General features: G+C 64.6%; 47 protein-coding genes and 1 pseudogene. 22 read left to right on the top strand and 26 right to left on the bottom strand.

From position 1 onward, the window contains the following. Positions 1-171: 171 nt before the first annotated feature. The 3 genes from AB0L58_RS39215 to AB0L58_RS39205 all read left to right on the top strand — a co-directional run bounded on the left by AB0L58_RS39215 (position 172) and on the right by AB0L58_RS39205 (position 36,764). A complete protein-coding gene (locus tag AB0L58_RS39215) occupies positions 172-34,707 on the top strand; it encodes an MFS transporter (protein ID WP_364395662.1) in 34,536 nt (11,511 codons plus the stop codon). 213 nt (positions 34,708-34,920) lie between these two features. Continuing rightward, positions 34,921-36,246: a hypothetical protein gene (locus AB0L58_RS39210; protein WP_364395660.1), complete on the top strand. Its 1,326-nt coding sequence runs from the start codon at positions 34,921-34,923 to the stop codon at positions 36,244-36,246. 5 nt (positions 36,247-36,251) lie between these two features. Beyond that, positions 36,252-36,764 (top strand): hypothetical protein, encoded by a 513-nt coding sequence (locus AB0L58_RS39205; RefSeq protein ID WP_364395658.1) that lies wholly within the window; start codon positions 36,252-36,254, stop codon positions 36,762-36,764. Between the two features lie 482 nt (positions 36,765-37,246). Here the strand turns inward: AB0L58_RS39205 and AB0L58_RS39200 are convergent, their stop codons facing one another. Together AB0L58_RS39200 and AB0L58_RS39195 are read right to left on the bottom strand one after the other, a co-directional pair. Then, a complete protein-coding gene (locus AB0L58_RS39200; RefSeq protein WP_364395656.1) occupies positions 37,247-37,489 on the bottom strand; it encodes a hypothetical protein in 243 nt (80 codons plus the stop codon). A gap of 28 nt (positions 37,490-37,517) precedes the next feature. Next, the gene (locus AB0L58_RS39195) at positions 37,518-37,676 is read right to left on the bottom strand and encodes a hypothetical protein (RefSeq protein ID WP_364395654.1); all 159 of its coding nucleotides are present in this window, start codon (positions 37,674-37,676) and stop codon (positions 37,518-37,520) included. Between the two features lie 299 nt (positions 37,677-37,975). Between AB0L58_RS39195 and AB0L58_RS39190 the strand changes: the two genes are divergently transcribed. Next, positions 37,976-38,629 carry a Uma2 family endonuclease gene (locus tag AB0L58_RS39190; protein ID WP_364395652.1) on the top strand — a complete coding sequence of 218 codons (654 nt, stop codon included), beginning with the start codon at positions 37,976-37,978 and terminating at the stop codon, positions 38,627-38,629. 212 nt (positions 38,630-38,841) lie between these two features. On the opposite strand, the gene AB0L58_RS39185 is transcribed toward AB0L58_RS39190, so the two are convergent. The 6 genes from AB0L58_RS39185 to AB0L58_RS39160 form a co-directional block, all read right to left on the bottom strand. Then, the gene (locus AB0L58_RS39185) at positions 38,842-39,246 is read right to left on the bottom strand and encodes a hypothetical protein (RefSeq protein WP_364395650.1); all 405 of its coding nucleotides are present in this window, start codon (positions 39,244-39,246) and stop codon (positions 38,842-38,844) included. Continuing rightward, on the bottom strand, positions 39,243-40,418 hold the full coding sequence (locus tag AB0L58_RS39180) for a PLP-dependent aminotransferase family protein (RefSeq protein ID WP_364395648.1): 1,176 nt from the start codon (positions 40,416-40,418) through the stop codon (positions 39,243-39,245). Before AB0L58_RS39180 ends, AB0L58_RS39185 begins: the two co-directional genes overlap by 4 nt. Beyond that, positions 40,415-40,864, bottom strand: a complete 450-nt coding sequence (locus AB0L58_RS39175; RefSeq protein ID WP_364395646.1) for a cupin domain-containing protein — start codon at positions 40,862-40,864, stop codon at positions 40,415-40,417. Before AB0L58_RS39175 ends, AB0L58_RS39180 begins: the two co-directional genes overlap by 4 nt. Before the next feature lie 43 nt (positions 40,865-40,907). Then, entirely contained in the window at positions 40,908-41,162 is a 255-nt protein-coding gene (locus AB0L58_RS39170) for a tail fiber domain-containing protein (RefSeq protein ID WP_364395644.1), read from the bottom strand. A 92-nt stretch (positions 41,163-41,254) separates the two neighbouring features. Then, complete coding sequence (locus AB0L58_RS39165) at positions 41,255-41,425, bottom strand: hypothetical protein (protein ID WP_364395642.1); 171 nt, start codon at positions 41,423-41,425, stop codon at positions 41,255-41,257. Positions 41,426-41,487: 62 nt separating this feature from the next. After that, entirely contained in the window at positions 41,488-42,066 is a 579-nt protein-coding gene (locus AB0L58_RS39160) for a class I SAM-dependent methyltransferase (RefSeq protein ID WP_364395671.1), read from the bottom strand. A gap of 1,064 nt (positions 42,067-43,130) precedes the next feature. Here AB0L58_RS39160 and AB0L58_RS39155 point away from each other — a divergent pair. After that, a complete protein-coding gene (locus AB0L58_RS39155; protein ID WP_364395640.1) occupies positions 43,131-43,862 on the top strand; it encodes a response regulator transcription factor in 732 nt (243 codons plus the stop codon). Positions 43,863-43,956: 94 nt separating this feature from the next. Here AB0L58_RS39155 and AB0L58_RS39150 read toward each other — a convergent pair whose 3' ends face one another. The 6 genes from AB0L58_RS39150 to AB0L58_RS39125 all read right to left on the bottom strand — a co-directional run bounded on the left by AB0L58_RS39150 (position 43,957) and on the right by AB0L58_RS39125 (position 51,506). Further along, positions 43,957-45,363 carry a DHA2 family efflux MFS transporter permease subunit gene (locus tag AB0L58_RS39150; RefSeq protein WP_364395638.1) on the bottom strand — a complete coding sequence of 469 codons (1,407 nt, stop codon included), beginning with the start codon at positions 45,361-45,363 and terminating at the stop codon, positions 43,957-43,959. After that, complete coding sequence (egtD, locus tag AB0L58_RS39145; RefSeq protein ID WP_364395636.1) at positions 45,360-46,337, bottom strand: L-histidine N(alpha)-methyltransferase; 978 nt, start codon at positions 46,335-46,337, stop codon at positions 45,360-45,362. Before egtD ends, AB0L58_RS39150 begins: the two co-directional genes overlap by 4 nt. A 157-nt stretch (positions 46,338-46,494) precedes the next feature. Further along, positions 46,495-47,664 (bottom strand): FAD-dependent monooxygenase, encoded by a 1,170-nt coding sequence (locus tag AB0L58_RS39140; RefSeq protein ID WP_364395634.1) that lies wholly within the window; start codon positions 47,662-47,664, stop codon positions 46,495-46,497. A gap of 80 nt (positions 47,665-47,744) precedes the next feature. Continuing rightward, positions 47,745-50,603, bottom strand: coding sequence for an AAA family ATPase (locus AB0L58_RS39135; RefSeq protein ID WP_364395632.1), 2,859 nt, complete (start codon positions 50,601-50,603; stop codon positions 47,745-47,747). A gap of 58 nt (positions 50,604-50,661) precedes the next feature. Continuing rightward, positions 50,662-51,033, bottom strand: a complete 372-nt coding sequence (locus AB0L58_RS39130) for a hypothetical protein (protein WP_364395630.1) — start codon at positions 51,031-51,033, stop codon at positions 50,662-50,664. Next, on the bottom strand, positions 51,030-51,506 hold the full coding sequence (locus AB0L58_RS39125; RefSeq protein WP_364395628.1) for a hypothetical protein: 477 nt from the start codon (positions 51,504-51,506) through the stop codon (positions 51,030-51,032). The genes AB0L58_RS39130 and AB0L58_RS39125 overlap by 4 nt, the downstream gene beginning before the upstream one ends. A gap of 73 nt (positions 51,507-51,579) precedes the next feature. Between AB0L58_RS39125 and AB0L58_RS39120 the strand changes: the two genes are divergently transcribed. The 3 genes from AB0L58_RS39120 to AB0L58_RS39110 all read left to right on the top strand — a co-directional run bounded on the left by AB0L58_RS39120 (position 51,580) and on the right by AB0L58_RS39110 (position 54,225). Further along, entirely contained in the window at positions 51,580-52,527 is a 948-nt protein-coding gene (locus AB0L58_RS39120) for an AraC family transcriptional regulator (protein WP_364395623.1), read from the top strand. Beyond that, positions 52,493-53,386, top strand: a complete 894-nt coding sequence (locus AB0L58_RS39115; protein ID WP_364395621.1) for an alpha/beta hydrolase — start codon at positions 52,493-52,495, stop codon at positions 53,384-53,386. Before AB0L58_RS39120 ends, AB0L58_RS39115 begins: the two co-directional genes overlap by 35 nt. Positions 53,387-53,613: 227 nt before the next feature. Further along, positions 53,614-54,225 (top strand): class I SAM-dependent methyltransferase, encoded by a 612-nt coding sequence (locus AB0L58_RS39110; RefSeq protein WP_364395669.1) that lies wholly within the window; start codon positions 53,614-53,616, stop codon positions 54,223-54,225. A gap of 53 nt (positions 54,226-54,278) precedes the next feature. Here AB0L58_RS39110 and AB0L58_RS39105 read toward each other — a convergent pair whose 3' ends face one another. Together AB0L58_RS39105 and AB0L58_RS39100 are read right to left on the bottom strand one after the other, a co-directional pair. Beyond that, the gene (locus AB0L58_RS39105; protein WP_364395619.1) at positions 54,279-55,634 is read right to left on the bottom strand and encodes a cytochrome P450; all 1,356 of its coding nucleotides are present in this window, start codon (positions 55,632-55,634) and stop codon (positions 54,279-54,281) included. Between the two features lie 83 nt (positions 55,635-55,717). Beyond that, entirely contained in the window at positions 55,718-58,492 is a 2,775-nt protein-coding gene (locus AB0L58_RS39100; RefSeq protein WP_364395617.1) for an AAA family ATPase, read from the bottom strand. A gap of 207 nt (positions 58,493-58,699) precedes the next feature. Between AB0L58_RS39100 and AB0L58_RS39095 the strand changes: the two genes are divergently transcribed. The 4 genes from AB0L58_RS39095 to AB0L58_RS39080 all read left to right on the top strand — a co-directional run bounded on the left by AB0L58_RS39095 (position 58,700) and on the right by AB0L58_RS39080 (position 61,630). Continuing rightward, on the top strand, positions 58,700-59,905 hold the full coding sequence (locus AB0L58_RS39095; protein ID WP_364395615.1) for a phosphotransferase: 1,206 nt from the start codon (positions 58,700-58,702) through the stop codon (positions 59,903-59,905). A gap of 59 nt (positions 59,906-59,964) precedes the next feature. Next, a complete protein-coding gene (locus AB0L58_RS39090; RefSeq protein ID WP_364395613.1) occupies positions 59,965-60,498 on the top strand; it encodes a hypothetical protein in 534 nt (177 codons plus the stop codon). A gap of 9 nt (positions 60,499-60,507) precedes the next feature. Continuing rightward, positions 60,508-60,930 (top strand): threonyl-tRNA synthetase editing domain-containing protein, encoded by a 423-nt coding sequence (locus AB0L58_RS39085; RefSeq protein WP_364395611.1) that lies wholly within the window; start codon positions 60,508-60,510, stop codon positions 60,928-60,930. 403 nt (positions 60,931-61,333) lie between these two features. Continuing rightward, entirely contained in the window at positions 61,334-61,630 is a 297-nt protein-coding gene (locus AB0L58_RS39080) for a hypothetical protein (protein ID WP_364395609.1), read from the top strand. Positions 61,631-61,887: 257 nt separating this feature from the next. On the opposite strand, the gene AB0L58_RS39075 is transcribed toward AB0L58_RS39080, so the two are convergent. After that, positions 61,888-62,463 (bottom strand): hypothetical protein, encoded by a 576-nt coding sequence (locus tag AB0L58_RS39075; RefSeq protein WP_364395607.1) that lies wholly within the window; start codon positions 62,461-62,463, stop codon positions 61,888-61,890. A gap of 226 nt (positions 62,464-62,689) precedes the next feature. After that, a complete protein-coding gene (locus tag AB0L58_RS39070; RefSeq protein ID WP_364395605.1) occupies positions 62,690-63,424 on the bottom strand; it encodes a MerR family transcriptional regulator in 735 nt (244 codons plus the stop codon). Between the two features lie 170 nt (positions 63,425-63,594). Here AB0L58_RS39070 and AB0L58_RS39065 point away from each other — a divergent pair, with 170 nt between their 5' ends. Then, entirely contained in the window at positions 63,595-63,948 is a 354-nt protein-coding gene (locus tag AB0L58_RS39065) for a DUF1707 domain-containing protein (RefSeq protein ID WP_364395603.1), read from the top strand. A gap of 48 nt (positions 63,949-63,996) precedes the next feature. On the opposite strand, the gene AB0L58_RS39060 is transcribed toward AB0L58_RS39065, so the two are convergent. Together AB0L58_RS39060 and AB0L58_RS39055 are read right to left on the bottom strand one after the other, a co-directional pair. Next, the gene (locus AB0L58_RS39060; RefSeq protein WP_364395601.1) at positions 63,997-66,303 is read right to left on the bottom strand and encodes a tetratricopeptide repeat protein; all 2,307 of its coding nucleotides are present in this window, start codon (positions 66,301-66,303) and stop codon (positions 63,997-63,999) included. Between the two features lie 244 nt (positions 66,304-66,547). Then, positions 66,548-68,077: an amino acid permease gene (locus AB0L58_RS39055; RefSeq protein WP_364395599.1), complete on the bottom strand. Its 1,530-nt coding sequence runs from the start codon at positions 68,075-68,077 to the stop codon at positions 66,548-66,550. A 198-nt stretch (positions 68,078-68,275) separates the two neighbouring features. On the opposite strand from AB0L58_RS39055, the gene AB0L58_RS39050 reads away from it, so the two are divergent. The 4 genes and pseudogenes from AB0L58_RS39050 to AB0L58_RS39035 all read left to right on the top strand — a co-directional run. After that, the gene (locus AB0L58_RS39050) at positions 68,276-69,343 is read left to right on the top strand and encodes an SPFH domain-containing protein (protein WP_364395597.1); all 1,068 of its coding nucleotides are present in this window, start codon (positions 68,276-68,278) and stop codon (positions 69,341-69,343) included. 225 nt (positions 69,344-69,568) lie between these two features. Beyond that, positions 69,569-69,832, top strand: coding sequence for a type II toxin-antitoxin system prevent-host-death family antitoxin (locus AB0L58_RS39045; protein WP_364395595.1), 264 nt, complete (start codon positions 69,569-69,571; stop codon positions 69,830-69,832). Next, a complete protein-coding gene (locus AB0L58_RS39040) occupies positions 69,829-70,092 on the top strand; it encodes a type II toxin-antitoxin system RelE/ParE family toxin (RefSeq protein ID WP_364395593.1) in 264 nt (87 codons plus the stop codon). The genes AB0L58_RS39045 and AB0L58_RS39040 overlap by 4 nt, the downstream gene beginning before the upstream one ends. Before the next feature lie 351 nt (positions 70,093-70,443). Beyond that, positions 70,444-70,977 (top strand): annotated as a pseudogene (locus AB0L58_RS39035) (IS110 family transposase); the annotation flags it as partial. Between the two features lie 238 nt (positions 70,978-71,215). Here the strand turns inward: AB0L58_RS39035 and AB0L58_RS39030 are convergent. Beyond that, entirely contained in the window at positions 71,216-71,398 is a 183-nt protein-coding gene (locus AB0L58_RS39030; protein WP_364395591.1) for a hypothetical protein, read from the bottom strand. Between the two features lie 416 nt (positions 71,399-71,814). Here AB0L58_RS39030 and AB0L58_RS39025 point away from each other — a divergent pair, with 416 nt between their 5' ends. The 4 genes from AB0L58_RS39025 to AB0L58_RS39010 all read left to right on the top strand — a co-directional run bounded on the left by AB0L58_RS39025 (position 71,815) and on the right by AB0L58_RS39010 (position 75,971). Next, on the top strand, positions 71,815-72,450 hold the full coding sequence (locus tag AB0L58_RS39025) for a TetR family transcriptional regulator (protein WP_364395667.1): 636 nt from the start codon (positions 71,815-71,817) through the stop codon (positions 72,448-72,450). A 22-nt stretch (positions 72,451-72,472) separates the two neighbouring features. Then, complete coding sequence (locus AB0L58_RS39020) at positions 72,473-73,288, top strand: class I SAM-dependent methyltransferase (RefSeq protein WP_364395664.1); 816 nt, start codon at positions 72,473-72,475, stop codon at positions 73,286-73,288. 1,064 nt (positions 73,289-74,352) lie between these two features. Then, entirely contained in the window at positions 74,353-74,712 is a 360-nt protein-coding gene (locus tag AB0L58_RS39015) for a hypothetical protein (RefSeq protein ID WP_364395589.1), read from the top strand. A gap of 425 nt (positions 74,713-75,137) precedes the next feature. Then, positions 75,138-75,971, top strand: coding sequence for a hypothetical protein (locus AB0L58_RS39010; RefSeq protein WP_364395587.1), 834 nt, complete (start codon positions 75,138-75,140; stop codon positions 75,969-75,971). A gap of 137 nt (positions 75,972-76,108) precedes the next feature. Here AB0L58_RS39010 and AB0L58_RS39005 read toward each other — a convergent pair whose 3' ends face one another. From AB0L58_RS39005 to AB0L58_RS38995, 3 genes are all read right to left on the bottom strand, one after another. Then, the gene (locus tag AB0L58_RS39005) at positions 76,109-76,525 is read right to left on the bottom strand and encodes a hypothetical protein (RefSeq protein ID WP_364395585.1); all 417 of its coding nucleotides are present in this window, start codon (positions 76,523-76,525) and stop codon (positions 76,109-76,111) included. A gap of 226 nt (positions 76,526-76,751) precedes the next feature. Beyond that, entirely contained in the window at positions 76,752-77,255 is a 504-nt protein-coding gene (locus tag AB0L58_RS39000) for a hypothetical protein (RefSeq protein ID WP_364395583.1), read from the bottom strand. A gap of 518 nt (positions 77,256-77,773) precedes the next feature. After that, on the bottom strand, positions 77,774-79,993 hold the full coding sequence (locus AB0L58_RS38995) for an MMPL family transporter (RefSeq protein WP_364395581.1): 2,220 nt from the start codon (positions 79,991-79,993) through the stop codon (positions 77,774-77,776). A gap of 440 nt (positions 79,994-80,433) precedes the next feature. On the opposite strand from AB0L58_RS38995, the gene AB0L58_RS38990 reads away from it, so the two are divergent. Further along, positions 80,434-81,135, top strand: a complete 702-nt coding sequence (locus AB0L58_RS38990; protein WP_364395579.1) for a TetR/AcrR family transcriptional regulator — start codon at positions 80,434-80,436, stop codon at positions 81,133-81,135. 136 nt (positions 81,136-81,271) lie between these two features. On the opposite strand, the gene AB0L58_RS38985 is transcribed toward AB0L58_RS38990, so the two are convergent. Together AB0L58_RS38985 and AB0L58_RS38980 are read right to left on the bottom strand one after the other, a co-directional pair. Beyond that, a complete protein-coding gene (locus AB0L58_RS38985; RefSeq protein ID WP_364395577.1) occupies positions 81,272-81,736 on the bottom strand; it encodes a hypothetical protein in 465 nt (154 codons plus the stop codon). 32 nt (positions 81,737-81,768) lie between these two features. Beyond that, complete coding sequence (locus tag AB0L58_RS38980) at positions 81,769-82,386, bottom strand: TetR/AcrR family transcriptional regulator (RefSeq protein WP_364395575.1); 618 nt, start codon at positions 82,384-82,386, stop codon at positions 81,769-81,771. Positions 82,387-82,905 lie beyond the last annotated feature (519 nt).

Here is an 82,905-nt window from a genome sequence, read left to right as displayed (position 1 = left end):
GAATCACCGCAGCAGCGGCACACAGCCACACCACCCCTCGACGTGGATACCAACGATCCCGCAGCACAACCGATCCCACCAACAGCCCCTACCGGGGGCGCCATACCACCGAGCGGACGTGGACCATCGAATCCCGGCAACACACCCGACACCCCGACTCCACCACCCGCGATGTCAGGTAGGCAGCCCACCGACAACGACCAAACCCCGAGCGAACCCAAGGAATACCCCGACCAGGACGACATCGGGACCATCTACAAACCCCCGATGCCCAGCTACTTCCCCGCACAACCACAAATAGACGAACACCCGAACAACGCACCCGACGAATACACCCAACCAGCAGGCACCACCTACAAAATCCCCGGCCAACCCGACCCACCGGCCGGCCCACCCCCCAACGCCATCCCGATCGTCCCGCACCCCACCACCCCAGTGGTGCCGGAAAGTCGACCCTCGATCCCCCGCACAGACCGGCCACAGGTCCCGATACCGGACACCGCCGTGCCCGGCGCACCCGTCGAAGACGACGGCGACGGGCAGAAGCCGCGCGTCCACGACTCCGAACCACCCCTGCCCCGCCACAACAACACCCCTGCACCGCGCCTGCCCGCCACACCCGCCGACCGCCCCACCGAACTCAACCCACCCTCCCACTACGCCACCACACCCAACCCCGAAACACCAGGCGCCCCGATAGATCCGGCCGCCGCCCCACAACTCAACCGCGACGGCACCGAATACATCCGCGACCCCACCGTCCAACCCACCCGCGGCGGCGCCCCCGCAACCAGCCTCGCCGGACCATTGCCACAACCAGTCACCCCAGCACGCCCGATCCCCATGGCCTCGGCCGGCTCCGATAAGCCCAAACGTAAGCCGAAGAAGACACCACCGGAACCACCCCAGTCCGAGACGCCGCCGCTTCCCGCGCTGCCAGCGCCGGTCGCCCCGCCGCAGCGAAGAAAGCGCAGCAAGCCATCCACGCCACCGGCCCGCGAAGAGTTCGTGGTGCGCGAAGTCGGCGAAGCTGTCGGCGAGATAGGCGACGAAGGAGAACGAGTCCGCCCCGCAACACGGACCCGCGCATGGGTGCGTTCACTGCCACAGAGGTTCCCCTGGCTCACCGACAACGAGATCGACACCGCGCAACTATTGGTCTCGGAATTAGTAGCGAACTCCCTGCGATGGACCAACGGCAGAGTCACAGTCACCGCCACCAGGGCAGATACCGACGACGCCCACAAGATCCGGTTCACAGTCACCGACGACAGCGAAGTCGTCCCCGAAGGCACCGACATGCCCGGCTGGGACGCCGAACGCGGCCGCGGCGGCCCACTCGTCGACATGCTCTCGGCCGACCACGGAACCGCGGTCGACGAAAATGGCAAATCCACCTGGTTCGAACTAAACCAACCACACGCGGGCTTGAACCTCGACGCAAGCGGCGTGCCTGTCGACCCCGACTCCCATACCCCTGGGCACACCGGAGATGGAACTACCGGCGGCCCTTCCCGCCCTCCAGGCGGTCCAGCCCGTCGGCACCACCAGGTGGGAACACCACATCAGCCATTCATCGGTGGTGGTGGTATCGAACGCGACTTCGTTCGGTACCACCACACCCCGACGAATGGCCCGACAGACCCCCATGGACGCCGTCGGCGCCAATCGGGCGCAAGGGAATCCGATGGCACCGCAGCGCACCCCGGCGATGCCGGTTCGCCGGCTGCCGGTGTCCAGCCCGATGAGCCCGGTCACGATCCGTCGGTCACAAATCCGGCGGAAGCTGTCGATACTGCGCACGGATCCGACTCACCTGCCAGCGCGGAATCCACCGACGCCCTGTCGCCCTACGCCACCCCGAGCCACGTCGAACGACTGCGGGCGCTACGGAACGCGGTCGCAGCGGAACATGCTGATGCGGTATTCGATCCGAATACCGATGCGGATCGGTGCGCAAGACTCGAGAATGCGCTCCTCCTCCTGGATGAGCTATTGGCCACCGAGAACAACACGAACCCGCAGATCCCTGCTGCCAAACTTCGATTGCTGCGGCATTTCGCCGACGCGGTCGAGGCCTGGCTGGAAGCAGCAGAGCGGGCGCTTGCCGCGGAAGCCGAATGCCGGCAACTGGAGCCCACCGCCGCACAACGGGCTGAGATGGCGGAGGCGGCGGCGGACCGCTTCCAGGAAGCCGTTCGCCGTCTCGCGCAGGTCACGGCCCAACTGGGCGCGATACACGCCGACGCTCCTGTGCCCGCCACCACGACGGGTCTATTACAAGGCATCGATCTCGATGTCCTGCAGATGATCTCGGATCGGATCGCCGCAGAACTGCCATCGGCCGCGGAAGCCGTGGCTGCTGCGGAGCAGATCGCCGAACAAACACCGAGCGCTGAAGCCAACGCCGCGCTCGAAGAGGCGGGGGGCAGCTATCTGGGGCTGGAACAGAACTTCGCGGCGCTCGAGGCCCTGATCGCAGTTATGGAGCAACCAGGAACCCTGATCAGTCGGCAGCGGCTGGCGACATTGGTCGAGAACTTCCTCGCGACCGCATCGTGGTTTGCGGACTGGCTGACACTCCAGAACACCGCCAGGACCGGAAGTACACGCACCACAACCGAATTGGACCAGCAGCTGGCAACCGCGCTGGAAGCCTACGAGACCGCCGATCGCACTGTCCGCGATCTGGCCGCGGCCTTGGCCGCATTCGGTCCGCCACAGCAGGCGCCGGCAGCACCGGGTCCCGTTCCACAACAGACTTGGCCCGAACCGCAATCGCCGACATCCTCTGGACAAGAGCAGCTTCCGCAATTCCAATCCTGGCCTGAGCCCGCATCCGCCACACCACCCGACCAGGAGTCTGTGTGGCCGCAAGCAGCGGAAGCATCCACAGCTGCCGATGACACGGACAGTGCGGTGGCCGCGCCGACACCGGAACCGGTGCCGGAACAAGAGCCGGGCTCCGTGCCGCTGCCGCAGCCGCGCGAGGAGCGGAATCTGGGTCCTGTCGCCGCGGTCAGTGATATCGGCGTGGGGCCAGACGCCGGAGGACATGCCACCAATGAGGATGCGTTCAGAATCGCGGTGGCGACTGGTCCGGATGGTCTGCCTGTATTTCTCGCGGTGGTGGATGACGGCGTATCGAAGAGGCCCCGCGGCGATCATGCCGCGCGGGTCGCGGCGGACGCGTTTCACGATCATGTGATCGCGGCGTTGGCCGAGCTCGAACCCGGCCAGCCATGGAATCCGTTGTCGATATTGCAGCAGGCGACGACTGCCGCTGAACAAGCGGTTCTCGATCTGGCGAACCTGCCGGAGTACACCGGCGCCAAACCTCCCGCATGCACGATCGTGTGCGCACTGGTGGTGGGCGGCCAGATCATGGTGGACTGGCGGGGTGACAGCCGTGCTGCGTGGCTTCCCTTGGACGGCAGCCCTTCGAAATGGCTGACCGAGGACGACACGAACATCGCGGAAATACGGAGCTTGTTTACGGACTGGACCGAAGAACAGGCGAAGAAATCATCGATGTACGGGGGGTTGGAACGTTATCTGGGTAAGGGATCGAAGGATGGGGAATCACATGCCAAAATCGTCGATGACCTGATCGGTGCAGGTATTGTCGGATTGTTTTCGGACGGCGCCTTGGAGGCCATTACCGGCGAGGCGTCGCCGGAGAAACTCGCGGTAGTCGTCAAACAAGCGCTGGCACAATCCAACGGGAACCTACTCGCGGCAGCGCATGCGCTCCGAGAGCGTGCCCTGGCCGCCGGCGCAGACGACAACATCACCATTGCGCTGTTAAAGGTTCCCGCACCCGAGATCGGTGCCACAGCGCCGGATGGCACCAGCCGCGCGGTACCGACCGACGACGAATCCCGTCCCCGCGGGGGCGGCGGCAGCCCATCCCCCGGCCCACAAACCCAATTCACCTACGATGTCGACCCCGCAGTCGACCACGGATTCTTCAAACGGCGCAAGGTCGAGGCCGGCTTCGTTCTCAACAACTTCGGCCCAGTCCAACCCGGGCCACGCAAGCCGAACCCGAACAACCCGAATCAGGCACCGGATAGCGACCCGGAACAGTCCACGAACGAGGCCGCCCCCCAAGGCACACAACCGAATCCGCTCGCGGGCGGGGGTGGGGGCAGCGGCGGTGGCTCCGGCTCGAGCGGGGCAGGCACCGGAGGGCCGGTCGTCATGATCGACGCCCTCGGTGAGGTCCGGGCCTCCGACGGCGACATCGCAGAGTCGAACGGTTCGCTGACCGACACCGACAACCCCGAATCAGCTCACACCACAACCGATTCCAGCGATACCCCACCATCCCAGGGCGAAGACACAACCGATACCGGCCAGAGCAATACCGAGGCCCAGGGACAAAGCCCAGGGGCAGGCGTGCTCGGTGAAACCAAGACGGACCCAACGGCTTCCGAATCGCCCGAAGCCGCAGCCGACCCTGACGCCGAGTCACCGACGACCACGTCTCCGGATCCGGCAACCATGACGTTCGAGGAGTTTCGCGAAGAGTACAACCGCATCATGGCCGCCGTGGCCGCAAAGGAGAAGAAGGGTGGTCTCGATCCGGATTATCAAGATAACTACCAGCCGATAACCGAAGCGGAGCAACTGCTTTTGGAACAGGACTGGAAAGCGTTCAGTCGTTGCAGAGGATTCTCCGAGCAGGACATCGTCGAGTACGAGCGATGGTTGGAACTATCCGGCCAGAAACAAGGACTTCCAGGTGCGGTGAACGACCCGTGGCGCCGCAACCACGCCATCACCTACTTCGGTGGTTGGGACTTGGCACTGTACGTCCGACATGTCGAGGCACGTATCGCCGCAGACGGCGCCGAGTCGGTCCCGCCGGCAGTACTCGAGTCCTACCAGGCATGCAAAGCCGTAAATGACCAGAACGCGATGCCACCCTGGGGCGGCGGCCAGACAGCAAGCGAGGCGGAATCCCCGGCTCACACCACCTCGGCAGCCGCCGATGACTGGCTTTGGGTCGATGATGAACCCGCCGCCGCCCCGCCGGGAACAACCGATCCGGCCGAAACACCGCAGCAACCTGCGCAAACCGCAGCCGATGCCGCGGCCGCGGCGACCGGCGACCCTCCCGAACCGCCGGACGGCTCATCGACACCATCGAATAGCCTTGCCGCCCAGATAATTCCGGTAGCTCCGCCCGCCGCCGACCCACCCGAGTCGGGCCAAGTGCCGGTGACGGTCGATATCGAACAGCTGCCCTTGGTGCGCGCCGGTGTTGCGGCGGAACGCGATGCCGCAGTGGAAGATTCGAGTAACGCAACTGCCGACATCGCGCTCCTGGCGCAGCTGGACAGCATGCTCGCGCGACTGGATGAGCTCGCGGCCGCCCTGGACGGACGGGATGCGACGGTCACATCTGAACGTCTCCAGATGCTGATATCGCACTTCCACGCTGCGGCAGCGTGGTTGGCGGCTTTGCTGAATGCGAACAACGCCACCGCCGCCCTCCCCGATACCGACCCGACCGGGCAGGTCCAGCCAACCATCCGCGACCAGGTCCAGCACGCGATGGCAGCGGTCAAGCGCTTTGAAGCGGCCGATGACCGAGTCCGCGCGCTCATCGACGACCTATACGACTGGCGGGAAGACCCGGCAACCGACACCGGCGATAGGAGCCTGGTGGAGGGGCTCGATATCGACCAGATTCTGCTACTGCGCGACGGTGTGAAAGCCGAAGCCGATGCCGCAGAGTCCGATCCGAGCACGGATACCGCCCGTCTGCAGCAGTTGCACGACATGCTCCGCCTACTGGCCGAGCTGCTGATGGTCCGGCTCGAACCGGAGCTGCCGGTGGCACCGGGACGGCTCGGATTGCTGGTCAAGCACTTCCACGCGATCGTCGAGTGGCTGCCCGCGTTGCAGGACGCGAACAACGCGATCGCCGCGATACCGGACCACACGGCGGACACCGACCCGATCGGGCAGGTCCAGCCAACCATCCGCGAGCAGGTTCAGCACGCGATGGCAGCGGTCGACGAATTCCGCGCGGCCGACGGTCGAGTCCAGGCCCTCGGGGTCGCGTTGGATACGACACGACCCGATCACTCTGTCGAAAGTCTCGAGAAACTGCTCGGGCTGGTCTTTCGGAATCGTGCGGCCATCAAGTCACCCCGGGACGTCTACAAACTTCAGATCGCACCCACCGAGACCGAACCGGACACGGTCAGCGACCCCAGATCCCATGTCCAATGCCTGGTAAACATTCTCGAAGGGCTGCCCGCCGAGCAACAGATCGCGAACACCGACACCTACTCGAGCGGGCCCATGGATTTCGGTCCCGACGAGGCCCATTATGTTGTCGGCCTCCCGAACAACATCAAATTCATCCGTTACTACCGAGACCCGGCGGTCAAAGGCCACAACTACCGCGTCTACGTCCACGCACATCCGGACGCGGCGCCTGCGCTGATGCAGGGCATCGTGCACGAGATCGTCCATCAGCCGGATCAATACGCCGGTGTCGAGAGCGCAAAGATCGCCGGACCAGGTAAGTGGTCCAGCGACAGCATCGTCATCTACGTGGACAAGCTCGAAGACGCCCTGGGGATCGTGCCATGGCTACGCTGGTATCAGGACCATCACCCGGACACCTTCTGTTCGTCCGTTCCTGCCATGACGTATCAGGTGATGGACGGTGTAGCCATCGGCGCCGACTCGACGAGTTGGGGAAGCTTCGGTTCGCTTCGGAGGGAGCCGATCTTCGAGGCGTTGCCATCGGACCCGGCCGATGACGACGAGGGGGCATTCTGCGACAGAGCACGCGCCGGTCTGCACGCGCATGGCGTGGATCCGGAGCATCCCTGGCTGCCGCTCGGCTCGACCGCGTGGCAAGATCTCGTCGGACCGGCCGGGTCACCAGAATCCGCGGCCGCTCTCGATACCCCGGCGAGAAACGCTGCGGGCAATCCTAATTCGACGCCGGATGCCGCTGCCGACCGGCGAAGCCCCGGCACCGCCCCCTCGGCGGGAGCCAAACCAGTCACCGGGAAGGGCGGCGCAGGAACTCCGCCCCCCGGCCCGCAAACCCAGTTCCACAACGACGTCGATCCCGCTGTCGACGACCGATTCTTCAACCGACGCAAGGGCCAAGCCCCTTGGGTACTCAACAACTTCGGCCCGGTCAATCCCGGCCCGGAGAAACCGAACCCGGCAAACCCGAACCAGACACCCGATACCGACTCGGAACAATCCGCCACAACCGCAAACGAGGCCCCGCCCCCAGGCACACAGCCGAATCAACAACCCGAAGCAACCGAGTCCGGCACCCGAGGCAACGCCCCCGGTGTGTCGAGCGCCGCCGGCCCCAGCGAAACCGACTCCAGCACAACGAGTTCTGGCTCATCAACGACTCCCGGAGGCGCAAATCGCACGGAATTGTCCAGCAACGAATCCCGCCCCGGCGAGGCTGATCCACTGCATGATCAGCTCGCGGACCAGATATTCGAGCACGCATCGGCTGCGATAGCGCAAGCAGTCGGACGTGGCGTTGCCGAGCTCGACACGGACCAGCAGCGGCAGCTGGCTCATGACATCACCGAGCAGACACTGCTCATCGCCGGTGATGCCGGTATCACAACCGACATCGATCAAGTGCTCGCGATTGCTGATGCCAACACCCTGTTTCTGCTCGGATACCGTCGGATCGGTCCGCCGCTCCCGCTCACCGATACCCTCCGAGAGCGGTCGACCGATCCCGCGGAGGTGCACCAGCAGCAGGCTGGAATGGGTGCTCCCGGTTCTCATCCGCAGGAGGGTGCACCCGACAACGCTCCGGGTCATCCGGACTCCCACCGGGGCACCACTGGGTCCGCCCGACCCGACCAGAACGAACAAGCCACTCCGCAGAGTGAGCCCACATCGAACTCGGACACCACGCCGGACCCCGCCCCCGCTTGGCTGTCACCGCGCGATTTCGCAGCGCCAGTTTTCGCGTATGCACTGGCCGCAGTGGCGCAAGCAGTCGGACGTGGCGTTATCGAGCTCGACCCGGACCAGCAACGGCAGCTGGCTCACGACATCACCGAGCAGACAGTGCTCATCGCTGGCGATGCCGGTATCACAACGGACTTCGATCAGATGCTGGCGATTGCCGACGCTACTACCCCACTTCTGCTCGAATACACTCGGCTCGGTCTGCCGCCGCAGCCCACTGCCCCCGTCGAAGAACGCGCGGCGGACCGGGCGCAGTTGCTGCTGGATGTATTCCCCGCGGAGTCATCGGCAGCGGAGCTGACGCAAGTCGCGCAAGACATCGGCTGGCGCGAAACCGTGAAAACGGCATTGCGCCAGGCGATCCGGTCAGGTCGAATGCCAACGGGAACACGACTGCCTTCCGCTCAAACGGTCGCCGTACAACTCGATTTGTCGCCGTCGACTGTGGGGGCGGCTTACCAGAGTCTGGTCACCGAGGGTTATCTGAAGAGCAGCCGTAGGCACGGCACCACGGTGGCCGACGAGGATCAATGGCCGAGCGAACCGGTACCGGACCCCAAAGTACCAATCACCCCACAGCAACTGCTGGACAAGCTCGCCGCGGAATCGCCCACCGAGGAGCTGGCCGAGTTTGCACGGCGCAACGGCTGGCGCAACACCATGGAAATGCTCTTGCGCCAGGCGATCCAGTCAGGCGGGATACCGCAGGGCACGCGACTGCCCCCGACCACGGCATTCGGTGGTCGCCGTGGTTTGTCTGCTGCAACTCTTGGTTCGGTGTATCAAGCACTGGCCGCCGAAAGCTATGTCGAAATCACCAGCCGCGGCACCACGGTGACGGAGCACGATCAATGGCCCAAAACCGCACCGACAATCGGCCCGGATAACCGCCCGCCCGGTCCGGGCGCTCGGCACCACCACCGAGGAATGCCGCACCAGCGATCCTCTGTTGGGATCGGCCCTGCCGAATTCGACCCATTCGCGCGAGGCCACCACAGCAATGACGCACCCGGCCCCCATGGGCATCGGGGGCGCCAATCGGGCGCAAGGAATTCCGAACCGGACAGCACACAACCACCCGCACCCGGAAACCGCGATACGGACACCCCGCCATCGGCAGTACCCCCATCGAGCGGCCAGGCACCAGCGGAGCAAGCACCAGCGACACCATCGCATAGGCGCACGACAACACCTTGGACCGGCAACCTTGGTCCAAAGCCCGCATCAGCGCCCGAGCCAACGGTTCTCGATCCGGCTCCGGCCCCGCAACCAGCACCCGACCCCCTCATCGGAGCCGGAGACCCCGTCCTCACCTGGGACGAACGCGACGGCGACCCCTTCGATCGACCGCAGAAGCGCCAACCGCGGTGGAAGCAGATGCAAGAGCTCGGACAGGTCCACATCGACGGCGCCGGCGCGGCACGCGGAAACCAACCAGACAACACACCAGAATCCGCAGACGCGGCAATCGGGGTTGCCGGCGCAAGCGGAGGTGTCGGCGGAGACGGCGGCAATGGGGGCGGGTCCGAACCGCCCGAAACAACCAACGCAGACCAGACCACCAGCCCTGGGTTGATGGCAGGTGGTGCCGACCCGACCACTCCGGAATCCGCCGAGCCACCATCCGAGGACAGCACCACCACATCTGCCGAATCGTCCCAGAGCGAAACCGCCTCCGAAGCCCGCACGGAATCCGACACCGTGCAAGACGCGACGCCCGCACCCGAAGACGCCACCTCGGACGCGCCGACATCGTCCGATACCGCGGTCATCGCGTACCACATAGGCGATGACGCGAACGAGACGCAGCGGCAATTGACGGAGTCGGTCGACCAGCTGACATCCGGCCAATCGGCCGAGGTGGTCGAGGCTGGGCGGATGCTGGCCGGCCGGGCGGTGAGTGCCATCTTCACCGCTCCTGTGGTCGCCAGCGCCCAGCTCTCGGCACGGCTCGTCGATCAGCCGGGCAGCCAGCAGCTCGAGGTCGCGATGTCACACGACGGCGGCCGCGTGGCCGGGTGTGTGGCTATGGTCGCGCAGCCGACGGCTTCGGATATCCGGATGGTGCGGGCCGCGGGTGTGGTGCGCGACGACGGCGACCTGACCAGCCAGGTCGACCCGATTTTGTCGCAGTGGCTCGATTATGATCTGGCCGAACAGGTTTGGAGCACACTCGACCGGCTGAGCCTGGTTACGGGCAGTTGGTGCGTCATCCAGAGTGTCCAGACCGAAGACGGCGCCGACACCCTGTCGATCGCGCACGGACAGCACCCCGACCAACGCGAGACCGGAATGGCACTGGCCACCGATCGCCCGTCGGACGCGACGGGCCGTGTGGTGCGGATCGCGCTGGCGATCGATCCGGAGCAAACGGCGGCCACGGTCACCGCGAGAGTGCGGGCAGTGGTACGTGACTTGACCGGGGACTGGGCGTCGAGCCGAAGGCAATTGGCAGCCGATACGGCCGAACAGGTGCTTCTGGACGCCTCCCCGGCCGACGATCCGCACCTGACGGGTTGGTTCCAGATCGAGATTTCCGGAGAAACGGACAGTCGGTGCATGGAGTTCTGTGTAGTCGACGGGCAGACGCTGCTATCGACAGCGGCGGTTCGCCATATCTCGCCACCGAATACGGCCGCGCTGATGAACGATCTGCTGGCGAACGACGACGCGTGGTCGTACGAACAGCTCACCACCGCAAGGCTATTGGTCAACGAGCTCGTAGATAGCGTCCTGAACCATCCGGATGCCGCCGGGGCACTCGTGCTGACCGGACTAGCAGCCAACGATGGCGCGGCCCTCTGCCTCGAACTTCATGTGCGCGGCGCGGGCGCCGCCCGGCTGAGCATGGTCCCGGACTACGCCGACCGATACGGCGTCGAGTACAGCCCGGACGGCTATACGGCGTGGGCCGTGCTCGGCAACAGCACCCCTGCCGCGGCGAATCTTGTTGCCGCACTGGCCGATCGCCACGATCAAGCGCGCAACACCGTCCAACTGCTCGCCGTCGTCCCACTCGGCCTTTCCACCGACGACCTCGGGCTGGCGCTGCCCGAGGCCGAGGATCTTCAGTCGGATACCGCGTCGGACGAGGCCCGGGAAAACACCGCCGACCTGAATCTCGCCGCGCAGCTTGCCGCCGCGCCGCCCGCCACGGCCACACACACGACCCTCATGCTGTCTGTAGGAGATCCCGAAGCGGCCGCCCGAACGAGGGCCGCGATCGACGAGATAGTGCCGCCCATCTGGTCGGATACGGCGTGCGCCACCGCGGCCGCCGCAGCCGACGCGGTACTCGCCGACGCATTCACCCGGTCCACCGACCCGGATGTCGAAGTGCAGGTCGAGCAGTGGCAGGGCGGTCTGCGGGTGACAGTCACCCACCACGGCGACCCCGATTTACCGCCGGAACTCGTACAGATCCTGGAACTGGGAGCCACCGCATGGCATGCCGTGATGCGGCCCGGCCTCCGCTGTGTCGTACTCGACTTCCGCCGGATCGACGACACGGTGACGGTGTCCGCCCACGATCCGATCGGACACGACGTCGATGACCCCGACCTGAATTCCGCAGTCGCCGAAATGGCTCCGAATCGAGCGTCCGAAATGCAGGCCCGCCGCATTGTCGGCGACCTCCTAGGCGACTCCGACCATGCCGGGGGTCGTGACGTTGCGGAGGCCATGAACCTAGCGCAGACGCTGGCGCGGCAGGTTTCCAACCACGGGGCGGTATTCACGGCACGGCTGTCACCATCCGGGTTGTTGACACTGGATCTCGTCGAAGGTGATGAAACCACCGGGCGCCGATGCGGAGTGGTCTTCCGGCCGATGGGTCCGACCGACACCCACTTGGCCATTACCCGTGCCGATGACGCGGACACCGTCGCCGCCGATGTCGCGCGGATCGCCGATCGCGAGATGGCGCGCCACGGCTGGACCGACGCCGCGCAGTGCACCGCCGCCGGGGTGGTGGTTTCGCGGCGGGTGTCGCACTACCTGAGCGGAGCCCGTGCTCGGTTGGTGACGCTGGACGTGGAGCTGTCCGGCGAACCAGGCAGCAAAGTCCTGACCGTCCGAGCCAAAGGCCACAGCGACCGTCAGTCCTCCCGGTTGGTCGAGCTGTTCCAACGCACCGCTACGGCACCGAATTCCACTGCGACCACACGTTTCTACGGCAATCCATGGTTGGCCGAACTGCACTGGTCAGCCGGGGACGAGCCGGGTGCGGACGGCCCGTTCTTCGGCGAAACCGACACGTACTCGCGCGCGGAATGTCTGTTCGCCGCCGGTGTGGATGCGGTGGAGGCGCTCGGACAAGCCGCCCAGGTGGTCACGGGTGCATTCGAGGAAGTCCCGGACGAGGCCGCGTCACCCGAGACCCGGCAGGCAGCGATGGCCCAGGCCATCGAACTGGTGAACAACCTCGTGCTCGGCGCGGACGCGGCCACCTTGCTGACCGGGGCCATCGTCATGGCACCGCAATGCTTGGAATTCCGTGTCGCAGTGGCCGATCGAGGCCCGGCGAGCGTCGCGGACGGACCCGACGAATGGCAAGTGCAGAACCTCGTCGGACCGGGAGGCGCGAGCAGAGCCGGGACGATGCCGTTGGGCCAGGTGACAGTCACTTGGGCCGCGATGCCGTTGGCTGCGGGCGGAGGCGCCGGCGGAGGCGGAGGCAATGGGGGTGGATCCGGTTCGAGTGGGCCCGGAACGGGTACTGCCGGGCCGGTCGACATGGTCGACACGATCGCCGAAGTTCTTGGCGAAACTCGCGCGTCCGAAGGTGTCTCGAACGAGGCAACCCCGACGCCACCGCGTCGCGATGCCGCCGCCGTCGTCGACGACGCGACCGAGCTGCTGAGCCAGTACCCGGATACCGACTCCGAATCAGCGCACACCGCAACAGATTCCGCCGATACCACAGATGTTTCCGACCAGCCCGCAGCACCTGCGGAAAACAGTCAGGTGTACCACCTGCTCAACGCCCAAATCGGCAACCCACTGATAGCACGCAACCTCGCCGCCAGAGTCCACGCACGCGCCGCGCGAGAACAGCTGCCCACTCAAACCGACGCCGCCGCACAGCGGCTGTTCGAGATTGTCGAAACCGTCTTGGCCGAACACCGAGCCGCCATGGCACAACTCGACCAAGCCCTCGACAACCAACCCGCGCCCAAGAAACAACCCCGCCTCGCCCCCTTCCAACACGGCGGCGTCTTCTTCCACAACCTCCCCGACAACCAACCACCCGCCCCCGAAAACCCCGACGAAGCGTCGGCACCCGACACCCGGCACACCCCCAAATCTGCCACCAACCGCGAAAACACCACAAGCACAGGCAATTCCAACCCCACCCCCGCCGGACACCAGCCCACCACGCCACCACAGGCAGCCACACCGAATCCCCAACAGCACAACACCACCGAGCACGCACCGGAATCGCCCGACACCCAGGCGCTCCCCTCCACCGCAAATGCCTGTACCGAATCCGAGGAATCCAGCAAAACAGCCTCACCAAAGAATACCGAAGAAAACAAGAAGAGCGAATCACTACTGCACCTCGTTCGCACCGACTCCGCCCTAGGCATACGCCTCGGTGCCGAGTTCCTCAACGCGGCCGGCTTCGAAGTCATGCAAGCGATGACCTCCCTGTATTTGATGGAAGAAGCCGGACCGGGAGTGGCGGGCGCCGTCGTCTGGGTTCTCCAGGTGCCATATATCGGTGGCGCACTGCTCGCGGGACATATGGCCGATCACTACTCAGCCAAGAAGCTGGTGTTGGTCGGTAATGGCTTGGCAGCGGTATCAGGAATGACAGCAGCCGGCGTCCTCGTGACTGGCACATCACATTCTGTTCCCGTACTTATCGGAGCAACAATAGGCGAAGCGATCGGCACGGTTATATCCAGCTCCGCCGCCAGCCGCGCATTCCAGGAAATGGTAGGCAAAGCGCAAGGAGCGCTGAACCAATTCAACAACTTCAAAATGAATGCCACCCGAGTTCTGGGAAAGGGGTTCGGGCCATGGGTGGCGAGTGTTCCGTGGTTGGCTCCGTTCATAGATGCCAGCACGAACATCCTGAACATTGCGTCCATGTCACGGATGCCGGAAATCTCGACCGCAGAGCAGCAGACCGTGGGCAAGTCGATCAGTGAGGGCGTGCATGCGATCCAGGACCACCCACTGCGGCGACGTATCAACTACAACAGCGGCCTCACCAATATCTACCTGGGAATGCAAGGGATCGACTTCACATGGCTGGTTGCTCACTACGGCCTCAATGATTTCCAGCAAGGGGCGGCGCTGCTGATCACCCCGCTCGGCGGGGTGATCGGAAGCCTGATACCCAGAAAGTGGTTGGAAAGATTCTCTATCGATACGCTGCTCACCGCCAGAACGGTGGGCCTGGCGGCGACCGCCGTCGTGGAGGCAACCGCACCGAACATCTGGGTGGCCTCGGCAGGATTCGCTGGCACATGGGCCGTGCTCGGTGTGGGTGGAATACCCGTCCGCACCTACATGGCCAATACGATTCCGTCCATAATCCGGGGACGGACAACCGCCGTCCAAACCATAACGATCCGAAGTGCGCTCGCAGTGGGCGGAGGGATGGCCGGCCTCTCGCTCGGGCTATTGGGACACGAATCCACCGCCACAGGCATCGCAGCGGCGTTCGGCACCCTCGCGGGCTGGTCCCTCCAGCGGCTCTTCAAAGCCCGAAAGCTGTTGGACTGCATCAACCAAACATCTCGAGCAACCTGGGCGCTCGGCCTGGACACCGGCATCAAACCCAAGTGGTGGCAAAAAAGCCCCGAACACCTCCAGCGAGCCATCGCGACCCAACTCGTCCAAATCGAGTTCGACCCCGAGACCGAGAACCCTGTCGCCCAGACCATCGACGATGTCAGGAACCTCAAAGACGGAGCCGACACCGCCGTCCTGCTCCTTGCCCTCGGCAAGAAGATGCATTCCATCACCATCACCAACACCGATAACAAACCCGGCGGCAACATCGTCATCTTCGACACCAACATCACCAACCCCGACGACCCGCATACCGACCCCAACGACCCCGACCGCATCCCCCGCGTCCGCACCCTCGACAAATGGAACGAGTCCGATCTCGAATTCGAAGAGGCCTTCGTCGCCTTCCTCACCACCGACGAGGAGGACAACCTCACCAACCTCCACCCGCACCAGCCTGACAAAGAAACCCCGCGCAAGGACGGCAAAGTCCTGGGCCCACTGGGTCCGTCGGACGAGGATGCGTCAACCAGCGGAATCGCGCCGGGCACCCCTGAATCCACACAGTCGACATCCGACAACGCGCCAAGCGACCAAACAAGCACGAACACAGCCGACACCGAACCGAGAAGCGATTCCGTCGACCACGAGTTGCACACCAATCCGCCTGCAGCAGGCGGGGTTGCCGCCGCGGGCAGGGGCGGAGGCCACGATGGTGGAGACGATACGGATGTCCTCCCGCCATCGGCAGTATCCCCATCGAGCGGCCAGGCACCAGCGGAGCAAGCGCCAGCGACCGAAATACCGAACCTCCCCGCTACCCCTCCCGTGGCCGACGACACACCAGCCGAGACGCCGAACAATTTACGAACGGACCAAAGCGGACCGATAATGCTGAGCGGTCGGCAAGCGTTGGACGATCTCGTCGCACAATACGGCGACAGTATCGCTTTCCACGGCTCCTGCAACCCTATTCGCAGGCTCGAACCGCGCCAGGCGAGCTGGGGCGACGGCACCGGGCGACGCTACCTCGACGGCGAGCCGGCTATTGCTGCCGACACCAGCTACGACTTACCCATATTCATCGCGTTGTTCAAGCCAGCAGTGCCCAATAAGGTGGATATTCACGGCGACGGCACCGTCACCTATCGAGTCGCCGGAGCCGATTCCGACGACTTCAGCGACTACGTCGGCTACGTCCACGTGATGCACAGGCGGAACTTCCAGCTGGTCGACCTGGAGGTGCCCGAGGGTTACCCCATTCCCCTCGTTGCTCCTCGCACTCCGGAACTCAGGTCGACCATCCACGTCGAGCCAATTGCCATCGTCAAGGTGACAATCGCGGATTTTCCGCACCCGATCAGCGATTTCGACCCCGTGCACCAGTCCGGTTCGGAGCCGACCGCTGACGATGCGCGGACCACCGAACCTACGGACGGCGAAGTCCCGCAAACACACCCGGCACCGGCTCCCCCTGGCGACGGGCAGCCACCCCGAACCCCAACGGACACCGGAACAGACGCACCGCCGGTCGATGCAACGGGCTTGCGCACCGCGCCCGCCGGCGATGCCATCGCCGAGACACAATCCGCAGCGCACACAACGGCCGAGACCGAAACCCCTACGGAAGCAACCACACCGCCCAGCGGTGGCGAAAGCGGATCGACCACAGCGGAAACAGCCGCCGCCCAACAAGCGCTCGCCGAACTCGGTCACCCGGATGCCCTGGCACTGACTGGTTCGGCCGAGCCGGACCCACACTCCGAACTCGGAGCCGACACCGCACCAGCACCGGAAAGCACGGTGCGACAACCAGAAACGGTGACGTTGTCCGACCGTGAAATCGAAATCCTCCGAATGCTCGTGGCGGGTATGGAATCCACGGAAATCGCGGCCGAGCTGTATATCGCCGCCGCAACTGTCCGCACCCATGCCCGCCGCATCCACCGCAAGCTCGGAGTCAGTGCAGGAACCGAACTCGCGCAAGCGGCTCAGGCGGCGGGAATCGATCTGGAAACGACAACCGGGAATCCCGCTCCCGATTCCGAAGCCCCGCCGACACCGGATCTTGTCAGTACCCCTTATCCGGAGCTTCGCCATTGGGCAGCTACGCTCTACGACGACCACCTCGAATTCCTCATGGCCGACATGCATGCCAAAGCCACCGCCCAATTGGCGGCGTTCCGGTGTGGCGAGCCCGTGCCGGTCGCTGATCTGATCAGCACAGCACGGGCACAGAACGTTTTGGTATGGGAAGCAAGCCACCGTTTCATGGAGCAGGTGTCCCCAGAGTCTATTCCGAATTATGCGGCCTTGTTCCGGGTAGGCCGAAATTTCGTGACCCACCTCCCGGATGCGCGCGAAATTTATGCCGCCGCAAACGATGTATTCAATCTTGTCGGGGCATTACCCACCGAAGCGCCCGCCGGAACGCCGCCACAGGACGCGGCTAATCCAGCAGGACAACTGAATTTCCTACACATGTTTCCACAGCACCTCGGGCGATTGGTTCATCGTATGGAGGAGGGTGTGGCGGTTATTCCGTGGTCGGAGGAATCCACACTCTCTGGAGATGCCGAGCCGACTGTCGAGCATGTGGGGCGTCCTGCCAAAGCCGCTGAGCAAGTGTCTGGGCTCAAACATTACTTCTATACAGTGCGAGCCCATGATCGCACGGACTGGGCGCAAGAAACAGACGCGTATCTGGTGGCCCGGCGGGGAACCGAGTCCGATTCGAAGCTAGCGCATGCCCTCCGGTACCTGTTCTCGGGAGCCGCGGCATTCGTTGCGACCCGTACCGGTTCGGATCAGGCTAACCGCCTGTCATGTCTGGTCACCGCGGCCGAGTACTACCTGACCCGTACTCGCGACTCCGCCGCATTCGCGCTCGACCTTGTTCGTCGAGCCGATGAAGCTTTCGCTGAGACTGTCGCCAGCCTGCCGTCCTGCCAACCGGCGCATGATGCCGCCGAGATGATTGCCCAGCTGCACACAGACCTCACCGACAACTTCGAATCGTCTGCCGACTACGAGGCCCCCTTGTCGATGCGCAATCGCGGTCTCGAGACGCTCACGCAAAGCCAGGGATTCGCAGACGCGCTGGAAGAAACGGTGCAGCAGCTCGGGTCCACAGCACCACAGACCCCCTCACCCCAAGTCCCCCCGGACAACGGTCAGCCACCCCGAACCCCAACGGACCCCGAGACCGACGAACAAGCCGATACCGCCGCGAGTTCCACACCGGACACAAAACCAGAGGGAACAACAGCCAACCCATCCACACCGCAGAACAGCCCTGGGACTCCCCGCCGCACAACCAAACCGACCCACCGCCCGCGGCGCGGCGGCTTGTTCGGAACCGGAGGCGCCCCCGTCCCCGACCCCGACGACCCATTCAACGACAACGCCTTCGCCCTGAACCGCAACGGCAGAGCGAAACACAAATGGATCAACAATCTCGCACAACCCCACGCCGACGGAGGCGGCTTCCCCCGCGGACACCTCGAACCAGATCCGGAACAACCACCAAACTCCGCCAACACCTCAGAGAGCGACGACAACCCACACACCAACCCACCCGTCCTACACCCCGTGCTCCGGTTCGACCCCGACACCGACCCCACGGCAACGCCCGGTGAACCACTCGCCGACTACCCGGTCACGCCGATGGGTGATCGGGGTGAGAGCGACGAGAACTCCCGATCCACGCCGAGTCAAGCCGAAACCCCCGCCCCCACAACCGACGCCACCGAAACACCGCACGAAACACGCGACAGCACAGAACTGCCCGTCGTGGATGACGGCCGTGCGGATCCGCAGGTGGCTGCGGCCGCCAACTCTCCGAGCGGGCAAGCCGACAAGGGGACAACACCATGGGATTCCGCCGACACGGGATCAGAGGGTCAGGTCCCGAAGACACCGTGGAACAGGCGTCGATCCCCCCGCGCGGCGACTACTCCACAGGACCGTGACGACCACAAGCCCACGAATCCCTGGGCCGGAAAGAAAGTTCGGTCCTCCGCGTCGACTCCGGTGGCGTCAGGTAGAGGTGCGTCCCCTGCCGCCTCAGACGAGCAACTTCGACAACTGATCGATGAACATGTCGCGCAGGGGCATCCGGAACAGGCCGTCGAGCTGATTCGGGAACACTTCGTAGTCAAGGTACTCCCGTGGATCCAGACGAAGGTGCATGCGCCTCGAGCGGCTGCCGAAATTTTCGACGGGGCATGCAGGGGCGCGATTGGACGTCTCGGCCAGATCGGTGACCGGGGTGTCGAGGAATGGGTCGTGCTCAACGCGCGAAACTTGATGGCGAAACACCTCGAGTTCGTCCAATTCCGACAGCGCATCTGGGACATCTTCGTCGCAGGTGCCGACGTCGATGACCGCGGACCGGAAAGCCAGGCGCTCGCCCGAGCGGACCGAGAAGTCATCGAAAACGGCATCCACGCGGTTCTCGGCGCCGACCAGCAGCGGAAGGTCTGGCAGCTGTGGCCGACCCGACGCAGCGCGTCGGCCGCGAAACCACTGCCCCCCGCGGACGTCGAGACCAAGGACCCCGTGCTGTGGCACGCTATCCGGAAGTTGGCTGGCAAGATCGGCGGTCGCGAGCGTGCCAAGGTCGATACCGCCGCCAACCGGCTGGCCTCGTTGCTGGCTCCCGCAACCGATAAATCGACCTCGCGGTCCGCACCGCCGACGACTGGCGGGCTGACCGAGCGTGAGCGCGCCGTGCTCGAATTGGTCGCGCAGGGCATGACAGATCGACAGATCGCGACAGCGCTCGGCATCACCTATCCCACCGTGCGCTACTGCCTCGAACGCGCTGCACTCAGACTCGGCACCAGTAAAGACCGGAATACGCTCGTGTCGGTGGCCACACAGCGGCAACTCATCGGTCACGATGATCCACTTCCCGCGGACCGCACATCGGCAGCGACAACCGCCCCGCCCGCCTCCGACCCCCCTGGCGATGTCGAAGAGAGAGCGACGAAGGCCGACACAGGCGAAGTACCTGTTGAGGACGTCCGCGCCAAGCCAATTGCCGGGCATCCACTCCGTGAATCGGATAACCGACCGTCGGTCCGGTCCACCTCCAGCCAACCGACCGACCCAGCACCGAACAACAGCACCACACCAAGTCCACAACCTGCACCCCCTGGCGGCGGACAACCGCCCACTCCACCCGAAAACGCCACCGACACACCACCGACAGCGAACCTCGCGGAACCCAACCCAACCGACGCCAGCTACCGCGACCAACCCGAACAACGAGCCGAAACAACCCCTGCTCCAGCGGCCGCCACACCTCCTGACAGCGACGAAGGCAGTTCGACCACAACCGAAACCGATGAACCCGAAGGTGCCCGCCAAGAACTACCTCCCGGGCTCGATGCGACACAGGCAGAGGCCGAAGCGACCGGACAGGCGACAGCGGAGGACGGTCGAAGTGAGCAAGCCACCCGCTTCGTACTCACCACCGATGACATCGAGGAGTTCGTCACCGGGCTCGCGAACATGGTGCGCGAAGAGCAGACCAGCCGAGTCCAGGCCGATCTGTACTACAACTCCTTCACTCCAGCCGATCTCGGCGCTAGATTGCGGCAGCAACCACTTATTCCCGGTCTTATCGAAGTCGTTGCGGTAACCCGTTCCGGCGGAGCTGTCCGCGTCTTCTCCCATGATGCGGTCTTCGAAACGGCTCCCGATATCTCCGGCACCGTCGTCGTCCTCGACAACCCCCCCGGGCTCGAGCAGATCAGTGATGCGAGTCATGCCGTGACGTCGGGTTTGGTTACGACCACTCATACCGAAAGTCGAACCACGACAAGCGAATCCGGAACGAACAGCCGATCCTTGACCCTGTATTTGATCCGGGCGAAAGGAGTCACCCACAGGCAGATACGAGAAGCTCTGAAGTTGCCGCCCCCGCACCCGCCCAATGTCACGATCCAGAGCAACGGTCTCACGGTGCGTTGTGAAATCATGCTTCACCACGAGGCGAGCCAGGGACACACCGCCTATATCGCCTACGACCTCCCCGAGGTCGACAACCCCGAATTCGATGCCGTGCGCTGGATGATCGACGACGCATTGCTGGCTCATCTTCCAGGCGAGCCGATAGCGGTCCACGAATTCTATGACCATCGTGATTTCTCCGACCAGGCCGACGAGCCACGGATAATCGGCCCGCGACTGTCGTCGGCCGCATCCGCTTCCGTGGCGCCCGAGGCCGAAGCACGAGCGCTCGAGACCGATGACGATCCGGAACCACCCGCCCCCGCACCGCGCCCAAAACCACGACACGCCCCCCTCATCGGAGCCGGAGACCCCGTCCCCGCCTGGGACGGACGCGACGGCGACCCCTTGGATGGACCGAAGAAGCGCCAGCCGCGGTGGAAACAGATGCAAGAGCTCGGACAGGTCCATATCGACGGCGCTGGTGCGGCACGAGGAAACCAACCCGACAACACACCAGAATCCGCAGACCCGCCCCAGCACACGCCCGACAGCCCCAACTCTCCAGCAGAGTCACAATCCGAAAGCGACGCGCGGTCGTTCCACGCCACCACGCCAGATACCGGATCGCCTCATCTGGCCCCCCTGACGAATAACGCGCAGGAAGCCCAGACCGGCACGCCCGGTTCGGAGCCGACCACTGACGATACGCGGACCACCAACCCCACGGACGGCGAAGTCTCGCAAGCACACCCGGCACCGGCTCCCCCTGGCGGCGGACAACCACCCCGTACTCCAACAGACACCGAGACAGCGGCACCGCCGATACCAGGTCTCGCAGAACTAGACCAAACACCCGAAACCGATTCGGCGGCAAGCAGTTCCGCTGAGCACACCTCCGGTGCGACTCGAGGACGAAGCTCCGAGACCGACGGACAAGCCGACGCCGCCACGAGTACAACACCGGACGCGAGATCGGAGGGCACAGCAGCCGACGCATCGACGCAGGACAGCAGCACCGAGCCGCCCCGTCGCACAACGAATACGACCCACCCCGCGCGGCGCGGCGGCTTGTTCGGAACTGGAGGCGCCCCCGTCCCCGACCCCGAGGACCCCTTCGACGACAACGCCATTCCCGTGCACCGCAACCGTGCGGCGACACGAAAGTGGATCGAAGGAGTCACACAACCCCATGCCGACGGGGGCGGCTTCGGCCACGGGCACCAAGGATCGGATGAGGATCGACCACCAGGTTTCGCCAACACCACAGGGGACGACGACAGCTGGACCAGCAGCAGCCAACCCGACCCGCTTTCCGAGACAACCGCAGCACCCGCATACATGGACTGGACCCACGGTGGCAGTGCTTTTCCGGATGAAAGGGCCGCGGCGGCGATACTGGCCCTGCCCGCACATTCGGGATGTTTGGATCCCGGCCTGACGCTCGACTTCATCCCGTTCTTCGCATCCAACGGTCTGCAAACGGAGGCGGACGTGGAGGTGGTCGCTGCCGCCGTAGCCGAAATGATGCAGGCGCGCGGGTGGCGCGAACCGAGTCAGATCGAGGCTGCAGCCGAGTTGGTCCGCGCTGCTGGTCTGAGCGCAGTGCGGTATATGTTCAGCTATACGTGCGCGCTGCAGCAGGCCGGTGCCGGGGCCTACGCCCCCGAGTACGAGATGCAGGCGCATCTGACACTGCGGATGACCACCGAGGCCGATGCCCGGTCACTACACGTGTCGTTCGAGCTGACGCAGTATCGCCCCGAGCGCGATCCCATGATCGAAGACCTCACCGGGCTTGCACCGCTGTACAGCCACGACCAGATCGGCCCCGAGGTGCGGGCCCCGCTCACCTGCGCGACCGATTCGAATGTGGAGCAATGGGGCGAGGTCTGGGCCCGATTCGACGAGCCACGACCAGCGGATTCCGATCACAGTGCTGCCATCGAGCCGCCGCCGCAGAGCGACCTCGAGGCCAAGGCGCGTATCGCCCGCCGACTGTACGACGACCACCACATCCGCATCACGGGGTGGGAGGATCCGGCAATCCCGGTATCGGCCATAGAATCCGCCGACCGCGCTCTGCGCGACCGCATCGCGGAATACGGCGGCCGCCACGCCCTGCGTGACGTGCGGTTCGAAGACATCCCCGCAGAATTCGGCCTGACCGAGTCATACGGAACTACGACGGAGGATGCCCGAGATCACTACACGACGATCCTGGTGAACCGGCAACTGTGCACCAACCCGGAAACGAGGCAACGCTGGGAACAGCTCCAAGCGGACCATTTCTTGGCACAGTCGACCGAGGACATGGTCTACCAGACAATCCACCACGAATTCCTGCACGTGGTGGCGGCCAATACCAACTGGATACTGCATGACATGGCACCGTCCATGCTGCGGGAGGCCTTCGAACTGTACAAAAGTCAGGGTTTGATCCCCGACGGTGTCGGGTTCGACGACGAGCTGGCGTTGCTTCCCGCCTATGTGTTCATGTACGGCATGCGTGCGACCGCGACACTGAGCCCGATCGAGGGCCTAACGGAAGGGGCAAGGGCCGGTGCGGTCGAGGCGTCGTTGCCGCTGACCCATCTCGGGCGGGTACTGCATTGGCTGACAGTCACCCGCGACGGATCTTCCCCGGCACCGATCCTGGCGAAGTGGGCGCACATGCTGGCCGCCGCTGGACCGAACTGCCGAAATGTGTTGCTGCTCTTGCAGGACTTCCGGGAGGTAACCGGCCGAGCCGATCTCGCCGTGCCCGCACAGCTGCGCCCCGAGGACACGGCCGCCGAAGTGGTCGAGGCCGCAACCGGCGGCTGCCTGCAGGATTTCACCGATATCGGTGCGGTCGATACCGAATTGCGGGCAATGGGGCGGATGTTGGACAGCCAGGGCGACCGGCTCGGCGACGGGGTATCGGCCATCGTGGTCGAACCGTCAGAGACCGAGAACGACCGCGTCCATTTACTCGTGCGGTGCCGCACCGAGGATGGGCGGGAGCGAGTCGAGCTGCGAAATCCGGGCGAAGGTGTGCTGCGCGCCAACCACGTGCCCATCACCGGAACGTCACAACCTGTCCAGGCAATTATCTTCGGCCCGGCCGGCGGACCGGCGACAGGCGAGACGGCCGGCGCGCCTCCGGATGGAAGTACCGCCGCCCCGCCCCAGGAGGGGCGCTTCGACTTCACCGCCGATCACGCGGCACTCGGACTCCCAGCCGTCCGCAAAAAAAACCCACGACATGCCCCTGGCGAGGGCGTTATGGGCAACGCCTTCCTGCTCTTCCACCATCACCCCGACGACCCACACGGCCGGGAATGGAACGACCAACCGGGTCAAAGACCCGACAACGCACCGCACCCAACCGAAGTGCCCGCGCCCGCCGAGCCAGCGGAGCTGCCAGCAGGTCCCGCGCAAGCACTGGCCCGAGCCGATGCGTCGGAGAGCAGCCAGGCCGAGAACGAGGCCGACACCGATATTCCCAAGCAATGGCTAGCGGAACGTGCTCGTGACCGGGAGCGCATCGCTGCGGTTCAATCGGGCGATGTCGACGCCTTCGATGAGTTGTACAGGAACTACTGTGGACTTGCCACCAGAGTTGCCGCGGAAATTCTCAGTGAACCGACCGACGTCGAGGATGTGGTGGCCGATCGCTTCGTCGCTTTGTTCGCCGCCATCCGCCGGGGTGCCGGGCCGACGGGAAGCGTCGGCGCATATTTGTCGGTGTCGGTCTACCGTGCCGCAATCGCATTCCGCGATCGTCCCGACCGACCGCTCCTCATGGCTGGCTTTCAACAAAGCAGCGACCGGTCTGCGCGCAATCCGGGGAGTGAGGTAACGGAGGATTCCGCAATCGGTCTCGCGTTCAAGGCACTGCCGGAAAAACTACGAACAGTCCTGTTGCTCACCGCAGTCGACGGCCGTACCCGCGAACAGGCGGCGGAGCAGCTCGGGTCGACGCCAGACGAAGTGGGGAGGCTCGCGGCCTTGGCCCGCGGCATGGTAAGGGCCATCGTCGCCAGGCAAACCACGCCGACCACCCGAGCAGCGGACTCGGAGTGGCCCGGGTTGGGTCTTCTGAGCAACAACCAGGCGAACCAACCGATCAAAGAACCGTCGGTTGCCCCGAGGTTGTCCGAAGAACAGGTGAAGCTCCTCCGTTTGCTCGCCACGGCCATGACCTATCCGCAAATCGCCGCGGAGCTCAGCATTTCCTTAGGCGCGATGCAGGCGCGGCAAGCCAAAATCGCACGCGAGTTCGGAACCGGTGACAGAGCCGAGATACTCGCGGCAGCATGTATCTGGGGTCTCCTCACCGAAGAACTCGAATCGACGGCCCCCGAGCAACAGGCACCGACTGATCCGCAGGTCGATTCGTCCGCGGCATCGGCTGATCCGGTCGTCACGCCTGCTCCGTTGAATTCGATGGCCATCGAAAAACTTTCGCGCCGTGAAGCCGACGTTGTCGGTCTGGCAGCACGTGGACTATCAATCCATGCCATCGGGCAGCAGCTGAAAATCGCACCGCACACTGCAGAGAGCCATCTCGGTCGCGCCGCCAAAAAGCTGGGCACCAAGGGACGGGATGCGACGGTAGCCGCGGCAACACGCCCGGAGAACCCGTCCGAGAACAGCGAAAGCGGTTCGACCACAACCGAAACCGCCGCGCCCAAGCCACCCCCCACACCCCAACCCAAGCAAAAACCACGACACAACCCCCTCATCGGAGCCGGAGACCCCGTCCCCACCTGGGACGAACGCGACGGCGACCCCTTCGATCGGCCGAAGAAGCGCCAACCGCGGTGGAAGCAAATGCAAGAGCGCGGACAGGTCCATATCGACGGCGCCGGTGCGGCACGCGGAAACCAACCAGACAACACACCAGAACCCGCAAACCCACCCAACACACCAACACAATCACAATCCGACAGCGACGCACCATCGCTCCACACCACCACGCCAGCTACCGAATCAACTCATCCCGCCCCCCCGACAAATAACACGCAGAATGCCCAGACCGGCACACCCGACACAAAGCCGACCACCGACAACACACAGACCACCAACTCCACCAACAGCCAAGCCCCACAAGCACACCCAGCACCAGCACCCCCCGGCGGCGGACAACCACCCCGGACCCCAACAGACACCGAGACAACCACACCGCCGATACCAGATCTCGCAGAACTAGACCAAACACCCGAAACCGAACCTGGGACTCCGAGAGTCGCTGATCGCGCACGAACCGCCTGGTCCTATCTCGTCGACAACCTACTCGGGACCTCCGATCGGCCGCCCACGACCGCGCCGACCGAGGAAGACCTCGATGCGATCGAACAAGAGATTCGGGATCGAGCCGACCAGTCCGTACCCGTCGAACTCGAAGCCACGGACGAGCAGATCCGACTGGCCGAGGGCGCGTTGGCAAAACTGCCGGACTACCTGGGGCCGACCGCGTCGCTGGCGTCGCTCACAGCGCCGGTGGATCCCGATCAGGTAGTCGCTCAATCGTGTACACGCGCAAAACAAGTCGCGCGCTGGTGGCATGCGCTCAGCGATGACGAGCGAGACGCGATGGTCGCGGTGCATCCGCACGTCATCGGCAATGCCGACGGTGTCTTGTATGCGGTCCGCGACGTCGCGAACCGACGTTCCATCAATCTCGATATCGGCGAATTCCTGAAACGCCGGCCCGGAGATCCGCAAAGTTTCCTGGCTCAGCTGCGGCAGGTGGGGAACGGCCGCGTCCTGACCCCCGCCGAGACCCGGCACCTGACCAATCTGGTCCGAACTCGACGACAACTCGCGGCCATCGAGGAGGAAGTGCGGGATATCGGTTCTCCCGTAATACAAGTGATCGCCTATGACGCGACCGCCTACGATGGCGACGGCCGGTGCACAGTGGCCATCGATGACGCCGACAAAGGCGAGTCGATGACCCGGAATATCGGTGGCGTCGGAACCACCTTGCAGAAACTGTGGCTCCGCGCGAAATCCGGTATCGCACAGTTCGAAGTATCAGCGCGGCACGCTCCGCGGACCAGGGCGGTGACCATTGTCGATATCGGGTACCACCACCCGAACACACTCGAAGAATTGTGGTCATCGGAACTCGCCGAACAAGGTGCGGCTGTCCTGGCCGCGGACATCGCCGCCTACGATGCGACCCGCGCGGCCTGGACCGAGCTGACCGGCGCCGCACCCCTCCGATTGCGCACCGTGGCCGCCCACAGCTACGGCTCGACCACCCTCTGCTTCGCGGGGCAGGACGGCCAACTCGCCGACTACATCGACCAGATCATCATCACGGGCTCACCCGGGGCCGGACCGATGACGCACGCCGCGGAATTCGGTATCGGTGCCGAGAACGTATTCGTCATTGCCGACGACCGCGATCCGGTGTCGAAGGTCGGTGGCGACATCGGGGTGTCAGCGCAACGGTACTTCGGCTTCAGCCATGGGGCAGATCCCGCAGGCCGAGGGTGGGGTGCGACCCGACTCAGCTGCGCGCAATCGCAACGTGTGTTCAACGTCAAACAGATCCATGGTGGCTACTACGCCTTTGCCGATCTGTCGAATCGAGTGCCTACCACCTCGTTGAACAATATCGCGCTGGTTTGCGCAGGCCGAGCTAGCTCGGCCGAACGCGCCCCGCACCGGACCGCCGAGAGCGGACGTGGCCGGTTGCGGGATCTGATCTGGTGGCGCGCCGCGAATACGGTCACAGATGACACCGACGAAATCATCGATTCGGACCCGACGCAGGGAAACCAGCGCCAACCCGGCGCGACTGACAACCCCCCGCAGACGAAACCCGCTGGTGGCGCCGAGCAGCAGGCGTCACCCACGACGCCACGCGGAGGTGGCCGTGCCAACCCGCCGGGGCCAGCGGTTCCATTCCACGAGTTCGACCTTCACGACGCACTCGACCTGCAACCCCGACGCGGACCGCGCCGACCACGCATGGGCGGGCCCGGATTCGCCGGAATCCCTGACGGCGCAGTCGCTTTCCACCACGACCCCGACGACGGCCAGGAGTGGGGATCCGCCGAACCCGGGGCACAACCTCCCGCTCAGGCCACCCCCGGCGAGAACGCACACCCGGACCAAAACGGTCAACCGGCAACAGCCACCGATGCGACGCCAGGGTTGGCTGCGGCGCCGGGCCACGCGCTCGAGACCGCCGAGGGCGACGCTGCGGAGGTGGCCACGGAAACGGCCGGTCCGGCTCTGGAAACACCTTGGAACAGTCGTCGATCCGCCGCGACGAGTGCCGTCGATCCGGAGTCGTTACTCGAGCAAGCCGTCGCCCGGCGTGACGAGCTGGCCGAGCAGTTGGAAATCGATCCAGCAGTATTCTTCGCGCCGGGCACCGAAAACTTGAAGCAGCTGCGCGCCACGTGCAATAAGGCCGCGCAGGATAATCTCGACCAATTCCGCAACGACAGGAATCTGCTCGCCGCAGCCGAACGAGTCATCGAACTCGAGAACGAAATCCGTCATCTCGACAAGCTCGCCGCAGCGGATCGCGAAGGCGAATCACGCGGCATGCAGGTGTGGGACACCGTGGACGAGCTCTCCGAGAAATACGAGCTCGATCCCGATGATCCGGCCGCGCTGCGGGCCGAACGGGACCGGATCGGGGATCTGCTGGCAGACCACTTGGGCGTGGCCCCAACGGCTTTGGGCATGTGGATGCTGGACTTCTTCGAATTCTGCGGGGTGCCGTTCGACGATCCCTGGCACCGGGTCGCTCGACGGTACGGCGAGCTCGCCACGCTTACCGCGCTGGCCGCCGAGCTCACCGAGCTGAACGCGGGGCTCGGCGAACTCGAACGGCTGATGGAGCAGCGGCGCGCGGCGGTCGCGCGGCGTGAGCGGCTACGCGCCCGACTCGGCGCGGTGGCCGACATCGCCGCACTCGGCTTGTTCGATCCGGTCGAGCCGCACCCGCCCTTCGAACCGAGTTCCGTCGAGCTCCGTCAGACCTGCACGGAAATACGCGATCTCGATGCCCGGCTCGACACGATCGCCGATCAGCTACTCACCGTCGCACCACAGCCCCGGCAAGTGCTGCCGACGCAAGTACCGGGTGGCAGCACGTCTCGTGGCCGAGACGCAGCCGCGACGGCCGAACAGGTGTCCAATATTCGCGAGATGTTGGAGATGGATCACCTGCTGAGTGAATCCACTTGGGACTCAGATCTTCTCGGCACGGAGGCCTTCCATTTCCTGAATCGGGACCAACGGTGGAACATGGTCGGACGGATGACCGGGCGGGTCGACCTCAGTCACGTGCCGGGGCGGTGGCTGGACCGAGACGCGCGGGCGGTCATCGCCGAGATGAAGCGCATCGCGGCCAGAAATATCGAAGCGCTGCAGGGCGCCGGAGAAGACGCCGTGCGCGCTCTCAATCTGCTCAACGCGCGGCTCGACGCCGCTGTGGCCGCGATCATGATGGCCGAGGAGATCGCCCCCCGACTGCCCGGGGAACCCCCCGTTCAGATCTTGCGGTTCGGTCCCGGCGAGTTCGTCTTGATCATCGGTGACGTCGACGCCGCCGACGAGGTACACCTGACTGTGGCTGGCCGTGACCTGACCTTGGAATCGGTGACAGCGGGTATCACCGGGCTGGCCGCGGGTATCGAAACATCAGCGCGAACTACCCCTGGCCGCCGAGTCGCCCGGGGGATGTGGATCGGGCACGCCGATCTCGAGGGCGCGGTCACGAGATTGAAATCCCAGGTAATCGGGCTGTGCCGAATGCGTGAGTACTACGCCACGCAGCCCGGTGGCCGACCAGCGCTCGGCGGGATTCATCTCGATTCGAGCGGCTCCCCGGGCGACGCCACAGTGGTCGCCCTGGCCGAGTTGGACCAGGATCTGACACTTCACCTGGCCGCACCGCAGCCTCCGACAGCACCTCGAATCCAGGACGGCTCCACCGAATCGCACACCCCGGACGACCGCGAACTGTCCTGGTACGACCCGGAGCTGGCAACACTGATGGAAGGCGCCCGAGATTGTCTGATGTGGGTGCTGTCCCAGCTGTGGCTCGCAGGCGTCCCGGTGACAATGCCGGACAGACCACTTTCACCCAAAGGTGCACTACCCAGACAATTCTCCGAATTGACCAATGCCGGTTGGGATCTGCACCGGCTCACGTCGGACGACGAGCACAGTGGTCTCGCACCGGAGGAGCGGCGCACAGCTCGCGACAAGGCCGCCGATCTGGTCAAAGGCCACGGCACCGGTGCGCAAGCTGTGCTGGTGAACCAGCATCCCGATCTCTGGGGCGCGCACGCGACCATGATGGAGGTCGACCAGAACCTTTGTGTCCACGAAGGTGATCTCGTCGGCTACGACGCGAACAAGAAGCGGCTGGATCGTGCAGACCGCGAGGAGGAATGGCACGAATACGTTCGGGGAACCGACGGGCCCGACGGAGAAGAGATATTTGTAGCGATATTCGGAAGCGACAGGCTGCCGGTCATCGCGTTCGATCCGCTAGCGCCCGTCCCCGGCGATCCGGGATACGGCTATTCCGATAAATGGATCGGCTCCCCCCTGCCGAAGCCACCCGGCGACTCGGACCCCAATCCCCCCGAACCATCCGGCGCCGTACACAGCAGGGACTCGGATGATGGCGCCGCCCCATCGGCTGCGCAGGGCGACCAGCAGCAACCCGACGACACAGCGACAAACGAAGGCACGAAAGAGCCTGACTCGACCGCAACAAGTTCCGGCACTCCGAACGAGGCCACGACTGCGCGCCATGCCGACCAATCCGCGACCGGCAACGTCGCGCCGGAGCAACTCAGGCAGCTGGTCGAACAGCATGTCGCGCAAGGCCATCCGGAGCAGGCAGTCGACCTCATTCGCGCACAATTCGGCGCGCAGGTGTTCCAGCTGGCTGAACGGGCCGTCGGGCGCTCATCGGCGCAGGAGATCGCCGACGAAGTATGTGCGACCGCGATCAAACGGTTCTCCCAGATCAACGACGACATGGGCATCGAGGAATGGGTCGTTACGATCATCGCCGGAAATATCGTGGGACAGCACCGCCACGCGGCCGCGATCTGGCAGCTGGTCCGGAATTTCGTCATCCGGGGTGCCGGTCTGGCGGAGTCCGATCCACTGATCCAGGTCTGGGCCGAGGCGTCCACCTCGGACGTCCGACGCTGCCTCAACGCCCTTACATCCGATCGCAGGGGTCGCATTGTTCGATTCGCCATGGCTACCGACGGCGTGAAATCGGTCGGGCAGATTCCGCCCCGTATGGTCTGGCGCGCGGCCTGCGAATTCGCGGTCGGGATCGCGGCCGCAGGAGGCATCCACGCACAGCTACCCACTTCGCCGCAGTCGGATCGTCAAGCGTCCACTCAGGGGGTCGAAACACTCACTTCCACAACAGCTTCAGCCCCCTCCGAAGCGCCGGGGGCGCGCCGGGGCCGTAGTCCGAGGCAAGGGGAGCTGACCGAATTCGAGATCGAAATGCTCCGCATGGTCGCGGCGGACTGGACAACCGCTGAGATCGCGGAAGCGAATGAAATAGCCCCCCGCGCCGTCTACACCCACATCGAACGCATCCGCCGCAAGCTCGACACCCGAGGCGATCGCGCCGAGCTTGTCGCGGTGGCCAAACAAAGACACATCATCGGTGACGACGATCCGCCCGCCATGGCGAAGAAACCGCGCCCGGCCCAACCACCGGTGGTCCACGAGGTACCCGCCGCCGAAATCGCGGCCGCCTTGGCCGGCAGCCTCATCCTCGACAGGCTGCCACCGATCGTGCGAGAAGCGTTGGACAACAACCGGCCCGCGTTGGAAAAGTGCATCGATGAGCTCACCGAGACTCAACGGGCCTGCCTCGATCACCGATTCCGGCGCGCGAAGAGCCTCAAGACCACCGCGACGGCGTTGTACAGCAACGTCAATGCGGTCAAGGTGATGCAACGGGCTGCCGTTCTCCGCCTTGCTCAATTGTTGGAAGCGGACGCGGGTAACCAACCGTTGCAGGTGGTCGAAAATGCCTTGCTCCACAATCGAGCGGCATTCGACCATCACTTCGCTGAACTCAGCGAAAAACAACAGACAGCGATCGAGCTGCGGCTCATACAGAACCAACCGACGGATGAGGTCGCGCAGGTACTGGGGCCGGACCACAGAAATACCTTTTATAAGGGCATCCAGCGACTTGCCGCACTACTACTCGGAGACGCCGAGACACGGGCAGGGACAGCTGCGGAACCGGCCACTGAGCCGACCGGATCACCCCAACCACACCAACGCGCCCGCAGTGGTGGCCGGACCGCCGATGGGCAGTCGCCGCCACCCCGCAAGGCCGACGAAACCGAGCACGGCACTGTCCGCAACGACCCCACTCCCCATGTCCCCGAGCCCCAACAGAAACCACGACGCAGACCCCTGGTCGGCATGGGCAACGTCGACGCCCCCTGGGACGGAGGAGAATTCAAGTTCGGACAGGCGCGCAAACAGGTTGCCCAACACGCGATCTGGCACCACGACGGCGGCGGCGCACACCGCGGAAAACCCGAACCCGACCAACCGGACGCCACCAGCGCCGAACCCGACAACCGTCGCACGCCGAACCCACAACCCCAACCGACCGCAGCACCCCCCGGCGGCGGACAACCACCCCACACCCCAACGGACACACCGCCGGTCGGTGCAATCGGCTTGCCCACCGCGCCCGCCGGCGACGCGACTGCCGAGACACAATCCGCAGCTCACACAACGGAGTTGGTGCGGCAAGCGCTGGAAAAGCGCGGACCAGATGCCACGAGCGCTCCGCACGAAGACACTTTGCTGCCGGAACCAACCAGCGAGACCGAGCGGCGCACGGAATCCGAAGCCGCAACCGATCACGATCCGGCGGCATCCGGCGCTGCCGGCACCGGCTCGAATCCGGTCACCGGCGCGACCGCGCCGAAGGTGCTCGCACAGGCCGCAGAATCCGAATGGCTCGGTCTCGCAACCGAAGCGGGGACAGCCGATGAAACCGCGGCCGAACAAAGCGATCCAGCCACTGCTCGCGAAAATCGCTTCGGCGCAACCGATCCGGGTTGCAGAGCTGCCACCGATGGCGCGACAGCAACGCTCGACCTCGTGACAGCGACGACCACGCTACTGATCGAGTTGATGAACAGCGGACAAATCACCAGCGTGCAGCTGACCCAGCTGTATCTGGAACGCATCGAAGCACTTTCGGCACTGAACGCGGTGATCGGCATCAATCCGCATGCGTTGGAAGAAGCCCGCCGAGCCGACGAAATCCGGCAATCAGGCGCCGAGCACGGGCCACTGCTGGGGATGCCGGTCATTGTCAAAGGCAACGTCGATATCAAAGGCATGCCGACCACGGCAGGCTCGGTGGCCCTGGCGAATTCATACCCCGCAGCGGACGCCACTCTGGTGTCGCAATTGCGTGCTGACGGTGCGGTGATCCTCGGGCACGGCAATCTCACCGAGTTCGCGTTCTATCTGAGCAGCAAGATGCCTCGCGGCTACAGCTCATACGGCGGCCAGACCCTCAACCCACACGACGAGGCTTTGACGCCGGGAGGCTCCAGCGCGGGACCCGCCGTCGGTGTCAAGGCCGGATTCGCGCCGCTCGGCATCGGCACCCAAACATCCGGCTCGATCCTGGATCCGGCCAACTACAACTCGATAGTCGGACTCAAACCGACTGTCGGTGCTGTTCCCCGCACGGGCATCGTGCCCATCGCGACCACCCGGGACACGGCAGGTGCGTTCAGTACGGACGTCACCGGCACCGCTATGTTGCTGACGGCGCTCGTCGGCATCGATCCGCAAGACCCGGCGACCGCGCACAACCCACTGGTAGGCCACGACTTCACCGAGGATCTGAAGCCGGACGCTCTCCGCGGAGCCCGGCTCGGCGTCATGACGGCAGGGATTCCACCGGAGGATGCCCCACAACGCCCCTTGTGGGACGCGGCACTGAATACGCTGGCGGCTCAGGGCGCAACCCTGATCACCGTCGACTTGGACACCACCGACAGCTTCCAGAACAACGAACCACCGTGGTCGAGTGTGTTCACCTACGAGTTCAAGCGGGATCTGCTCGCATACTTGTCGCGGCTACCGGCCGACGCCCCGATCAAGACCCTGGCCGACCTGACCGCCTACTACACCACTCACGCCCATACGGCCCTGAAGTACGGCCAGGACCTGCTCCTGGCCGCCGAGGCAATCGACCTCGGCCCGGAAAGTCCCGATACCGCGAAATATCTGGCCGACCTCGAGCTGGATCTCGCCGAAAGCAAAACCCGGATCGACTCGGTGATGGCCGAACACAACCTCACCGCTTTGGTATCCGTCTACAACTACGGAACGACCATGGGTGACAAGGCCGGATACCCGGGCATCATCGTTCCCGCCGGTCGCACGCCAGCCGACAGCGACCATCCAGCCGGAGAGCACGTCAACGTCACCTTCCGGGCCGGCGCGTGGAGCGAACCGACACTGATCAGCTACGCCTACGCTTTCGAGCAAGCGCACGCGGTACCCCGAACACGACCTCGGTTCGCAGAGCAGATGTACCGAGCCGCTATTACGGAGACGCCACCGAACCCGCACACGCCCGCCGAAAACGAAACCGCGGCGGCGCCGGCCAAAGTCCCTGCCACCAGCTCGAATCCAGTCACCGACGCTACCGCACCACCGGTCACCGAATCGCGGTCGACCGTGGACACCGCGGGCGATGACCAGCCTAAGCCCAGCACCACATCTGCCGATACCGGCAATGGCGCGAACCCGCAGGACGAGACCGACGCGCAATGGCAAGCACGCTTCGACGGCGAAATCCAGAGTACGACAATCGAATCACCTGCTGACGATGCTCCCACCGAGTCGGTGGCAGACCAGCCGCGCAGTCGGCCGGGGCCAGGGACCGATCCCAAGCTGCCGACCCAGCCGCCGGAGGGCACCGCAGGCGCGCCCGGATTCGGCCTGCCCCAAGGACCATAGCTGCATTTCGACGGCGGCATCGACCCCGCGGTACTCGACCTCCCCGCCCCGAAGAACCGCAGACGACTCGCCCCCGGACACCTCGACCCGGTAGTCGATGCCATCGGCCCCAACCCCGAGGGACACGCATTCCGCCCACCCGGACAACAGCCCGAACCACCGACGCCACCCGAGAAGGCACCGACCGACCAGGGCGTGAACGGGCCCGCCGACGTGACTGAAAGCACTGGTGGTCTGCCCGAGCACACCGAAACGATTACGGTGTTCGACGAGGTACTGGCTATTGTCGGCGACAAGAAGGTGGCGGACGAGATCACCGCCGAAGCCCACGCGCAGGCAGCTGCGGATGACCCGACGTCGATCCTCGCGGTCGCACAGCAGCTGGCGGTGGAACAGTTGCGATTCGCGCGGTTCCGGCAGTCGATGCTGTCCGACTTGATGATCGCCTTCGCCGCCGGTCCGTCGGATCCTTTGGTCCGTGCGTTGTTCGAGGCGAGCAGACCGGATGTGGAGCGTTGTCTGGACGCTCTCGAATCCGAGGATCGGGATTGCGTTCTCGAGTCCCACTGGGAAGGCGCTCGCAGCAGCAGGATCGGTGCCGTTCGCCGATTGGCGACGCTGCTCGCCGCCTCGAGGCAGCACACCGACAATGCCGGCCCGCCCGACTCGCCGGAGAATCCACGCGAAGAAGCCGCGCCCGGTCACCTCGCCATCGAAGAGCGCCGGTATCTCGGTGGAACCACCTGCGTAGCGATGCCCGAAGATATGGTCACCGCCCTGGTGAACTCGGCATTGGATACGGTCGCCGCAGCCAGGTCCGGAAATTACAGCTGGAATATCCGCGTCGGTGACTTCATGGTCGGGATACCCAACCCGGATTCCGACGATCTGGACACCAAGGTCGAGCCTGAATGGCGGATACTCGAAAGGCTGGCCCGTCACGGGATACCGGATGTGCCACGGGTTTTCAAGGTACTGGACGGAGTCCTCCTGCCGGATGGCCGCCGGGTCGACGGAGTTCAGATCCAGGGGTTCGTGGCCGATGCCGTGCGGCTCGCCGATATGGACGACATCCCCGTCGATGAAGTTGTCGCCGACCTGGAGGAATTCTTTCGTCGGCTGCGCGCGATTCCGGTGAAGGCCGGAGAGCCGACCACCGATGATCCGGAAGGCAGGCTACGCGACCCCGGAGAATTCATCCGAGAACTGGTCAAAACGGATTTGGTGCACGCATTCATAATCGCCAGGTCAGCGTGGGGCTTCCCGACAGCGATGCACGGCCACACGGTCTACTCCGCGCTCAGCGTCGGTACTCCGCACCCGGCGCACACGACCAGCGCCCGCGCACCGACGCGAGGAGCAGACAGCCGCGACGAATCCACGGCACCGACGACTGAGCCCGCCGACACCACCCCGGATTCGACGCCACTGTCCGCGGGAAGCACACCCGTGGCTACCGCGCCGGCTACCCGCCGACCAGCACGGTCAACGCAACTCGCGCGACATCGTCGCCCGTCCCGCTCCCGACATCCGACCTGATCGCGATGAGCTGGCGCGAAGCCTTCGACAACTTGTACGGCGTTTCCGATGACGACGTTCGGGTCTTCATGGCCGACATGCATGCCACGGTCACCGCTCATGTGGCGGCATTCCGCCGCGGCGAAATGCCGCCGATCGAGGAGTTGATCGGCGCGACCAGGGCGTTGAATGTGGCACAAAACGAGTTGCGCGAGCGCATCCGCGACCAGGCGCCCGCGAGCTGGGCCGCGGACTATTCGACGTTGTTCGAGCTGGCGCGAGACATCGAGACCCGAATCCCGGTATTGCGCGAGATAGCTGCCGCCACCATCGCGATCTTCGACAGCGTGGGAATCTTGGCCGGCTCCGCCGACGAACTCGTGCCCTCTGGCTTGCAGGCTCGATACCTCGGCGGCACGGCCTACTATGCCGTGCGGGCCGTTCGCCTCACCCCCTGGGCGGAGGAATCGACTCTACCCCCGACGCCGAGCCTTCCACGGTACACCGGGGTCCCACCGAATCCGCGGCTAATGCACTGAAATCCATTCCGTGGCAGGAGCCCTTGGAGCGGTGGTGCGGCGCGATAGATGAATTACTGCTCGAGCGAATCGAACATGAATTCGACACGCCGCTGCTCCATTCCCTGCGGTCCCTGCCCCACCGGGACGAATCGTTCTCGATCCTCCACCAAGGCTCGGACCACGCGTTCGCTACGGCAGCCGCCGACTATCTGTCGGATCTGCTCACAGCCGCGCAGTACTACCTGACTCGCGTGTACGAGCCCAACACGGGACTGGAGCTGCTGCACCGAATCGCGGACGTCCTGGGTGCAGTCGACACTCGACTGTCGCTTGGACAGATCGTGCGAGACGTCCGGCGCGAGATGATTCAGCTACGCCGCGAACTAACCGGGCTCCACGAGGACACAGTGCACTGCCGCCGCGACGCAATGCGCGAGCTCGCGAACGGAAAAATCGGGGGCCCAACACTTCTCAGAGCGGCGCTGGACGAAGTGCTCGGATTACTCCGGCGGGCCTGATCCCGCGGCCGAGACCGCCCAGGACAACGCTTCGACCGCCGAGGCAGTCTGGCCCTCGATGGACACCGTCCGGGTTTCGACCGTCGGCGCCGAGGTCAGGCGAATGACCTCCGCTCCGGAATACCGCTGAATTCCATCGTCTCGGCGGTCGAATTCGGGCCGGGACCGTCGGGACGCGGTGGTCGCCCGCACCGACCCGAACTCGCGGAGTGGCTGCGGTGGCACTCAGTCGCCTCCTGATCGGCATAGCGGCTCACTCCCGGGTATCGGATGGGCACGAACGGCGTTGGGCCGGAATGGCTTCGGTCCAGAAGTCGTGGCGGACGGCGTCCCAGAGTTCGGCGAGTTTCGGGAGGCGTTCGCGGGCCTGGACGAGATCGGGGTAGTTGCCGGGTTCGAAGGATGCGATCAAGGTATGAAGAAGTTCATACCGACTCCGCGCCATCGACCGGCTGAACCGCCCTCTGGCGAGTTCGGCGTGGATTGGGCAGTGGCGCGGGTTGCGGAATGTGCATATCCCTCGTCCGCGACCACGCCTGCGCCCAGCCGGCTCGATAGCGATGACGCGCACGAATTCGTCTGCCGTGCACGGAATTCTGGGCAATTTCGTGCGTGGCGTGCAAAGTGTGCGCAACATCGGCGTTCCAGCCTCGCTTGGCGACGGAACACAAGGTCCGTCGGTGCTGGGGGCTCGACCGCTACCATTGCGGCATGTCCTTGCCACGCATCGAGCGGCCGGACCTCCCCAAGTACATGACCTGGGAGGAACTGGAGCGACTCCCGGCGGAGATCGCCGACCAGATCGAACTGTGGAATGGTCGAGTAGTGTGGGTGCGCCGCGGTCCAGGGGAGCATCAGCAGTTCACGCGTCGACTGACGAACTCGATCGAATACAACGCACGGAAGGCGATGTCCGAGCAGACCCAGCACTGCTGGCGCGTCAACTTCGAGACCAACGTCTTCCTTGGAGCCAGTGGCAAGTCCGACTTCGTGACTCCGGACTTCCTCGTTTACCGTTGCCTTGAACTGCCTTATCAGGATGTCCGCGCAAGCGATGTCCTGCTGGTCGGCGAGGTCCTGTCCCCCTCGAACACACAGACCGATATCGAGGCGAAGAAGTTTCGCTACGCCACCGCCGGAATCCCCTGGTACTGGGAAGTGCATCTGGACCGCGAATCGAGTTCCATCGCAACAGTCCGCGCCTACGGCCTCGACGTCGGGCATGCCCAACTGCCGGATGGCGTCCATCCACTGCGCCCGGCCAACTACATCCTCGCCGACGAGTGGACCCACGAGAACCCGGACGGCATCGGCATCGACTCCCCCTTTCCCATCGCCATCCCCTGGACCGAACTCGAATACTGACCCCACTGCTCCGCCGAGAACAGCAAGATCGTCGAGGCTTGGCGTCGGGCGAGATCAAGTTTGCACGATCGCATTCCTTCGACCGCGCCGATACGCCCGCATCTGGCGACCGTATTGCGGATTGTCACTGGCTTCGGGGGCGCCATGAAAACCACACGATCATTATGCGCTGGCGGCAAACCTTGTCTGCCACCAGCGCACGGTGATCTTGGTCAGCGCCGGATGACCCACGAATCCGAACCTCGAGGCACCGGATGGCCGAAGCGGCGGCCGGTGAGGGTGGCAGGGAGGGGGCCGCGACGTGGGGTGCCGGAGACGTCGTAGAAGGTTGCGCTCGCCGATCCGGTGAATTCGTCACCGTGCACGGTCAGCTCGAAGCGCACGATTCCCTTCTGCACCGACTCGGGATCCGCACGGTCGATAGTGAATTCGAGGAACGCACCCGATACCGTTGCAGCCTCGGCCGTCCAAGTGCCCATGCCATTGCTGTCGCTGGTGGCGCGGTTGCCGAAGTCCGGATTCGATTGCAGCATGGTGCCATCGGCGTGGAAGGTCATGACGTGGTAGCCGAACGGCGCACCGTCGGCGACCACCTCCCAGACGCCGACGATACTCATGCGCACAGCCCGGCCAACAGTTCGATGCCGGGTTCGATCCGATGTCCGGGCACAGTGGCGAAGCTCAGCCGGAGCGCATTGCGCGGCGCTTCGGGACCCGCGAAGAACGCGGATCCGGGTAGGAATGCCACTCCCTTGTTCAGTGCCGGAGCAACCAATGCGTCGGTGTCGAAATCGGTCGGGCCCTCTACCCATACGAACATGCCGCCGTCGGGTTCAGTCCAGGTGAATCCCGCCGGAAAGTACTTGCCCAATGCGGTGATCACCGTATTCAGTTTGGCCGCATAGGATTCCACGAGCCGACTCAGATGCGCCGATCCCACCGGCGTTCCGAGGAATTCGGCGGCGATCGCCTGGTTGAAGGCCGATGTCTGCATGTCGATGCCCTGTTTGAGGGCGAACACGGGCTCGAGCAGGTCGTCGGGCAGCACGGCGATGCCGATCCGTAAGGCGGGCGCAAGGGTTTTCGACAGCGAGGTGATGTAGACGGTGCGGTCCGGCGCGAAGGACCACACCGGAGCCAGCCGCTCACCGCGGTAGCGCAGGTCGGTGTACACGTCGTCCTCGACGACCAGCGCCTCGCGCCTGGTGATCACTTCGGCCACCTGCGCACGCCGGGCCGCGGACATGGTCCGCCCGGTCGGGTTCTGGAAGGTCGGCAGCAGATACACAAAAGCCGGATTGTGTTGCGCCAGTGCGTTGTCCAGCGCTTCGGGCAGAATGCCGTCCGCATCGGAGGCGACCTCGACGACCGTCGCACCGTGGCTGCGGAATACCTTCACGGCGGGGCCGTAGGTCGGCCGCTCCACCAGCACCACCCGGCCGGGATACAGCAGCGCCATACAAAGGTTGTGCAGCGCGCCGGATCCGCCCGTGGCGATATGCACTCGCTCGGGCGAACATCCGATGCCGCGGCCGGACAACAGTATTCGCGCCTGCTCCAGCAGCGGCGGAAAACCCTGCGTCAGTCCGTACTGCAACGCGGTATTCCCGTACTTCGCGATCGCGGCCGCCGCCAGCGACGCCACCAACTCACCCGGCAGCAGCGCCGGATCCGGCGCGCCGACCGCGAACGAGATCACATCCGGGCGGCGCGCCAATGTCGCGAACGCGTCGTCGATCGGCCCGCTGCGCATGGCCGTTTCGCGGCCCAGCGCGACACCTGTGCTCATACCCGAGCCAACTCCTGCCGCAGTCGCGCGGCGACTTCCAGTGCCGCCGCATCGAATTCCGGCGTCAACACCAGATCGTCGCTGAACAGTGGATCGGTGCGCACATCCACCGCCACCAAACCCTCGGTGTCGCTGAGATTCACCGCCACATGGACCACGCCCTCCGGGATGTAGAGGAATTCGCCCGGCCCGTGCACATAGGGCTCCAATTCCGGACCGATCAGCGTCACCGCCCGTCCCGTCACGCAGAACACGATGGTTTCACTGCGCTCGTGCAGATGCGCCCGCGCCACCTTTCCCGGGGCCATATTCACCAGTGCGGCCGAAATCCCTTCGGCACCACAGGTATCCCTGGTTATGCAGGGCAGCAGATGCTGCTCCTGGGGTCCCACAACCTCTGCGACGTCGGCTGCGGTGACGACTCGCACGGCCTTGGCACTATTCATTCGGCAATCCCAGATATCGTTGGAGCAGGGCAAATTCACGACTTCACGACTTCGCACGCAGCCGGTCGAGCTCCGCGCGGAGTTCGACGATCTCGTTGTGCAGAGCCTGAATACAAACCAGCGCGACACCATTGGCGTCGACGTTGTAGATCTTCTTGTCGCTGTCCCCGAAACCGAAGGCAGCGCGAAAGTCCTGTGCCATCGGACCCAGGTGCCGAACATCCGGCGATTCCCATTCGTAGCGCCAGGTGCTGATCGGCAACCGCACGACCTCCGCGAGAATGCCGTAGCCGTTCACGGCTCGCCCACTCCCCGTTTCATCCGCCGGGCCGGACGGGATCTGCGGGGCCGGCGCCCGATGGCGCCGACCCCAAGGTAGACCGAACACGTTCAGCGATCCCACACCACCGCGACGCGATCGCGCTTGATCGTCCGATCGCTGTCGATGACCGCGCTCGCAACACCGGTCGCCACGGTGGCCAGACCGGTGCTCGCGGCGGCCACGATCGCGACTCGTGCCAGTACCGCTGCGTGCGTGGTCATTTCGCTGATCTTCTTCATCCGCTGTTTCCTTTCTCTCTCGAGGTCCCAGCCGTCGGCTGCGGATCCACGTATCGGTGTGCCTATTCGGGCACGCGCCGGAATGCGAACCGGAGCAGAACGAGGTGTTCGTTGTCGAATTGACCTGCGGACACATCGAGGTACCGCTCGTAGGTCTGCACGGACCTTTCGCCGACGACTTCGACCGCCTTGTCGCGATTCGAGCGAAGTCGTTCGAGCCATTCCCGGCAGGTCTTGGCGTAGTCCTCGCGTCCGTTGACCACCGAGCGCACCTCGAACAACTTCTCGGCCGCATGCGCCACCTCGGCGAACCTCGGCATATCCGATTCCGGGAAGATCTCGGCCCAGAGGAAGGCGTTATCTGCGATGACGGCCTGGTCGATCGGCCGGTTGCCCTTCGCGATCGTCTGCACGACAAGCCGTCCGCCCGGCTTCAGCATCTTGTAGCAGTGCTCGAAGAACTGCCGATAGGCCGCGACCTTCTCCTGTCGAGAAGACCCGAAACGAACGAAGTGCTCCATAGCGCCGACGCAGAAGATGGCGTCGTAGGGCTGGTCCGTTCGAAGCGGGCCCGGATATCCGCCGCGCTTTCGGCGCGCCGACCGGAGGCAAGAACAGCGGCGACTCCTGGTAGGCGCGATGCCGATCTGGTATCAGTGTCCATTTACTGCTCCAAAGAAGTACGCAGGATCATCGCTCTCCGCGATGGAGAATAATTCAGAGATCCTGAGTTCTGAAGGTGTCTCCGGGGACGGACGTTACGCATGTGGTGAAGGTGCCTCCACCGGAGAGGCAAACATTAACGTAAATCTCACAATGTGTTAAATGTTGTTACTTAACAGTTATCTTAAGATTTGCTAAAGCCGAAATCGCGCGAGAATACGAGGCTTTCAGGTAGCCATAGCAGCGTTCAACTTATACGCAGCATCGTTTTGCGGACAGCCGAAAGTCACACGGGGACAGCATATTATCGCGTCGCGCACAGGCCGCCGACTTATCACACGCAGCGTCGATGTGCACGACGCATAAGTAATTTGATGAACAGTTGCCGAAGCTCTTGCAGCCTCCAGATATTCAACGACTCGGATTTACACAGGACCGCCTGGGCGGCTGGTCGCATTGCGACCGGCAGATTGAAGGAAACGGCCCCTTCGCCGAATCGGTCGACCTAGGCCAATTCTGACCCACGCGACGCCCTCCGAAGCCGGCATCTATCCCCATTCGCGGGAAGTGCGCTATTACTGGACAACGAATCAACGATTGATGTACCGTTGGACATCGGCACATTGGATGCGGTCGGATTCGTGATCCCCCGGCGGCGGGTGGAAGATGAAGCCATAGCACGTCAATGGACGACTCCTCTCCTCGGCGAACCTCGATCGCGCTGATTCCGAGCGAGTTCGGCAATCGGCACGCTATGACACGCGTCCACCGGGAACATCCGCCGCGCCGAGCCGAAATATCCGCACCGTTCGGTCACCGCGTCGGCCCCGGCTCCGCATCGGTTCGAGCTCGACGACGGCCGCGCAGGCGCCGAGTCGGCCGGATAGTGTACGACAGGCGATCCACGACGCAGCAATACGGATATTCCCGCCCGAAATGGCGGATGATCCAGCTCCCCAACTGGCCTAGTGTCCGAAATGCGACAGCCCGACCCATTCGAAATCGGCCGGGCACAGAGCATTCGGACGCAGAGGGATCGAGTATGCGGTTGATCGTGGTCGACGATAACGACGTTACGGGCGACGCACTGGTGCACAAGTTGCGCCAGCGTGGGCACCACGCCGATCGCAAACGTCGGGGCTCGGACCTGTTGGTTACTCATCATCGCTATCACGCGGTTATCCTCGACCTCGAGCTGCCGGATATGTCCGGGCTGACGGCGCTGCGCAAGCTGCGCGAAGTCAGCTCGGTGCCGCTGGTCGTGCTCACCGCGGATACCGACGAGCGCTCGGTGGTGCGGGCGTTGCGCAGTGGCGCCGACGACTATCTGGTGAAGCCGACGCGGGTGGCCGAGTTGACGGCTCGGCTGTACGCGATCACGCGACGCCTTCCGGTGCGCGCTGTGCCCGAGCCGACGACGGTGGTCGTCGCGGGCGATGTTCGGGTGGATCTGGCGGCCGGGACCGTTGAAGTCGCCGGTCGAAATGTGCAGCTGACCCGGGTCGAATTCGCGGTGTTACGGGCGCTGGTCGAGCAGCCGGGTACGGCGGTGAGCCGTCAGCAGCTGCTCGACCGCATCTGGGGCGATGCGTTCGTCGCGGTATCGCATGCACTGTACGTGCACGTCAATGCGCTGCGCACCAAGTTGAACCGCCCGGGACTGATTACCACCATCCACAGCTACGGCTATCGGTGGAATCCTATTGCTGCCGTGGCGAACTCGATCGCAGTCGAGTCGATGGCGGTGGATGCGCTCGCGGGTCGCACTGCCTGACCGGCGGGAAACCAGGTCATCCCGACCGCGGCCGCGCCAGGATCGATCCCGCACCGATCACGACATCGGCCCATCCCGACCACCGCGGCGCCGATCACCGCACCGGCGATTCCGACCACCTCGGCATCAGGGTCGCGGCAAGTACCGCGCCCGTGATAAGCAGTGCGCCGCAGATAAATAGGGCAATGCGGAAACCATTGCCGAACGCGACGGCATCGGTGAGCCGCGCGCCGGAAATACCGACGAACCCCGGCAGTGCGGCGACCGCGAGCAACTGGGCGGTGCGGGCGACCGCGTTGTTCACCCCGGAGGCAATTCCGGATTCCGTTGCCGACACCGCGGCGAACACCGCGCCCGTGAGCGGAGCCACGAACACTGCCAATCCGACACCGAGCACGACGGTCCCCGGGAAAACCGCGCTGAGATAGGTTGCGCGCGGACTGATCTCGGTCAGCAGCATGGCACCGACGCCGGCGAGCGCGGGCCCGGCGATCATCGGGATACGCGCGCCGTGGCGCTGCGCCCATCGACCGGCCGACGCGGACGACACCAACATGATCCCGGTAATCGGCACTGTCGCCAGGCCCGCCGCGAGTGGCGAGTACCCCGCCACCATCTGCAATTGCAATGGCAACAGGAAGTAGACGCCACCGAGACCCGCGTATACCGCAGCAGTCACCAGGTTGGCCGCGGTGAATACCCGTGCGGAGAACAATGCCGGCGGCAGCAGCGGATGATCCCCACGCATCTGGATCACCGCGAATATCCCGAGCGACACCACGCCGAGCAGTGATATCCACCCACGCGCACCGATGCACCCATAGGTCAGCGCACCCAGTCCGGCAACGGCGGTAGTCACCCCCGCCACATCGAGCGGCCGCGCATCAGTGTCCCGCGATTCGGGAAGATAATGCACCGAGACAATGGCCACAGCCACGGCGAACGGCACATTGATGAGGAAAACCGAGCGCCACCCGGCCAACTCGGTCAGCCAGCCACCGACAATCGGTCCAACCGCTTCGATGACGCCGATGAGCCCGGCCCACAAGCCGATTGCGGCACCGTGATCGCGACGATCGATCGAAGCCGAGAGCAATGCCAGGCTGCCCGGCGTGATCAGCGCACCCGCGATCCCCTGCACGACCCGCGCCGCGACGAGCATTTCCATCGAGGACGCGACGCTGCACACCAGGGATGCCAGCGCGAAACCGACACTGCCCCAGATGAATACCTTGCGTCGCCCCAACCGGTCTCCCAGCGCGCCACCGACCAGAATCAGCGATGCCAGGGCCAGGGTGTAGCCACCGACCACCCACTGCAGATCGGCGACATTGTCGCCGAGGCTCGAACCGATCCGCGGCACCGCGATATTGACGACCGATGCGTCGAGCACCACCACCGCCGAACCGAGCACGCTCGCCGCGACAACCCAGCGTCCGGTGACCGAACGCAGGCGCGGCGGTGCGGACGCGGCCTGGTTCGGTACGACGAGATCGCTCATCGTCTGCAGGCGAGAACCAGCGCGAACCGATCATCCGAATCGGTCCACGAATGCTGCACTCGGAAACCGGAGGTTTCGAGCTCCCGCTGGAATTCGGGCAGCCGGAACTTGGCCGAAATCTCGGTACGCAACTGCTCGCCGGCTGCGAAGTCGACGACGAGATCCAGCTCGGCGACCGTGACCGACATATCGGCCGTGGCCTCGAGCCGCATCTCGATCCACTCGTTGTCGGGATCCCACAACGCTATGTGCGCGAACCGGTCCGGCTCGAAATCGGCGCCGAGCCGCTGGTTCACCACGTGCAGGATGTTCCGGTTGAACTCGGCCGTCACCCCCGCGGCATCGTCGTACGCGGGGACCATGACGGCCGGATCGACCACGAGTCCGACGCCGAGCAGCAGTTGTTCGCCCGGCTCGGTCACCTCGTGGATGCACCGGTAGAAATCCGCGCGCTCCTCGGGAATCAGATTGCCGAGCGTGCCGCCGAGCAGGGCAATGAGCCGCCGGTCACCGCGCGGCAGTGTATGCAGCATGCTGGTGAAGTCGCTGACCACCCCGTGCACCGCGAGTTCGGGATACTCCTCGTGGATCCAGGTCACCGCGGTCCGCAGTGCGGATTCCGAAACATCCTGCGGCAGATACAATTTCAGGGATCCTTGCGCACGCAATGCGGTCAGCAGCAGACGCGTCTTCTCCGATGAACCCGAACCGAGTTCGATCAGCTCCCCGACCTCGCCCGCGGCCGACGCGATCGCATCGGCAGTCTGCCGAAGCAGCGTCCGCTCCGTGCGGGTCGGGTAATACTCGGGCAGCTCGGTAATCGCTTCGAACAGCTTGCTGCCCTGCGCGTCATAGAACCACTTGGACGGCAGCCACTTCCGACTGCCGGTCAGCCCTCGCAGGACATCGGCACGCAGTGCGGCCGCGAGATCGTCCTCGGTGAGTTGGATATCGATACTGATGTGAGGCCGCACTGGCTTACTCCGATCGATGCTGAATCGCCGACGCAGGATCAGGTGTCGACTACAAACCTTGCGGTCCACTTCTTCGACAACGGAATTGTCGACGCCGCCACCACACGCCCGCCAACCGGCGAATCGCACATTTACATCGGCTTAAGTTTGATCATGCTCAGCGGACGCGCTGCGGATCAATGCCCAGTTCGGAGAGGTTCATGGCCATCTTCTGCTGCACCGCCGGGACCCAGTCCAACGTGCGCAGCACCGTATTGCGCAGGCCGCGCAAAGGTGCGCTGCCGACAGTCGCGACGCGGGTCATCTTGTCGGTGAACGCGACAACGGCCTCCGCGACCGGCCGACGTTCGGCCTCATAGGTATCCAGGACACTGTCGTCGACGCCGTCGCGGATGACCGCGGCGAGTTTGGCCGCCAGCTCGAGCCCATCCTGCAGACCCGTGTTCATGCCCTGTCCCCCGGCGGGACTGTGCACGTGCGCGGCATCCCCGGCGAGGAAGATCCGTCCGGCGCGGTAGTGCTCGGCCAAGCGGTGGTGCACACGGAAACGAGAACTCCACACGATCTTCTCGACCGTGGCCGGATTCCGTTGCGGACCACGGGTACTCAGTAGATGCTGGACGTGGAGGTGGTCCGGTTGGGGCGGGGCATCGTCCACGGTGGCCACGATGCGGTGCCGTCCGCCCGGCAGGGGTGCGATAACGGTGACGCCCTCCGGGGAAAAGTACAGCCGGATCTCCGCATCCGGCACGTCACCACCCAAGACCGTGTCGGCGAGGACGAAAGACTGGGCGTAGGTATCACCTTCGAAGGCGATACCTGCCTGCTCACGGACGAGACTGTGCATCCCGTCTGTGCCGACGACATAGCGCGCCCGGATCACCTCGCCCGCGGCCGTGGTCGCGGTGATACCGTCCGGATCCTGGGCCAGTGCCGTCAGCTCACAGGGCCGCGTGACCCGGGTCCCGGTGGCCTCCAGTCGCTCCAGCAGGATCTGCTCGGTGCTGTCCTGCGGGATCAGCAGCGTGTAAGGATAAGCGGTAGGCAAATCGTCGAAGCCTACGTGTAGCAGCACCCGGTCGCGTTCCCGAACGGTGGCCTGCGACACGATGATTCCGCACGCGATCATCTTCTCGGTGACGTCCAACTCGGTGAGCACCTCGAGCGTGCGGGCGTGTACGACGGCGGCGCGGGAGGTGTTGTCACCGGCGGCCTGCTTGTCGATGAGGATGACGGGGACGCCCTTGTCCGCGAGCGATGTGGTCAGTGCCATGCCGACCGGCCCGGCGCCGACGACGAGCACATCTGTCTGTGTGGGAATGTTCATGCAGGGTGACGCTACGGACGGATACACCGCGGCCGCGTCTGTCGAATGACTGTAGTAGCCCTCATGATTCGTGCGGACGGCTAAGTCATGGCGTACCTGGCGAGTTCGGCGCGCGAGGCCACGCCCAACTTGGGGAACGCCTTGTACAGGTGGTAGCCGACGGTGCGGGCGCTGAGGAACAACTGGGTGCCGATCTCCCGGTTGGTCGCCCCGGTCGCGGCCAGTCGAACCACCTGAAGTTCCTGTGGCGTAAGCGAAGCCAGCGGGTCGGATTCGCGGCTCTGGTCGGAGATCGAGATCCCGGTGGCCCGCAATTCCGCCGCCGCACGCTCGGACCACGGGACGGCACCGAGCAGATCGAAGGTCGCCATCGCGGCCCGCAACTGTGTCCGGGCCGCCGTGCGCTGGTTGTGGCGACGCAGCCATTCGCCGTACATCAATTCGGTCCGCGCCTGTTCGAAGGGCTGGTCGCCACGCGCGTGCAGGTCCAGCGCGCCTTCGTAGAGATCCGCCGCGTCGCCGTCGGTGAGCAGGGCGTGACAGCGATGCAGGACCGCGAGCACCCATGGTTGGTCGATTGCCTTGGCCCAGTTGGTGAACCGCGACATCGCCTGCTGTGCGCGTTGCGGGTCGCCGATGCGCACGGCGGCCTCGACATAGTCGGGATAGGCGTAGCGCCAGACGAATGCGTGCCGGCCCGGACCGGCCGCCGACTTGTCGAGCCGGTCCAGTACCTGCGTATACCGGCCGTAACCACAGTCGAGCGCGACCAGAGCGTAGGTCGCCCAGGCCATGCCGGTCATCCACATCCCGCCCTCCTCGATCGCTTCCCCGGCCAGGGCCTCGCATTCCTGTTCCGCACCCGCCACGCCCGCCAGCCAGGCGGCGATACCGGCCAGATAGTGCTTCCAGTAGTGCTGGCCGATGTCCTCGGCGAGCCGCCGTCCCTCGGCGGCGGTGGCCCGTGCGGCACGGTGCCGACCGGTCGCGAGTTCGGCGATCGCGAGCATCATCATGGCTTGGGGCATGCGCCCGATCCGGCCCGCAGTGCGGCAGGCGTCGACCAGGCGTGTCGCGTCCCGGTACATGCCGTCCACATCGCCACGGGCGAAGCCCAGATAGGCGGCGACGATATGCAGGTCCACCGGCAGGTCGGCGACATCGCCGAGGTTGTACGGCGCGATATTGACGGCCAGCCGATCCCCCTCCAGCAGCAGGCGGATATCGCGGGCGAGCGCGTGAATCGCGTGCTGTGGCCCGCACACCCGAGTGGCGATTTCTTCGGTGCGGCGCGCCAACACGAGTTGGTCCGGATGCGGGCGGCTGGACCACACGTAGATCGCGGCCCAGCCGAGCATTGCGAGACAGGCCTGTTGATCCTGTGTCACGGTCAGTGCGAGGACACCGTCGTGCAGTAGGCGCGTGGCCTCGAGCGGATGTCCCGCTTCGAAGGCCAGCCCGGCACGCACCCGGGAGAGTTCCGCGACAATAGCTGGCTCGACGGGCGGCGCAACGGAGTCCGCGCACTCCGCCGATTCGGGGGCAGTCCGAGCCCTGGAGGCATGCTCAGTCGAATCAGTTACGCGCTGGACCACATCGGGTGCATGCCCAGCCAAATCGGAAGCGTGGTGGGCTGTTCCGGGTTCACCCTGAGCCACGTCGGTTGCGCGCTGGGCCAAGTCGGTTGCGCGCTGCGATAACCCGGCTTCATACGCGGCGGTGGCCGCGATCGTCCACCGCCGCGCCTTGTCCAGGACGGCGGGCGACAATTCGGCGGCACGGGCATAGCCCGCGCTGACCGCGATCTGACCACCGCGCCGCCGTGCCCGCGCCGCGGCCTGCTCCAATTGCGCGGCCACTTCCTCGTCCGGCAGTGCGGTCGCCGCCGCTAGATGCCAGGCCCTGCGGTCGTCGTCCAGGGCATCGGCCAAGGCCCGATGGGCCGCGACCCACTCGGCGACATCGCACGCCAGCCGCGCCGCCGTGCGGATAAGTGGGTGGCGGAATTCGATTCCCGATGCGGTAACCCGAACCAGCCCGGCCTGTTCGGCTGGCGCGAAATCCGTCAGCACCGCACCGACCGATGACAGCGCGCGGGTCACGGGCTCGATAAACCCGCTGTCATCCAAGGCGGCGACCAGCAGACAGCGGCGGGATGCCGCCGGCAATGCGCGGATCCGATCGCGGAATCCGGCCAGCACTCGGCTCGACGGTGGTTCGGATCCGCCCAGTGAATACGCGAGTGGAATGCTGTCGCCAGCACGCTGCGCGGGCGTCAACGTGCGCGGAATCTCCAGCAGGGCAAGCGGATTGCCACCGGCCTCGGCGATAACGTGAGCGCGCGCGGACGGTGCGAGGGTAGCGGTGGCATCGACGAGATGCGTCGCGGCCGCGGGATCCAAACCCGTCAAATTCAGCTCGGGTACACCGGGTGCGGGAAAAGGGCGTTCCCCGTCGCGAGCGGCGAAGATCAGCGTTACCGGCTCGCTGTGCAGCCGACGCACTGCGAATAGCAGCGCGTCGGCGGACTCCTGATCGAGCCAGTGCGCGTCATCGATCAGACACAGCAGCGGTCCGTTCATCGAAAGTTCGGTGAGCAGGCTCAGGATGGCCAGGCCGATCAGGAACCGGTCCGCCGGTGTCGCAGAACCGAATCCCAATGCGGCGAGCAGCGCATCGGATTGCTGCCGCGGCAACAGGGAGGCCGTCTCCAGGACCGGACCCAGTAGCACATGCAGTGCGGCGAAGGGAAGTTCCGTCTCGGACTCGATGCCGGTGACGCAGAGCAGTCGAGCATCCGCCGACTTGGCGTATTCCAGCAGCGCTGACTTTCCGATTCCCGCTTCACCACGCACGACAAGGGCACTCGGGTGCCCATCGACCGCATCGGCGAGCAGCTCATCTATCCGCTGCTGCTCTGCCGTCCGGCCGTATAGCATCCGCCTGCTCCCGCACCTTGCGCACCATCAATCAGAAGCGCACCTTAACGCGTTCTGCTCAATGCCGGGATGCGGCCACACCCACCGTGGGAGGCGTCCGGTCCCAGGGGCGCGCGGCCTTGCGTGCGGCCACACCGCCGCCTGCAAGCCGGGTAAGCCCGGTCAGCAGCGCATACGCGAGCCCACTGGTGGACAGGCTGATCCGCGGGTCCTGTCGGGCCATGCGCTGCACCTGCTGGCTGCGGGGGCGGCGTTGCCGATCGTCGGCACGTAACGCGTTGGGCGCGAACGACCAACCGGCGCCGATCTCACCGGGATCGACACGTCGCTCCAGTACCCGTACCGACCATCCGGCACGCCGCAGGCCGATCGCCGCGGCGAGTTCGCCGATTCCGCCACCCGCCACTACGGCCCTACGCTGCGCCGTCATCGGTCGCTGTCCTTTCGTGTCGACATGGGTTCCCTGGTGAGCCGCTCGGCCATCCAGTCGTAGACGTCATGGGCGGCCTGTAGGCGGCGGGCGCGTGGACTGCCGGTGCCCGCGAGTTCCATCCCCGCAGCGGTGACGTCACGGAAGGTGGCCAGACTGGCGACCCGGCGCCGCACCACGGTGTCCCATGCGTCGTCATCGATGCGGAAAAAGTTCGTGCGCTCACCGGGTTTGGTGTGCCGCCGGACGAAACCGGCATCGGTCAGCATTCGCATATTCGTGGTCAGCGATGCCCGGCTGGCCCTGATCGCCGACGCGATCGCCTCGGCGGACTGCTCGGCCGGATCGCAGATCATCAACCAGCCCAGAATCCGCCCGGCGATCGGCGGTAGCCCGTATTCGTTCGTGCAGAACATGGCGACTCGCTCGACCCACTGCAGCACGCGCTCGGGCTCGGGATCCGACTTCGTCATCCAGCACCTCCATTCAACTTGGGCTAGCTATTTCAGTAGTAACTGAAATAGCTAGCTGGGGCAAGATGATCGAATGGGACTACAGCGAACCGACGGAACACCATTCGTGCCGGATGACGTGTCCGACGTGATGGTGGTGGCCGGGCCCGCGCGGTCGTATCGGAACAGCGTGCACGAGGAAATCAAGCTGGTTCAGGTGAGCGGCACCGGATTCACTGTGCGCAGGCGTGGGACCGTCCATCGCGCGGCGCCGGGCGAACTGATCGCACTGCATGCCGATGACGCGCATTCCGGCGCACCGGACGATCTGGACTCGGGGAGCTGGCGCATGATGTGTCTGTCACCGTCCCTGATCGCGGAGGTCGTGCCATCGGCGGCGGTACGGTTCGGGGATGTCGTCGTCGGTGATCGCTTGCTGGCGAATCATTTTCGGTCGCTGCATGCTCTTCTGTATCAGCCCGGAGGTCGTCCCGGTTCCGCACTGAGTCGCGAGGGTGGCCTGCTGGAGTTCGTTGCCGCGTTGGCGCTGCGCTCGGACTCGGTCGAGAGTTCCGGATCGGGTGCGGTCGGCCGGATTGCGGTGCTCGTTCGGGATTACCTGCGCGAGAATATCTCTCGCAATGTGACGCTCGACGAGCTCGGTGGCGTGACGGGCACGAGCAAGTACCAGCTCGTGCGGGCGTGCACCGCTCATTTCGGTCTGCCGCCGCACAAGCTGCACGTGCGCCTGCGCCTCGACTACGTCCGATGGATGCTGCGGCGCGGTATGGATATCGCCGAAATCGCCTACGCGACGGGCTTTCACGATCAGCCACATCTGACACGGGTGTTCACCGCCGCGTACGGCACCACACCGGCGAGTTATCGGTCGAGCTTTCACGGCATCGCACGGCGGAGTTGGACTTCGCGTGCCGCGCAAGAACGTACAAGACCGACCGAGCCGAAGGCGCCTACTGTCCTTGTCCGACCAGAAGAGAGGGATGGCGATGACGCGGATCGAAAAGATCGAGTTCACCAGTGACGGATATCGTCTGGTGGGCGATCTGTATCTGCCCGAGCCCGGTACCGAACGCGGTGCGGTGGTACTGACCGGACCGTTTTCCGGTGTGCGCGACCAGGTTACGGGCTACTACGCGGAGCGGTTCGCCGAGCGTGGCTATGTCGCATTGTCTTTCGACCACCGCAACTGGGGTGATAGCGAGGGGCTGCCGCGCCAGCACGAGGACGCCACCGCCAAGGTGTCCGATCTGCGGCACGCGGTGAGCTTCCTGGCCGCCCGGCCGGACATCGACGCCGATAAGATCGCCGTCTGCGGAGTGTGTCTGGGCGGGATCTACGCGACGCAGCTGGCGGCATTCGACCCGAGGATCAAGGCGATAGCCCTCATCGCCGCCGCCTACAACAATCCGACGCTGATCCGAAATCGCTTCGGGGCGGAGAACTTCGCCGCACTGATGGATCAGTTCGCGCAGATCACACAGCGCCAGTTCGACTCCGGTGAGGTCGAGTACTGGCCGGCGGTCAACCCGGAAGGCATGCCCGCGGGCAATCCCGGGCCGGAGCCGTTCGAGTACTACGGCACCGCACGTGGCGCGCGAGCCGGCTGGGAAAACCGTTGCACCGCGCAGTCGGTGTTGCAGGAGCTGACGCTGGACGTGGACGCCTACCTGCCGCTGCTCACCACTCCCCTGCTGATCGTGCACGGCCGCGGCGACCAGGCGATTCCGGTCGGAGATGCCGAAGCGGCGCACGCGAAAGCCCCCGAACCCAAGGAACTTCTGCTGCTGGACACCACCAACCACATCGACCTCTACGACGATGACACCTACGTACTGCCCGCCGTCGACCGTGCCGTCGACCACTTCGACCGAAACCTCTGATCCAGGACCTGCGTCTGAGGTAAGTCCGCCACCGCACCCGAGCACTGGGCAGATAGTCACCACGCAGTGGTCGCGGGGCTTTCGGGCAATACCGCCAGGAACACACGGTGACCGTCTGACCAGCTGTGTTGTGGGGGTTATGTGGGTTGGGATGGGGTGGGAGGATCTGGGGTATGGAGGTGTCGGGAGATTCGTTCGGGGGGCGGCGGCCGACCAGTCATGAGCGGATGACCGGGCTGCCGTGGGATGCGTCGTACCAGGACGAACTTGCGCCGTGGGACGTGGGCCGGCCACAGCAGGCAATCGTGCGATTGGGGACTGCGGGCGGGTTCACGGGGGCGGTGCTCGATGCGGGGTGCGGGAGCGGGGAGAATGCGCTATACGTTGCGGCGCTGGGATTTTCGGTGCTCGGTGTTGACGTGGCCGAGACGGCGCTGGCAATCGCGCGGGCGAAGGCCGCCGAGCGTGCGATAGCTGCGGAGTTCGTCGCGGCCGATGCCTTGCGGTTGGAGCGTTTGGCGCGCAGGTTCGAAACGGTGCTGGACTGTGGACTGTTCCACACCTTCGACGCGGACGAACGGCCGGAATATGTGGCGAGTCTGGCGTCGGCGACCGTGCCCGGTGGCACCTTGTATGTGTTGTGCTTCAGCGACAACGGTCCCGATACCGGCCCACACCCGGTCAGCCGGGAAGAGCTGACCGCGGCGTTCGATTCGGGCAATGGATGGAAGGTCATCGCGATCGAACCGGATCGGCTCGACACGCGATACCACGACAACGGGGCACCTGCTTGGCTCGCGACCGTCGAACGGGTCCGGTACCGCGGCTCGAGATCGTGATCTCGGCTGAGTAGCCGACCATGAGGGCACCGCCCAGACTGCCCGACCTGCAGTTATCGCCGTTCGGCTACCTTCGCGATGATCGGGAACTTGGGGTTGAGCGTGAGGCCGGACATCGGGGTGAAGTCCGGGTTCTCAATGGTCACCTCGAACCGCCGGACAATGGTGGACAGTGCCAATTGCATCTCCATCATCGCGAACGCGTTGCCGATACACAGGTGGCCACCCGCGCCGAAGGGCAGGTACACGTTCCGGTCCCGAGCTGCGACGGCGGTGGGAGCGAAGCGGTCCGGGTCGAAGATGTCGGGCTGGTCCCAGCACTCGGGGTTCCGGTGCGCGTGATAGTAGCTGTAGACCACCGGAGTGCCCGCGGAGATGCGGTATCCACCGATCTCGTCGTCCTCGACGGCGCGACGTTGCCCCATCCATGCTGGTGGCTGCATCCGCAGCACCTCCTCCAGCACCTGTTTGCCATAGGTCAGCGCGGGCAGGTCGGCCATGGTGGCATGCCCGTCGGACAACGCGTTGTCGACGTCGGCGCAGAGCCGCTGGCGCACCACGGGATTCGATTGCAACTGCAGCATCGCCCAGGTCAGTGCCGAGGCGCTGGTCTCGTGACCGCCGAAGAGCATGGTGACGACCTCGTCACGCAGCTCGCGGTCGGTGAGTTTTTCGTTGGTGTCCTCGTCGGTGGCGTTCATGAACATGGACAGCAGGCCGCTGTTGTCCGAACCGCGCAAATCGGCGATCACCTGGTAGACGATGGCGTCCATCTCTCCGATCGCCCGCCAGAAGCGGCGGTGGCTCGGAGTCGGAAACTTCAACGGCACCAGAGGCATTTGCACGAACTTCCCCAATTCGGCAAGCATCCTGTGCATTTCGCGGGCCAAGCCGGTGACCTCCGGGCCGTGCGGGTCCAGTCCGAACAGCGACCGCACCACGATCCGCAATGTCAGGTTGCTCAGCTGCGCACCGAGGTCGATTGTCCGCCCGGCAAAGGCATGTTCGGCCCATTCGTCACACATGGAGTCGATCTCGGCCACCATGATCTCGCCGAGCGCGTTGATCTTCTTGTGGTGAAAGGCGGGTTGGGCCAGGCGCCGGTTGCGTCGCCACCGGCTGTGGTCGGCGATGGACGCCAGTCCGCGCCCTACGAACGGTTCGATGGTGTTGTACAACTGGGTCTCGCGCGTGAAGTTCGCCATGCGCTCCTGCAAGATGTACTTGATGTGGTGGGGATGGGTGACCCCGACCATGTTCCCGTTGAGCAGCTGGAGCTCGAATACATTGCCGTGCCGCGTCATAGCGTCGGACAGCAGCGCAATCGGATCCCCGATGAAGCGCTTGGTGTTACGCAGACGGCCGGCGAACCTCGGAGGTAGCCCACCGGTAGCGGCAATTAGTGACATGCACTAAGTAAAACCGATCGTGTCGACATCCGCACCGTGAGTGTCGATCCGCAACAAGCCGCGAAGAACTTCGAAGTCAGAGTTCACTTTTCGGAGAGCGCGGCGGCGATGTCACGCCGGGATCCGACGCCGAGCTTGGCCAGGATATTGGAGACGTGGGACTGAATTGTCCTGCGCGACAGGAACATCTGGGCGGCGATGTCGGAGTTGGAGGAGCCCTCGGCCACCAGGGCGGCTACCTTGCGTTCGGTATCGGTCAAGGCGGCGCGGCCGGATTTCGGGCGGTTGCGCGGACCGCGGACACCGCGGCGAATTCCGTACGGGCGCATGCGCGCGAACGCGCGGGCGATATCCCACGATGCGCCGAGACCGGTATAGAGCTCGACGGCGGCATCCAGAGCTGCGCGGGCGTCCGAGTCGGACCCATCCGCGGCGAACAATACGGCCGCGTTCTCGTATGCCTGCGCCTCGTAGAGCGGTCGCCCCGCCTGGCGGAACATGTCGGCGGCCGCACGCACAGTCGCGGGATCGCGCTCGGCAACGCCGCGGCACAGCAGGGCGGTGCCGGTTCTGGAAGCCGTCGGTTGGCGCCGCGCCAGCTCGGCGGACGCCACGACCACCGAACGAGCCGCTTTCTCGTCGCCGACATCGGCGGCCAGACGGGCGATATCCGGGAAGATGTAATACAGCGTGTGCGCGGTCAATCCGTCTGCGAGGCGCAAATGCGCGTCGACGAGCAGATCCAGTGCGCCTCGCGGATCGCCGTGGGTCTCGAGCATGAGGGCCTTGATCCACGGATAGAGTTGGCCGTAACTACGGGTGCCCGGCAGGTCGGCGGGTGCGGGGATGGTATCCGGATCCGGCAGGAAGGTGCCGCGGTGGATGCCGATCAGCGCGGACAGGAAGTGCAGGATCGGGGTGTACCCGAAGGCGTCGGGCACCGATTGGCCCGAAGTGCATTCGACGAGCGCATCGTCCCAGCGTCCGTCCAATACATAGAGCCGCGCCTTGGCGACCATGATCGTGCCCAGATAGACACCGTGGACCCGGTGACTGTATCCGATCGCCTTGTGCAGCATCGCTTCCGCATCGGCGAGTCGATCGAGCTCGATCAAGCAGTGGGCGTTGAGGATATGGGGATCGAGCTGGTCCGAACCGAATCCGCTTTCGAATTCTTGCAAGATGCGGCTGCTCAGTTCCAGTGCCTCGTCGAGGTAGCCCCACGAATAGCGCACGCCCCCCACGGTCAAAAGTCCGTATCCGGTCACGAGGGGATTTTCGATGGCTTCCCCGATCGCCAGCGCCTGCGCGCCCGCCGCCTCCGCGGCGTCGAGCCGGCCCAGGAAGACATTGGTCAAGCCGCTCAACCCGTGGAATCGGCCCGCGTCCGCATCCGTGAGATTCGATGTGGCCAGGGTCTTTTCGGCAACGGCGACGACTTCGCGCAGATCGCCGAGCGCATGGCAGGCCTGCACCAGCAACCAGCGCAGTTCGATATCGTCCTCGGACCGGTTCAGCAGCGCCGTGCGCACGAGGGCTTCGGCCTCGGCCGCGCGACCATTCCACAGCAGCGCGTAGGCATGCAGTCGCAGCAGTACCGCACGCATGCCGAGGTCCGCAGTGTCCGCCGCGCGCTGCAATAGCTGCAGCGCGATCTCGGGCGCGCGCACGATCAATTTGTCGGCCACCGCGACCAGCCAGTCGAGCGTCGGCTTGTCGAGCCCGTTCTCCCCCGCCAGCAGGTAGTACGCGATTCGCTCGATCGGCGCGTCGGTGGCCAGCAGGATCTGCCCGGCCCGACGCAGCAATCCGGCGCGCAGCGAATCGGGCAGCTGATCGGCGAGCACCTGACGGATCAGATCGTGCCGGAAGACCAGCTCGGAGTCGGCGCGGGTGAGCAGACCGCCATCGGTCGCCTCGGTGACCACATTCCAGATTTCCAGGATCGGACTGTCCAATACCGCGGCGAGTTCCGCGACATACACGGTCGGTCCGAGGGCGGCGGCCATCGGCAGTAGCTGCCGCGCCGATCGGGACAGGAATTCCAGCCGCTGTGCGATCGCCCCCGCCAACGACGCGGAGGGGCCATCGGCCAGGTCGGTGGGATCGGCGGTATCGGCGACAACCGTGATCGCCTCGTCGCGCAACAGCGATGCCACCAATTCCGTAATGTAGAGCGGATTTCCGCCCGCACCGACAACCTGCCGCATCAGGCCTGGCCCCGGAGCCGCACCGACCATATGCCGAACCAGTTCCGCCGCGGCACGTTCCGGCAGCGCGCCGAGTCGAATCACCGGCGCACCGCGGTGCGCCAGTTCCGCCGTCAACGCGGCCAACCCGGTGTCCCGGGGCAGCGGACGCGTCGCCAGCACCAGCAGCAGCGGCATATCGCCGGCAACCCCGCAGAGCAGGTACAGCACCGCCAGACTCTGCCGATCCGCCCAGTGCACATCGTCGATGACCAATGCGACCGGACCGGCGGCACACCAGGTATCGACCAGATCGAGGATCGCCTCGCTGATCGCGAACTCGTGCGTCGCCGCACCGTCACCCGCCCGATCCCCACTGCGCAGCAGCGCCCGCACCGGATCGGATCCTCGATCGCTGTCCAGCCAGGAGCACACCGCCGCGAACGGCACCTGCCGCTGCAATTCCTGCGCGGCGCCCCGACGCACGGTCAGACCGTCGGCGGCATATCCGGCGACGGCCGCATCGAGTAGCGCGGTCTTGCCGATACCCGGCTCGCCCTCGACTAGCACCACCGCCCCCTCCCCCGCGGCGGCACGGCGGCCCAGCGCGACAACACGCTCGACCTCTGCATCACGACCGACGAAGACCGAGGTAAGGGGACCCTGCACGGACAGAATCCTATGCCCCCGCATGAGCCAGTGCAGCATGCACATCGCCCGGTAGGAGCGATATCTCACCGACTGATGCGGATATTCCTACCCGCTATGACGGATGTTCCCGCTTCACGGCTGCCATAGGGTCCGATTACGGCGGCTCGTGACCGGCAAATCAGCCGGTAGAGCAGGTCCGATCGGCCGCCGAGCAAAGGAGAACCGTTGCAGTCCGAGGCACCCACGCGGCACCCCGCACTCGCCGTGGTGCGCGGATTTGCTCGAGTCGGTGGTCATATCGCGCGGGAAGCGGTTATCCGTCCACAGGCCATGCGTGCGGCCGATGTGCCGGTGACCGGACGAGAACTGACCACCGATTGGCTCACCGCCGTGCTGTGCTACGACCATCCGGGTGCGAAGGTCGAAGCGTTCGCTACCACGGATCGGAGCAGCGGTACCTCGACACGGTGGAAACTCACCGTCGGCTACAACGAGATCGGCCAGGTCGCGGGCCTGCCGGAGAACCTGTTCGCGAAGACTACCGCGGACTTCAAACAGCGGCTCACCCTCGGCCTGGCCGGCACCCTGCACGGCGAACCCGGCTTCTTCAAACATGTACGACCCAATCTGGAAATAGAGGCCCCGCGCGGATATCACAGCGCAGTCGACAGCCGGTCCGGGCGCTCGATCTCACTGCTCGAGGATGTCGTCAGCACCAAGGGCGCCAGCTTCTGCACACCTGGCACCCCGATCGGACGCGAGCAGATCGAGGATCTGTTGCGCACCATGGCGACCTGGCACGCCCGGTACTGGGACGACAAAGGGCTGCGGTTACACGGGTGGCTCGAAACGCCTCGCTCGCATTTCGCCGATCTCGACCGATTGATCGGCATGTCCAAGCGGGCGCGGGTCGGGGCCGGGCGCGCGCTTTCGGTGATTCCGGAAGCGCTACCCGCCCACCATGACCGGCTGTATCGCGCACTGGAACGCTCGCTCGAGATCGCGAGCACCGGACCGCAGACCTTCCTGCACGGCGACAGTCACATCGGCAATACCTATGTCACCGCGGCCGGCCGAATGGGTATCACCGACTGGCGGGTCGTACAGCGCGGCAGTTGGGCCTGTGACTTCGCATACCTGGTTGCCTCCGGTCTGGATGTGGCCGACCGGCGAGCCTGGGAACGCGAACTACTAACCGGTTACCTAGCACGTCTAGCGGCCTGCGGGGCGCCGGCACCCGACTTCGACACGGCCTGGCTGGCCTACCGCCAGCAGATGTTGTACCCGTATTTCAGGTGGCTCTCGACCATCAGCCACAGCGCCATCGCGCCCGAGTATCAGCCCGATGAGGTCTGCCTCGGCATCATCGAGCGCACCGCGACCGCCGTACTCGACCTCGATGCCACCAGAGCCGTCGAGTCGGCCGGATGAAGGACCAGAGGTAGCCGATGCGCATCGTCAGTAATCGTTGCCGCACGGTCGAATACACCGTGACGACAGCGAGCCCGTGCGCCATTGATATCGAACCGTCGGTGATCGGGGCACGCAGATGCTTCCACGACTGCCTGCTGCTGACGATCGGGGTGGACCGCGGCGACCGGGCACTTGCGGGCACCGCCGTGCAGCTGGTCCGGCGCATCGTCACCGAATCCGACGCCGGACCGATCGTCGTCGAGGGTTTCGCATGCCTGCCCCGCCCCGGCGAAAGAAATCGCACCCCAGCCGGATTCGATGTGCTCTCCGAACTCGCCGAGGCCATCGACGTGCTGACCGAAGTCGCCGAGCGGCTCGAGGAACGTGGTGAGCAGGTCCACCTGATGCCGTTCGGCTGGTTCAAGCATTGCCGCGTCGACCCGCTCGACGGTGCCGGGACACAGCATGTGATCCAGATGTCGGCCGACGACAACCGGCACTGCGACCCGGTGTTGCGCTGGCACGGTCCGCGCTCACAGTTCCTCGCCCATTCGGCGCTGGCCGCACGAGTCAGGAAGGTGTGCGTCACCCCCGAACGTGGTCGACGCTGAACACTGAGCATGAAGATCTTCAGTAGTCGTTGCCGCACCTTCGAGTACACCGTCACCACCGCAAGTCCGGCCGCCGTAGATCTCGAATCGGCGGCGATCGGCGTGCCCAATACCTTCTCCGACTGCCTACTGCTCATGGTCGGCGTGGAGCGCGGCGATTCGACCTCGTCGACGGCGGCCGCGAAGATCGTAAGGCGCATCGCATCCAAGACCGATGCGTCGCATATCGTCATCAACGGGTTCTCTCATCTGGCCACCCCCGGTGAACGATCCGATGTTCCAACGGCTTTGCATGTACTGACGAATCTCGCCGAATCCCTCCAGGCCCGCGGCGCCCACGTCCATCTCATGCCGTTCGGCTGGAACAAGCGCTGGCAGGCCGACGTTCTCGACGGCGAATGGGAACAGCGCGTCGTCCACCTGCCGATGTGAGGCGCGGCGGCCCGCATTCTCGCCCAACCCCTCCCGCTGCTGGAAATCACTCCTGCGCGACAAGCACTACGCTGTCCGACCGTGGCCGAACAGGTGGCTGGTGGTTGGGCACACCACCGCCGAAACTCGGTGCCGACCAGGGGAATTGGGCCGCCTCCGGCCTGTTTGCGCAGCGCGCTCCGGAGTCGGCTGCCGGGTGGACGATTCGAATCCGCCTGAGCGGAACCCCAGCACTACTCCCAGGAATGGGAAGACCGCCAGGAATGCGGAGGTTTCCGTAACGGTTCACTATTGATTGTGCCGTCAAATAGCGGCACAATAGACCTCATACAACCTGCATCCCCGGCACACCCACTTACCGACCAAGTCCGGGCTCGGCGGGACGAAGGAGATATCGGTAACCATGAACCTCAAGTCGAAGAAGGTCGTCATCGCCGGCGCGGTCGCCGGTGCACTGGTGATCACTCCGGCCGCCATGGCGATTCAGTCGACCATCGCGGCGCCCGGTAACCACAGCAACAGCAATGGCGGCGGCGCACGAGGCGGCGGGTACAGCAACAGCAACTCGGGCAACCGTCGCGTCGCCGATCAGGATCACGCCGCCACCGGAAACAACAACTCGAGCCGGGGCTCCTACAACAACAACACCAACGATGGTGGACGCTGGGTTTGGGTGCCCGCCGAGGGCAACAGCCGCTGATCCATTCCCCTTGCGGCTCTTCACATACGAATACGACCGCCGCTCCGACAGGAGCGGCGGTCGTATTCGTATGTGCGCAGCACCCGATGCGTCGCGCCAACCACTTCGGGAAGGCGGAATTGCACCGGGGTAGCCAGTTGCACTCCACCAGTAGCCAATTGACCGTCAATACAGACCGATGCCCTTCCAGACGGTGTGCGCTGAATTGCGCGACCGCCCGAAAGGGCATCAGCGGTAGGAAGATTCGCGGTGCTAACTCAGGTCAGATTGCCGTCGATACACAGGCTCGACGACCGCCACGACGGCCCCGGCCGGTTCGCGGCCATATCGAAGGTCCAGTTCGAAATCGGCCCGGCCGCACGCCAGTACAGCCCGCCTCGGCCGTCCGCGACGGCCTCGTACATATCCTCGCGGCCCTCGATCAGCTGACTGCCGACGCAGTAGTCCATGTAATCGGTGCCGGGCTGCTGCGCACCCGGGCTGAACTTGCCCGCGGGATTACCGTTGGTACCAGGGTTGTACACGCTGCTGCGACCGGGGGCGTAGCCCTCACGGGACCAGCGCGCGAAGCCGAAGAAATCGGATTGGCACCGGTACATCCAGCCGCCCGCGGCGACCGCCACACCCTGCTGAACAGCCTCACCGGCCCACAGACAGCGCACGCCGATATCGGCGTTGGCCGCAGGTGCCCCGGTGCCGAGGCCGAATCCGCCGACCGCCGCAGCGATCGCCGCGAGCATGGACAGTGCTCGGATCTTGTTGCGACCCTGGCCATTGCGTGCCGGGTCAGGACATTCGGTCGGTCTGGGTGCCTGTTCGCTGACGTTGATCATCGACGTCTCCTTCATCATTGTCTCGCCCGCCGGCCGACGTCGATACGGGCCGATGGGAGGTGCTGTTCCCGCTGCCTAATGTAACGCTATTTAACGGCACGTTAGACTAAGTGTCGCCACTCATGGGAACAACAGAGAAGGAAAGGCCTGGCCAGGGACATGCAGCAAAGAAAGAACGGCCGCAAGCCAGGCAAAAAATTGCGCGTCTCGGCGCGAGCCGATCGCGTCAGGCGTCGGGCAGCGACTCGGTGAGTTCGCTGTCCTGTTCGAGATACTTTGCGACAAAGCGGTTCACGAGCTCACCGGCCGCCTGCCCCGGACGGACCCGAGTCTCGGCCACCCGGTCGGCGAGCACGGCCTTGTCCGCGGGCGTGCGCCCAGAGTTCTGATATGGCTCCCACGCCGACCGGTGGAACAGATCGACGAAGCGGCGGGCGATCCGGTCGCAGTCGGCGCGCAACCGCTCCAATTCGCCGAGCAGCGCGTCGACCGGCATGCCCGCACCCTCCAACTGATCGAAGATGCGGATCAGCTGCGGATCGGCGATGCGGTAGGTCGCGGCGTCCACCGGTTCGTACAGACCGGCCGAGACCACGCGGGCCAAACCATGGGGAACATCGCGATAGCGCTGCTCGAGTTCGGTCGCCGCGATCGTATCGCCAGCAGGCGGCACGATGGACTGCGTCGCACCCGGCTCCGCGACGCCGAGGATATCGCCGAGATCGTCACCGCGGTCCCATGCCTCCAGCAGTTCCCGGATGCCGTTGAGCTTGATCCCCCGGTCCAGCAAACGGCTGATCGTCTGCACCCGATTGAGGTGATCCGGCCCGTAGAAGCCGGTGCGGCCCTTCACCTGTGGCGGGGGCAGGATGCCGCGCTCGGCGTAAACCCGCAGGCTGCGCACGGTCGTACCAGCCTCGCGCGCCAGCTCATCGATCGTGTACTCCACGTCCCCTGCCATATGTCTAGGAAACCACACAGAAACATTACTCATAGGTAAGCATACGTCAGTGATGCCGGGCCCCTATGGTTCGCGGCCCACCGTCAACCCCCAATGACACCCCCTAACTATTCCCGCCCTTGGCAATTCGTCCCATCCGATACAGAGGCGGCGGGGCCTATCCTTCCGATATGACCGAGGCGCAGGCTTCTCGAATTACCGTGACGGAACGAGAACGGGCGCTGGAGCAACTGTCGCACCACCTCGGTACCGGGCGATTGAGCCTGACCGAGTTCGACGAACGCAGCGCCATTGCCGCGGCGGCGACCACCAAAGGACAACTGGCGGAATTATTCGCCGACCTCCCCGGCGTCACACCGCCCGCACCGTCGGCACCCACCGTTAATGCGCTGCAGCGACTGCGGACGATCGCAGCGGTGATTTCGATCGTCGCGGTCGTGCTCGCGGTCGCCACCGGCAACTGGCTGTGGCTGCTGGCGGGCACCGGGACCATCGTCGCCTTCGTGGTGCAGCGAATGCGCTGAGTTCCCACCCCGTCGGCTCTCCGACTGCCGTCACCCACCGCCGCGGGCTTACCAACGGGTGCGCGGCCGAATGGAATTCGCCAGATCGACCAGCCGGTAGCGGTGCCAGCGATCCGGCGCGGTTCTGGCCAGGGCGCGCAGGCTGGTTTCGAGTCCCTGCCGCAGTCCGGCCGAAGTGACCGGAAAGCCGAGGATCGTCCGGCTCGGACTCCGTGGCCGCCCGCCGACCCGCAGCCACTCCAGGGCCGCCCCGACCACGATGACCTGCAATTGCAGCGTTCGCGCATCGTCGGGCAGCGCCTCCAACCGACCCGCCGCCGTACAGATATCCGCCTCGGTGATATCGGCGATCGGCCGCGAGACCAGCAGCAGACAACCCGTCGTATGCGCCACGCTGTGATGGCGGGAGGCGGCGGGTACCTGGTCGAGCACCGCGACCGCCTCGAGCAATTCGCCGTCCGCGGCGAGCCGACGGGCCAGGCCGAAGGCCGCGCTCACCACGCCGTGGTTGGTCCGCCATACCGCGCGGTAGTGCTCGGCCGCGGCCCGATGCCAGCGATCCGATTCGGCCGGGTCGTCCAGATGTTGCAGCACCAGTTCCGCGGTGGCGGCGAGGGCCAGTTCCGGGCCGATTTCGCCGGGCAGCATCGAGTGCACGGTCTCGAAATGCTGCCAAGCCCGGTCGTAATGGCCGTCTAGCAATGCGGCGACACCGACATACCATTCGATGCGCCAGTCCGCGCCGTAGTCCGGGCGCAGGTCCGCGAGCAGTTGGCAGGCTGGAACGGTTTCTCCGAGATCCAGATAGGCGCGGACCGCGGTCAGCGGCCCCTCCAGGTCGAAGGATTCCGGGGCGACAATCGTGCCCGCTCGAATGCGTTCGTGTGCCCGGCGCAGCGCGTCCAGCGCGTGCCGCGGTTCGCCGTGCAGCAGGGACGACAGCAGTTCGGCACTGGGATCCTCACTATCGATCAACGGCGTCGGCAGCGCCGCGACGACATCGCGTGCCTCGAGCACCGGCATGCGGTCCATCCCGTCGACGATGCCGTCGGTCTGGCCGATCAGCGTATCGATGCCGAAATCGTCTCGCATGGAGCTCAATTCGACCGACGGCTGGGGGTGTTCCAGGCCGGTATCGATCGCGAGCACCATGCGCAGCGCACCGGCGAGCTGACAGTACATCGAATACGCGGACGGGAAGCGGCGCTCCGGCTCCGGATCGGTGGCGCGCAACAGCAAGCGGTACAGGCACGAATAGCGCGCCAGCAGCGGATCCTCATCCGGTTCGGGTATTCCGCCGAGAAAGTGCCCGTCCCGGTCCCGCGGCAGATCCAGGGCAAGAGCCGCCAAGGTCCGGCCAACGGTATAGATATCCGAAACCACGGTCGGCCCGGTCTCGGTGATCTCCGGTGCCTGATAGCCGGGCGTGCCGTAAATGCTGCCATAGGAGTCCATGGCGGCGACCGCACCCAAATCGATGAGTTTGACCTCGTGCTCGCTGACCATGATGTTGTCGGGTTTCAGATCGTTGTACGCCAATCCGAAGGAATGCAGATAGTCCAGCGCCGGCAGGATTTCCATGATGTAGGCGATCGCCTCGACGACCGGAATGCGCTCCTTGCCGCGCAGATCGAGCATCTTCTTCAGCGATTGTCCGCCGACATATTCCATGACGATGTAGCCGTCCGGAATATCGCGGGCAGACCGATGTTTGACGAAGTTGTAAATCTTCACGACGCCGGGGTGGGCCACCTCGGATAGGAATTGTCGTTCGGCGAGCGCGACCACATGCGCCTCGAAGTCGAGTGGGTTCTGCAACCCCTTCAGCACGACCCAGCGGTCGCTGACATTGCGATCGACCGCGAGATAAATCCAACCGAGTCCGCCGTGCGCCAGCGACCCCTGCACCTCGTATTGATCGGCGACCAGTTCGCCGCGCTGCAAGGTGGGACGGAAGTTGAACGGCGAGCCACAGCGGCCGCATTCGCCGGTCACCGCACCCGGCTCTGTCGCGGTGCGACGGCCGACCGGTTCCTGACATTTCCAGCAGAACCGTTTGAGCTCGGGCACTTCCGGATCGTCGAGAATGGCGGCGCGGGGGTCGACCGGCGCCACCCGCGGCATCGGCACGAGACCGGCACCGAGGCGCCGCACGCTCGGCCGGGAGCGCCCGCTACGGCCGGAGACCGGCTCGTCGAGTTCGAGAGTCTGTTCGGCCCCCGTCACCGGATCGCTCACCGGCATCGTGTCGCCGGGCGCCGACGGCAGGGAGAACCGTTGCGACGGATTGCGTTCCACCGTGCTCGGCCCGGACCACGGATGCTGGCGGCGTTGCGACGGTTCGATTTTCGACATGCCGCGAGTTGCCCAGGGATGAGGCGTCCGTCGCGGAACCTCGGTACCGCGCATCCGCCGATTCGCCCATGGGTGCGGCAGCGGATTCTCGGAGGCGCTGGGTTGTTCCGGCATGGGAACCTTTCGAGCCCGGTGAATAGGGGACCTATTCTCTTCCGCCGCCCGCCGCCGCGCCCATGCCATATTCCCCACAATGGGAATAGCTCCGCCCCGGACATGTTGTCCGGGGCGGAGATCGGCTTGCTTACTCCTCGTCGGGCTTGTCGAGAACCACGACCGCATCACCCTCGCGGCGCGGCCGCTCGGCCAACACCGGGAACTGCCCGGTGATGCCCTCACGTTCCTGCGCGACCTGCAGCACCCGCTTGCGGGCCAGGAACCACCCGCCCACGAATGCCGGAACCACGACCACGGCCATGGCGATGACAGCACCGCGCTGCTCGATTTCGTGGCTGCATGCCATCAGCACGATGACCGCGACCAGGAACACCAGCGTGGCATAGCTGGTGTAGGGGGCACCGATCAGCCGGAACGACGGACGTTCGGCCAGACCCTTCTTCGACCAGCGGAACAGCTGCAGCTGGCAGATCACGATCGCGCCCCAGGCCGCGATGGTGCCGAGAGCGGACATGTTGAGCACGATCTCGAAGGCCTTGTCCGGCACCATCGCATTGAGTCCGACACCCACCAGCGCGATCGCGCCGGTGGCGAGGATGCCGACATAAGGCACACCGCCATTGGACATCCGCGAGGCGATCTTCGGCGCACTGCCGTTCATCGACATCGAGCGCAGGATGCGGCCGGTCGAATACAGACCCGCGTTGAGGCTGGAGAAGGCTGCGGTCAGCACCACCAGGTTCATGATCGAACCCGCACCACCGACACCGAGCTTGGAGAAGAAGGTGACGAACGGGCTTTCACCGGCCTTGAAGGCAACGTAGGGCAGCAGCAGTCCGAGCAGCACCAGCGATCCGACGTAGAACAGCGCGATGCGGGCGATGACCGAATTGATGGCCCGCGGCATGATCTTTTCCGGATTCTCCGCCTCACCGGCTGCGGTACCGATCAATTCCACTGCGGCGTAAGCGAATACAACACCGGTAGTGACGGTGACCAGCGGCAGCAACCCGGTCGGGAACAGGCCGCCGTTATCGGAGAGCACACTGAAACCGGTGGTCTCACCGTCGACCTTGAATCGGCCCGCCAGGAAGATGGTGCCGATGACCAGGAAGGCGACGAGCGCGACGACCTTGATCAGCGCGGCCCAGAACTCCAGCTCACCGAACCACTTCACCGAAATCAGGTTGATGCTGACCACGATGGCCAGTGCCACCAGCGCGATCAACCACTGCGGTATCGCCTCGGTGGCTCCCCAGAAATGGACATAGGTGGCGATCGCGGTGATGTCTACGATGCCGGTCATGCACCAGTGGAAGAAGTACATCCACCCGACCGCGAAAGCCAGCTTCTCGCCGTAGAACTCGCGCGCATAGGAGACGAACGATCCGGAGGACGGACGATGCAGCACCAGCTCGCCCAGCGCCCGCAGAATGAAGAACACGAAAATGCCGCAGACGGCGTAAACGAGGAACAGGCCGGGGCCGGCAGTGTGCAACCGACCACCCGCACCAAGGAACAGTCCGGTCCCGATCGCGCCCCCGATCGCGATCATCTGCAGCTGGCGCGGGCGCAACGCCTTGTGATAGCCCGCATCCTCAGCATGCAGAGCATCCGCGGGCGCCGGCACTTCCGCGGAGTGTTGAACGGTTGTCATGGTGGTGCCTTTCACGTGACGGCGATCATATCGCTGCTTAATGTAACGCTATTCAACGGTACGTTCAATAGGGAATCAAGAGTTGTAACCACGTGGAAACGTCGCGGAGCCGCTCCACCCGCCGTGACCTCGGTGTTGGTTGATCGTACCGCTGAACATCGGTACGCTGGATACGTTTACGGCTGATGGAGCGCGAGCATGGCATGGTTCGAACGGGAGTTCATCGCGGTCCCTGAGGACCGCAAGAATCAACTGGTCTACAAGTGGCCGGATGTCAACATCCGCCGCTACAGCCGTGCCATCGTCAATGCCGACGAGATCGCCCTGTTCGTCAAGTCAGGGCAGGTCGTAGCCGCCATGGGGCCCGGCCGGCATCGGATCGATGCCGATGAGCTGCCGGTCCTCGGCGCGCTCGTGGATACGTTGACCGGCAACAACTTCTACCGCGCCGAACTGTATTTCGTCTCCACCCGCGAGTTTCCCGGCATCAAGTTCGGCGGCCGCCTGGCCGATATCGCCGATCCGGTCAGCGAACAGGTCGTGACGCTGCGGGTCTTCGGGGAATTCGCACTGTCGGTACGGGATCCGGCCGAACTGGTCACCACACTGGCGGGCACCACCGACCTGAGCGTGCCCGCGACGGTAGAGTCCTGGAGCTCTGACCTGCTGCTGAAGTCCATGAAAGTCGCTGTCACACAGGGTATTTCCCGTGGCGACTGGCCAGTGCTCGGCCTGTCCGGTCAGTTGGAGCCGATCGAGGCCGCCGTATTGCGCCAGACCAATCTGACGCTCTACGAGTACGGCCTGCGCGTCCCGCGCCTGGGCAACTTCGATATCACTTTGGCGCCGGAGGATGCGGACCGCATCAAGCGACTGGCCAAGGATGTCACCTACATTCGACTGGCCGGAGACTTCCAGCGTTATGCCGCAGGTGAATTGGCCCTCGGCGCCGGACAGGGCTTCGCCCATGGCCACGGCGGCGGCGACGGATTCCTCGGCGCCGCACTCGGGTTGAACGCCATCCAACAGCACGCCCCGAGTAATCCGTGGCAGCGACAGTCGATTCCGACTGCCGAACAACCGCTTCCGGCCCCGACGCAGCCGGCATGCGCCAGCTGCGGAACCGACAACCCCGCGAATGCGCGATTCTGCATGAACTGCGGCGACCCACTGACCCCCCGCCCGCGCCACTGCACCGAATGCGGCGCAGACCTCACCGCTACAGCCAAGTTCTGCGGCAGCTGCGGCACCGCCGCCACCACCTGACCACCCTCCCCCGGATTCAGCCTCAGCGGGCCCCGACCTCAACCCCTGCCTGAACACCTTTCAGCGCCGACGCATACCTTCTACACGCTCGCACATCACCCCTCCGCGACACACCGATCCGAAGCCCGAAGCCGAACCCGATCGCCCATAGTCGCGCCTCGGGATTCTCCGACATACCGACAAACATACCGACATATGTGTACACATGTGGTGTACACCGGATGCATGACCGACCACGTGACCGTCCGCGAACTCCGCGCTGGACTAGCCAAAAGCCTGGACGCAGCAGAACACGGTGAAACCACCATCGTCACCCGCGACGGCCGTCCCGTCGCCGCCCTGGTCCCCGTCAGCATGCTGCAAGCCCTGGAAGATTGGGAAGACGAACAACTCGCCGAGATCGCCAAACACCGCTATGAACAGTACAAGGGTAATGGAGCGATCAACCTTACCGAGATGTTCGCTGAAATCCTGGACGAACCGAAGTGAAATACAGATTCGAGTTCACCCCGGAAGCACAACAAGACATTCGTAACATTCCCAAAACGGACGCAATCCGGCTCCTTCAGGAGCTCGCACAGTTGGGAGATCCTTATGCCCCGAACAATGCGATCAGACCGATGGCAGCCGAATACGCCGGTTTCTATCGGCTCCGCTCCGGTGACTATCGCGCCATCTACAGGATCGAGAACAACCGGCTGGTGATCCTGGTTATCGCGGCTGGCGGCAGAGACAACATCTATCGGTGAAGAAGCAGCGGACCATCCAACGGTAATGTCCGCGGAATCGTTGCCGGGTACCGAGCGGTTACGAAATCCCGCGTCCCTGCGAACACCGGGATTCGACACCTTCCACCAGCGGTATTTGGATTGGGGGGCGGCGAGTACGACCCCGTTATCTTCGCGGCCCTTGATCGAGGGCTACGGTCGCCAGGCCCGGTATGACTTATTGCCCCTGTCCCATCCATGATCCCGGGTGGTGTCGCCGGGACCTGGTGGCGTCGACGGACCGCTGATGGGGACAGGGCCGCTGGAGGTCTCTTCATAACGTGGGTGCCGGGCGTTGACGCCAGATCGGCGACCGGTCCGGGTTTCGACGCGATGAGGAACTGCGAAGTGGCACAGGCATTTGCCGTGTTCTGCGGCGTTGACGCTGGTAAAGGCGAACACCACGCGGTCGGTCTCGACACCGGCGGCAAGCGGCTGTTCGATAAGGCACTACCCAACGACGAAGCCCGGCTACGAGCAGTATTCGACAAACTCGCCGCGCACGGACCACTGCTGATCGTCGTCGACCAGCCGAATACGATCGGCGCACTGCCGGTCACCGACGCCCGCGCCTGCGGCCACGACGTCGCCTATCAGCCCGGCCTGTCGATGCGCCGCATCGCCGATCTCTATCCGAGACAAGCGAAAACCGACACCCGCGACGCCTACATCATCGCCGACGCGGCCCGCACGATGCCGTATACGCTGCGCCGGGTCGAGACCGGAGACGAAACCCTCACCGATCTCGGTGTTCTGGTCGGATTCGATGACGACCTGGCAGGGGAATTCACCCGCACCAGCAACCGCATCCGCGGCCTGCTCACCAGCATCCATCCAGCCCTCGAACGCGTTCTCGGCCCCCGCATCTCGTTGGCCGGCGCGCCGCGGCCGCCACCAATCGATGCCATCGCTGTCATCGGCCATGCGCCGAATCGGGTACGCGGTCGATTCCACTTGCGCGCCGGACGGATACAGAACGACCTCAGCTGCCGGGCCGCCCGATGGAACTGGTGGATCACGGCGTCGACCTAGAACGCGTCTAGTCCAGCCAGGGGCACCACGACACGCCCCGGCATCGCACCGGGGGCGGCGGTCGTGTGCTTGCTCAACCCGCGAGGACCTCCCACCGCTGATTCTCCGCCGACGCCGACGGTTTCCCACTCCAGAGATGTACCTGATATTCCGAGTCCCTGACCTTCGCCTCATTCTTGTAGGTCACGTCCATATCCCAGACGTACAGCACGAAAGGCCAAGCGCCGAGATCGGTCGACTTCAGCGCGGCGATCATGGTCGCGATCGGCCGCGGATCAGCCGCACTACTGGATCCCCTGACACACAGATCAATCGCGACCCCACCAAACCCACCTTGCCGCCCTGCGTACTCACTCGCCCGTCCGCCACCCGGACATTGGCCGGCAGTTTCAGGCCCGACACGAACGCCACGAGCTCGCTGTCATCGCTTACGAAAAGTACCTCCGCAGGGCACAACTCGCCCACCGGATATGCGCCCCCGGCCGGTACCGCGGCCACCGCCGCCGCACTCGGTGCTGCGTCCTTATCCGTAGTGGACCCGCACCCCGAGATGATCACGGTCACAACGACACCGGAGGAATCTGCCTTTCGAAAGGTGTTGCCGAGGCTGAGTCTTGACATAGCATTCTGAGTATGTGATCAGCACCTCATTCTGGCTCCGCTTCGGCAGACCTGACCGCTAAGGCGAAGATCCGCAACTCCGCCATCGCTCACTTCGCCCGTGAGGGCTTCCAGAAGGCGAATCTGCGGGCCATCGCGACAGCCGCAGGAGTCAGTGAGGCGTTGGTCTTTCACCACTTCGGCAGCAAGCACGGGCTGCGGACCGCCTGTGACGAGTACATGCTGAACGTCCTCGTCGAACGGACACGTGCCGCGGGAAGTCCTTCCGCACGGCGGGACTTGCTCGGGATCTACCTGTCGAATCCCGATGAGTACATGGTCTACGTGCAGTACATAGTCCGCGCGATCCACGACGACGCACCCGCCGCCAGCACGCTCGTCGACACGTTGGTCGAAGAGTCCGAAGCGATAGTCAGGGCCGGAGCCGCCGACGGCACGATGCGCCCCTCGGCGGACCCACGGGCACTGGCGGTGTTGAACGTCTTGATCAGCCTCGCCGTGCTGACCATGCCGCCAGCCCTGGCGCGTGCCCTGGGCAGTGAACGATTCGGTCCCGATGTGCTACAGCGCATTTCGGTGCCGACGTTCGAGCTGTTCACACGCGGGATTTACACCGACGACACCCTTGTTCAGGGTGCCCGGGACGCGTGGACTGCCGCGCGTTCACCACAACAGGAGGAGAACTGACAAGCATGGGCATTACGCTCCGGTGTTCACACCGGCACAGGAGAGCCTGTTCCTCACACTGGGGGGCAGGGCACTCGACAGCCGCCTGCCGCGCCCCTTTCTCGGCGACACCATGGCCGACGAGGTCTTAGGGAAGACCGGCTATGACCTCGGTAAGTTTCCCGGGCTGAGCCCCAAGATGAGCAAGGTCTTCGACATCGCGGTAAGGACAAAGAGATTGGACGAGGTGGTGCGCCGGTTCGTCGCCGATCACCCCGATGCGGTGGTGCTGGATCTCGGCGCCGGGTTGGACACCAGAATAATGCGCGTCGACCCGCCGCCCACTGTCGGCTGGTACGACATCGACTTCCCCGAGGTCGTTGTCGTCCGGCAACAGGTACTGCCAGAGCAGGTCAGCGCCCACAGCCTCGGCGCTGACCTGACCGATCCGAACTGGCTCCACGACGTCCCCACCGGCCGGCCGACCGTGATCGTCGGCGACGGCCTGGTCGGATTTCTGCCCCAGGAAGCCTTTGTGGCCCTGCTGAACCGGCTCACCGGTAACTTCCCCAGCGGGGAGCTGGCGTTCAACCACTACACCACCTACGCCGTCCGGGCGGTCAAGCGCATGCGCAGCACTGCCGTGATCGCTGGCGGGGTGGTTAATCCCGGCTTCAATGATCCCCATGAACCCGAACAGTGGGCTGCGCGCCTGAGGTTGGTCGAGGAGATTTTCCTCACCCGAGCACCCGAGGTTGCCGAGTGCTCATTGCTCGCACGGCTAGGGATTCAATCAATCGGGCGCAGCGCGGCCTTGTCCCGGATCATCGGCACGGTAGTGCTCCGCTACAGTTTCTAAGTCGTTTCCACACATCGCGTTCGCCCACCAGCACTCGCCGGAAGCCGTACACCGCCATGGTCGACATTGTCGCCGTCCACCCCGACCGGCGACTGTGCCGAACACTCGACCATGGCGGTGGGCGAATCCGACGCGGCTGTAGAGCTGTGGGTAGCAGGAGAAGGTTTTCTCGAGGCCAGCCATCCCGATGGTCCGGGCGAGCCCTGCCAGGCCCGAGGTTCGCCACCGCTGGGCCGATCCGGTCAACCCGCTGCCTGCCACGCCTCACCCCGCTTCTGCGTTCGCCTGCGCTGGCTGTAATTTCGATTCAGCGACCGTCAGATAGCGGTCGATCGTTGGACAGGTGACCCGAGCTCGGCAACGGCGCAAACCCCGACAGGTCGACATTGCCGCGTACACGGCAACCGTCACACAAAACGACGGTAGGAAGAACTGCGGGAATCCGCAGCGCCCCAAAGTATCTCACTAACGAACATTGATGCGATGACACTCGCGGGGTATCGGACGACGGGTGACGGCGTCGAGATAGAACCTGACGCGGCACAGGCTCGATAACGATGACCATCTAGTCCGCCTGCCTCGTACTGGGTCGAGCCACCAGCACGTCAGGCGACAATGAAGACGAACGAATACCATTCTCCGGAAAGCTTTTCGAACCGTCGAGCACCATTCTCTATTGGCTCGGCGCTGAGCGAGTAGCCCCAGCCGCATACGGTGGTGGAACCGACGAGCCCGTCGGCGTCATTGAACTAGACGCGCCCATCGGGCTCGCGGTGAACCAAGCTGATGCCGAGCCCACCGAGACTCTGGTCTCGGCGGGTGTTCGGCCCATCCTCGCGCAGCATCTCGACCGCGACTTCTTCCATTTCCCGGACATTCGCGGCCGAAGCTCGTTGGCTGAAAACCAACCTGTCTACCAGGGTGTTAGGACCGGCAGCCTTCAATATTCGAGTGATCGGTATTCCTCGCTCACCGTCCGATGGTCACCGGCTATGGTCGCGGGGTGTAGGTCTTCCGCGTTCCGTCGATGTCGGTGGAAGAACCCCCGAGCTCGGAGGCTGCTGATGTACTTGGGCGTAAAGCTGATCGAGGACATGGCCGGGCATTTCCCTGAGGTAGAGGAGTCCTATGCGTGTCATGTCGAGAACTTCGATGGCGAGGTGCTGCCTCACGTGTTCCTGTGGGATCTCATCGGGGAAATCGTCGAGTCCTCTCTGGTCGAGGACGACTGGCTCGTCGCATGGGGGCCGGTGCTCGACTTTTTGGAGGCCCGTGCGACGGAGGGCGATACCGAGGACATCAACGTTATCAGCCACTCGTTCCTGCTGAGCCTGCCGTATCCCGATAGCCCCGGATACAGCATCATCAACCACCTCGGGCCGTCCCTCGCGCAGCGACTTTCACAGATCCGGCCGAGCGGCTGAGTCAGGGCATGCGGTTCGTGGTTCTGATCCACGCGAGACCGAACCCGAAGCACGTCGGCCGTAAGCGGCATCACCTGGTTGAACATGCTCAACGACCAGTCCGCCGGCCCGGCGGGCAAGGCGGTGTCCAGGACGCCGCGGGACTCGCTGAACTTCATCGATATCGTGCAGCTCCAGCGGGGCGGAAAGGTACACGAGGCGATCATTACCGACACCCGGCTCTTACAGCGACATCGCGTTCGGGCTATCGGTGGCCAGGGCCATAATTGTTCCTCGACGCGGACAGACCACGAAGGGGCGGTTCAATGTCGGAATCGAAGACCTCCGATTCCACTAAAGGCTTTGGCGGGTCAAAGGTCTCGCGGGTTTACAGCGGTGGCAAGAGCTGGCCGAGCGTCTTGTTGGACTTCGGTTACCCTGCATCCATGTCATCGAATCCGACTGCTGGTTCTCCGGCACAGCGATTGACCGAGCTGGCTCACCGCGGGGCGGAGCTGCTCCGAGTGAACGGGCTCGCCTGGGGGCCCGCGGTGGCCACCGGCACGCAACTCACCATCGATGGCGCGCTCGCCAGGACAGCAGAGGTCCCAGGGGACGTGTACATCGTCGAGGATGTGTTCTCGTGGCGCTCGGGGCGCGGGTCGGTGCTGCCGGACGCGTTCGCCCCTGGTGCGAAGGAGGCTTGGGTCGATTATCTTGCACGGCTCGAGATCACCGACGCCCACTTACTCGATCAGTTCGGCACCGGCTGGGAACAGGTGCTCGACCTGAACACCGAGATCAACTCGATCCCGTTCGAGACGTGGTTTTCCCGTGCCGCGATGCTCATACCGGTGGATACCGAGCAACGCAATCACGCCTGGGCGGCCCTGCGCGACCACACACAGCAGCAGGGGCGGTATCGGCAATGGCGAGACACCATCGAACTGGCCACCCTCTATTTCCAGGCCTGCCTGCACTCCCCTGAGCATCGTCCCGCGGACCTGCACGCATTTGCGGCAGCTCAAATGATCGGTCGAGACGCCATGGCAGTCATCGCCCTCGCCGAACGCTCCCACGACCCCATACTCACCGCGCACCTGGACCAGCTGATCGCGCCGTGGCGCGCGCTGTCCGGATCGGAGGACGACCGGATCGCCTACGCCGCAGCCGCCCGACAAGCTGGCGCTATCGCCAGCGATCTACCCGCACCTGACTCCTACGACCCGGAACTCGACGACTACGACCTCAGTCTGGAAGACGCTGTCATCGACGACTGATTACCGATACCAGCGACGCTCACAGGGTGGGTACCCTGGCGTCGGGCCGGAGGGACGAGCGCAAAAGACCTCCGATACTCATAAGTGTCAAGCCGCGCCCGATTCGTGGGCGTGGGAGGGTAGTTGGCCGAAAGCCTTCACCGGGTCGTGGGTCTGCGGTGTCTGCAGCGAATCAACTGCTGACGTCTGGTTCTGAGCGAGGCCGACCGTCCCCGACTTGCTGGAAATTCCAGCCGGCGCGGGTACAGCAGTTGCAGATCGGAACACCCTTTGTCGGACACCCTCGCGTACTTGGCGAGGCTTCGCACCGACGTATGACCCGACAGTTTCATCAACACCGGCGTCGACGCGCCCTCCTCGGCTGCGTGCGTCAGCCGGGAGCGCGGCAACTGGTGCAGCGTGTACGGGCTGTCGTCGTAGTGCCCGGTGTGGGCTTCGAACACCGCGGCCGCACGGCGACAGCACAGCGGTGCCCGCCCCGTCGCCGGATCGCCAACAAGCTGATCGGGACCGATCGAGTTCTTCACGAACGGAACCCAGTCGAGGTGGCCCACAATACAACCACAACACCGACGACTACGTCCCGTCAGGACCGTAGCACCCAGCGCAGCGGCGGTGTCCTGTCCGTGCTCGGTCTGCCCATCATGAGCAGGTGATGTTTCGATCGAGGCCTCCTCATTCGATGACCGCGACCTGACGCCTGATCCGCGCTCTGCGATACCTCAACTGAGCTCTCCGGTCATCCTCGCCCACGCACGCAGCGAAACTGCCGGTCGGACTTCATACTTCGAGCGTCCCGGGACTCTGCGGATGCCGCTGTCGCTCAGGCATGGGGACAGGCTGAGGCGGCACAATCCCCTTGGGGACAGTCGGAAACTGCGGCACCAGCGGTGGGGTCCCGTCAAGACCCAATTCTGTCTGTGCACGGTTGACGACATCGTAAGCTTGCTTAAGTGTTCGCTCGACAGTGACGGCAAGCCTGTATTCGGCATACGACGCAAGACCACCACCGACAGAAGGGCGTTCGGTGTAGGAGGCAGGTACGGATTGGTCCAGGTTGGCCGCGGTCAACCTGTCCTGCAATCGATAGACCAGGTCCTGGAGTTGTCGCAAGGCCGTCGAACCCACGGTGGCGGCTCGTTGCGCGATGGTGACGGCCGCGCCGTCGGCGCCATGCCACACCGTCTGATGACCTTGCAGAAGATTCTGGGAGGTCGAATACGATTCGGCGGCGAATCCGGCAAGACCGGCCGCCGGCTCGGCGGCCAATAAGGGCGGGGTCACGGGCCGAGTAACCGGCGGGCCTGCCGCGTATTCCGGGGTACCTAGCGTATTCGCCAGATCCTGGAAAATGTCTCGGGCGTCGACTACATAGTCGGCTAGGGCTCTCGATGCCTGGGGTGGCGGGTCGAGCGCCACCTGCCAGCCCTTGGGCTCCGGCTGGGGGGTGTAGGCGACGGTCCCGGGGACGGCGCTGGCGTGGGATCGGCTGTTTCCTCCAACATGTTGATCTCCATCAAGCTACTGGTTGCAGACAGTCGAGGTCGAGGTTCTCAGCATCCCCCGAACCGCACCATGGACCTCCCAGCCAATCGGGACCGTACTGGTGAGATCCCGTAATCATTCGTGAGCTCCATTCGTGAGTTCGTGGTGACCGGCCAGGCGTCTCTGCACGACGGGCGCCGCCGCCCAGATCCCCGCGAAGCTGACGCGAATCATGCCGACCCGGCCAGCATTCCGCTGCGAAAAAGACTGTGCAGTTAATGGATCCTGAGTGCACGGCCTCCCGCAACTTGCCCGCGTCAACCGACGGTGTTCGACCGCCCCCGGCGGGACTCGCTCTTCGCGGCCAGGGTTTGCTCGGCGTCGTGGAAGTAGGCGAAATCATCGGACTTGCCCCACCGCGGCACACCCGGTCCGGCACCATCGGCCCTACGGCCGCCCTCCCTAGGCCACCATGCTTTATGCCCGATCATCGCCGTGAGGGCGGGTGTGAAGAACATCGCCATGACGAACGCGGCAATTCCGATACCGACCGAGATGGCGAAGCCCATTTGTGCGAGCGCGTTGTTGCCCGCGAGCATCATCGACGCGAACGTGCCCGCTAGAATCACGCCGGCGGCCGCGATGGTGGGCCCGGTATGCCGGACTGCTGATGCGGCGGCTTGTTTCGGTTCATTGCCCGCGTGTGCTTCTTCCCGCAGGCGAGCGACCATCAGGATGTTGTAGTCGGTGCCGAGGGCGACCACGAACAGGTACATGATCACCGGCAGGTGAAAGATCAGTCCCGAATTGCCTTGGAAGTGTTGGAAAACCAGTACCGCGGCACCGAGTGTCGCGGCGAAGCCGAGGAAGACCGAGGCCATCAGGTACCACGGTGCCACCAGACTGCGCAGCAACAGCGCGAGCACGATCATGATCAGAATCGCCGCCACCGGAAACACGATCGCGTAGTCGCGGGCCATCGCATCCTGGAAGTCGACGAAGATGGAGGTCGCCCCACCGACCGCCGCAGTGGTGCCAGTGGGTGCGGCCGAGTGCGCGACATCCCGCAGCGGCCCTTTGACGGTGTCCAGAGCAGCATCCGATTCCGGCACGTCGGTCAGCGTCACCACGAAATCGGCGATTCTATGGTCCGCGGACCGCTTCGGTTCGGCTACCTGCCCGACACCGGGCACCGCGGCCAGCGCGCCTCGGTAGGCGTTGAGCTGTTCGTCGGTCAACTCGCCACCGCCGGAACGCAGCAGGATATCCGAGGGCTGCGTCGTCCCCGCGGGCATACCCCTCACCAATTCCTTGCTGTAGATCATGGATTCGGATGTCTGCGAGGTCGAGCTGGTGCCGAGGTCGAAGGTCGGGTGGAAACCGAACGCGAACACCCCGAGCGCGACCAACACCCCACCGGAGATCACCGCGAAGGCGCCGGGCCGCCGACCGAGCGCGTTGCCGACGGCGGCGAAACGCGCACCTTTCGGCTCGGTCCGCCAAGCCTTGGACGGCCAGAACACCTTGGTACCCAGCAACGAAACCACAGCGGGCACCAGCGTCAGCCCAGCCACCAACGCGACCGCCACCGCGATCGCCAAGGCTGGCCCCAGCGCGCGAAACATGCCGAGCGTGGACAAAATCAGCGCCATGAACGCGATGACCACCGCACCCGCCGCAGAGGTGATGGCCTCACCGACGCGGGTGACTGCACTGACCATGGCGGTCTTCGGATCTTCGCCCGCACGCAGCCGCTCGCGGTAGCGGAACATCAAGAACAGGATGTAGTCGGTGCCGACGCCGAACAGCACGACCAGCAGGATGGCGTTGATGGAGGCATCGATCTGCAAGTCGAATACCTTGGCCACCATGGCGATAAACCCACCGACCATGCTGGAGATCGCGCCGATCACGACGACCGGCAGCAGTGCAATCACCGGACTGCGGAAGATGACCAACAGCAGCACCAGAATCAGCACGATGGTAACGACACCGATGATCTCCATGCCCTTTTCGCTGGATTCCTGCTGGTCCAGCGCCTGAGCCGCCTGACCGGTGATGCCCGCCTTCAGCTCGGTACCCGCCACGCGTTGCTGCAGTTCCGCGCGCAGCGCCTTGACCGCGTCGCGTTGGGTAGCGTCACTCGGATTGGCCACCTTGGTCATCTGCACCGCCAGGATCTGGATCAACCGGTTCTCCGATGGCGGCACCGGCTGGATCACGGTGACGTCGGCGATCCGCGCACCCAGCAGCTCGGTGCCGATCGCCGCCACTGACCCTGAATCACCCGCCGTCAGCGGCGTCCCGTCCTCTCGGGCGAACACAATGATCGCAGCAGGCGCCGAGCTCTGCGGAAACGCCTCCTGCTGCATCTCCAACGCCTGGATCGACTCGTAATGCGAAGGCAGAAAAGCAGATTGGTCGGTTGTTGATTTGAGCTCCGGCGCCAAGACCACCACCGCGAAGGCGAGTAGTGCCCACAGGCCGATCACCTTCCACGGGTTGTGGACCACCATGGCCCCAAGTCGTGCGAACATCTGCGCGAAATCCTTTCCGGATTCGTAATGAGCTGGGGCAATTCAGATTTCGAGGTCTCGCAAACTCGGGTTCGGTGACTTCGAACTGGAGGCTGACGGCCCGCACCGACGGGATTTCGCGATCAGAAGGCACAGAGTTGGGCACCACCCGCAGGTTGCAGATCCGGGCCGCGGCCGACGGGTCGAACGCAGGAGGGTTGCCAGCATTCGCACGGTGGATTCTCGCTCGAAGTGTTCGGTCCGCACAGGGCATGGACCTGGCCGACGAGCATCCACAATCCACTCCGTCCGTTACGGCGCCTGAGCTATATCGCCTGGTAAGTGCCGCGGCTTCGGTGACGGCCACCAAACCTCCATCTATTGTGAACAGCGTTCGCAGTTGCAGGGTAGATGTTTGCTAACACAGTTCGCAACTCCCGAGTAGTGGCATGCTGACTGGCATGACGACACCCAGGGCTTCCTCGACCTCGTTGTGGTTACGAGGCGACGACCCCAAACCGGGGCCGCGTCGCACCTACACCCTGGACCAGCTCGCCGACGTGTGTGTCCGTATTGCCGACGCGGAGGGGCTGCACGCACTATCGATGCGTCGCATCGCTGACGACCTCGGAACCGCCGCAGCCTCGCTCTATCGGTACGTCGACGGCAAAAACGACCTACTCGCGCTGATGGTGAACCAGGTCGCCGCGGAATACGACTACCCGGCCTTGACCGGGAACGTGTACACCGACATCTTCGCCATGCTGGACCAGGCACGAGCGTTGCTTCGACGGCACCCATGGCTGAGGGAGGGTTTAGGCGAGGTCAGTTCGTTGAACCTCGGTCCGAATTCGATGCGATACTTCGACCACATGGTCGGCGCCTTGGCCCAGGCGGAACTCGACGTCAACGCGACCATGATGGGAATCAGCCTGCTGTCGGGTTGGGTAAGCAACTTCGCCGGGCTGGAAGCAGCGGGGTTTTCCGCCTCCGCCATCGGTGAATCCGAGCACATTCCGACAATGCTGGCGCATGGTGACTACCCTCATCTGACCGCGCTGCTCGCCACTACGGAGTCCACGACCGCACCAGTCGACAATGATGCGATGTTCCGGGCAGGCATCGAAGCACTACTGTTCGGCATCATCCCAGGCGGCGGATGACCGAGCGCGGGCTAGGACACGCTATTCCGCTCTCGCCGTGCTCGCGTCTCCGGAACGCGATCACGCGGGTGGTCGATCGCGCTGCCGGGGGCGGTCACCAACGGAGCACTGGGCGATGGCGGGTTGTGGGTGGCACTCATGTGGTCATGGTTGTGGGCATTGATGGCTGCGGGACGACCGGCCTGGTGAACCAGCCGACGTACGTCAACAGCAGGCCGATCACGGCCATGACGCCGAAGAAGATGCGCGCCACCACCATCGCGGTCGGCGAGAGCATGGTGGCGTCGACGCCCGACTGAATTGCTTCGGGGTTGGCGACCAGGAGGAATCCCCGTAAGGCAACGAACCAGCCGAACAACGACACGGTTACCGCAAGTGGTCCGCGCCAACTGCGGTGACCGCCGATGATGATCAGCCCTCCGGCAAGCATCAGGGCGCCGAGGAAGAAAACCATGACGGGCTGAGCGAACAGGTCGTTGATAAGGTCCTCCAGCGCAGGCAGGCGGATCGCGTAGACGCTGGTGAAGGTTGCGACGTAGGGGCCGATGACGCGGGCGAACGCCCGGCTACGTTCCTGTGCTTCGATGCTGGCGGTTGACACTTTGTTTCTCCTTCTATCCCGGTCCGACCGGGCTATTGACTGTCCAAAACGGGAGGTTGCAGATGCGCGTCGGGCCGGTATCCGACCTGGTGGAGCACCGCACGCAGGAACCGCTCGACGTCCTCGGCCGTGTTGTTGTCCGGCCGGGTGACCAAGTGCTGCCAGACCGCGCCGGTGAGCAGGTCCAGCAGGATGTCAACGTCGGTGTCGGCGGGTAGTTGCCCGCGGCCGCGGGCCTGCTCGAACACGTCCTTGCGCACTCGGTCACGATGCTGGCCGAACAGGTCGCGGTAGGCATGAGCGAGCTCGGGATAGTCATCGATCGCGTCGTAGAGGCGCCGTAAGAGGCGGCGTTGGCGCGGGTTGGTGAGGACATATGCCCAACCGGCCAGCAAGTGCTCGATGTCGTGGATCTCCGGCGTTCGCGAAGGATCACCGTAGGCGGCCTCAACCGCAGCGATCAACAGCCGAGTCTTGTCCGGGAACCGCCGGTACACGGTTGCCCGGGTGACTCCAGCGCGCCGGGCGACCAGCTCGACGCTGGTCGCCTCCGTGCCGCGTTCGATCAGCAGCTCCAGCGCGGCGTTCAGGATAGCCGCATCGGCCTGCCTACTCCGAGGACGGCCGGGAGCACGATCGTCGACACCCATGCGATTTATAATACAGATCTGATCCGTATTGTAAACCAGGAAAGGCGCGCTGGTCGGTCTGCTCGGCGACCGCTCTCCCGATAGCGGTCAGCACCCGCTCGTCGGTCCGGCGCACACCGGTTGCCGGGTGGTTCCGTGGTCGACCGAACCCCGCAAGCCGTTTAGCTGATCCAGGGCCTGCGACTGCGCTGCGGGAGCAGAGACCAAGCACCACTGACAACTTGCGAACGTCGTTAACAAACAAGTATCGTGCGGAATTGCGAACATCGTTCACAATCAGAGGTCTTGGTGGCATGTCGTCGGCGCCGACGCATCGAGTTCTGCGGTGGGCACATCCGGTCCGTCGAGGCAACTACACCGTCCAGCCATCGAGATCACGTCGGACGGTCGAGCGACTGACGGAATCCAGCTGCATCGCTGAAACGCTTTGTCCTGCAACGATTTTGGGTTCGTCCCGTTGTTTCGAGGAGGGTTCAGATGGAAAAGGTCACTTTCACCGAGGAAAAGGCGACCATGCTC

Origin of the sequence: Nocardia sp. NPDC052112 (assembly GCF_040680135.1) — a bacterium.
Lineage (GTDB): Bacteria > Actinomycetota > Actinomycetes > Mycobacteriales > Mycobacteriaceae > Nocardia.
The sequence above is the reverse complement of the archived record's forward strand: the minus strand, read 5'-3'. Positions and strand labels throughout refer to the sequence as shown.

Coding starts and splice junctions, on each gene's coding strand:
- AB0L58_RS39065 (WP_364395603.1), top strand. CDS start 63,595: ATGACCGAGGCGCAGGCTTCTCGAATTACCGTGACGGAACGAGAACGG.
- AB0L58_RS38995 (WP_364395581.1), bottom strand. CDS start 79,993: ATGTTCGCACGACTTGGGGCCATGGTGGTCCACAACCCGTGGAAGGTG.
- AB0L58_RS39135 (WP_364395632.1), bottom strand. CDS start 50,603: ATGCTATACGGCCGGACGGCAGAGCAGCAGCGGATAGATGAGCTGCTC.
- AB0L58_RS39175 (WP_364395646.1), bottom strand. CDS start 40,864: ATGAATAGTGCCAAGGCCGTGCGAGTCGTCACCGCAGCCGACGTCGCA.
- AB0L58_RS39085 (WP_364395611.1), top strand. CDS start 60,508: ATGAAGATCTTCAGTAGTCGTTGCCGCACCTTCGAGTACACCGTCACC.
- AB0L58_RS39125 (WP_364395628.1), bottom strand. CDS start 51,506: ATGACGAAGTCGGATCCCGAGCCCGAGCGCGTGCTGCAGTGGGTCGAG.
- AB0L58_RS39150 (WP_364395638.1), bottom strand. CDS start 45,363: ATGAGCGATCTCGTCGTACCGAACCAGGCCGCGTCCGCACCGCCGCGC.
- AB0L58_RS39055 (WP_364395599.1), bottom strand. CDS start 68,077: ATGACAACCGTTCAACACTCCGCGGAAGTGCCGGCGCCCGCGGATGCT.
- AB0L58_RS39115 (WP_364395621.1), top strand. CDS start 52,493: ATGACGCGGATCGAAAAGATCGAGTTCACCAGTGACGGATATCGTCTG.
- AB0L58_RS38990 (WP_364395579.1), top strand. CDS start 80,434: ATGACGACACCCAGGGCTTCCTCGACCTCGTTGTGGTTACGAGGCGAC.
- AB0L58_RS39080 (WP_364395609.1), top strand. CDS start 61,334: ATGAACCTCAAGTCGAAGAAGGTCGTCATCGCCGGCGCGGTCGCCGGT.
- AB0L58_RS39140 (WP_364395634.1), bottom strand. CDS start 47,664: ATGAACATTCCCACACAGACAGATGTGCTCGTCGTCGGCGCCGGGCCG.
- AB0L58_RS39010 (WP_364395587.1), top strand. CDS start 75,138: ATGTCATCGAATCCGACTGCTGGTTCTCCGGCACAGCGATTGACCGAG.
- AB0L58_RS39205 (WP_364395658.1), top strand. CDS start 36,252: ATGAGCTGGCGCGAAGCCTTCGACAACTTGTACGGCGTTTCCGATGAC.
- AB0L58_RS39070 (WP_364395605.1), bottom strand. CDS start 63,424: ATGGCAGGGGACGTGGAGTACACGATCGATGAGCTGGCGCGCGAGGCT.
- AB0L58_RS39060 (WP_364395601.1), bottom strand. CDS start 66,303: ATGTCGAAAATCGAACCGTCGCAACGCCGCCAGCATCCGTGGTCCGGG.
- AB0L58_RS39105 (WP_364395619.1), bottom strand. CDS start 55,634: ATGTCACTAATTGCCGCTACCGGTGGGCTACCTCCGAGGTTCGCCGGC.
- AB0L58_RS39045 (WP_364395595.1), top strand. CDS start 69,569: ATGACCGACCACGTGACCGTCCGCGAACTCCGCGCTGGACTAGCCAAA.
- AB0L58_RS39155 (WP_364395640.1), top strand. CDS start 43,131: ATGCGGTTGATCGTGGTCGACGATAACGACGTTACGGGCGACGCACTG.
- AB0L58_RS39165 (WP_364395642.1), bottom strand. CDS start 41,425: ATGAAGAAGATCAGCGAAATGACCACGCACGCAGCGGTACTGGCACGA.
- AB0L58_RS39130 (WP_364395630.1), bottom strand. CDS start 51,033: ATGACGGCGCAGCGTAGGGCCGTAGTGGCGGGTGGCGGAATCGGCGAA.
- AB0L58_RS39015 (WP_364395589.1), top strand. CDS start 74,353: ATGTACTTGGGCGTAAAGCTGATCGAGGACATGGCCGGGCATTTCCCT.
- AB0L58_RS39075 (WP_364395607.1), bottom strand. CDS start 62,463: ATGATCAACGTCAGCGAACAGGCACCCAGACCGACCGAATGTCCTGAC.
- AB0L58_RS38980 (WP_364395575.1), bottom strand. CDS start 82,386: ATGGGTGTCGACGATCGTGCTCCCGGCCGTCCTCGGAGTAGGCAGGCC.
- AB0L58_RS39190 (WP_364395652.1), top strand. CDS start 37,976: ATGTCCTTGCCACGCATCGAGCGGCCGGACCTCCCCAAGTACATGACC.
- AB0L58_RS39050 (WP_364395597.1), top strand. CDS start 68,276: ATGGCATGGTTCGAACGGGAGTTCATCGCGGTCCCTGAGGACCGCAAG.
- AB0L58_RS39120 (WP_364395623.1), top strand. CDS start 51,580: ATGGGACTACAGCGAACCGACGGAACACCATTCGTGCCGGATGACGTG.
- AB0L58_RS39030 (WP_364395591.1), bottom strand. CDS start 71,398: ATGATCGCCGCGCTGAAGTCGACCGATCTCGGCGCTTGGCCTTTCGTG.
- AB0L58_RS39110 (WP_364395669.1), top strand. CDS start 53,614: ATGACCGGGCTGCCGTGGGATGCGTCGTACCAGGACGAACTTGCGCCG.
- AB0L58_RS39180 (WP_364395648.1), bottom strand. CDS start 40,418: ATGAGCACAGGTGTCGCGCTGGGCCGCGAAACGGCCATGCGCAGCGGG.
- AB0L58_RS39215 (WP_364395662.1), top strand. CDS start 172: ATGTCAGGTAGGCAGCCCACCGACAACGACCAAACCCCGAGCGAACCC.
- AB0L58_RS39185 (WP_364395650.1), bottom strand. CDS start 39,246: ATGAGTATCGTCGGCGTCTGGGAGGTGGTCGCCGACGGTGCGCCGTTC.